The 115343-nt window shown below is 42.4% G+C and carries 111 protein-coding genes (1 of these 111 running past the window's edge); 52 read left to right on the top strand and 59 right to left on the bottom strand.

Annotated features, from left to right (window positions below):
• Window positions 1-176: 176 nt before the first annotated feature.
• The 10 genes from ACFFGT_RS24375 to ACFFGT_RS24420 all read right to left on the bottom strand — a co-directional run bounded on the left by ACFFGT_RS24375 (window position 177) and on the right by ACFFGT_RS24420 (window position 9623).
• Window positions 177-1160 (bottom strand): cytochrome C, encoded by a 984-nt coding sequence (locus ACFFGT_RS24375; protein ID WP_377025125.1) that lies wholly within the window; start codon window positions 1158-1160, stop codon window positions 177-179.
• 94 nt (window positions 1161-1254) lie between these two features.
• On the bottom strand, window positions 1255-1977 hold the full coding sequence (locus tag ACFFGT_RS24380) for a head GIN domain-containing protein (RefSeq protein ID WP_377025126.1): 723 nt from the start codon (window positions 1975-1977) through the stop codon (window positions 1255-1257).
• 116 nt (window positions 1978-2093) lie between these two features.
• The gene (locus ACFFGT_RS24385) at window positions 2094-2702 is read right to left on the bottom strand and encodes a GIN domain-containing protein (RefSeq protein WP_377025127.1); all 609 of its coding nucleotides are present in this window, start codon (window positions 2700-2702) and stop codon (window positions 2094-2096) included.
• 311 nt (window positions 2703-3013) lie between these two features.
• On the bottom strand, window positions 3014-3478 hold the full coding sequence (locus ACFFGT_RS24390) for an SRPBCC family protein (RefSeq protein ID WP_377025128.1): 465 nt from the start codon (window positions 3476-3478) through the stop codon (window positions 3014-3016).
• Complete coding sequence (locus tag ACFFGT_RS24395) at window positions 3459-3800, bottom strand: ArsR/SmtB family transcription factor (protein WP_377025129.1); 342 nt, start codon at window positions 3798-3800, stop codon at window positions 3459-3461. Before ACFFGT_RS24395 ends, ACFFGT_RS24390 begins: the two co-directional genes overlap by 20 nt.
• Window positions 3801-4007: 207 nt before the next feature.
• Entirely contained in the window at window positions 4008-4751 is a 744-nt protein-coding gene (locus ACFFGT_RS24400) for an SDR family oxidoreductase (protein WP_377025130.1), read from the bottom strand.
• Between the two features lie 33 nt (window positions 4752-4784).
• Window positions 4785-5639, bottom strand: coding sequence for an oxidoreductase (locus ACFFGT_RS24405; RefSeq protein WP_377025131.1), 855 nt, complete (start codon window positions 5637-5639; stop codon window positions 4785-4787).
• Window positions 5640-5783: 144 nt separating this feature from the next.
• Window positions 5784-6374, bottom strand: a complete 591-nt coding sequence (locus ACFFGT_RS24410; protein WP_377025132.1) for a TetR/AcrR family transcriptional regulator — start codon at window positions 6372-6374, stop codon at window positions 5784-5786.
• A 375-nt stretch (window positions 6375-6749) separates the two neighbouring features.
• Entirely contained in the window at window positions 6750-7349 is a 600-nt protein-coding gene (locus ACFFGT_RS24415; protein ID WP_377025133.1) for a GIN domain-containing protein, read from the bottom strand.
• Between the two features lie 378 nt (window positions 7350-7727).
• On the bottom strand, window positions 7728-9623 hold the full coding sequence (locus ACFFGT_RS24420) for a RecQ family ATP-dependent DNA helicase (protein WP_377025134.1): 1896 nt from the start codon (window positions 9621-9623) through the stop codon (window positions 7728-7730).
• A 108-nt stretch (window positions 9624-9731) separates the two neighbouring features.
• On the opposite strand from ACFFGT_RS24420, the gene ACFFGT_RS24425 reads away from it, so the two are divergent.
• Window positions 9732-9866, top strand: a complete 135-nt coding sequence (locus tag ACFFGT_RS24425; RefSeq protein ID WP_377025135.1) for a hypothetical protein — start codon at window positions 9732-9734, stop codon at window positions 9864-9866.
• Window positions 9867-9880: 14 nt separating this feature from the next.
• Here ACFFGT_RS24425 and ACFFGT_RS24430 read toward each other — a convergent pair whose 3' ends face one another.
• Window positions 9881-11023: an alpha/beta hydrolase gene (locus ACFFGT_RS24430; protein WP_377025136.1), complete on the bottom strand. Its 1143-nt coding sequence runs from the start codon at window positions 11021-11023 to the stop codon at window positions 9881-9883.
• 347 nt (window positions 11024-11370) lie between these two features.
• On the opposite strand from ACFFGT_RS24430, the gene ACFFGT_RS24435 reads away from it, so the two are divergent.
• The 3 genes from ACFFGT_RS24435 to ACFFGT_RS24445 all read left to right on the top strand — a co-directional run bounded on the left by ACFFGT_RS24435 (window position 11371) and on the right by ACFFGT_RS24445 (window position 17100).
• Window positions 11371-14385, top strand: coding sequence for a SusC/RagA family TonB-linked outer membrane protein (locus tag ACFFGT_RS24435; protein WP_377025137.1), 3015 nt, complete (start codon window positions 11371-11373; stop codon window positions 14383-14385).
• 31 nt (window positions 14386-14416) lie between these two features.
• The gene (locus ACFFGT_RS24440) at window positions 14417-16009 is read left to right on the top strand and encodes a RagB/SusD family nutrient uptake outer membrane protein (protein ID WP_377025138.1); all 1593 of its coding nucleotides are present in this window, start codon (window positions 14417-14419) and stop codon (window positions 16007-16009) included.
• A 62-nt stretch (window positions 16010-16071) separates the two neighbouring features.
• The gene (locus tag ACFFGT_RS24445) at window positions 16072-17100 is read left to right on the top strand and encodes a SusE domain-containing protein (RefSeq protein WP_377025139.1); all 1029 of its coding nucleotides are present in this window, start codon (window positions 16072-16074) and stop codon (window positions 17098-17100) included.
• Between the two features lie 333 nt (window positions 17101-17433).
• Here the strand turns inward: ACFFGT_RS24445 and ACFFGT_RS24450 are convergent, their stop codons facing one another.
• On the bottom strand, window positions 17434-18720 hold the full coding sequence (locus ACFFGT_RS24450) for a citrate synthase (protein WP_377025140.1): 1287 nt from the start codon (window positions 18718-18720) through the stop codon (window positions 17434-17436).
• Between the two features lie 133 nt (window positions 18721-18853).
• On the opposite strand from ACFFGT_RS24450, the gene ACFFGT_RS24455 reads away from it, so the two are divergent.
• Window positions 18854-22141: a PAS domain-containing hybrid sensor histidine kinase/response regulator gene (locus ACFFGT_RS24455; protein WP_377025141.1), complete on the top strand. Its 3288-nt coding sequence runs from the start codon at window positions 18854-18856 to the stop codon at window positions 22139-22141.
• Window positions 22142-22356: 215 nt separating this feature from the next.
• Here ACFFGT_RS24455 and ACFFGT_RS24460 read toward each other — a convergent pair whose 3' ends face one another.
• The 3 genes from ACFFGT_RS24460 to ACFFGT_RS24470 form a co-directional block, all read right to left on the bottom strand.
• Window positions 22357-22818: a hypothetical protein gene (locus ACFFGT_RS24460; protein WP_377025142.1), complete on the bottom strand. Its 462-nt coding sequence runs from the start codon at window positions 22816-22818 to the stop codon at window positions 22357-22359.
• Between the two features lie 183 nt (window positions 22819-23001).
• On the bottom strand, window positions 23002-23529 hold the full coding sequence (locus ACFFGT_RS24465; RefSeq protein ID WP_377025143.1) for a DUF3347 domain-containing protein: 528 nt from the start codon (window positions 23527-23529) through the stop codon (window positions 23002-23004).
• 7 nt (window positions 23530-23536) lie between these two features.
• On the bottom strand, window positions 23537-24784 hold the full coding sequence (locus tag ACFFGT_RS24470; RefSeq protein ID WP_377025144.1) for an ABC transporter permease: 1248 nt from the start codon (window positions 24782-24784) through the stop codon (window positions 23537-23539).
• A 257-nt stretch (window positions 24785-25041) separates the two neighbouring features.
• Between ACFFGT_RS24470 and queA the strand changes: the two genes are divergently transcribed.
• Entirely contained in the window at window positions 25042-26091 is a 1050-nt protein-coding gene (gene queA, locus ACFFGT_RS24475) for a tRNA preQ1(34) S-adenosylmethionine ribosyltransferase-isomerase QueA (RefSeq protein ID WP_377025145.1), read from the top strand.
• Between the two features lie 292 nt (window positions 26092-26383).
• Window positions 26384-27097 (top strand): 2-C-methyl-D-erythritol 4-phosphate cytidylyltransferase, encoded by a 714-nt coding sequence (locus ACFFGT_RS24480; RefSeq protein ID WP_377025146.1) that lies wholly within the window; start codon window positions 26384-26386, stop codon window positions 27095-27097.
• A gap of 41 nt (window positions 27098-27138) precedes the next feature.
• On the opposite strand, the gene ACFFGT_RS24485 is transcribed toward ACFFGT_RS24480, so the two are convergent.
• The 3 genes from ACFFGT_RS24485 to ACFFGT_RS24495 all read right to left on the bottom strand — a co-directional run bounded on the left by ACFFGT_RS24485 (window position 27139) and on the right by ACFFGT_RS24495 (window position 28259).
• A complete protein-coding gene (locus ACFFGT_RS24485) occupies window positions 27139-27288 on the bottom strand; it encodes a lmo0937 family membrane protein (RefSeq protein ID WP_377025147.1) in 150 nt (49 codons plus the stop codon).
• Between the two features lie 107 nt (window positions 27289-27395).
• On the bottom strand, window positions 27396-27617 hold the full coding sequence (locus tag ACFFGT_RS24490; protein WP_002996718.1) for a DUF2795 domain-containing protein: 222 nt from the start codon (window positions 27615-27617) through the stop codon (window positions 27396-27398).
• 93 nt (window positions 27618-27710) lie between these two features.
• Window positions 27711-28259: a cob(I)yrinic acid a,c-diamide adenosyltransferase gene (locus ACFFGT_RS24495; RefSeq protein ID WP_377025148.1), complete on the bottom strand. Its 549-nt coding sequence runs from the start codon at window positions 28257-28259 to the stop codon at window positions 27711-27713.
• A gap of 239 nt (window positions 28260-28498) precedes the next feature.
• Here ACFFGT_RS24495 and ACFFGT_RS24500 point away from each other — a divergent pair, with 239 nt between their 5' ends.
• Window positions 28499-29506, top strand: a complete 1008-nt coding sequence (locus tag ACFFGT_RS24500; protein WP_377025149.1) for a chitinase — start codon at window positions 28499-28501, stop codon at window positions 29504-29506.
• 74 nt (window positions 29507-29580) lie between these two features.
• Window positions 29581-30201 (top strand): hypothetical protein, encoded by a 621-nt coding sequence (locus ACFFGT_RS24505; RefSeq protein WP_377025150.1) that lies wholly within the window; start codon window positions 29581-29583, stop codon window positions 30199-30201.
• Here the strand turns inward: ACFFGT_RS24505 and ACFFGT_RS24510 are convergent.
• Complete coding sequence (locus tag ACFFGT_RS24510; protein WP_377025151.1) at window positions 30198-31403, bottom strand: sensor histidine kinase; 1206 nt, start codon at window positions 31401-31403, stop codon at window positions 30198-30200. The genes ACFFGT_RS24505 and ACFFGT_RS24510 overlap by 4 nt on opposite strands.
• An 84-nt stretch (window positions 31404-31487) precedes the next feature.
• Here ACFFGT_RS24510 and ACFFGT_RS24515 point away from each other — a divergent pair, with 84 nt between their 5' ends.
• Entirely contained in the window at window positions 31488-31895 is a 408-nt protein-coding gene (locus ACFFGT_RS24515; RefSeq protein ID WP_377025152.1) for a hypothetical protein, read from the top strand.
• 4 nt (window positions 31896-31899) lie between these two features.
• Window positions 31900-32934, top strand: a complete 1035-nt coding sequence (locus ACFFGT_RS24520; protein WP_377025153.1) for a cyanophycinase — start codon at window positions 31900-31902, stop codon at window positions 32932-32934.
• Window positions 32935-33222: 288 nt separating this feature from the next.
• Here ACFFGT_RS24520 and ACFFGT_RS24525 read toward each other — a convergent pair whose 3' ends face one another.
• The 5 genes from ACFFGT_RS24525 to ACFFGT_RS24545 all read right to left on the bottom strand — a co-directional run bounded on the left by ACFFGT_RS24525 (window position 33223) and on the right by ACFFGT_RS24545 (window position 37879).
• Window positions 33223-34872, bottom strand: coding sequence for a serine hydrolase domain-containing protein (locus ACFFGT_RS24525; RefSeq protein ID WP_377025154.1), 1650 nt, complete (start codon window positions 34870-34872; stop codon window positions 33223-33225).
• Window positions 34873-34932: 60 nt separating this feature from the next.
• Window positions 34933-35748 carry a helix-turn-helix domain-containing protein gene (locus ACFFGT_RS24530; protein WP_377025155.1) on the bottom strand — a complete coding sequence of 272 codons (816 nt, stop codon included), beginning with the start codon at window positions 35746-35748 and terminating at the stop codon, window positions 34933-34935.
• 70 nt (window positions 35749-35818) lie between these two features.
• Window positions 35819-36559 (bottom strand): ABC transporter ATP-binding protein, encoded by a 741-nt coding sequence (locus tag ACFFGT_RS24535; protein ID WP_377025156.1) that lies wholly within the window; start codon window positions 36557-36559, stop codon window positions 35819-35821.
• Window positions 36560-36696: 137 nt separating this feature from the next.
• Window positions 36697-36987 carry an Asp-tRNA(Asn)/Glu-tRNA(Gln) amidotransferase subunit GatC gene (gene gatC, locus ACFFGT_RS24540; RefSeq protein ID WP_377025157.1) on the bottom strand — a complete coding sequence of 97 codons (291 nt, stop codon included), beginning with the start codon at window positions 36985-36987 and terminating at the stop codon, window positions 36697-36699.
• Between the two features lie 136 nt (window positions 36988-37123).
• Entirely contained in the window at window positions 37124-37879 is a 756-nt protein-coding gene (locus tag ACFFGT_RS24545; RefSeq protein ID WP_377025158.1) for a lysophospholipid acyltransferase family protein, read from the bottom strand.
• 37 nt (window positions 37880-37916) lie between these two features.
• Between ACFFGT_RS24545 and trpS the strand changes: the two genes are divergently transcribed.
• The 10 genes from trpS to ACFFGT_RS24595 all read left to right on the top strand — a co-directional run bounded on the left by trpS (window position 37917) and on the right by ACFFGT_RS24595 (window position 50111).
• Window positions 37917-38912: a tryptophan--tRNA ligase gene (gene trpS, locus ACFFGT_RS24550; RefSeq protein WP_377025159.1), complete on the top strand. Its 996-nt coding sequence runs from the start codon at window positions 37917-37919 to the stop codon at window positions 38910-38912.
• A gap of 109 nt (window positions 38913-39021) precedes the next feature.
• Complete coding sequence (locus ACFFGT_RS24555) at window positions 39022-39636, top strand: deoxynucleoside kinase (protein WP_377025160.1); 615 nt, start codon at window positions 39022-39024, stop codon at window positions 39634-39636.
• A 10-nt stretch (window positions 39637-39646) separates the two neighbouring features.
• Window positions 39647-40381, top strand: a complete 735-nt coding sequence (locus tag ACFFGT_RS24560; RefSeq protein WP_377025161.1) for a hypothetical protein — start codon at window positions 39647-39649, stop codon at window positions 40379-40381.
• Complete coding sequence (gene kdsB, locus ACFFGT_RS24565; RefSeq protein ID WP_377025162.1) at window positions 40378-41112, top strand: 3-deoxy-manno-octulosonate cytidylyltransferase; 735 nt, start codon at window positions 40378-40380, stop codon at window positions 41110-41112. The genes ACFFGT_RS24560 and kdsB overlap by 4 nt, the downstream gene beginning before the upstream one ends.
• Before the next feature lie 262 nt (window positions 41113-41374).
• The gene (locus ACFFGT_RS24570) at window positions 41375-42511 is read left to right on the top strand and encodes an FIST signal transduction protein (RefSeq protein ID WP_377025163.1); all 1137 of its coding nucleotides are present in this window, start codon (window positions 41375-41377) and stop codon (window positions 42509-42511) included.
• 3 nt (window positions 42512-42514) lie between these two features.
• Window positions 42515-44047, top strand: coding sequence for an ATP-binding protein (locus ACFFGT_RS24575; protein WP_377025164.1), 1533 nt, complete (start codon window positions 42515-42517; stop codon window positions 44045-44047).
• Between the two features lie 200 nt (window positions 44048-44247).
• Window positions 44248-45858 (top strand): CTP synthase, encoded by a 1611-nt coding sequence (pyrG, locus tag ACFFGT_RS24580; RefSeq protein ID WP_377025165.1) that lies wholly within the window; start codon window positions 44248-44250, stop codon window positions 45856-45858.
• A gap of 22 nt (window positions 45859-45880) precedes the next feature.
• Entirely contained in the window at window positions 45881-47728 is a 1848-nt protein-coding gene (gene yidC / locus ACFFGT_RS24585; RefSeq protein ID WP_377025166.1) for a membrane protein insertase YidC, read from the top strand.
• 215 nt (window positions 47729-47943) lie between these two features.
• Window positions 47944-49308: an exonuclease domain-containing protein gene (locus tag ACFFGT_RS24590; protein WP_377025167.1), complete on the top strand. Its 1365-nt coding sequence runs from the start codon at window positions 47944-47946 to the stop codon at window positions 49306-49308.
• A 266-nt stretch (window positions 49309-49574) separates the two neighbouring features.
• Complete coding sequence (locus ACFFGT_RS24595; protein ID WP_377025168.1) at window positions 49575-50111, top strand: pyridoxamine 5'-phosphate oxidase family protein; 537 nt, start codon at window positions 49575-49577, stop codon at window positions 50109-50111.
• 99 nt (window positions 50112-50210) lie between these two features.
• Here ACFFGT_RS24595 and ACFFGT_RS24600 read toward each other — a convergent pair whose 3' ends face one another.
• Entirely contained in the window at window positions 50211-52214 is a 2004-nt protein-coding gene (locus ACFFGT_RS24600) for a prolyl oligopeptidase family serine peptidase (protein ID WP_377025169.1), read from the bottom strand.
• 122 nt (window positions 52215-52336) lie between these two features.
• Between ACFFGT_RS24600 and ACFFGT_RS24605 the strand changes: the two genes are divergently transcribed.
• On the top strand, window positions 52337-52690 hold the full coding sequence (locus ACFFGT_RS24605) for a hypothetical protein (protein ID WP_377025170.1): 354 nt from the start codon (window positions 52337-52339) through the stop codon (window positions 52688-52690).
• Window positions 52691-52773: 83 nt separating this feature from the next.
• On the opposite strand, the gene ACFFGT_RS24610 is transcribed toward ACFFGT_RS24605, so the two are convergent.
• A complete protein-coding gene (locus tag ACFFGT_RS24610) occupies window positions 52774-54747 on the bottom strand; it encodes a prolyl oligopeptidase family serine peptidase (RefSeq protein ID WP_377025171.1) in 1974 nt (657 codons plus the stop codon).
• A gap of 214 nt (window positions 54748-54961) precedes the next feature.
• Between ACFFGT_RS24610 and ACFFGT_RS24615 the strand changes: the two genes are divergently transcribed.
• Window positions 54962-56386 carry a B12-binding domain-containing radical SAM protein gene (locus ACFFGT_RS24615; protein ID WP_377025172.1) on the top strand — a complete coding sequence of 475 codons (1425 nt, stop codon included), beginning with the start codon at window positions 54962-54964 and terminating at the stop codon, window positions 56384-56386.
• 60 nt (window positions 56387-56446) lie between these two features.
• Here the strand turns inward: ACFFGT_RS24615 and pyrF are convergent, their stop codons facing one another.
• A complete protein-coding gene (gene pyrF / locus ACFFGT_RS24620) occupies window positions 56447-57277 on the bottom strand; it encodes an orotidine-5'-phosphate decarboxylase (protein WP_377025263.1) in 831 nt (276 codons plus the stop codon).
• A 366-nt stretch (window positions 57278-57643) separates the two neighbouring features.
• Here pyrF and rho point away from each other — a divergent pair, with 366 nt between their 5' ends.
• The 3 genes from rho to purS all read left to right on the top strand — a co-directional run bounded on the left by rho (window position 57644) and on the right by purS (window position 60325).
• A complete protein-coding gene (gene rho, locus ACFFGT_RS24625) occupies window positions 57644-59275 on the top strand; it encodes a transcription termination factor Rho (RefSeq protein WP_377025173.1) in 1632 nt (543 codons plus the stop codon).
• 89 nt (window positions 59276-59364) lie between these two features.
• Complete coding sequence (gene pssA / locus ACFFGT_RS24630; protein WP_377025174.1) at window positions 59365-60087, top strand: CDP-diacylglycerol--serine O-phosphatidyltransferase; 723 nt, start codon at window positions 59365-59367, stop codon at window positions 60085-60087.
• Window positions 60068-60325: a phosphoribosylformylglycinamidine synthase subunit PurS gene (gene purS / locus ACFFGT_RS24635; protein ID WP_377025175.1), complete on the top strand. Its 258-nt coding sequence runs from the start codon at window positions 60068-60070 to the stop codon at window positions 60323-60325. The genes pssA and purS overlap by 20 nt, the downstream gene beginning before the upstream one ends.
• Window positions 60326-60478: 153 nt before the next feature.
• Here purS and ACFFGT_RS24640 read toward each other — a convergent pair whose 3' ends face one another.
• Together ACFFGT_RS24640 and folK are read right to left on the bottom strand one after the other, a co-directional pair.
• Window positions 60479-60856: an Hpt domain-containing protein gene (locus tag ACFFGT_RS24640; RefSeq protein ID WP_377025176.1), complete on the bottom strand. Its 378-nt coding sequence runs from the start codon at window positions 60854-60856 to the stop codon at window positions 60479-60481.
• A gap of 16 nt (window positions 60857-60872) precedes the next feature.
• The gene (folK, locus tag ACFFGT_RS24645) at window positions 60873-61361 is read right to left on the bottom strand and encodes a 2-amino-4-hydroxy-6-hydroxymethyldihydropteridine diphosphokinase (protein WP_377025177.1); all 489 of its coding nucleotides are present in this window, start codon (window positions 61359-61361) and stop codon (window positions 60873-60875) included.
• Between the two features lie 87 nt (window positions 61362-61448).
• On the opposite strand from folK, the gene sppA reads away from it, so the two are divergent.
• Complete coding sequence (gene sppA / locus ACFFGT_RS24650) at window positions 61449-63239, top strand: signal peptide peptidase SppA (RefSeq protein WP_377025178.1); 1791 nt, start codon at window positions 61449-61451, stop codon at window positions 63237-63239.
• 289 nt (window positions 63240-63528) lie between these two features.
• On the opposite strand, the gene ACFFGT_RS24655 is transcribed toward sppA, so the two are convergent.
• A complete protein-coding gene (locus ACFFGT_RS24655; protein ID WP_377025179.1) occupies window positions 63529-64086 on the bottom strand; it encodes a hypothetical protein in 558 nt (185 codons plus the stop codon).
• Window positions 64087-64092: 6 nt separating this feature from the next.
• Window positions 64093-64842: an ankyrin repeat domain-containing protein gene (locus tag ACFFGT_RS24660; RefSeq protein WP_377025180.1), complete on the bottom strand. Its 750-nt coding sequence runs from the start codon at window positions 64840-64842 to the stop codon at window positions 64093-64095.
• A gap of 192 nt (window positions 64843-65034) precedes the next feature.
• Here ACFFGT_RS24660 and ACFFGT_RS24665 point away from each other — a divergent pair, with 192 nt between their 5' ends.
• From ACFFGT_RS24665 to ACFFGT_RS24700, 8 genes are all read left to right on the top strand, one after another.
• A complete protein-coding gene (locus ACFFGT_RS24665) occupies window positions 65035-66708 on the top strand; it encodes a helix-hairpin-helix domain-containing protein (RefSeq protein ID WP_377025181.1) in 1674 nt (557 codons plus the stop codon).
• A gap of 85 nt (window positions 66709-66793) precedes the next feature.
• Window positions 66794-67783, top strand: coding sequence for a D-glycero-beta-D-manno-heptose-7-phosphate kinase (gene rfaE1 / locus ACFFGT_RS24670; protein ID WP_377025182.1), 990 nt, complete (start codon window positions 66794-66796; stop codon window positions 67781-67783).
• Between the two features lie 94 nt (window positions 67784-67877).
• Entirely contained in the window at window positions 67878-68444 is a 567-nt protein-coding gene (locus ACFFGT_RS24675) for a D-sedoheptulose 7-phosphate isomerase (RefSeq protein ID WP_377025183.1), read from the top strand.
• A gap of 85 nt (window positions 68445-68529) precedes the next feature.
• Complete coding sequence (gene rfaE2, locus ACFFGT_RS24680) at window positions 68530-69033, top strand: D-glycero-beta-D-manno-heptose 1-phosphate adenylyltransferase (protein ID WP_377025184.1); 504 nt, start codon at window positions 68530-68532, stop codon at window positions 69031-69033.
• A gap of 14 nt (window positions 69034-69047) precedes the next feature.
• Window positions 69048-70013, top strand: coding sequence for a glycosyltransferase family 9 protein (locus ACFFGT_RS24685; RefSeq protein WP_377025185.1), 966 nt, complete (start codon window positions 69048-69050; stop codon window positions 70011-70013).
• A gap of 133 nt (window positions 70014-70146) precedes the next feature.
• Window positions 70147-70767: a porin family protein gene (locus tag ACFFGT_RS24690; RefSeq protein WP_377025186.1), complete on the top strand. Its 621-nt coding sequence runs from the start codon at window positions 70147-70149 to the stop codon at window positions 70765-70767.
• Between the two features lie 143 nt (window positions 70768-70910).
• On the top strand, window positions 70911-71591 hold the full coding sequence (locus tag ACFFGT_RS24695; RefSeq protein ID WP_377025187.1) for a porin family protein: 681 nt from the start codon (window positions 70911-70913) through the stop codon (window positions 71589-71591).
• Between the two features lie 139 nt (window positions 71592-71730).
• Window positions 71731-72207, top strand: a complete 477-nt coding sequence (locus tag ACFFGT_RS24700; protein WP_377025188.1) for a SixA phosphatase family protein — start codon at window positions 71731-71733, stop codon at window positions 72205-72207.
• Window positions 72208-72316: 109 nt separating this feature from the next.
• Here the strand turns inward: ACFFGT_RS24700 and dprA are convergent, their stop codons facing one another.
• Entirely contained in the window at window positions 72317-73414 is a 1098-nt protein-coding gene (gene dprA, locus ACFFGT_RS24705; RefSeq protein ID WP_377025189.1) for a DNA-processing protein DprA, read from the bottom strand.
• Window positions 73415-73671: 257 nt separating this feature from the next.
• On the opposite strand from dprA, the gene ACFFGT_RS24710 reads away from it, so the two are divergent.
• The 3 genes from ACFFGT_RS24710 to ACFFGT_RS24720 all read left to right on the top strand — a co-directional run bounded on the left by ACFFGT_RS24710 (window position 73672) and on the right by ACFFGT_RS24720 (window position 76319).
• A complete protein-coding gene (locus ACFFGT_RS24710) occupies window positions 73672-74046 on the top strand; it encodes a BlaI/MecI/CopY family transcriptional regulator (protein ID WP_377025190.1) in 375 nt (124 codons plus the stop codon).
• Complete coding sequence (locus ACFFGT_RS24715; RefSeq protein ID WP_377025191.1) at window positions 74046-75800, top strand: M56 family metallopeptidase; 1755 nt, start codon at window positions 74046-74048, stop codon at window positions 75798-75800. Before ACFFGT_RS24710 ends, ACFFGT_RS24715 begins: the two co-directional genes overlap by 1 nt.
• A gap of 276 nt (window positions 75801-76076) precedes the next feature.
• Window positions 76077-76319: a hypothetical protein gene (locus ACFFGT_RS24720; RefSeq protein ID WP_377025192.1), complete on the top strand. Its 243-nt coding sequence runs from the start codon at window positions 76077-76079 to the stop codon at window positions 76317-76319.
• Window positions 76320-76608: 289 nt separating this feature from the next.
• On the opposite strand, the gene rsmG is transcribed toward ACFFGT_RS24720, so the two are convergent.
• The 3 genes from rsmG to ACFFGT_RS24735 are packed head-to-tail and all read right to left on the bottom strand — an operon-like array spanning window position 76609 to window position 78942.
• The gene (rsmG, locus tag ACFFGT_RS24725; RefSeq protein ID WP_377025193.1) at window positions 76609-77235 is read right to left on the bottom strand and encodes a 16S rRNA (guanine(527)-N(7))-methyltransferase RsmG; all 627 of its coding nucleotides are present in this window, start codon (window positions 77233-77235) and stop codon (window positions 76609-76611) included.
• The gene (locus ACFFGT_RS24730) at window positions 77225-77830 is read right to left on the bottom strand and encodes an RNA polymerase sigma factor (RefSeq protein ID WP_091210688.1); all 606 of its coding nucleotides are present in this window, start codon (window positions 77828-77830) and stop codon (window positions 77225-77227) included. Before ACFFGT_RS24730 ends, rsmG begins: the two co-directional genes overlap by 11 nt.
• Window positions 77821-78942 carry a glycosyltransferase gene (locus tag ACFFGT_RS24735; protein ID WP_377025194.1) on the bottom strand — a complete coding sequence of 374 codons (1122 nt, stop codon included), beginning with the start codon at window positions 78940-78942 and terminating at the stop codon, window positions 77821-77823. The genes ACFFGT_RS24730 and ACFFGT_RS24735 overlap by 10 nt, the downstream gene beginning before the upstream one ends.
• A 224-nt stretch (window positions 78943-79166) precedes the next feature.
• On the opposite strand from ACFFGT_RS24735, the gene tgt reads away from it, so the two are divergent.
• From tgt to ACFFGT_RS24760, 5 genes are all read left to right on the top strand, one after another.
• Window positions 79167-80297: a tRNA guanosine(34) transglycosylase Tgt gene (gene tgt, locus ACFFGT_RS24740; RefSeq protein ID WP_377025195.1), complete on the top strand. Its 1131-nt coding sequence runs from the start codon at window positions 79167-79169 to the stop codon at window positions 80295-80297.
• A 64-nt stretch (window positions 80298-80361) separates the two neighbouring features.
• Entirely contained in the window at window positions 80362-81465 is a 1104-nt protein-coding gene (locus ACFFGT_RS24745) for an LptF/LptG family permease (RefSeq protein ID WP_377025196.1), read from the top strand.
• Window positions 81465-82367: a DMT family transporter gene (locus ACFFGT_RS24750; RefSeq protein ID WP_377025197.1), complete on the top strand. Its 903-nt coding sequence runs from the start codon at window positions 81465-81467 to the stop codon at window positions 82365-82367. The genes ACFFGT_RS24745 and ACFFGT_RS24750 overlap by 1 nt, the downstream gene beginning before the upstream one ends.
• Before the next feature lie 1009 nt (window positions 82368-83376).
• A complete protein-coding gene (locus ACFFGT_RS24755) occupies window positions 83377-83655 on the top strand; it encodes a lipopolysaccharide assembly protein LapA domain-containing protein (RefSeq protein ID WP_377025198.1) in 279 nt (92 codons plus the stop codon).
• A gap of 3 nt (window positions 83656-83658) precedes the next feature.
• On the top strand, window positions 83659-84546 hold the full coding sequence (locus ACFFGT_RS24760) for an NAD(P)-dependent oxidoreductase (RefSeq protein ID WP_377025199.1): 888 nt from the start codon (window positions 83659-83661) through the stop codon (window positions 84544-84546).
• A 376-nt stretch (window positions 84547-84922) separates the two neighbouring features.
• On the opposite strand, the gene ispE is transcribed toward ACFFGT_RS24760, so the two are convergent.
• Window positions 84923-85723 carry a 4-(cytidine 5'-diphospho)-2-C-methyl-D-erythritol kinase gene (ispE, locus tag ACFFGT_RS24765; protein WP_377025200.1) on the bottom strand — a complete coding sequence of 267 codons (801 nt, stop codon included), beginning with the start codon at window positions 85721-85723 and terminating at the stop codon, window positions 84923-84925.
• A gap of 181 nt (window positions 85724-85904) precedes the next feature.
• On the opposite strand from ispE, the gene ACFFGT_RS24770 reads away from it, so the two are divergent.
• The 5 genes from ACFFGT_RS24770 to ACFFGT_RS24790 all read left to right on the top strand — a co-directional run bounded on the left by ACFFGT_RS24770 (window position 85905) and on the right by ACFFGT_RS24790 (window position 93162).
• Complete coding sequence (locus ACFFGT_RS24770; protein ID WP_377025201.1) at window positions 85905-86726, top strand: thymidylate synthase; 822 nt, start codon at window positions 85905-85907, stop codon at window positions 86724-86726.
• Between the two features lie 238 nt (window positions 86727-86964).
• Window positions 86965-87447, top strand: a complete 483-nt coding sequence (locus tag ACFFGT_RS24775; RefSeq protein WP_377025202.1) for a dihydrofolate reductase — start codon at window positions 86965-86967, stop codon at window positions 87445-87447.
• Window positions 87448-87562: 115 nt separating this feature from the next.
• Window positions 87563-90553 (top strand): protein translocase subunit SecDF, encoded by a 2991-nt coding sequence (gene secDF / locus ACFFGT_RS24780; RefSeq protein ID WP_377025203.1) that lies wholly within the window; start codon window positions 87563-87565, stop codon window positions 90551-90553.
• A gap of 249 nt (window positions 90554-90802) precedes the next feature.
• On the top strand, window positions 90803-92116 hold the full coding sequence (locus ACFFGT_RS24785; protein ID WP_377025204.1) for an NAD(P)/FAD-dependent oxidoreductase: 1314 nt from the start codon (window positions 90803-90805) through the stop codon (window positions 92114-92116).
• 194 nt (window positions 92117-92310) lie between these two features.
• Window positions 92311-93162: a hydroxymethylglutaryl-CoA lyase gene (locus tag ACFFGT_RS24790; protein ID WP_377025205.1), complete on the top strand. Its 852-nt coding sequence runs from the start codon at window positions 92311-92313 to the stop codon at window positions 93160-93162.
• A 110-nt stretch (window positions 93163-93272) separates the two neighbouring features.
• Here the strand turns inward: ACFFGT_RS24790 and ACFFGT_RS24795 are convergent, their stop codons facing one another.
• The 6 genes from ACFFGT_RS24795 to ACFFGT_RS24820 form a co-directional block, all read right to left on the bottom strand.
• Window positions 93273-94505: an ROK family protein gene (locus tag ACFFGT_RS24795; protein ID WP_377025206.1), complete on the bottom strand. Its 1233-nt coding sequence runs from the start codon at window positions 94503-94505 to the stop codon at window positions 93273-93275.
• Between the two features lie 208 nt (window positions 94506-94713).
• Window positions 94714-95406 (bottom strand): DUF4288 domain-containing protein, encoded by a 693-nt coding sequence (locus ACFFGT_RS24800; protein WP_377025207.1) that lies wholly within the window; start codon window positions 95404-95406, stop codon window positions 94714-94716.
• Between the two features lie 90 nt (window positions 95407-95496).
• Window positions 95497-95841 carry a hypothetical protein gene (locus tag ACFFGT_RS24805; protein ID WP_377025208.1) on the bottom strand — a complete coding sequence of 115 codons (345 nt, stop codon included), beginning with the start codon at window positions 95839-95841 and terminating at the stop codon, window positions 95497-95499.
• A 210-nt stretch (window positions 95842-96051) separates the two neighbouring features.
• Window positions 96052-96585, bottom strand: coding sequence for a hypothetical protein (locus tag ACFFGT_RS24810; RefSeq protein ID WP_377025209.1), 534 nt, complete (start codon window positions 96583-96585; stop codon window positions 96052-96054).
• Window positions 96586-96593: 8 nt separating this feature from the next.
• Window positions 96594-97022 (bottom strand): VOC family protein, encoded by a 429-nt coding sequence (locus ACFFGT_RS24815; RefSeq protein ID WP_377025210.1) that lies wholly within the window; start codon window positions 97020-97022, stop codon window positions 96594-96596.
• Window positions 97019-97396: a hypothetical protein gene (locus ACFFGT_RS24820; protein WP_377025211.1), complete on the bottom strand. Its 378-nt coding sequence runs from the start codon at window positions 97394-97396 to the stop codon at window positions 97019-97021. The genes ACFFGT_RS24815 and ACFFGT_RS24820 overlap by 4 nt, the downstream gene beginning before the upstream one ends.
• Window positions 97397-97551: 155 nt before the next feature.
• Between ACFFGT_RS24820 and ACFFGT_RS24825 the strand changes: the two genes are divergently transcribed.
• Window positions 97552-97896: a hypothetical protein gene (locus tag ACFFGT_RS24825; protein ID WP_377025212.1), complete on the top strand. Its 345-nt coding sequence runs from the start codon at window positions 97552-97554 to the stop codon at window positions 97894-97896.
• Window positions 97897-97932: 36 nt separating this feature from the next.
• Here ACFFGT_RS24825 and ACFFGT_RS24830 read toward each other — a convergent pair whose 3' ends face one another.
• From ACFFGT_RS24830 to ACFFGT_RS24845, 4 genes are all read right to left on the bottom strand, one after another.
• The gene (locus tag ACFFGT_RS24830; RefSeq protein ID WP_377025213.1) at window positions 97933-98550 is read right to left on the bottom strand and encodes a pyridoxamine 5'-phosphate oxidase family protein; all 618 of its coding nucleotides are present in this window, start codon (window positions 98548-98550) and stop codon (window positions 97933-97935) included.
• An 81-nt stretch (window positions 98551-98631) separates the two neighbouring features.
• On the bottom strand, window positions 98632-99171 hold the full coding sequence (locus ACFFGT_RS24835; protein ID WP_377025214.1) for a carboxymuconolactone decarboxylase family protein: 540 nt from the start codon (window positions 99169-99171) through the stop codon (window positions 98632-98634).
• Window positions 99172-99267: 96 nt separating this feature from the next.
• A complete protein-coding gene (locus ACFFGT_RS24840; protein ID WP_377025215.1) occupies window positions 99268-100131 on the bottom strand; it encodes a helix-turn-helix domain-containing protein in 864 nt (287 codons plus the stop codon).
• A 35-nt stretch (window positions 100132-100166) separates the two neighbouring features.
• On the bottom strand, window positions 100167-100892 hold the full coding sequence (locus tag ACFFGT_RS24845) for a DUF2071 domain-containing protein (RefSeq protein WP_377025216.1): 726 nt from the start codon (window positions 100890-100892) through the stop codon (window positions 100167-100169).
• 207 nt (window positions 100893-101099) lie between these two features.
• Here ACFFGT_RS24845 and ACFFGT_RS24850 point away from each other — a divergent pair, with 207 nt between their 5' ends.
• Entirely contained in the window at window positions 101100-101921 is an 822-nt protein-coding gene (locus ACFFGT_RS24850; RefSeq protein ID WP_377025217.1) for a sterol desaturase family protein, read from the top strand.
• Between the two features lie 6 nt (window positions 101922-101927).
• Here the strand turns inward: ACFFGT_RS24850 and ACFFGT_RS24855 are convergent, their stop codons facing one another.
• From ACFFGT_RS24855 to ACFFGT_RS24865, 3 genes are all read right to left on the bottom strand, one after another.
• Window positions 101928-102713, bottom strand: coding sequence for a hypothetical protein (locus tag ACFFGT_RS24855; RefSeq protein ID WP_377025218.1), 786 nt, complete (start codon window positions 102711-102713; stop codon window positions 101928-101930).
• Window positions 102714-102803: 90 nt separating this feature from the next.
• Window positions 102804-103244 (bottom strand): DUF695 domain-containing protein, encoded by a 441-nt coding sequence (locus tag ACFFGT_RS24860; RefSeq protein WP_377025219.1) that lies wholly within the window; start codon window positions 103242-103244, stop codon window positions 102804-102806.
• 253 nt (window positions 103245-103497) lie between these two features.
• Window positions 103498-105915 (bottom strand): glycoside hydrolase family 3 N-terminal domain-containing protein, encoded by a 2418-nt coding sequence (locus ACFFGT_RS24865; protein WP_377025220.1) that lies wholly within the window; start codon window positions 105913-105915, stop codon window positions 103498-103500.
• Window positions 105916-106243: 328 nt separating this feature from the next.
• On the opposite strand from ACFFGT_RS24865, the gene ACFFGT_RS24870 reads away from it, so the two are divergent.
• A complete protein-coding gene (locus ACFFGT_RS24870) occupies window positions 106244-106633 on the top strand; it encodes a hypothetical protein (RefSeq protein WP_377025221.1) in 390 nt (129 codons plus the stop codon).
• A gap of 128 nt (window positions 106634-106761) precedes the next feature.
• Complete coding sequence (locus ACFFGT_RS24875) at window positions 106762-107778, top strand: Kelch repeat-containing protein (RefSeq protein ID WP_377025222.1); 1017 nt, start codon at window positions 106762-106764, stop codon at window positions 107776-107778.
• An 81-nt stretch (window positions 107779-107859) separates the two neighbouring features.
• On the opposite strand, the gene ACFFGT_RS24880 is transcribed toward ACFFGT_RS24875, so the two are convergent.
• The 10 genes from ACFFGT_RS24880 to fdhD all read right to left on the bottom strand — a co-directional run.
• Window positions 107860-108678 carry an alpha/beta hydrolase family protein gene (locus ACFFGT_RS24880; RefSeq protein WP_377025223.1) on the bottom strand — a complete coding sequence of 273 codons (819 nt, stop codon included), beginning with the start codon at window positions 108676-108678 and terminating at the stop codon, window positions 107860-107862.
• A 72-nt stretch (window positions 108679-108750) separates the two neighbouring features.
• Window positions 108751-108882, bottom strand: coding sequence for a hypothetical protein (locus tag ACFFGT_RS24885; protein ID WP_377025224.1), 132 nt, complete (start codon window positions 108880-108882; stop codon window positions 108751-108753).
• A 65-nt stretch (window positions 108883-108947) separates the two neighbouring features.
• Window positions 108948-109517, bottom strand: coding sequence for a Crp/Fnr family transcriptional regulator (locus ACFFGT_RS24890; RefSeq protein WP_377025225.1), 570 nt, complete (start codon window positions 109515-109517; stop codon window positions 108948-108950).
• 41 nt (window positions 109518-109558) lie between these two features.
• The gene (locus ACFFGT_RS24895) at window positions 109559-110080 is read right to left on the bottom strand and encodes an O-acetyl-ADP-ribose deacetylase (RefSeq protein WP_377025226.1); all 522 of its coding nucleotides are present in this window, start codon (window positions 110078-110080) and stop codon (window positions 109559-109561) included.
• A gap of 48 nt (window positions 110081-110128) precedes the next feature.
• Entirely contained in the window at window positions 110129-110857 is a 729-nt protein-coding gene (locus ACFFGT_RS24900; protein ID WP_377025227.1) for an esterase family protein, read from the bottom strand.
• Between the two features lie 43 nt (window positions 110858-110900).
• Entirely contained in the window at window positions 110901-111506 is a 606-nt protein-coding gene (locus tag ACFFGT_RS24905) for a GDSL-type esterase/lipase family protein (protein ID WP_377025228.1), read from the bottom strand.
• A 105-nt stretch (window positions 111507-111611) separates the two neighbouring features.
• Window positions 111612-111929 carry a ferritin family protein gene (locus ACFFGT_RS24910; RefSeq protein WP_091210719.1) on the bottom strand — a complete coding sequence of 106 codons (318 nt, stop codon included), beginning with the start codon at window positions 111927-111929 and terminating at the stop codon, window positions 111612-111614.
• A gap of 75 nt (window positions 111930-112004) precedes the next feature.
• Complete coding sequence (locus ACFFGT_RS24915; RefSeq protein ID WP_377025229.1) at window positions 112005-114320, bottom strand: FdhF/YdeP family oxidoreductase; 2316 nt, start codon at window positions 114318-114320, stop codon at window positions 112005-112007.
• Window positions 114317-114673 (bottom strand): DUF7009 family protein, encoded by a 357-nt coding sequence (locus ACFFGT_RS24920; RefSeq protein WP_377025230.1) that lies wholly within the window; start codon window positions 114671-114673, stop codon window positions 114317-114319. The genes ACFFGT_RS24915 and ACFFGT_RS24920 overlap by 4 nt, the downstream gene beginning before the upstream one ends.
• Before the next feature lie 15 nt (window positions 114674-114688).
• Window positions 114689-115343: the 3' portion of a formate dehydrogenase accessory sulfurtransferase FdhD gene (fdhD, locus tag ACFFGT_RS24925; protein ID WP_377025231.1), read on the bottom strand. Its footprint extends 230 nt past the window's final position; 655 of the gene's 885 nt are visible here — the last part of the coding sequence; the start codon falls outside the window, past its right edge; its stop codon occupies window positions 114689-114691.

A 115343-nucleotide genomic window follows, 5' to 3' on the forward strand; every position in this document is an offset into this window, starting at 1 on the left:
ATAGACCAAAATAGTTAGAGCAGTCACCTCAATAGAAGGACTGCCCTAAACAGGCTAACATAAAGCCGCCTAAGACACAAAAATAAAAAAATAACTTTTGCATATCAACACAGAATCTAACGCGGCCAACGCACTGCCCATAAAACCGGGCGTTAAACCCAACTAACCTCTAATCTCTATTTCCCATTCCTTTCAAAATTTACAACACGGTTACTAATGGGCTTTATCGTTTTCAAATACGCATAAATTGCTTCCAGATCCGATACCTTCATACTGCCATATCTCCACCACGGCATAATGGTTTGAAATTCGCCCGGTTTTACCAGTGTTGGTTGTATTTTACCATAAGCGTATTGGGTAAACCGCCCTACAAACTGCTCTTTTGTCCAGCTGCCAATACCGGTTTCTCTATCAGGTGTAATATTGGCCGAAAATACTTTGCCGCCTCCCGGTACTATATAACCTTGTCCGCCGGCAAAAGCCATAGCCTCATTAAGTTGCCCTTTATTTGATTGTGTATGACATTCTTTACAAGCCGCTGCGTTTAGCAAATAAGCCCCATATTTAACAGTATCTGCCGGGCTGGGGATATTGCCCGGTGCTGCTTTTTGCGGCATGGTATGTACAATAATATTCAGCGGAAAATCAAGTTGGTGACCTGGGTAGTTTTTACCTGCAGGCTTTAACGTGCGCATATAAGCGATGATAGAGTAAAGGTCTTCCCTATCCATTTTCGCATAGTATGGCCAGGGCATTATCGGGAATATGGCCGAGCCGTCTTTTTTTACACCCGTGGTCATCGCCCTGAAGATCTCGCCATCTGTCCAGCCGCTTAAATTTAAAGGGGTAATATTAGGCGAATACACCGTACCGGGGAAACCTGCCGAAGCATCAAACTTTTCACCTCCGGCGCCTAAAACGGTCGAATCGGAAGGGCCTGCAAATTTGCTCCAGTTCCGGGTCGAGTGACAATCCAGGCAAACAGTTACATTATTAGCAAGGTACTTGCCGCGGGCTATACGCTGCGGCGTGGCATCTACTTTAATTGCTTCGGGCTGGCCCACATTGGGCAATGCCAGTGTTATGTACGAGATGCCGGCAACAGCGATAAGGACGAGCACAATTACTACATAGGCCGTCCATTTTAAAAATTTTCTCATTGAAATTTTCAATTAGTGATAGGTGGTTAATAAGTTAAAAAGGCCGTGAATTAGTTAGATCCCCGGCCTCTTTGTTAATTATTATTAAGGTCGATCAGTCAACTTTTTTGATAGATGAAGCACCCGATTTATCGTTATTAACGGTAGATGGTGAGCCTTTATACTGAATTTCAGACGCGCCGCTGGTATGCACGTTCAAAGTTTTAAGCACATTGATCTTGCAATGGGCAATACCTGATGTTTCAATATCATAATCACCTACAACAAAATCAAAGGCATCTATTTTACCGGCGCCGCTCAGGTCAATTTTGTGCGATGCAGCCTGGCCTGTAAGATGTACCTCTGTAGCACCGCTGCCATCGGTTGAAACGTTGGCAGCGTTAAGGTCAAGGTTTATTTTGGTAGCACCCGAAAGATCGAGGTTAAAATCTTTGGCGTTTATTTTACCGTCCGAATTAACTTCAACCGCACCGGACGCCTTTATTTCATCAAGGTTTTTCACACCGATATTGATCACCATATCGCCGGGATCACAGAAATTCTTTTTTGATTTAATGTGCAGCACGCCACCTTCAACCGAAGTTGAAATATATTTGATCAGGTTGTCATCGGCTTTGATATCGATAGTTAACGAGCTATCCTGTTTTATGTGTACTTTAAAAGCGCCTGAAATTTCAACTTTTTTAAAATCTTCGGCCTTACGCTTTTCGGTGGTTTGATTACCAGAGCCGTGCACGCACCTGTAATTACATGATGATAATATGCCTGTAGTTATTAACGCGCTTGCTATAGTGAAGGTAGAAAGGTATTTTTTCATGGTTTTGGTGTTATGACGCCAATTGGCGGTTTAGTGTTACATCAAAATTAAAAAAAGCTACCACATTTTAGGTGATAGCTTTTGAATATATGATAGACTTTTGCAAAAGTAAATTATTAAAGACCTGCCATTTCGTTTTCAACTGTGTATTTAGCAGGGGCATTGGTTACTTTATCGGTAAAGCTTACTGCGGCAAAAGCGTTGTTGTTTACAAATGATTCGCGGGTGTGGTTCAGGGTGTAAACATCGGCAGTACCGGTAAACTCAGCTTTAGCGTGGTCATTAACGTTAACTGTTGCTGCATAAGCGTCAACGTTTAATTTAGCTGATGCATTGTTGTAAAGGTTAACACTAAGATCAAGGGCTGTAAGTTTTCCGAATGATTTAACTTCGGCATTGTCATAGGCATTGATAGTTTTAAGATCATTTGCAGTTACCCAAACTACCAGTTTTTCGTTTTTGTATGAGGTGATACGTAAGGTACCGTTGTTGTTTTGTACAAGAGCGCTTTCTGAGTAATATTTGTTGTAAACTTTAACATTATCATTTTCGCCTGCTGATACATATACTTCAACGTTACCGCGAACTTCGATCTTGCTGATCTTGCTTACATTGTTTAAAACTACGGCTGCGCCGTTATCGATTTTGGTTGCTGCAGTGGCTGCAGTTGATACTCCAAGTGCTAAAACTAAAGAGGTTGCGATTGTTAATATTGTAGTTTTCATGATGATTAATATTTTGAGTGTCAATTATTTGTGTTTCTATTTCATTTAATACACAGATAAGACGCCCTCATTTTTAAAACGTTACAGCGGTTTCGGGCAAATTAGATGTACAGCAGGTTTTAGTCGGCGAACAGCGGAATTACATCGGTAAACAGCGGAAGAATTTTTGATTCTAAATGTGCAGATTTCAGGTGTGCAGATGAAAGTTGGGATGTGCGGGTGTCAATAGCTATAAAAACAAAAAGCGTTATCGAATAATAACGCTTTACAAATTAAAAGAAGAAGATATCTATGTTGTTATTGAATAAAGTTTATCTCTTACTTACATCTTTCAAATACTGGTTCAGCTTTTCTATATTTTGTTTCAATCCTTCATCAGCTTTAAACGTTTTCACCACTTGTACAAACTGCTCATGCGATTCAAAAAGCATATGCCAACTCAGAAAGGTTTGCTCACCATTTGCTTCAAACTCAATAGTCGCAACAAACTTAGGGCTGCTCACATGCTCGTACACTATCTTTTTAAGCGGGATGACCTCTTTAAATACACTTTTGTTCTTATAATCGGTTCCATCGGGGCCGTGCATCACTAAATCCCACTCCCCTCCCGGTTTAATTTCCATTTTACTGATGGTATTGGTGAAGCCGTTAGGCCCCCACCATTGGGCAATATGTTCGGGCTGGGTCCAAACTTCCCATACCAATTCAACAGGGGCATCTAATGTTCTTGTTAAGCGTAATTCGCGATCGGCAGTGTTACTTTGATTGTTTTCCATTTCTCTCATTTTTAAGTTGTGCTACATATTTCTCAAGACTATCCAATTTACTTTCCCAATGCTGACGATATTGGTCAACCCAGGCAGATATTTCGCCGAGCTGATCAAGTCTGGCTTCGCAGATCCGGTCACGGCCTTGTTGTTTAACGTTAATAAGACCGCAGTCGGCCAGGATCTGGATATGCAATGAAATGGCCTGGCGTGTAACATCAAAGTTTGCGGCTATAGTATTTACATTATGGGGCTGAGAGGCAATCATATTAATGATGGCTCTCCGGGTGGGGTCGGCTATGGCCTGGTAAACGTCTCGTCTGGCTTTCATAATTGCGCAAGTAAATGCTTGCAAATATAAATGCAAGCATTTACTTGCGCAAGTTTTTTTTACATTCTTGTCAATAAGCAAAAACATCTGAGGAAAATTGATAATCAAGGTTGTAATAGCCTTATCCGGGAACTAATGGAAAACAAAAAACGCCGCTCCCCTATTACAGGCAACGACGCTCCAGAAAACAATTGAGGTCAGTTCAATTTACCATGGAAGTTCTTCGCCAAGGTGAATGAACCTGCCGTTAGGGCCATCCTCGCCAATAAGAGCCAGTTCAACACTGGTTTTGGCGCCCTCAGGAACAGTCATTGGTGCGTGTTCGACACTGCCCAGTTCTGTTTGTACCCAGCCTGGATGTGCAGAGTTCACTTTAATATTAGTATCCTTAAGCTCATCGGCCAAAAGAACGGTAAACACATTTAAAGCGGTTTTTGATGCAGCGTACGACAAACGTTTAAAATCAGCTATCGGACTGGTTGGATCAGCATGTAAAGTAAGTGAACCTAAAATGCTCGATAAGTTAACGATGCGGCCGGCTTCACTCTTTTTAAGCAATGGCAACAGTTCGTTAGTTAAATATACAACGCTGAACAAATTGGTATTAAAGATGTATTCAAATTCATCGGCAGTTGTAGCAGCTGTCTTTTTAACAAAAAGGTCATCTTCCTTAGGACCAACACCTGCATTATTTACCAGGATATCCAGCTTGCCGAATTTATCTTCGATATAAGCTGCAACCGCTTTTCTTTCATCGGCATTAGTAACATCCAGCTGAACACCGTATGCCTCAATACCTTGTTCAGTTAATTGAGCAGCTGTTTCTTCAGCAGCATTTAGTTTGCGGGCGGCTACTATTACGGCCACGCCTTTTTCGCCTAATTGTTTGGCGGTTTCAAAACCAATCCCGCGGTTTGCGCCTGTTATTAAGGCTATTTTTTTAGTTGACATGATATTTCTATTTTATGAGTGAATTTTGATTAATTAGTTTGCAGCAACATGATCATGATCGGTACTGGTTGATACCTCAATCCATTGATCAATTTCCTTGTTTGTTTTTTCGGCATTGGCTTTATACATACCTACAGCATCCTTGCCAATAGGCAGGTGTAACGGAGGGTTTTCATTGTGGGCAATATCAACAACTACTTTTGCCAGTTTCTTGGGATCGCCGGGTTGGTTACCGTGCAGCTGATCAGCGCCATCCCTCATCGGGCCAACTGTAGCAGCATAATCGGCAATGATATTCTTCGAAGCACTGTATGATTCGGCGCTCAGGAAGTCGGTACTGAACAAACCTGGCTCAACTACAGTTACTTTAATATTAAGCGGTTCAAGTTCAAGTGCAAGGCCTTTTGAAATACCTTCAACTGCAAACTTAGTCGAACCGTATAATGCCCAGCCGGGGATAGCGCCAAAGCCAAATAATGATGATACGTTGATGATATGACCTGATCTTTGGGCACGTAAATGAGGCAATACAGCGCGAAGTACATTCAGTAAGCCAAACACATTGGTATCATACTGTGCTTTTACTTCAGCATCGGTAGCTTCTTCAATAGCGGTCACAATACCATAACCGGCGTTGTTGATCACTACGTCGATTTTGCCAAAGCGTAATAAACCTTCAGCTACTGCAGCTTTAACCTGTGCTTCATTGGTTACATCCATGGTTACTACCAACAGGTTTGGGTTATTATCTAATGAAGCGGCAAGCTGACCGGCTTTGCTGCGTACAGTTGCTATTACTTTATCGCCGGCTGCTAATGCCGTTTTTGCTATCTCTAAACCGAAGCCTTTTGAAGCGCCGGTAACTAATATTACTTTTTGAGTTTTCATGATTATTGCTTGTTTTATTGTGTTTTATTTTTAGACTTTTTAGTCGTTTTTATTCTTTAAAAAAAGACCGTTTCCGGTTTTCTGTATTTTATTTTATATCCCGATTAAAAATCGACTTAAAAGTCTATTTTTAATCAAAAAAAATCATTTCAGTTCATATTGCCTTAATTCATTTTTGAGCATACGCACCAGGCTGTTCATATATTTACTGCTCCCGGTAACCCTTGACACCAGCATCCCCCCTTCCAGTGAGGCAAACATTTTCAGCGCATAATCTGCCGCATCTATTTCAGAAGATATTTCACCATCTGCAATACCCTTGTTTATAATTTCGGTAAAGATCTTTTGCCCTTCCTCAATCTGAATTTTCAACCTTTGTTTAAGCATGGGATTATTATCGTCGGCTTCAACACCAAAATTGAGTATGGGACAGCCGCCGTCTATATATGAATTTATCGGATCTTTATAAAGATCAATAAAAGCAAATACCTTTTTAATGGCCGTTTTTTCCTTGCTTACAACAGCTATTACTTTATCGTTCAGTTTATCAAGCAGGTAATTAACCATTACTTTGGCAATTTCATCCTTGCTTTCAAAGTGTCCGTAAAGCCCACCCTTCGCCATTTTTGTGGCGGCGAGGATATCATCAATGGTAGTACCGGCAATACCTTTTTCATTAAAGATCGGCGCTGCCGTCTCTATAATGAATTGCCTGGTTCTTTCTGCTTTACCCATTGTTGTTTTTGTTTGATGAATCAAAATTAGACTAAAAAGTCGAAAATAAAAATTTATTGAAGCTGTATTTTATTTGATGACATTGGGATGAAAGAAGGGTTTATGATCAGATATTAATAAACCATGTCATTGCGAGGAGCGAAACGAAAATGAGCGTGGGAGCGACGCGGCAATCGCTTGCTATACAGGGCGGCTATGCCTCCCTGCGATTGCTTCGTGCCTCGCAATGAACATGGTTTTATGTTCCCTTTAGCTCGCGCTCATTTGCAACGAGCGCATAACCTGGGTTTGCGTTTACAACGCAAAGGCAAACAAAAAAAGCCGCCCCTTTCAGGGCGGCTACACTATATATAATTGACCTCAAAAAAATGGCGTTTATAAAGTTGCAAATTCATTAACCCTTGGCTTGGTTTCTTTATTTAAAGTTTCGGTGGCGTGGGCGTATGCTAAACCATTGCTGTTTACATTTGAAGTTGCGTTGCGGGTTAAGCTATATTCGTTGGTGTTACCTTTAAGTTCGGCTTTTGCATTACCGCTCAGGGTGATACTGGCGCTGTAAGTATCCAGGTCAAGACTGGCAGATGCATTGTTATTCAATTTAACATCAAGCTCAATGCCTGAAAGGTTTCCGAATGATTTGATCTCTGCATTATCATAGGCGTTAATGGCGCTCAATTGATTTACGGTTACCCAAACCACCAATTTTTCGGTTTTGTATGATGAGATACGCAATACACCTTTTTGTGATTGAACCAATGCATTTTCAGCATAATAGCGGTTGTAAACCTTTACCTGGTCGGCCGGGCCGCTTGATATGTACAGTTCAACGTTGCCGTAAACTTCAATTTTGTTGATTTTGCTGATATCGGTTAAAACGATGCCTACATCATTTTTAACAGTATTTGCAGATGCGATGTTTGCGAAGCCAAGTACCATAAACAGTACGGTAGCGATGGCGGTTAATGTAGTTTTCATGGTATTAATATTTTGATTGTCAAGTGATTATTATTTCTTTTCATTGAATACACACATATGACGATCTCAATAAAAAAACGTTACAGCAGATTGGGCTTAATTAGCTGTAGGGCAGGTTTTTGTCGGTAAGCTGGTGATTTTTCCCGGTGAAATGGGGTAGAAAAATTGGAGGGAATTTATAGATAAATTAAAACGGAGCACGACACAATTAAAAATGGGGTCATGCTGAGGCACTCGAAGCATGGTGGGCAGGCCTCTGCGCGCGACCCTTCGACTGGCTCAGGGTGACAGGCCCGCTTTGTTTAATGTCATTTCTCCTTCAGAATTCTCGTTTTTTCTTCGGCATGACGGAGGGTGAGAACCTCGTTATAAAATCTATCAACTCAAATAATAAGCCTCACCATCAGTCTTGATCTTTCCTGCATCAAGGAGCAGGCGTACAGCTTCCATTTTTTCTTTTTCGGTACCGATATTGATCCCGGTTATCAGTCCGCCGATATCTGGATTGGAGATGCTAAGCAGCTGTACAATTTCGTTGGTGATGTTATCGAAGATCTCGTCCTGGTTTACCCTGCGTTTTTCATCAATACAAACATCACATATGCCGCATTTACGACCATCAGCCTCGTCAAAATAGGCGAGCAGCATCTGGCTGCGGCAGCGTTTGTGAATAGCGTAAGCAAAAACTGCTTCCATTTTTTGACGGTACACTTCCTTACGCTGCTCAATATATTTCCTGTCGATAATGAGGTGACTGCCCTGTACCCGTGGTTTTAAATAAGTAACCTGGGGTTTATCAGTTTGCTGCATATAGCTGATGAGGCCATATTGCTGCAATTGCAACATTCCCTCAATAACCTGCTGAACGCTTAAGCCTGTACGCCTTGCAATATCAAATTCCTTTACACGCACATAATTTTCAAACGCGCCTCCGTATGAGCGGAGCAGGGTTTTAATGAATGGGTCCCAGCCCGCATTCTGGATCTGGAAATTATATAGCTGTTCGTTAACTACCTCAAACTGAAAACGTGAGGGTAAAAACACACTCTCGTTAAAGGCCAGGTATTCGTCACGCTCTAAAAACTTAAGGGCATTGAGGGTTTTAATGGCATCAAGCTTAAAGCGGCTGCAAAATTCGCCAAGGTCCAGATCAAAGCTCAGCCCCTCGCCTGCTTCATAAGCCACCTGGTAATAATTGGCCAGGTTATGATATACCTGCTTAATTTCCTCAACCGATGGAAAATTAAGCTCATACATCTTTTCCTGTTTCAGCTTATCGGCAGGGTTATACAGCAGCACGCCAAAGGCTTTGTTGCCATCGCGCCCGCCTCGGCCTGCTTCCTGGTAATACGCCTCCAAACTTTCGGGGATATCCTTGTGGATCACAAACCTTACATCCGGTTTATCTATCCCCATACCAAAGGCATTGGTGGCCACAATAACCTGTACCCGGTTATTTTTCCAGGCTTCCTGCTTTTCGGAACGCTGATCAACCGACAGACCGGCGTTATAATAATCGGCCCTTATTCCGTTATCACTCAAAAACTTCGCTATCTCAAAGGTTTCCTTCCGGCTGCGTACGTATACAATGCCGCTCCCCTTAACACCCTGAACAATACTTAGCATTTTACGGAACTTGTCTTCCTCATGCTGCACCACATAGCTGATGTTGCGCCGTTCAAAACTTTGCTGATAAACTACCGGATTTTTGAACTTTAGTTTTTCCTGGATATCAACCTTAACATCGGCCGTTGCTGTGGCGGTAAGGGCAAGCACAGGCACATTCGGATGCAGTTCCCTTAAATCGGCAATATGCAGGTAAGGTGGCCTGAAATCATAGCCCCATTGCGAGATACAATGCGCCTCGTCAATAGCAAACAGGTTCACTTTCATATACTTCACCCGCTCGCGCACCAACTCACTCAACAAGCGCTCGGGTGACAGGTACAGAAACTTCACCGAACCATATATGCAATTATCCAGCGCCAAATCTATCTCGCGACGACCCATCCCCGATACTATCGATATGGCATTGATCCCTTTGGCCCGCAGGTTTTCAACCTGGTCTTTCATGAGCGCAATGAGCGGCGATATTACTATGCAGATCCCCTCTTTGGCTAAAGCAGGCACCTGGAAACAAACCGATTTACCACCTCCGGTGGGCAGCAGGGCCAAGGTATCGTTCCCCAATAAAACAGATTGGATGATCTCGGCCTGCATAGGCCTGAAGGTATCATGGTTCCAGTACTGTTTTAATATCTCGTCGATGGTCATGGGTATGCGCTGACCTCAAAACTATTAAATTTAAGCGAAAAATGGGGTGGATGATGAATAGAAGGTTAATGTCAGAACCAGAATTAAACGAATTAAAGAATTTGCAGAATGAAAAGAAAATTCGAGAAATTCTTTAATTCGTTTAATTTCGGTTCAGAATTATGGCGTTGCCTGCGGCCCGCGCTATCCGCTCATACGCCTGCAGGCATTACGCTCATGGCCGGTATCCGCTACTATCGCTAACGCAAAATAAGTGGTTAATTATCCCCCATCAACCATTTATAAAACCCCGGCCAGTCACCGTTCCATTGCTTTTCATTATGTGATGCACCTTTGATTACAATTGCAGGCGCATTGGCTGGTGTTATCCCTCTTACTTTGATGATATCGGCCATTTTTTGCATATCCGCAACCATACTATCATTTTCAGCATCACCGCAAACAAAATAAAAACGACTGCTTTTGCTTATTGCGGTTTGCCGGGCCAGGTCAAAAACCGGCGGCGCCATCCAAAACGCGGGCGAAAACACCCCGGCGTTTCCAAACACTTCAGGATATTTTAATGCGGCATAAATAGAAATAAGTCCCCCCATGGAACTGCCTGCAATTGTTGTGTGCACGGCATCGTTTTGTGTACGATAATATGTATCAATGTATGGCTTAAGGGTTTTAACCAAAAACTGCACATAATCTTCACCCCTGCCTTTGCCATATTTTGAGTCGTACGGATTATATTCGGTCATGCGGTACTCGTCGCCGTGGTCAATGCCAACTATAATGCATTCCTCTTGTGCGGGCATTTTATCCATAAGCTCATCAATGCCCCACTCGCCATAGCTGGAGGTATATTCGTCAAAAAGGTTTTGCCCGTCATGCATGTAAATTACAGGGTATTTTGTTTGGGCTGCATCATATCCGGCAGGCAGATAGATCCAGACACGGCGTTGCCTGCCCAACTGCGGCATCTCAAAGTTTTCACTGATAACATGTACCCGCGCTGAGGCTGTATGCTTTTTTTCGGGCTGTGCAAAACTATCCTGCCAGCCTGCTATATCAAGCAAAACGCTTGTATCGCTTTTTATTACCAGGTTCCGGTTATCGATAGCCTTCCCGTCGGCATCACATTCAACTGTGTTCCAGTTGCCGCGCGTTACTTTAAAATGGATAATGCCGGTGGGAAAATCCTTGCTTAATACGTAATTCCCGCTCGTGGTTTTGAGTAGTTCCCATGCCCTATCAGTAGGGTTCCAGCCGTTAAAATCACCTGCCAGGAACAGGTGTTCGGGCGGGCTTTTCAGGGCCGCTATTTTGCCGGTAAAAAAGGATATTTTCACCTGGCTAAAGAGCAAAAAATTTTGACCAAAAACTAAAAACGCGCAGAAAATTATTTTTTTCATCATGATAAAACAGGTAAAACCGGGAACGTTTCCGGGAACGTTCCCGGAAATTGATTGCATAAAAGTAAAATCAGCTATTGTGTAAACTTGACACTTACTTATTTCGCAAATATGTGTTTAAATCCAAATTTCGCATAAAAACAATAATTTTTCTCTATCATTTTAATAAATTTTAACATTTCGTTCAAGTTAAAAAAGCATTAATTAAACGCTCTAAAATTATCTTTTACATAAAATTTGCAATTGATATTTGGAAATGTAAATTAGTCGCATGCTGTTTCGGCCACAATAATAAACCAATTATAGCCGGCAAAATAAGCCTTTTTTTATTCATAAAAATCAATAAGTAAATGAGAAAAAATTACTCAAAAAAGTATGTTCTTCTTTGTGCTTTCCTGATGATGTCATTCATGGCGTTTTCACAAACCGGGAGTATTAAAGGAAAGGTATCTGACGAAACCAACCTGCCCCTCCCCGGTGCTACGGTTACTATCGATGGTACCACTATTGGTTCAACAACCGACCCTAATGGTAACTATGCCATCAACAATGTTAAAGCCGGTACCTATACACTAAGTGTAAAATTCATCGGTTATATTACCATCAAAAAGGCAGTAACTGTTAACGGCGCCACAGTCGAAAATTTCAGCCTCCTGCCCGAAAGCAAAAGTCTGAACGAAGTGGTGGTTATCGGGTACGGTACCCAGCGCAAAAAAGATCTTTCGGGTGCCATTACCAATGTAACCGCCAAAGATTTTCAAAAAGGTGTTATCACTACTCCCGAGCAGTTAATTGCCGGCAAAGTTGCCGGCGTATCTGTAATATCAAACAGCGGCGCGCCAGGTGCAGGTAGTACCATCCGTATCCGTGGCGGTGCTTCACTAAGCGCCAGCAACGACCCGCTTATTGTTATTGACGGCGTGCCCATCAGCAATGCCAGCATCTCAGGCGCAGCCAACCCGTTAAGCCTCATCAACCCTAACGATATTGAATCGTTTTCGGTGTTAAAAGACGCTTCTGCAGCAGCCATTTATGGTAACAGGGCTTCAAACGGTGTAATTTTGATCACCACCAAAAAAGGTAAAAGCGGCAAACCTGTTATTGATTTCAGCTCGCAGGTTTCGGCAAGCAAGATCCCAAAAGAAGCATCAGTGCTAACTGCCGACCAGGTACGAGATTACGTTAATGCTAATGGTACCGCAGCCCAAAAATCACTTTTAGGCACGGCAAGTACCGACTGGCAAAAACAGATCTACCAAACAGCTATCTCTACCGATAATAATATCAGCGTATCGGGCGCAACAAAACACCTGCCTTACCGTGTATCTGCGGGCTATCTTGACCAGGATGGTGTTTTAAAAACCAGCTCATTACAGCGTATCACAGGCGCTATCAATTTAAGCCCAAGCTTTTTTACAGATCACCTGAAAGTTAACTTAAATGCTAAAGGCGCACAGGTAAAACAAAGGTTTGCCAATGAAGGTGCTATAGGTTCGGCAGTGAGCTTTGACCCTACCAAACCGGTATACTCAGGCAACAGCCGTTTTGGCGGTTACTGGGAATGGTTAAATAACTCTGCTCAACCGGGCGGCCCGCTTAAAGACCTTGCCACTTTAAACCCGCTTGGCCAATTAGAGCAGCAGGATAACCGCAGTACCGTTTACCGCAGCATCGGCAATTTGCAGTTAGATTATAAGTTTCACTTTTTACCCGAGTTGCATGCCAACGTTAATTTAGGCTATGACGTGTCAAAAGGTACAGGCCACAATATTATTCCAGATAGCGCAGCCTCAAACTATAAAGGTTTTCTTGATGCAAAAGGTGTTACTCACCGTGGTTTAAACAACCAATACAAACAAACACAATCAAACACCATATTTGAAGGCTATTTAAGCTACGCTAAAGATCTTAAAAGCATAGCCAGCCACATTGATGCGGTTGCAGGTTACTCCTACCAGGATTTCTCTATCACCAATTACAACTTTGGCAATTTTGCACACGATGGCACCGAACAGCCCGGCACCAACCCGGTTTACCCGTTTGATAAACCAGAAAACAGGTTGATATCAGTTTACGGACGTTTAAATTATGTATTTGAAGATAAATACATTTTAACTGGTACTGTACGCCGCGATGGTTCATCAAAATTTAACCCTAACCAAAGGTTTGGTACTTTCCCATCAGTTGCATTTGCATGGAAACTGAAAGAGGAATCGATGTTTAAAGGCTTAACAGCTTTATCTGATCTGAAAATACGTGCAGGTTACGGTATTACCGGTCAGCAGGATGGTATTGGTAACTATGATGTTATCTCATTTTATAACCTGAGTACCAACACCGCCCAATACCAGTTTGGCGATACTTTTTACAACCTATACCGTCCGGGTGGCTACTATGCACTCCGTACCTGGGAGCAAACAGCTTCAACTAACTTAGCTATTGATTTCGGTTTCCTTGACAACCGCATTACCGGTACTATTGATTATTACCACCGTAAAACATCAAAATTACTAAACAAGATCCCGCAACCTGCAGGCACCAACTTTACAAACTACATTGTAGCCAATATTGGTGATTTAACCAGCAACGGTATCGAGTTAAACCTGAGTGCAGATGTGATCAGGACCAGCGATATCACCTGGAATGTTAACCTTAACGCCACCTACAATACCAACAAAATCACCAAACTTACCCTGGCCCCTGACCCAAGCTATCCCGGCGCACCAACCGGCGCAATATCAGGCGGTACAGGTAACAACATCCAGATCAACTCAGTTGGTTACGCACGTAACTCCTTCTACGTTTACCAGCAGGTATACGGCAGCGACGGCAAGCCGCTTGATGGTGTATTTGTTGACAGGAATAAAGACGGTATAATTAATGAAAACGATCTGTACCGCTACAAAAGCTCCGATCCTAAAGGTTATTTTGGTTTAAGCTCAAACCTTAACTACAAAAAATGGTCGGCTGGTTTTGTTGCAAGGGCAAGCCTTGGCAATTATAATTATAACAACGTTTTCGCAAGCTCGGGCACACAGCTCAGCATATTTAATGGTATAGGGATTTTAAATAATGCCTCAACTAACCTGCTTGCAACCGGCATGACAGGCTCATCGGATAAAAGCAGGCTATCCGACTATTATATCCAAAACGCTTCATTTATCCGCATGGATAATGTTAACGTAGGTTATAACTTTGGTAAGGTGTTTCATAACACCGGCAATCTCAGGTTAAGCGCAAACGTGCAAAACGTATTTGTTATCACCAAATACAAAGGCCTTGACCCAGAGGTTAGTAACGGCATCGATAACAACATTTATCCGCGCCCGCGTACTTATGTGTTAGGTCTTAATCTTTCATTATAACATCGTTAATCAACAATAAAGAAAAATTAACATGAAAAGACATTCATTAAAATATATAACAATTGCGGCCCTGATTGCAGGCGGACTTACATCGTGCACCAAAAAGCTCGATCTGCTGCCTACCAATGACGTTACCGCTGCACAGGTTTACAGTACCCCCGGGGGTTATAAACAGGCTTTTGCCAAAGTATACGGGGCATTTGCGTTAACAGGTAACAAAGGCCCTGCCGGCGATGATGGCACCAAAGATATCCAGGGGATTGATGAGGGTACTTCTGATTTCTTCCGCCTGTACTGGTGTGCTCAGGAACTACCAACCGATGAGGCCGTTGTAGGCTGGGGCGACGTAGGTTTGCCTGATTTTCACAGCATGACCTGGTCGTCAAGCAATACTTTCCTTACCGGTTTGTATTACCGCTGTATGTACCAGATCACACTGGTTAATGATTTCATCCGCCAGTCGTCTGATGCTAACCTGAGCAGCCATGGCATTACCGGTGCCGATGCCGATAAAGTTCGTCAATATGTTGCCGAAGCCCGCTTTTTAAGAGCTTATCAATATTCGGTTTTGATGGATTTGTTTGCGGCCCCTCCTTTTGTAACAGAAGGTGATCCGCTGGGCGGGCCGTTGCCAAAGCAAATAAGCCGCAAAGATCTGTTTACCTATATTGAAAGCGAGCTTAAAGCTATTGATCCAACGCTTGCTGCGCCCAAAGGCAATGAATACGGCCGCGCAGATAAAGCTGCCGCATGGGCATTATTAGCCCGGATTTATTTGAATGCTGAAGTTTACACCGGTACCGCACATTATGCTGATGCCGTAACTTATTCAAAAAAGGTAATTGATGCCGGCTATTCCCTGGTTACAGATTATACCAAGCTGATGCGTGCCGATAACAACCTCAACACAAACGAGTTTATTTTAACCATTAACTACGATGGCTTGCATACCCAAAGCTATGGCGGTTCCACATTTATGACCCACGCCCCGGTTGGCGGCTCAATGCCATCTGCCGATTTTGGCATTGCCGGCGGATGGGCTGGTGTACGTACAACCAAAGCTTTTGTAAACCTGTTTCCCAATGGTGCCTCAAGTGCTGATAAACGTGCCCAGTTTTATACTGATGGTCAAAATATTGATATCAATACCATAAGCACCTTTACCGATGGTTATGCCATCACCAAATTTAAAAACATTAAAATAGATGGTGGTGCCGCACAGAGTAAAGATTATGCCGATTTGGATATCCCTATTTTCCGTTTGGCCGAGCAATACCTTATTTATGCCGAAGCTACTACGCGTGGTGGTGGCGGCGATGCTGCACTTGCTTTAAGCTATGTTAATAAGTTAAGGGCACGTGCTTACCAAAGCGCTACAACCGGCCAGTTAACCGCTTTAACAACCGATTTGCTGCTTGATGAAAGAGGCCGCGAGCTGTACTGGGAAGGTTTCCGCCGTACAGACCTGATCCGCTATAAAAAGTTTGTTGAGGATAGCTACTTGTGGCCGTTTAAAGGCGGTTCAAAAGATGGCAAAGGTGTTGAAAGTTTCCGTACTGTTTACCCCTTACCATCGGCAGATGTTACTGCTAACCCTAATCTGAAACAAAATACAGGATATTAATAATATATGGGGAGATGCCCTCAAAGTATCTCCCGTAAAAAATATAAAACCTAAAAAAGGATATGAAAAAAATATTTACCACGCTCCTGGCATTTGGCGGTATCGCGCTGCTGATGCTGGCATCATGTAAAAAAGATGAAGTAAAGGTTGTAGCAAACGTGGGCAAAGTGGGGGCTTTAACTTCAACAACAACCGCCCCTGCCCTTTCAAAACCCAACGCCAATAATGATGCGGTTACTTTTAACTGGGCTGCAACCCCGGTTACAGGCTATAAAGCCCCCATCACCTATACTGTACAGTTAGATGTAAAGGGCAATAATTTTAAAAACGCGAGAGAAGTAAGCACAGACAAGCTTACCCAAACGCTTAAGGTAGGCGTGCTTAATGATATGCTAACTGCCCTAAAGTTATCTTATAATGATCCATCGCAGGTTGAGGTGCGTATTAAATCATCGGCTGCTCCAAACCTGGCTGCTACTTACTCAAATGTTATTACATTAACTGTATTGCCATACCAGGGTACAGGATATATTTATGTTCCGGGTGCTTACCAGGGATGGGACCCGGCAACAGCCGACAGCCTTACTTCGCCAAATAATGATGGTGTATATGATGGTTATATAGGTTATCCTGCAGGTAAGCTTGCATTCAAATTTACCCCTAAAAAGAACTGGGATACCGCGTACGGTGATGCGGGTAGTGGTAATATTAACACCAAAGGCGGTGATATATCAGTACCGGCTGCCGGTTATTATGCACTGCATGTAGTTATCGACCAAAACGATAAAACCAAAGGCACATTTACAGCTACGCCTGTATTTTGGAGTGTTATTGGTGATGCTACCCCAGGTGGTTGGAGCACTGATACCGATATGCTTTATGATGCTACCACCAAAACCTGGAGCATTACAGTTGCTTTAATTGGCGGCAAGGATATGAAGTTCAGGTTTAATCACAGCTGGGATTTAAACTTAGGCGGCACACCTGCAGCGCTTACACCAGGCGGAGGTAATTATACCATTACAACCGGCGGCACATACAAAATAGTGCTAAACACTAACGCCAATACCTTTACAATTACAAAGCTATAGGCACAAAAACTGCAGTTGATTGATTTTATATATGGCCCTGCATGGTGAAAACCTGCGGGGCTTCTTTTTGATCTGAACCGTGATTTGCCTGATTTTAGGATTACAGGATGATCACAAAAGAACCGTGATTTTCACGATTTAAAGATGCCCTGATAAAGGTGAATATAGCATGAACTCCCCTTTCAACTGGATCAATCCCCAAAAGCATATAATATCAAGGCAATCCTAAAAATCATAGTTCAGACAAAAAAAGCGATGAGGTCATCCCCATCGCTTTCCTGTTTTATATTTTTTCTATGAACTATGATCCATTAACCATGAACCAAAATAAACTTACCTGTTCGCTATATCCGCGTATTCTTTGCTGGTAGCGCCAACGTAAATCTGGCGTGGGCGGCCGATAGGCTCTTTGTTTTCTTTCATTTCTTTCCACTGGGCAATCCATCCAGGTAAACGGCCAAGGGCAAATAATACCGTGAACATATCGGTTGGGAAACCTAATGCACGGTAAATAATACCCGAGTAAAAATCAACGTTAGGGTAAAGCTTGCGCTCAACAAAATATGGATCTTTCAGGGCAACTTCTTCTAATTTTTTGGCTATTTCAAGCACCTCGTCGTTGATTCCCAGTTTTTCTAAAATATCATCGCAGGCTTTTTTAATGATCTTTGCACGCGGGTCAAAGTTTTTATAAACGCGGTGACCAAAACCCATTAAACGGAAAGGATCGTTTTTGTCTTTGGCTTTGGCAATCCATTTATCGGTATCACCGCCATCTTCTTTGATTTTCTCCAGCATTTCAATTACAGCCTGGTTGGCGCCGCCATGTAAGGGGCCCCATAATGCCGAAATACCGGCAGATACCGAAGCATAAATATTTGAATCAGATGAACCTACAATACGAACAGTTGATGCTGAACAGTTTTGTTCATGATCGGCATGTAAAATCAACAGCTTGTTCATGGCATCAATCACAACCGGGTCTATCGCTACTTCCTCCGTACGCTGGCCAAAGGTCATATGCAGGAAGTTGGTAACGTAATCGTATTTATTTTGAGGGTAGATAACCGGGTGGCCTAATGATTTTTTATAGATCCATGAAACCACAGTAGCCATCTTGGCAAGCATTTTAATAATGCTCTGGTTAAGCTCCTCGGTAGTTTGCGATGGTTTTAATGATTCGGGATAAAAAGCCGATAATGCAGATACCAATGATGAAAGCTGCCCCATCGGGTGCGATTTTGACGGGAAGCCGTCAAAAAACTTTTTCATATCCTCGTGCACCAACGTATGGCGGCTTAACTCGTACTGAAATGATTTTAGTTGTTCGGCAGATGGCAGTTCGCCATAGATCAGCAAATAAGCAACTTCAATAAATGATGATTTTTCGGCCAGTTGTTCAATCGGATAACCACGATATTTAAGGATCCCCTGCTCGCCATCTAAAAAAGTAATGGCGCTTTTGGTAGCGCCTGTGTTTTTATACCCGATATCAAGTGTTATATAACCGGTTTGATCGCGAAGCTTAGAAATATCGATTGCCTTTTCACCTTCAGTGCCCTCAATTACCGGGAGCTCAAATGTATTATCACCAAGTTTTAGTTGTGCTGTTTCCGCCATAGAAAATTTGTATCTGCAACAAATGTAAATAAATCTGCGTATTAATAACCGCTAATATAATTTACTGTTTGTAAAAATTTACGGGCAAATTTATTATTTTAACACCTGTATTTTTGTTTATACACGTTAATAATTGATTAAAAAATTACTGCAAAACATGTCGTTAAAAGGTAACTCATTGGTAATGATCCAAAACGAAGCTACCGTTTACCGACTGTTACTGATTGGTTTATTTATTGCAAGCCCATCCTTGCATTATATTTGCTCTCAAAATTCATACGATCCCTTTTGGTTAAGAGGGATAAACTGTTTTTTTTGCTCCATTTCACTGTTTTTTTCCTTCGTTAACAATAAAGTTTTTTATAAAGCCGGGATTTTTGCTACCATATTGTCTTTCCTGGTAATAAACAACTGCATTTTACTTGGCAAAAACGGTTTTGAACATGTATACCTGTTTAGTGCTATAACCATTTTTATTGCCCTAACCCTTTTTTGCCGGGAACGCAGGGAATTTGTAATTATCAGCGAGGCCAACCTTACGGCTATTGTAATTGCTTATTTCATGGCTCCAAACCCGGCAATATCGTCTGCGGTACTGGTAGTGCTCATCATTGTTTTTACGCTGATAGCTTACGTATCATTTTTGGTAGTAATGGCTTATCAATACCAGCTAAAAAAAGCGGTTGACCATGTAATGGAGCTTAATAACACCTTAATGCTCAATGATGCCGAACTGCGCGAACATCGCAAGCACCTGAATGCGCTTATCAATTCACTTAATGATATTATTTTTGAATTTGATGAAACCAAAATATGCCGTAACGTTTGGTTTAATGAGCTTACGGAACGTGCGGTAGATCCGAGGGTTGCTATTGGCAAAACACTTGACATGGTGGTTGGCCCGCAAAAAGCCGAAAAATATGACAAAGCGCTAAACTATGTTATTGAACACCGCAAACCCGTATCTGTTGAGTTTTCGTCAGATTACGATAGCGGCCATTGGTTCGTAGCCAATTTTACGCCTGTTTTTGACAGCGATGGTGGCTACACCGGCCGTATTTCGGCTTCGCTTGTTGATATTACCGAACAAAAAAAATACGAACTGGCACTAAAAGAAAACGAAAATTTACTGCTGGAAGCCCAGGATATTGCCAAAATGGGCAACTGGTGGTACGATCACGAAACCAAAGAAACCCATTGGTCGGCCAATCTTAATTGCCTTCTTGAAATTGAAGAGATCCCGGCAGGGATGACCAAGTTTCACTTCTATATATCCCTTGTACATCCCGACGACAAGGAAAACACTTTTCAATACCTTAATGCTATCCGCACTACAAGCCAAAACAAGTTTGAGCATAAATTTATTACACCGGCAGGTAATTTAAAATACATCAGGATACAAAGAGGCGAGAAAGAATTAAGATCCGGCACAGGTGCGGGTACGCGTACTTTTGGTATTATCCAGGATATTACTGAAGCCCGCCTGGCCGATAAGGCGGCAAAGTTAAGTCAGCTTGAGCTTATGGAAGCCCAGGCCATTGCTAAAATAGGCAACTGGAAATATGATGTAGCCACAGGTAACCTTAGCTGGTCGGACGAGTTGAACAACATTTACGAGCTTGGTAAAAACACCTCATCGTACCGGAAAACGTTTATAAACCTACTGCTTAAATATGTGCACCCTAATGATAAGTCTATTATCAGGAACCTGCTGCAAAGCGATGCCAACACCATGGATTCATCGCATGAATATCGCATCATAACCCCTCAGGGTAATTTAAAACACCTTAGTATTATAGCCGGAAAGCGGCTTTATAATGAAGATGGCAGTGTGCGCAAAATTATAGGCACCCTGCAGGACATCACCGAACGCAAACAAGCCGAACTTGATTACAGAAGTGCCGAAAACAAATACAAATCGGTACTGGAAAAAATAAACATGGTGGCTATTACTGTTGATGGTAACGGGATAATCACTTTTTGCAATAAATTTTTAGCCCAACTTATCGGTTACAAACAGCAGGAACTTATAGGTATGAGTTGGATGGATAATTTCATCCCTGATGACCTGAAAGACTTTTTAAAGGCCTGGTTTGCCAACAATGCTGTTTTACCTCATTATGTAAATCCCATTGTTTGCCGCAATGGTGAGCAGCGTATTATAAGCTGGCAAAACACTGTTTTTTATGATGAGAATGGCAATATCAAAGAAACAACCAGTATTGGCGAGGATATCACCGATCAGCAAAAGGCACAGCAGGAACTTATCTGGGCTAAGGAAATGGCCGAAAAATCGTCAAAGTTCAAGTCGGAATTTTTATCCATTATGAGTCATGAGATCCGGACGCCAATGAATGCGGTTATTGGCTCCACTAACCTGCTGCTTGATCAGGACCCGCGGCCCGAACAAATGGAATATCTCAATACGCTCAAATTTTCGGGCGAAAACCTGCTGGCCATCATTAATGATATTTTAGATTATAATAAGATAGAGGCGGGCAAACTGGAACTGAATAATTCCGGGTTTAACATCCACAAGCTGATCCGTAAAATAAAGCAATCTTTTGACCCACGCGCTGCCGAAAAAGAACTAACCCTTGAACTGATAACAGATGATACCATTCCTGAAGATTTAATGGGCGATGCCATGCGCCTGAGCCAGGTACTTAATAACCTGATCAGCAATGCCATTAAATTTACACATACCGGTAAAGTCATTATCCGGCTGGATAATGATGCAATAACTGAAAACACCGTCAATATTAAATTTGCGGTTACCGATACCGGAATCGGCATTTCACCCGAAAGCTTTAACATAGTTTTTGATCCTTTTATGCAGGACCAGCAGGTGATCAATAACGACTATGGCGGCACTGGTTTAGGCTTGGCTATCACTAAACGGTTGATTGAACTGCATAACAGCACAATTGCTGTTTCAAGCGAGCTCGGCAAGGGTACTACATTTAGTTTTGCAATAAATTTTGCAATCGCTCCTGAAATTGCTGTTCCAAAACCAGTTGCTGCTCCTGTAAATATTACAGACAACAACCTCCGGGGCATGAACATTTTAGTTGTTGACGACAACAAAATGAACCTGATGATAGCCGGCAGATTTTTAAAACGATGGAATGCACAGGTTCAGGAAGCTTTAAACGGACAAATAGCTGTTGATATGGTTAACCATAATTCCTACGATCTAATCATTATGGACCTGCAGATGCCGGTAATGAATGGGTTTGAAGCCACTGCCATCATCAGGCAGTCGCACCCCGGTTTGCCTGTTATTGCCCTCACCGCCGATGCCATGCCCGAAACCTACCAGCAAGCCCTTGAAGCAGGTATGGTTGACTATCTCACCAAACCATTTGTTCCCGAAGTGTTGTACAGCAAACTGGCAAAGCATATCAGGCAGTCAGCGTGAGTTTGATTTCGGATTTCGGATGTTCGATTTCGGATTTATTTACTCATATTTTTGCTGTTCGAAGTCTCTGACATCGAATTAGCTATGCCTGGAGTTTGCAACTCCTGCCTACGCGATAAAATCAGGACATAATAGTTCATGGATATCGTTGCAAACTACATCCATAGCGCACCCGTAGCTAAAGTCTACGGATAGCTGTCACAACCAGCTCCCATCTATTGCCAATACGGACGCACGAAATCAAAGCCAATGATTCCATAACTTTTAAATCTGATGAAAGCAATGGCAATTTTACCGGTTGTGAACTCATATCTTGTCCCGGATGCATGATTGTTATGCGGATCAAGCTGAAGTGTGATACGCTTCAGCTTGTATTGTGCTTTAACCTGTTTGAGTAATTTATTGATATAATAGAGATCCTTGCTTTCATAGGCCAGTCCCCCCTTATTGTACTCAACAATTTCCTCGTTAACCTTCCCTTCGTTTTTTTTAAAGGTCGAAAAAGCTTCTACTTTGATTTTGGTAGGAGTAAGAATCAAGCCCTTTGATACGAGATAAGCACTGTCGCTATTGTAACCATGGTTTATTGAGTCTTTAAGTTCAACGAAACTCAAAGATTGACCATATACGTCAAAGCACATCAAGATACAGCCGATAAGGAAAAGGGTTCGTTTCATAGCTGATTATTGGATATAAATGTAAAATATTAAAACCGCTGTTAACCCTTAAACAAATATTCGCCGTCAATGGCTATGATCTCAGACAGCAGGATAGAATTTCAAATAATAACAAAAAAGCGACAGGCATCCCCAGTCGCTTCAAAATATCATGAAATCCCTGAATCATGAAAATCAGCGGTCTTAATTGATCTGCTCCTTAACCGATCCGCATTCCTTCATATGCTCCGGGAAATACGGATTTTCAATAGGCTTGTTTAATGAAAGCCAATAGCCTCCCTTTCCTCCATCGGCCATCGGGCAAAAATCAACATAAATTGGTGCCGATTTAAATTTGGCCCCTTTAATCAAAGCAATCACATCCTTGCTTAATACTAAAAATGACTCGCGCTGGGCTTTAATATCTGAGGCATTGCTTATCTGGTGTGCCACAGCAGCTGTTTCGCTGCAACCTTTAATACCTGAAAGTTTGGTTTCCAAAGCGGTAGCAGCCGTTTTAATACCGGCAGCATCCGATTTAATAAATTCATCTTTTAAAGCGATATAAGCCTTAAAAACATCGCTGGTATTACTGGTATCAGCAACCTGGGTTTCGGCAGGTTTAACAGAAGCGCTTGTATCTGTTTTGGCAGTATCCTGCTGTTTTGCCGGTTGGTTACAGGCGGTGGCGGCGATTACCGCTAAAAAACAAAATCCTTTAATTATTTTCATATTACAATTAGTTTGTGCGGATAGCTTCAACCGGATCCAGCCTTGAGGCTGAGTACGCGGGGATGATACCTGCTATTACGCCTATTATAATTGAATAGCTTAAGCCCCTTGTAATGTTAGCGGCATCAAGTATTACCTGTACATCCAACGCTGCCTTTACGGCAAACGTAGCGAGATAAACAAAAAACAGCCCGATGAGCCCCCCTACTAAACAAAGCAGTACCGATTCAATTAAGAACTGCAATAATATGAAATAGTTTTTAGCGCCTAATGATTTTTGTATGCCGATGATATTGGTGCGTTCCTTTACCGATACAAACATGATATTGGCTATCCCAAAACCACCAACAAGTATAGAAAACAAACCAATTATAAAACCACCCCTGTTAACGATCTTAAATAAATCATCCAGCTGCTGGGTGATCATGGTTGTACGGTTCAACGAAAAATTATCGTCAGCACCCGGCCTTAACCTCCTGATCGAACGCATGAGGCCTTTGATCTCGCTTTCAACATCATCGGTCGGGATTCCTTTTTTACCGCGCACAATAATTGATGGGCCGTATTTCGAGCTCTGGATATCAATTAAATTGCGGGCAAAGTTAAGGGGCAGCAATACCTCCTTATCAGTTGAGATGCCCAGCATATCCTTTCCTTGTTTTGAAAACACGCCTACAACGGTAACATAACGCCCCATTACTTTAATCTGCTTGCCAATGGCATCGCCGTCGGGAAAAAGGTTTTGGGCTATATCATAACCAATATTGGTTATCGGGGCGCCGGTTTTTGATTCCATTTCGGTAAAGTAACGGCCGCTTTCAAAATCAAAATTCCAGGTTTTGTCATGATCCTGTGATGCAGCATCAACCTGGGCACCTTCAACCGTATTACTTTTATATTTTATAGTACGGTTATCAATGTTTATTTCATAAGATAAAGCTTCGGCTGTGGAGATGCGGCGCGTAAGCTCGTTAAAATCGCGAAGATCAGATTCGGGCCTTTGCAGATATTTCCACCAGGGAAAATCGCTCCCGCCTACCCATGGCCATTTTTGCACGTAGATACTGTTATTACCCAGCTTGTTAACACTGTTTTGCAGGTTATTACGCAGGGTATCAACTGCCGATTGTACAGCTATAATGGTAAAAATACCAATGGTTACCCCAAGTAATGATAGCAACGTACGTGTTTTGTTCTGCCTCAGGGCATCGCCGGCAAACAAAAAACTTTCCCTTAAAAGTTTTAAAAAAAGCATATAACTTATTTTGATCTTACTTGTTAATCAATCCTTATTGCACGGTTAGTGCGTGGAGGCATATAAATAACGGGCATTTTTATAGCTGATACGTTAAACCGCCTGTCAATATTTTTTTAGACAACAGCACATGATTTAAGTTACAGTATTTTTCAATTAATATAACGGTAGTGTAATTAAAACGCTTCTTAAAAAAATCTGTTAAATTAACAAAAAAATTCGTACATTTGCGCCCTTGAAAATTCATAAAAACAAGCATGAAATTATCTCAATTTAAATTCAACTTACCTGAATCCCTTATCGCCCATACACCCTCTGCAACCCGCGATGAATCACGTTTAATGGTTTTACACAAAGATTCGGGCAAAATTGAGCATAAAATATTTAAAGACGTGCTGGATTATTTTAATGATAAGGATGTAATGATCCTTAATAATACAAAAGTTTTCCCTGCCCGTTTATATGGCAACAAAGAAAAAACCGGTGCTACCATCGAAGTATTTTTGCTGCGCGAACTAAATAAAGAACTGCGCTTATGGGATGTACTGGTTGATCCGGCCCGTAAAATACGCGTAGGCAATAAATTATATTTTGGCGACGACGATTTGCTGATTGCCGAGGTTGTTGATAACACCACTTCACGCGGCCGTACTATCCGCTTTTTGTTTGACGGTACCGACGAGGAATTCCGTCGCAATGTTGAAATTTTAGGCGAAACACCACTGCCTAAATACATTAAACGTAAAGCTACTGCCGAAGATAAAGAGCGTTACCAAACCATTTTTGCTAAACATGAAGGTGCTGTTGCAGCCCCTACTGCCGGCTTACACTTTAGCCGCGAGCTTATGAAACGCCTTGAACTAAAAGGTGTTGACTTTGCCGAAGTTACCCTGCACGTTGGCTTAGGCACTTTCCGTCCGGTTGAGGTTGAGGATTTGACCAAACACAAAATGGACTCGGAGCAATTCATCATCGAACAAAAACAGGCTGATATTGTTAACCGTGGTATTGAGCGCAAATCAAGGATCTGTGCTGTGGGTACTACTTCAATGCGCACTATTGAATCGGCGGTTTCTGCCAACAAAACATTGAAAGCAGCTAACGACTGGACCAGCAAGTTCATTTTCCCGCCGTACGATTTTAGCATTGCCAACTCAATGATCACCAATTTCCATACACCGGAATCAACATTATTGATGATGATTGCCGCATTTGGTGGATACGAACACGTTATGAATGCATACGAAGTTGCAGTAAAAGAAAAATACCGCTTTTACAGCTACGGCGATGCTATGCTGATCATCTAATTTTTATTTAGATTTCAGATATTAGATTTGAGATATGAGACCACGGTTTCATATCTCATTTTTTTTGTGGTAGTTTTGACCATTAGCCTGTTTATAAAATGAACGTTAAAAGCCATGCATTGCGAGGAGCCGAAAGGGCTTATGCAGAGAAGCGACGTGGCAATCGCACGCGTGGCTCATCGCCTTACACAATGACATGGTTGTAAATCATGTCCCATCTGGGTCTTCTGCAATACCTTGATGGGGCGTTATGACATGGTTAATTAAGTTTTTAATTTTCAGTAAAAAACAAATGCCCTCTAACCTCCAATCTCTAACCACTAATCTCCCCCACTACGTCATCATAGTAGCAGGCGGTTCGGGCAGCCGGATGCAGTCGAGCTTGCCTAAACAGTTTTTGTTACTTGGTGGTAAGCCGGTATTAATGCATACCATCATGGCTTTTGAGCAAGCGGAGGCCAAACCAGGCATTATATTGGTTTTACCAGCAGACTATCATAGTTACTGGCAACAGTTGATACAGGAATATTCTTTTAACATCCCCCATCAGCTGGTTACAGGCGGAGAAACCCGTTTCCATTCAGTTAAGAACGGACTTGACCTCATTGCCGATCAGGAAGCCCTGATTGCCGTACAGGACGCCGTACGCCCGCTTGTATCCCCTGATATTATTGACGATGCCTACAAGTGTGCTGCCGAACACGGAACAGCCGTAGTGGCCGTTAAAAGCCGCGATTCCATACGCCAGGTAAAAGAAGGCAGGTCTATAAGCCTGATCAGGGATGAGATTTACCTGGTGCAAACCCCGCAGACCTTTAAAGCTTCGCTGCTCAGGAAAGCTTATGAACAGCCCTTCGATACTAAATTTACAGATGATGCCAGCGTTGTTGAGCAATATGGCGCCGAAATAAAACTTACAGCAGGTGATCACAGTAACATCAAGATCACCTTTCCCGAAGACATTGCCATTGCCGAACTGCTTTTAAGCAAAAAGCCACAGCTATAACAGCCATGGCTTTTTCTATTTGCAATACAAGGTTAAATTTGTTATGCCCGCCTGATTACACCTAAAAGTACAGCTATAATAGCTATTACTAACAGTATGTGAATCAAACCACCGCCAAAGGGGTGTATAAATGCTCCAAACAGCCATCCTATAACCAGGATAACAGCGACAATGTACAATAAGCCTCTCATTTTGTATGTTTTTAGTTAAGTAAATGTGTAATCACCTATACTAAAATCATTCCAAAAAATAGAGGCCAACAAAAAAACCCTTATTGCTAAGGGTTTCGCTATTGTGTTTAATACTCGTCTTCGTTAAAGAAGAAGTCGTCTTTAGTCGGATAATCCGGCCAGATCTCTTCTATATTTTCGTACGGTTCGCCATCGTCTTCAAGTGCCTGAAGGTTTTCGATAACCTCAACAGGAGCGCCTGAACGGATAGCATAATCAATTAATTCATCTTTTGTTGCGGGCCATGGTGCATCTTCCAGGTGCGATGCCAGTTCAAGTGTCCAATACATCGTTTTTATTTATATTATAATTATCAGTAAAATTTACTTTTTCGCAAAAGTATAACATTTTCAAATTGAATATCAATATTTTTTTTCAATTTTTCAAATCCGTGGTATCCACTGATTTTCAGTTACTTTATTAACATTTGCAATTTTGCGTGCCAAAGTGAACAGGTAATCGCTCAACCTGTTCAGATAAATATTCACTTTTTCGTCAACTATACTTTCTTCGGCAAGCTGAACAGTTATCCTTTCGGCCCTGCGGCAAACACATCTTGCAATATGGCAAAATGAAATCACATTACTGCCACCCGGCAAAATAAAATGTTTAAGCGGGGCCAGGCTTTCATTCATAGTATCCATTTCAATTTCCAGCATTTCCACATCGCTCATGTGTAAATCCGGAATAATCATTCGTGACCGCTCCGGGTCGGCCGCCAGCGACGAGCCAATAGTAAACAATCTGTCCTGTATCTGCTTCAATACCTCCTTATCATGTGCATCAATATCCTGATCGCGGATAAGCCCTATGTATGAATTAAGTTCATCAACTGTACCGTAGCTTTCAATGCGGATATGGTGCTTGGGCACACGGGTACCGCCAATTAATGAGGTTAACCCTTTATCGCCCGTTTTAGTATAAATTTTCATACTTAATTTAATAATAACTCACAACAATCCCGTTACAAAAAAAGCCATTACTGGTAATCAGGAAATTAAAACAAAGCTGATCAAATCTTTTTTTCACAATTGATGTTATTCCAAATCTATCATCTTAAATTTTGTATTTCATAACGCTTTAGTATATTTTTTGCTAATGAAGTGTAATTTTTAAAATGTTAGCTTAAACTTGTACCCGTAATATCATCAAACATAATAGCGCTAAACTCATGAAATCGATCATATTATCATCTAAACTCCTTTGCCTGTCATTTGTGATACTGCTTTCAACCGGTTTCAGCTGCGGCGGCAACAGCAATACCAAGGCGCCTGCCCAAAAAACAGCAGCCCCTCCCAAGGTAAGCATGACCAGTTTATTAAGCGAAAAACAATTTAATGATCTTTTTCCGCAGCGCGATAAATTTTATACTTATGCTGCCTTTATTAAAGCTGCCGATGAGCTGGGTATGATCAGGGTAAAAGTAACCCGCCGGGCTACTTCGGTTTACCAGTTGGTACGCACCGATAAAAAAACAGGCAAAAGCGCCGTTGTACGCCAGGATGCCGACTGGAACGAAGAATGGGCCAAAGCCAAACCCGATAGTACCTACACCATTGATTACGGCAATTTTTGCACCGAATACAGTACTGATGTGAATAAAAAAGAGCTCGCTGCTTTCTTTGCGCACATTGCCCATGAAACCCGTCACGGTGTAAATGCTACTTACACGGATGGCTTAATGTTCATCCACGAGAGCAATACGAGCTTACCTTATGTTGCCGAAAACGATGAATACCCACCTGTTACCGGTAAAAAATACTATGGCCGCGGCCCAATGCAGCTGAGCTACAACGGCAATTACGGCTATGCTTCGGATTGTATTTTAGGCGATGATAAAATATTGCTCCAAAACCCCGAAATGGTGGAAACTGACCCGGTTATTGCTTTTAAAACTGCCATCTATTTTTGGATGACCCCCCAAACCCATAAACCATCCGCACATGATGTTATGACCGGCAAATGGCAACCCAATGCCGAAGATAAAGCTGAAGGCCGTACACCAGGCTTTGGCATGACCATTAATATTGTAAACGGCGAAGTGGAGTGCAACAAAGGCGAAAACATGTACAACATGAACGACAGGATTGGCTTTTACCAGTTTTTTCTGAAAAAACTGGGCGTTAGCGATGCTAATTGTGCCTGCTCATGTGGTAAAATGAAGCCTTATCATTATTAAAGGCGTTGTTTTTGAATTTTAAAGCAAAAAAAGTTATTATTGTATTAACATTTTACAACACTAAACTTTAAAATTTGGAATCCGCTATTGAAAACGCCGGCTTATACCCTCCGGCAACCGATCAGTTCGGTGATATCCTGGGCAGCCTGAAAAACAAATTCAGAGTTGAACAAACCGGGCATATTGATTTTCATTTAGAGCAGTTTAGTATTTTCAAAGACTATCTTGATATCAGCGTTAAGCAATCATACGCTATAAAAAACAAAAATAACGACAGCTATGTGCTGTTTACCGAGTGCCAGCCTAAACACATAAGTCACCATGGCAAGGCTGCAACCGGCACACAATACCAAACCTGGGCGCTGGCTTATTTAAAGCATGATTTTGGCCGGGTACTCATCAGGCGCGAAACCCTTGTTGATAAAATCATTGAGCTGATCCACCCCGTTGAGCTTGATTTTGCTGAAGACAAAGCCTTCAGCGATACCTTTTATATGCTGGTAAGCGATCGTCAAAAAGCAATTGCCGGGGCCGACCGTAATTTCCGTAACGTAGTAATGGATATCAGGCTGGATGATTTTGTGATAGAGATTGTTGAGCACACCCTCATTATCGGTAATCACCATGCAATTTCAGTAGAAAAGGCTTTACACCTGGCAGAGTTTGTTTCGAGGCTTTGTACTACCTGCGATTAAAGCTCTTTTTTTAGTGTAAAGGTAAATGCAGTAAACTCGTCAATAACAGAATTTACGCTTATAGTACCGCCCAATGCTTCTACCAGGTTTTTAACCGTACTTAAGCCTACGCCTGATCCTTTTTTGTCAAACCTATCGGTATGCCCAACCGTGAACATAGGATTAAAGATCTTTTCGTAGTGTGCCTGCGATATGCCTATCCCGTTATCGGTAATGGTAAAAATATAAAATTGGTCATCCTCCCTGTATTCAATTTTAATTAGTCCCCTGGGCTTGTTGTTATAACGAATGGCATTACTAAGCAGGTTAATAATCACCTGTTCAAAAGCTACTACCGATGTTGTAATTGGAGCTGAAACAGGTAATTTCACAGTGAAATAATCAGGTATTTCAATCAATTTAATCGCTTCTTCCAGCAAATAAAGCATGTCGGCCTCTTCCTTATTTTGCGACAGGATCTTGTTGGATTTGGAATAATCAAGCATTTTGTCAAGCATTGCCAGCAACCTTTGCGACGAGTGGTTGATGATATCCACAAACTTATTACCTTTTTCGTCCGGATTCCCTTTAAAACGGTCTTTAAGGATTTGACCGGCAAGCAAAATGCTGGTTAAAGGGTTACGGATGTCATGCGCAGCCATCACTGCAAAACGTTCAAGGTATTCGTTTGATTTCACCAATTCGGCGCCTACTATATCCAATTCCTTTACTTTTTTACGCAACTCCAGTTGGGCCACCACCTGTTTGGCTAATGCTTTGAGTGCGATGATCTGGTTTGCAGTTAGTTCTTTCGGCTTGTTATCAATAACGCAAAGGGTGCCCAGGGCGTATCCATCGGGGTTTACAAGCGGCACACCGGTATAAAAAACAACATCGGGCTGTCCCTGTACCAATGGGTTATCAGCAAAACGGTCATCACTTAAGGCATCGGTTACTACCAGCACTTCCTCAGGCTCAAGTATAGCATGGGCGCAAAAAGCAAGGTCACGTGACGTTTCAGTAACATTAAGCCCCCGGTTGGATTTAAACCATTGGCGGTTTCTATCGATAAGGCTTATCAATGAAATAGGTGTTTGACAGATCTCCGAGGCAATAAAGGTTATTTCTTCAAAATCGTTTTCGGGCAAAGTATCCAGAATATTATATGAAATCAGGGCCTCAAGGCGTTCATTTTCGTTTTCCGGAATCGGAGGTTTAATCATTAAAAATCAATGAATTGCTAATGTAAGTAATATTAAATTAGCAACGCGGTTCAGTACCTAAATAATACTTTAAAAGACGCTGTAATGACCTTATTATTTTTAACACTAACATCTCTGCTCCAATTACATGCCAACCCCAAAATTGATACTATTGACTATTGGCATGTGAAATACAACGATAAAATAATAGCTGAATATACTGCTTTTGACAAAAAGCCGATTGTGATCAAAAAGCAAAGCATAAAAGACATCGATATATTGACTGTTGAATATGGCAATGACACACCATGCTATGAGGGTAACAGGGGGCTGTATGTTTTAAGTAATGATAAAAAACGGATCGCGATATGTACAGTGAACACTCCTCAACCATTAAAAGTCTATTTGAATTATATTATTGCCACGAAAGCATATTACCATCTAAAAAATCTTGATTTTTATTATTTCGATTGCAGGCGGGACGATTTGATATTTCGGTTAAAAATTGAATAGAATCATGAGATCAACAATAATACTCTTATTCCTGATAGTCGTTGGCTTTATATCTTCTGCCCCAAATAAAACCGATAAGCATATTCCCCATCGCCCGGCATCCATCGGTATTATCGGCGATACAGCTAATGTAAACACCCCGGTTAAAGGCGGCATAGCCATGATAGGCGGCGGCAAGGATGTTGATAATGCTTTTAAATGGATGATCAACCGCAGCGGCGGCGGAGATGTGGTGGTGATCCGTGCATCAGGCACCGATGCTTATGATCCCTACATTTTTGAACTGGGAAAAGTAAACTCAGTCGAAACGCTCAAAATTGATTCGCGCGAGCTGGCGAATAACGATACGGTTGCCAACATCATCCGCAATGCCGAAATGCTGTTTATTGCCGGTGGCGATCAGTCAAACTACATGAAATACTGGCGCGGCACAAAAACGCTTGATGCTATTAATTACCTGCTCAATATTAAGCACGCTCCTGTTGGCGGCACCAGCGCCGGCTGCGCTATTTTAGGAGGATTTTACTATAGCGGCGAGGATGGAAGTATTACAGCCGATGAGGCGCTCAATGACCCATACAATCCTTTGGTGAAAATTTATAATAATGATTTCCTGCAAGCACCCTACCTCAAAACTATAATTACCGATCAGCATTACCTTACCCGCAGCAGGCAGGGACGGCATGTTACCTTTTTAAGCCGCATCATTAAAAACTGGACCATTTACGCCAACGGCATAGCAGCCGACGAACGCACCGCCGTTTGCATGGATGAGAATGGGCAGGCAACTATAATCGGCACCAGCAAAGCCTATTTCCTGCTTACCGATGATAAGAAGCCGCCCGAAACCTGTGAGCCCGGTAAACCATTAACCTGGAGCAGGAACGGTCATGCCGTCAAGGTTTATGAAATCCAGGCAACTCCCGAAGGTAGCGGAAGCTTTGATATCGCCCATTTTAAACAGGGAAAAGCCACCGGCGGCAAATGGTACTGGTGGTGGGTTGATAATGGCAAATTAAATCAGCAGGCGATAGAATAGTTTTTTTAATGTAGAGACGCATCACATGCGTCTGTCGCAGGGTGGCTCTCAATGTACGTGTTTTTTACTTTAAAAACCATGTCATTTCGATGGAGCAAGGAAAGGATAAGCGTGGGGGCGAAAGAGAAATCTTCTACGCCCTGCAGAGCCTCACGCACCGTTAAAGCAGGATGCAGAAGATTTCTCCTTACCCCGCCCACACGTTCTCAGGCTGGTTCGTCGAAATGACAATGGGTTTTATTGATTAATATTCATTCACAAGATGTGTACACTTTAACTCTACAAAAACTATTTCAACACAGCTGGTAAAATATAATCCTGCATCATTTTGTCAACCTGCGGATGTGCGTAAGGCGTGTTGTAGGCCTCGGCGGTAATAATAACAACCAGCGGCTGATCGGTAAATACAAAGATCTTATTGCCGCCATTACCCGAGCAATAATAAGTTTCGTAAGCTTTGTTGTTTACAGTATAGGTTTTGTTCCAAAACAGGTAGCCATAAAAGCCTTCACCAACCACATCTTTAGGCAAAGTGAGGTGCCTGGTAAATGATTCTTTCACCCAACTTTGCGGAATCACCTGTTTACCATTCCATGAGCCGCCATTTTTATACAACTGCCCGAATTTTGCATAATCAAGCGAACGCATTTGCAGGCCGCCCGCGGTATTAGGTACATTTTGCGGGGTGTATTGCCATCGATAATTACTAATACCTAATGGCTTAAAAAGCTTTTCGGCCGAATATTTATCAAGCCTCTTGGGTACCGATTTGTTCAGGATATCACCTAATACCACTACGCCGGCTGTAAAATAGTTCCATTGTTTGCCTGCGGCTTTATTGCTGTCTGTTTTTAGGTCGAGTGTAAATTTAACCCAATCATCTGTGGGGTACATATTTTCCTCGTTCCCCGGCGAATCGCTTTTGTTGTCATCAGCATCAAAAACAGAGCTCATGGTAAGCAGGCTTTTCAGCGTTACATTTTCTTTTTGGGGCGAATAATTACCGTACTTTTTAAGGTGATAAAACTCCTTCAAGGTTTGGTTAACGCTTTTGATATACCCGTCATGAAGAGCTATCCCCATCATAGTCGAGGCAAAAGTTTTACCAACTGAGCGGGGATTGTGTAATGAATCGCGGGCGCTGCCGTTAAAATACTCCTCAATAAGCAGCTTACCGTTTTTGATTACCACAATACTGGTGATCTGCTTAAACCTGTTACCGGCAATAAGGGCATTCATCTCCATGATCTTCCTGGTATCGAACCCCTCTTTTGATACCTGCCAGCCGCTGCCGGCTTTTATAGGCTGGAGTTCGGCATCCTTTGGGTCAATTGCCGGGACGGTAAACCTGATCCCGCCCTGCGCTATCAGCTCACCCACCTTCAAATCGGGAATAGAAACATAAGGCCGCACTTCAATTTTCAACTGGTGAGTACCGGTTGTAAGCGCATCCTCCCCGCCACGGGCCATGAACCTGCCCCACAGAGAACGCCCCCATGAATCCTCGCCCCGGTTACTGATGAGCGGGACAAATATGGTGGTCTTTGTATTTTTTGTGGCTGGCAAATTGGCCCCTTTATGCAGGTTTTCCTGGTATGCCTGTTTGCCATCTACATAAAAAGTAAACTGAAAATTGCCCTGGTTCAGTTGCTCAACGTTTAATGATGGCTGTAAGCTATGCTGATAATTGGTTAAGGAATTGCCCAGTAAAAGCCGCATGTACAAATTATTAGCAGGTTTAGCCTCGTAACCGGTTACCAGATCGGTTTGTTTCAGTCTGTCAAGAGGAATGGTATCAGCCTCAAAAACAACTTTGCCAATATTGTTTTTTTGAAAGGCCGATGTAATGGCTTCAGGTTCGGTGATATTACCTGTTTGCGCGTATGTTTTACTGGCAACGGCAATTATTATGGAGAGTATCAATAAATAACGTTTCATTTTTGTTTGTTTAGATAATTACAAAACTGCCTCAATTAATACATTCAAAATAGAACAGGATTAACATGCCCTCAATAAAAGCTTACGGTATGCCGATGGATTACTGCCGCCAAATTGCCTGAAGCAGCGCAGAAAATGACTTTGATCGGCAAATCCGCAGGTAAAGGCGATATCTGTTAAGGACAATCCATCATCGGCCAGTAAAGCAAACGACTTTTCAACCCTGAGCTTGCGGATATATTCGCCCATTGTACAATTAAAATACTTCGAAAAATCACGGGACAAATGAACCGGGTGGAGCTGTAATAGCCCCGAAAGTTCGGTAAGCGTATGCTTCCGGGCAGGATCATCGGCCAGCAATTCTTTTAAATGCCCGGCCCATGCGGGCGCCTGCCGTGCCATAACAACGTTATTTAACTGCATCTTATTGAGAGTTTGCAGTAATAACGATTCTACAGCTATTGCGGTCAGTTCATCATTAACCTTCGATTCTTTAAAGATCCGGTATAAAAGAAACTTCACATCAGGGTCATCAACGGCAAAGCTGCCCTCCAGTTTATCCTGTTTTAGTTTCAGGTCATCAAACCAATGCTTTTGCAATTCGATATGAAAGCCGCGGGTGAAACCTTTGGGCTTAATGTTATAATGAGGATCGTGCCAGTTGTGAAACAACAAGCTGCCCGCCGGGCAATGATAAACTTCCTTTTTATTGCCCTCAATAACATTACCTGCCAATATAAAAGTGAAGTAGGCATTTTCATGGTAATGCCAGTCTACCTTATCAAGGGTGTATTCGGTATCAGTTATAGTGATTCCCTGTAAATGAGTTGTTTGATTGGTTTGTCCGTAAAAGCTGCCTGTTTGTAAATGTTTCACGGAGATAGATCATTACATTATTATACAATACTAAAACTATACACTCCCCCTTCAGGGGGCCGGGGGCGGCCTACACCTCCTCTACCTTGCGGTCAACAGTTTGAACGTTCGGATTAACGTAATCGTTCTCTATCAGGCCATCGCGCATGCGCACTATGCGGTGGGCATGCAGGGCAATATCCTCTTCGTGTGTTACCAGGATAATGGTATTACCTTTTGCGTGGATATCTTCAATAAGGCCCATGATCTCGATAGAGGTTTTAGTATCGAGGTTACCGGTAGGCTCATCGGCCAGTATAATGGATGGATCATTGATAAGCGCCCTTGCTACGGCAACACGCTGACGCTGTCCGCCCGAAAGTTCATTAGGTTTGTGATCCATACGGTGGCCAAGCCCTACGTTTTTGAGTGCGTTACCGGCACGTTCCATGCGTTTCTCTTTATTAATACCGGCATAGATCAGCGGTAGCGCCACATTATCTAATGCGGTACTACGCGGTAACAGGTTAAACGTTTGGAATACGAAACCAATTTCCGAGTTACGCACTTCGGCAAGCTCGCTATCGGTCATATGGCTTACATCTATCCCGTTAAGGATGTATTGCCCTTTGGTTGGTGTATCCAAACAGCCTAAAATATTCATGAGGGTTGACTTGCCCGAACCTGAAGGGCCCATTAAAGCAACAAACTCGCCTTTGTTAATGGAAAGCGAAACAGATTTAAGTGCGTGGATCACCTCGGTACCTATCACATATTTACGCCCGATATCTTTTATAGTTATTAACGGCTTGGCAGTATTTATTGGCTCCATGAATTATTTTTTGTTTGGACTGCACAAGGGTGCGGAATGTTACAGTGTTAAAGTCGAAAGTCTTAAGTTTTTAGTCTCAAGTCGTTTTTCCGTCGCCGATACTTAAAACTTCTGACTTCGAACTACAGACTTTGAACCTACTTCTCAATCACCTTGGCTACTAAAAAGTAGTTATCATCATGTTTAGGGGCATTTTCCAAAGCTTCCTCGTGCGTAATCTGTTGTTTAACCACATCCTCACGAAGCACATTGGCGCCGGTGGTCATGTATATCAGCGGTTCAACACCTGTGGTATCCACCTCGTTAAGTTTGGCCATAAAATCAAGGATCTTGCTCATATCCTTCATGTTATCCTGTACTTCGGTTTCGGTAAGTTCAAGGCGGGCCAGGTGGGCTACTTTTTCAACGGTTTCTTTATCAATGGTCATGCCTGTTGTTTTTTGTTTTATAATAGCGTGAACCTCATCGCGTAAAGCGTCGGCATCATCTACAGTTAAATGGGCCGTTTCAATGGGTTTATGTACAAATATATTACAAATTCCCGGTCGGCTGTTATATAATTGACTAAGCGAAAGTAGAAACAGCGCCCCCTGGCTTTAAATCCCGGCTCATAATTTCAAATACTTCATCGCGTAAAGCATCCGCGTCATCAATGGTCAGATGGGCAGTTTCAACAGGTTTGTGCACCTTAAATTTACACAGACCCGGTCTGCTGCCGTGTTTGGTACCTGTATCCCAAAGTATTTGCCAGGCGTTAGCCGATGATACCGGGATAACAGGTATTTTCAAATCAATAGCCAGGCGGAAAGGCCCATTTTTAAACGGGCCAAGCTGCGGCGGATAGGTATCCGAAATACCACCCTCCGGAAATATGATCATTGATACGCCATTCTGCAGGCGATCTGATGCTTTTTTAAACGCCCGGAACGACGACATTTTACTGTCGCGGTTAACAGGGATATCAACCGTACGGAAAAAAAGACCGGTCACCAGGCCATCTTCCAGCTCCTGTTTACCCATAAAACTGCAATTGCTGTTTACCAATATACACATAGCCGAAATGTCAAGATTTGAAGTGTGATTAGGGCAAATGATATAAGTTTTACCCCAATCGATAGCCTGCTCATACTCGAACTTATAAAAGATGCCGGCGAAAGCCGAACTCATTATAGCCCAGAACCTTCTAACGCCATTCAGCGCCCTGAAACGTTCGGGTTTGCGGGAAAAATAATAGAAAAAAGGCCATAATAAAAAGTAGCTCAGTGCCACACTCACTACGTAAAAACAGATATGCACTTTTCTCAATATCATTTTCATCATCACCAAAAATAGAAAAATTCCTTACTTTCGCCACACTATGGAAACTGTTGTTAGTGGTATCCGGTCAACCGGAAACTTACACTTAGGAAATTATTACGGAGCCTTGCAAAACTTTATAAAGATGCAGCATGAATACAACTGCTTTTTCTTTATTGCCGACCTCCACTCGTTAACTACACACCCCACACCTGCCAATTTACATGGCAATGTAAAACAGGTACTGATAGAATATTTAGCCGCGGGCATCGACCCTGAAAAGGCTACTATATATGTACAATCGGATGTACCCGAGGTTACCGAATTGTACCTGTACCTGAACATGAATGCCTATTTAGGTGAGTTGGAACGTGCAACCTCATTTAAGGATAAAGTACGTGCCAATCCCGAAAACGTGAATGCAGGCCTGCTTACCTACCCTGTATTAATGGCGGCAGATATTATTATCCACAAAGCCACCAAAGTACCTGTTGGTAAAGACCAGGAGCAGCACCTTGAAATGGCCCGCACTTTTGGCAACCGATTTAACAGGCTATACAACCATGATTATTTCCCCGAGCCTTTTGCCTTTAGCTTTGGTGAAAGTTTGGTAAAAATTCCCGGGTTGGACGGCAAGGGGAAAATGGGCAAATCAGAAGGCGAAGGCAATGCTATATTTTTGGGCGATACCCCGGAGGCTATCCGCAAAAAGGTAATGCGTGCGGTAACCGACGGCGGCCCAACTGTTGAAAATCAGCAAAAACCACAGGAGATCCAAAATCTGTTTGATTTGATGAAAGTTGTATCAACACCTGATACCCTTGCCCACTTTGACGGGCTATATAACAAAATGGCTATCCGTTACGGAGATTTGAAAAAGCAGCTTGCCGAAGATATGGTGCTGGCAACCGCCCCTATCCGCGACAGGATCAACGCCATTGCCAACGATGCCGATTACCTGCGCAAAGTAGCCGAAATGGGCGCCGAAAAAGCCCGCGAAAGCGCATCAAGAACAATAAGAGAAGTTAGAGAGATCATCGGCTTCAGGAAATTTTGATCAGAATTTTCAGGATTTAAGAATTATCAGAATTTAACCGGAGACTTTTTTAATTCTGTTAATTCTGTAAATTAGGAAAATTCTGATTCAGATAATTTAACAACAACGCATGCATTTAGCTATTGTAGGAAATATAGGCGCCGGAAAAACTACCCTCACCGAGATGCTGGCCAAAAATTACGGGTGGGACCCATTGTATGAAGCTGTAGATAACAACCCTTATTTAGAGGATTTTTACAGTGATATGAAACGCTGGAGCTTTAACCTGCAGATCTACTTTCTGAACAGCCGTTACCGCCAGATCATCGACATTCAGAAAGGCGGGCACAACATTATACAGGACCGTACCATTTATGAAGACGCCTATATCTTTGCTGAAAACCTGCATGATATGGGCCTCATGACCACCCGCGATTACGAAAACTACGAATCAATTTTTCAGAATATAACCGAGTTCATCAAACCACCCGATCTGCTGGTTTACCTCAAAGCATCCGTGCCTACCCTGGTAAGCAATATCCAGCGCCGCGGCCGTGAGTATGAAATAGGCATCCGTTTAGATTACCTTTCCAAACTGAACGAAAAGTATGATAAATGGATCAACAACTATAAGCTTGGCAAACTGCTGATCCTTGATAAGGATAACCTTGATTTTGCCAACAATACCGAGGATATGGCCACTATTGTTAACCTTATTGAACGGGAAATTAACGGGTTGTTTTAAAATTTTTAACTTGAAAAAGGTTTCCGCACTTTTATTAATTCCTATTTTATTGGGATGCACCTCAATAATTGATGGCTGGAAAGTGCTTGACCTTGGTGCATTTAAAATATCTGTTCCTTCCAATTGGAAGTATATAAAGCAACAAGGTATTGACTCTTTTGTTGGGATGTTAAAAAGCACTAAGGATACACTTAGTTTTGATTTTAGCTCCAATGGCTATGCCAACAGTTTGATCCCAACCGAACAAGATTATTTGAAAAAAAATGAATGGAAACGCGGACCTTATTTTTATAAAGTTGGCGTTACCTATACCGCCGATTTTAATGTAAAACCCGAAAGGGAAAGGCAAATGAAAGAACTCGGCACTACCGATTCTACAAAAGTTCACGTTGAGGCCGATCCTGATTATAAAACAAAAACAGTAATCCATCTTCCTACACAAAACCAAAAAACAAAATTCCCCAGGGCTGATTACGTTGCCGATCTCACCTATAAAGACAGCACCATTTACGTCCCTATTGAAATCCCCCTGGAAATCAAAATGCATCATATTAAGATTGATAGCACAGATAACTACGTTATTAAAACCATTTGGCCTAAAGCAGCAGGGCACGGCATGACAGGAATTTATTTCCGCGGGCGCTCATCAAATCTTACCTTTAACCTGGCAGGTTACAATTTGTCAAAGCGGGATCAGGATTTAGCCCTGCAAGCCTTTAAAACTATCGTAATAAAAACCAAATGAAAATCTTAGGCATCATACCCGCCCGTTACGCATCGTCACGTTTTCCCGGTAAACCATTGGTTGATATCGGCGGCAAAACCATGATCGAGCGTGTATACGGGCAGGCTAAAAAATGCCGGAGCCTGAGCGAAGTTATCGTAGCTACTGATGACGAACGTATTTTTAACCATGTAACCGCTTTTGGCGGTGTTGCGGTGATGACCGGCTCAAACCACCAAAGCGGTACCGACCGCTGTGCCGAAGTAGCCCGCCTGCATCCCGGCTATGATGTGATCATCAATATCCAGGGCGATGAGCCTTTTATTGACCCTGAGCAAATTACCAAATTAGCCAACTGTTTTAATGATCCCGGTACCCAGCTGGCCACACTTGTAAAAAGGATCCTGACCGAACAGGAACTGCATAATACCAATTCGCCCAAGGTGGTGATCAATAAACTATCGGAGGCTATTTATTTCTCCCGCGCTACCCTGCCCCACATCCGCGGCCAGGAGCCCGAAAACTGGCTCGAATTTCATACCTTTTTTAAACACATTGGCATCTACGGTTATAGGGCAGACATTTTGCAGGAAGTTACCAAACTCCCTGTATCCCCGCTTGAAAAAGCCGAAAGCCTGGAGCAGCTACGCTGGATTGATAACGGCTACCGCATCAAAGTAGCCGAAACCGAACTGGAAACCCATGCTGTTGATGTGCCTGAGGATCTGGAGAAATTGAAGTTTGATATATAGTTTTTACGGATTTAGCAGCAATACCCTTCAATTATAAAGCACCGCTTCCCCTGCTGATAACCTTGTTTTCTTTTATCCGTATAAAAAAGGATACGCCATATTAAAGGCTATTTAAACTATTGAAACATAGCTCTACTATTAAAAATTAACTTTATTTACATTAACAACAAACCGTTTAATACTTTCGTATTTTAACCAATTATTGCTTTGTGATTTATTAACTTCACGTATAGTAGGGCATGTTACTAACCTAAAAATCATCATGAGGATAAGGCAGCATCATTTTGTAAACAATGGCTGGGTAAATTATTTTGCCGATCCGGAATTTAGTGCCGAAAAATGTCAGCTCGTACTTGCTTTTGGCGCACCTCAATTAATTACCGCTCCCGAAATTTACGATTATCTTAAAGCTGGCTATCCTAATGCCAATGTTGTGTTTGCCTCTACATCGGGAGAGATCATAGGCAGCGACGTGTATGACGATAGCATAGTAGTAACCGCTGTAGAACTGGAGAAATCAAGCATCGCCTGCACAGCTACTCATGTAAACAAACAGGCAAATAGTGCCGAAACAGGTGCTTTCCTGATGGCTCAACTGGATAAAAAAGGCCTAAACTGTGTATTCATCATATCCGACGGCACATTTATAAACGGCAGCGAACTGGTTGACGGCTTTAACCGCGATAATCCCGGTAAGGTTCCCATAACCGGCGGTTTAGCCGGCGATGCAGCGCGGTTTAGCAGCACATTTACCAGTCTTAATGCTGTCCCCGCACAAGGGCATGTAATAGCTATTGGTTTTTATGGCGATAACCTGCATATCAACCATGGCTCAAGCGGGGGCTGGGAAGAATTTGGGCCGCAGCGAACCATTACCAGATCGGATAAAAACGTACTTTTTGAGATAGACGAAAAAAGTGCGCTTGATCTTTACAAAGAATATTTAGGGGAGTACGCCAAGGAGTTGCCCGGCTCGGCCCTGCTGTTCCCGCTGTCATTAAGTATTGAAGGTTCGGACAAAAAACTGGTACGAACTATATTAAGCGTTAACGAGGATGAAAAATCAATGACCTTTGCCGGCAATTTGCCCGAAGGCAGCAAAGTACGCTTAATGAAGGCCAATTTTGAAAAACTGATCAATGCCTCTTCATCCGCCGCAACCGATTCAATAACCAGCCCCCAACAAGCAGACCTCGCTATATTAGTGAGTTGTGTTGGCCGCAAACTGGTGCTTAATGAGCGCACTGATGAAGAGTTAATGGCAGCCAAAAATATTTTCGGCGATAAAACATCTATGGCGGGCTTTTACTCTTATGGAGAGTTGTCGCCCCTGAATAAAGGGTCGAATTGCGAGCTGCATAACCAAACCATGACCATTACCACCTTTACCGAACGCTAATTTATGGAGTACCATCATTTATTAGATAAGCAAGTAAAAAAGATGCTCCCGGCGCAATACCTGGAGGATGAAACTATTTTGCAGTTTTTAGGTGCTATAAACAACAGTTTTAAAAACTTTGATAAATCTATAAAGCTGGCAGATCATGCTTTTAATGTGAGCGAGCGTGAATACGTAGCCGTTACCGATAACCTGAGATTACAAAACGAGATCAAACAGCGCTCCATCTCTCAGCTAAAGGAAGCCATAAAGGCGCTGAATCCCGATGCAGAATTAAACATCTCCGACTCGGACAATGACCTGATCCATATCATCAGCTTTTTGCATGAGCGGATAGCCAAAGCCAAAGAGCTGGAAGTTGCCCTGATCCAATCAAAAGAGCTTGCCGAAAAAGCGGCTATGGCCAAGGCACAGTTCCTGAGTATCATGAGCCATGAAATTCGTACACCGATGAACGCAGTTATCGGTTTCACGCACCTGCTCATCCACCAGGACCCAAAGCCCGAGCAAAAGGAATTTTTAAACTTCCTCAAATTTTCAGCCGAAAACCTGCTGGTACTTATCAATGATATATTGGATTTCAGCAAGATAGAAGCCGGCAGGGTTGAGTTTGAAAGCGTCGACTTTAGTCTTACCGATCTGATCAAAAACATCCGTCTTGCCCTGCTGCAAAAGGCAAACGAAAAAAACATCCTGATAAAACTAATGATGGACCAGGACCTGCCCAACGCCATTATTGGCGACCCGGTGCGCTTAGGTCAGATCCTTACAAACCTGATGAGCAATGCCGTTAAATTTACGCATAAGGGTAAGGTAACGGTGAGTGCATCGTTAACAAGCAGCACAGCTGATTCATCAACCATTGAATTTGAAATTGCCGATACCGGTATTGGTATAACACCCGATAAAATTGAACACATTTTTGAAAGCTTTAGCCAGGCAAGTTCAGATACCACCCGTAAATACGGCGGCACAGGTTTGGGCTTAACCATTACCAAACGCCTGCTGCAACTGCTTGGCAGCGATATCGCTGTTGAAAGCGAATACGGCAAAGGCTCGGTATTTAACTTCAGCCTTACCTTTAAAAACAGCAGAAAAAAATTGACCAGCACAGCAGATAGCGACGAATTTTATCGTTTAAAAAGCCTCAAAGGCACAAGGCTGTTAATTGCAGAGGATAACCAGATCAACGTGATACTGGCAAAACAATTCATGAAACAATGGGAAGTTGAATGTGATGTTGCTGAAAATGGTGAAATAGCCTTAATGCTGGTAAAAACCCACGACTACGATATGATTTTGATGGACTTGCAAATGCCCGAAATGGATGGCTATCAAACCACCCGCGCCATCCGTGAACTACCGGGTGATAAGTACAAAAACCTGCCCATCATAGCCCTTACAGCATCGGCCATGCTTGATATCCAGGATATGGCATTCACCGTTGGTATGAATGATTATGTGAGCAAGCCTTTTAACCCCAATGAGCTGCACCGTAAAATTGATCTGTACAGCAGGCAAAAGGAAAGTGTTTAAAACCTTCCTATACTCTATCGGCATTATCTAACTAATGATTTACAAATCACTCTATACAAACAACTTACAAACAAAACATATTAACAGTTCCCTTTTTTGAAAAACAGATACGCCAAAGCCTGAAAAATTTTCTTACTTTTGTATCCCGTACAGAAACAATTGGTCGCGGTATAAAAGCCCGGTCATTTTCAAAAAAAATCATGACTAAATATATTTTTGTTACGGGCGGTGTTACCTCATCGTTAGGAAAAGGTATAATATCTGCTTCTTTAGCTAAACTCCTTCAATCGCGCGGTTATCGCGTAACTATCCAAAAGTTCGACCCCTATATCAATATCGATCCGGGAACGCTTAACCCTTACGAGCACGGCGAGTGCTACGTTACCGAAGATGGTGCCGAAACCGATCTTGACCTTGGTCATTATGAGCGTTTTTTGAATACACCAACCTCAAAAGCCAACAACATCACCACCGGCCGGATCTACCAAAATGTAATCAATAAAGAACGCGAAGGAGCTTTTTTAGGAAAAACTGTACAGGTAGTGCCCCACATTACCGATGAAATAAAAAGAAACTTCCGCATACTTGGCGAAAGCGGCGATTATGATATTGTTATTACCGAATTAGGCGGTACTGTAGGCGATATTGAGTCGCTACCATATATTGAAGCTGTAAGGCAGTTTCGCTGGGAAACCGGCTCGGGCAACTCACTGGTTATCCACCTTACGCTGGTACCTTTCCTTGCAGCAGCAGGCGAACTGAAAACCAAACCAACACAACACTCGGTAAAAATGCTATTGGAATACGGGATTCAGCCCGATATTCTGGTTTGCCGTACCGAACATCACCTTAATAACGATATCCGTAAAAAAATAGCGCTGTTTTGTAATGTGAACATCAACGCGGTTATTGAATCAATTGATGCACCAAGTATTTATGATGTGCCTTTGTTAATGCTTAAAGAACAGCTTGACAAAACGGTACTTACCAAATTAAAGCTTCCGCATAAAAACGAGCCAAGCCTCGAAAACTGGAAAGAATTTCTTGGCCGCCTCAAAAACCCAACTGCCGATGTACGCATTGCACTGGTTGGTAAATATGTGGAGCTGCCGGATGCTTACAAATCAATCACCGAAGCTTTTATACATGCCGGTGCCAAACAAGAGTGTAAAGTACGGATTGAATATATCCCTTCAGAGCAGTTAACACCTGAAAACGCTGTTGAAAAACTAAAAGGCATGCATGGTGTACTGGTTGCCCCTGGTTTTGGCGAGCGTGGTTTTGAAGGTAAGATCCAGGCTATCCGCCATGTACGCGAAAACAATATCCCTTTCTTTGGTATCTGTTTAGGTATGCAGTGTGCTGTAGTTGAGTTTGGCCGCAACGTTTTAGGGCTTGAAAATGCCAACAGCACCGAAATGAACCCTGAAACCGCCTACCCGGTTATCGGCATGATGGAAGATCAGAAAAACATCACCAACAAAGGCGGTACCATGCGTTTAGGTGCTTATCCTTGCGATATTAAAAAAGGATCAAAAGCAGCCATGATTTACGGAAAAACGCATATTTCTGAAAGGCACCGCCACCGTTATGAGTTTAATAACGACTATCTTAAACAATACGAGGCCGCAGGCCTTACCCCATCCGGCATCAATCCTGACAATGGCCTGGTGGAGATTGTTGAGCTAAAAAACCACCCATTTTTTGTTGGTTCACAATTTCACCCCGAATTAAAATCAACAGTTGCTAATCCGCACCCACTTTTTATTAACTTTGTCGCCGCTTCGCTGGCATATGCCCGCAAAAAATAAGTAATTGTACGATAATTAGATAATGGATAAAAATACGTTTACAGGATTATTCCTGATCATGGCGATCATTGCCGGTTCGATTTACTTTTTAAGGCCATCGGAAGCCGACCTTAAAAAAGAGCGCGAAGTACAGCACCAGGACTCGCTGAAAAAAGCAGGCATGTCTGCAACTGCCGCTGCCGCCAAAACAACGGCAAAGCTTGATACTGCCAAAACAGTAGCAAAAGTTGATTCGGCCTTGTTAAAAATGCCTTTTGGCGCCGCATCTGTTGGTAAAGAAGAGTTTATTACTATCGAAAACAAGGAGTTGCTTGTTAAATTAAGCACTCAGGGCGGTAAAGTAGCTTCGGTTGAATTAAAGAACTACAAAACTTTTGATAAACAGCCTTTAGTGCTTTTCAGCGGCGATAACAACCAATTTGGTTTGAAGTTTGCTGCCGGAGTTGCCAATATCAACACCAACAATTACTATTTTACACCAAGCGCAAAAAACCTCACTGTAGCCGAAAAAGATTCTGGTTCGGTTACCATGCGTTTGAGCTATAGCCCTACCCAGTATATTGATTACGTTTACACCTTAAAAGGCGACGGCTTCAAACTTGGGTTAACTATTAAGCCTACCGGCCTTGATGGCGTTATTGCTAATAGCAGCGCCTTTAACCTTAACTGGGCTACTACGCTGCACAAACAGGAAAAAGACATTAAACAGGAGCGCCAGTATTCAACGGTATATTATTACAACACCGATGGCGATGTTGATTACCTGAGCGAAACTAAAGATGATCAAAAAGCCATAAGTGATAAAAAAATGGCATGGGTTGCTTTCAAGCAGCACTTCTTTTCAAATGTGCTGATAGCTAAAGGCGGCATCGCTAAAACAGATGTTGCTGTTGCTACCGATGTTAACGATACTACCGATGTAAAACAAATGAAAGCCGATCTGTCGCTTACCCGCGGTGCAGATGGTTCTTTACCGTTAGAGTTTTACTTTGGGCCTAACCGTTTTAACACGCTTAAAGATCAGGGGCATGACCTTGATAAACTGGTTAACCTTGGTTGGGGACCGTTAAAATACATCAACCGTTTCGCGGTATTACCTGTATTTAACTTCCTTAACAAATTTAACTGGAATTACGGCCTGATCATCCTGGTGTTAACTGTATTGCTTAAGCTGGTATTATCGCCGCTTACCTACAAATCATACCTTTCAATGGCTAAAATGCGCGTACTGAAGCCCGAAATGGATGAGATAAAAACCAAAGTTGGCGAAGATAACCCTACCCTGTTACAACAGGAATACCTGAAACTATACAAAAAAGCCGGCGTTAACCCGTTAGGCGGTTGTTTGCCATTGGTAATCCAGATGCCGATAGTAATTGCATTCTTCCGCTTTTTCCCGAGCTTATTTGAGTTAAGGGGCGAAAGCTTCCTTTGGATGCATGACCTTTCAACTTATGATTCGGTTATCAAATTTGCTCCTATAGCTTTCCTTGGCGGTGTTAACCACATTAGTTTAATGTGTTTGCTGATGACTATTTCAACGCTGATCTACACTTATTTCAACAACCAGATTTCGGGTGCTACAGGTCAAATGAAATACATAGGCTACATCACACCTGTTGTGTTCCTTTTCACACTGAACAGCTACCCTGCGGGTCTTAACTATTATTACTTTTTGGCCAACATGTTTACCTTTTTACAGCAATACCTGATCAAGTTCATGGTTGATGATAAAAAGATCCATGCGCAAATTCAGGAGAATAAAAAGAAACCTGAAGATACCAGCAAGAAGAAAAAAGCAGGCTTTGGTGCCCGCATGGAAGAAATGATGCGCCAGCAACAACAGCTTCAGGCTAAGAAGAAGCCGTAATTTTTAGTCGGAAAGTCAGAAAAATATAAAAGCCCTTGAGAATTAAATTTTCAAGGGCTTTTGATTTTCTGCAAGCGTAATTGCGAGGCATGAAGCAATCCGCGGTTAGCAAAGTCGCTCTGTATAGTTCGCGATTGCTTCGTTCCCCGCAATGACGTTTTTTTTACACTACCTCACTAAAATAATTAGCAAAATTGTATTACATTTGAAATATCATGTATGCAATTGTCGATATCGAAACCACAGGGGGGCATGCCAGCGCTAATGGTATTACCGAAATAGCCATATGCATACATGATGGCAAAAAAGTGGTAAAGCGCTTTGAAACACTTGTCAATCCACAGCGTGAGATCCCTATTTACATCAGTGCCTTAACCGGCATTACCAACGAGATGGTACAGAACGCCCCTCCTTTTGAGGATGTGGCTGCTGATATTTACCATCTCATTCATGGTAAGATCTTTGTTGCCCACAACGTAAATTTTGATTTTTCTTTTGTCAGATATCACCTTGCTGCTGCCGGGTATGATTTGCAAACTAATAAACTTTGTACGGTGAGGCTTGGCCGCAAGATATTGCCGGGTTTGCCATCATACAGCCTTGGCCGGTTATGTAAACATTTAGGTATCGATAACCAAAGCCGTCACCGCGCTATGGGCGATGCCGAAGCTACTGCCGAACTGTTTACCTTGCTGCTGAACAGAGATACGGATAACCACATTAAACAATCTCTTAAACAAGGTTCAAAAGACCAGGTACTGCCGCCTAATCTCCCTAAAAAGGATGTGGATCAGCTGCCTTATACTCCGGGGGTATATTACTTTCATGATCAAAAAGGAAAAGTGATATATGTGGGTAAGGCTAAAAACCTCAAAAAACGGGTAAGCAGCCATTTCATCGGCAATAACCCCGGCTTACAGCGCCAGGAGTTTTTACGTAACATTCACCAGGTAAGCTACCAGGTTTGCGGCACCGAACTAATCGCTTTTGTGCTGGAAGCCATAGAGATCAAACGCCTTTGGCCTAAATATAACCGTTCATTAAAACGCTTTGAAAACGCCTACTGTCTTTATGCTTTTGAAGATCAGCGCGGCTACACCCGGCTGGCTGTTGACAAATACCGAAAATACAGCGACCCGATATATACCTGCAATTCCCTGCTTGATGGATATAACCTGCTCAACAAACTGATTGAAGCATTTGACCTATGCCCTAAGCTTTGTTTTATACAAAAAAACAATGAGCTATGCACCAGTGCAGCCGGAAGCACCTGCGCCTGCGAAGGTGTTGAACCTCCGGAAAACTATAATGAAAAGGTAAACAATGCCATCGATCAGCTCAAACAGGCACTACCTACATATGCTATCCGTGATGAAGGCCGTACCGGCGATGAGCACAGCTGTATTTTGGTAGAAAAAGGCCAGTTTTACGGTATGGGCTATATCTCTCATTATTTTGATGCAGATAACGTACAGCAACTCAAAAGCTACCTGACACCCTACCCGGGGAATGATTACATCAAAAATATTGTAGCTACTTATGCTTCCAAGTATCCGGACAGGATGGTGGTGTTTGGGTGAAGTTAAGTTTTAAAGCTTTATCGTTCTTATACTAAGCGTCATTGCGAGGTACGAAGCAATCCCCAAGAGGCAGAGCTGTAATACTGATTTCTCTGTAAAGTTCGCGATTGCTTCGTTCCTCGCAATGACGTAGTGGATAATTCATTCATGATGAATCTTCAATAAACACTTCTAAATAAATAATTATCTATTAAGTTAAATAAATTCCACACAATTGAGTTTTTGATTGGTTAATCTTATAACATTTACCAACAAAAACTTAAATAATGGATAGTATCAATCAACAACAGCCAGAAGATAACATGAAGGACCTGAATGGCCCTGAAGCCCTGGCTAAGATCAAAGAACTTGCCGAAAGCGCGAAAAGCTGCTTCTTCCTTAGCAATCTTAAAACCGGTGTACCAGCTTCTGTAAGGCCAATGTCGGCACAAAAAATTGATGATGAGGGGAACTTCTGGTTCCTGAGCGCTAACGACAGCCATAAAAATGACGAACTGGCCAAAGATCCGTTTGTTCACCTCCTTTTCCAAGGATCAGGATATTCTGATTTTTTAAATCTTTATGGAATTGCAACAGTAACTGAAGACAAGGAAAAGATCAAAGAACTTTGGGAACCCATGTTAAAAGTATGGTTCACCGGAGGTATTGATGATCCGCGCATCAGCGTTATCAAAGTAGAACCAACTGAAGGGTATTACTGGGATAATAAACACGGCAATGCCATCGCTTTTGTAAAGCAACTTGCAGGTGCCGTAATAGGCAAAACTATTGACGATTCGATAGAAGGAAAGTTGGTTGTCTAAAATCAGAATGTCTGAATCTGAATTTATTGAATTAGGGAATTAAAAGAATTATGAAGGGCTTGGGTTTAATTAACTCAAGCCCTTTATCGTTCAAGCAAATCAAAAAGCTCCCCCTTTAGGGGGCTGGGGGGCCAGATATTTATCAAACCATTCAATATATCGCTGCAACCTGTCAACCTGGTAGCTTGGTACGGTAATGCCATGATACTGACCAGGATAAAGTACCATCTGGGTTGGTATGCCTTGCGACCGGAGCGCTTCATACATCTGCTCTCCCCCGCCCGTCGGCACGTTAAAATCCTTTAAACCAGACATGAACTGGGTTGGAGTTTTTATTTTATCGGCATGAAAAAACGGGTACGATAGTTTGATGTATTTATCGGCGTTTTTCCAGGGTGCACCAAGTTCATTGTCGTATTGCACTACCCATTGGTCTGATCCATAAATGGCCAGCTGCAATGCGCTGCCCGCACCACTCGATGCTGCTTTAAAGCGGGCATCGGTAGCTATGGTATAATCGGTTAGGATGCCGCCGTAGCTCCAGCCGCCAATGCCCAGGCGGTCTTTATCAGCTATGCCAAGTTTAACCAGTTCATCCACAGCACCAAGCAGGTCTTTCACTTCTTTATTTCCCCAATCGGCATAAATAGCTTTGGTATATTCGATACCACGACCTGTACTGCCGCGATAATTTACAGCGGCAACGGCATAGCCTGCACAGGCCAGTGTTTGCCTGATCTCATCAAACTCAAACTCGTCCTGATCGGTAGGTCCTCCATGAATGTAAAGGATAAAAGGCATTTTTTTAGTCACCACGCTATCGGGCGTATATAAAATGCCCGAAACCAGCGTACCGTCACTGCTGAACGACTGGAAACCTTTCACATAGGCCAGTTTAACTTCGCTCAGCCATTTTTCCTGGTGAAAGGTTAAGCGGCGGATCTTGCCGTTTTCAATAGCGACCAGTTCATGCGGCATATAAGGTGTTGTCATTTTTCCTACCCATATCCCTAACGAATGGCCTATCATATCATCAAAACTGCATTCGTTCCCTTTATACACCAGTACCGATTTACGGGTAAGCAGGTTATACCTGTTGATGTAGCGGATCCTGTCGCTGCTTACCAGGTATTCAAGGTCTTTGCTATCCTTGCTCCAGGCAATATTGCTAACGGGCCTGTCCAATTGATCGGTAAGCAGGCGGTTATTTTTACCATCGGCATCCATCAGGCACAAAACATCATGCTGGTATATAAAATAATCGGCATCACTTGTAGACCGCAAGTAGGCTATCTTTTTACCATCCGGACTCCAGATTGGGTTAATATCGTGACCTGTAAAAGTGGTAAGCTGTTTAGGCTCAGCACCAGGTTTGGCCTCTATCGTAAAAATATCCGTGTTTTCATTCCGGTCTGGGTCGGCAGTGTGATTACTTACATAGGCAATCGTTTTTCCGTCCGGGCTCCACTCTGGCGAGCTATCATCCATGGCTCCGCTTGTTAAGGTATCCAGCTTTTTAGTACCAACATCATAAAGGTATAAATGCGAATGCAGGTGTTGCAGGTATCCCTCAATATCCTGTTTAAAATGATAGCGGTCTATTTTGATAGGAGGCGTGGTTTTGGGCGCTTCCTTTCCTTTGTTTTCGGGATCTTTAATGATCAATGCCAGTTTCTTACTATCCGGCGACCAAACGTACTCTTCAAGTTCTCCTTTAATATCAGTGAGCTTATGCCCCTCTCCACCGCGCCTGTCCATCAACCAAACCTGGCCGCCATTTTTTGAATCTTTTTCAGACAGATAAGAAATAAACTTACCGTCGGGCGTCCATTTAGGGGTAGATGCAGGTTCATCGCCATAAGTAAGCTGAATGGATTGTTTACCGTCAAAGCTCTGCATCCACAGGTGCGATACCCGTTTATCCTTAGCAGTATCCACTTCAGATAGTTCATAAACTACCCACTTACCATCGGGCGATAGCTGTGGTGCCATCAGCGTTGGCTGCTTATACAGATCGGTAGGTTTGAGCGGTTTTTTACCTGTTTGGGCAGAAGCAACGTTAAATACTAAAACCGCTATAATTAAAAGTACGTTTTTATGCATAGGAAGCACATTTGACTGGAAAATTACTAATTAAACTACCTAATATCATCACAAGGTTTTTATTATTGCATTGTTTTGAAAAAACGAATAAGATCATTTGTTTTACCCATAAAACTATCATTATGTACAACTCATACCAGGAGCTTAGCAAAAAAGATAAAAAAATAGTTAGGGAGCTAATTGATAAAGGCATCGCCGAAGACTTTAAACGAGGAATGCAACATTTCGATCAGCTTATTCAGGAGTTAAAAAAGAGTTCCGATACACCGCAAGACCAGTACTATAAATTATTCAATGAAGTTCGCGATTTTGACAAGCAAATAGGCCGGATGTATGATGGCAGGACCGGATCAAGATATCTCGGCATCTTAGCCAATCAGATTGCACAGGACCTTGTGAATGTATCTGAATTGGAGGATCTATCCCCGGAAGTTAAAGAACGGCTTCTCGTACATGTAAAACTAATTACAGAATAAATAAGTTCCCACAACAACTACTTCTACCTAACAGCAAATCGATTAAAGGCGCAATTATGCGTCTCTACAACATCAACGCTCTTCTACTTTTTCAAATACTTATCATACCATTCCACGTAACGCTGCAGCCTGTCAACCTGGTAACTTGGCTTGGTAATGCCGTGAAACTGGTTTGGGTACAGGATCAATTCGGTTTGAATCCCCTGCGAACGCAATGCCTCATACATTTGCTCGCTGCCGATGGTCGGCACGTTAAAATCCTTCAGGCCAGACATAAACAGTACCGGTGTTTTTATTTTATCGGCATGAAAAAACGGATACGAGATCTGGATCCATTTATCAGCATTTTTCCATGGCACGCCAATTTCGTTTTCGTATTGTAACACATATTGGTCGCTGCCGTAAACAGAGAGTTGCAATGCACTGCCCGCACCGCTGGCGGCCGCTTTGAAACGGGTATCAGATGCGATAGTATAATCGGTGAGGATGCCACCATAACTCCAGCCACCAATGCCCAGCTTATCGGGATTGGCAATGCCTAATTTTTCCAGTTGGTCAACTGCGCCAAGTAAATCCTTAACTTCTTTATTACCCCAATCGGCATAAATGGCTTTACAATAATCAAGGCCGCGGCCATTACTGCCCCTGTAGTTTACCGCTGCTACGGCATAACCGGCAGCCGCCAGTGTTTGCCTTGTAGCATCGAAACCAAACTCGTCCTGCCCTACCGGGCCGCCGTGAATAAACAGGATCAATGGGTATTTTTTGTTCGGAATACTATCAGGTGTTAAAACAATGCCCGATACCTTTGTACCGTCGGCACTTGTTGACTCAAAGCCTTTTGCATAAGCCAGTTGTACTGTGTTTAACCAGGCATCATGATGAAATGTTAACCGGCGCAGTTTTTTATCTTCCAGGGCAAATAATTCGGCAGGTGTATATGGATCAGTTTCCTGAACCACCCAATTACCCGAAAGATTGGTGGCTATATCATTGAAAACATAATCGCCTTTATTTATTGTAATGATTTTGCCGCTGTTGATATTGACATTGGCCAAATAGCGGGTACGATCATCCGTTACTATAAAAACAATGTTCTTACTGTCTTTAGCCCAGGTTTGTGAGCCTACGGGGCGGTCAAGCTGTAGCGTAAGCGGTTTATTATTTTGCCCTACAACATCCATAATGCATATCACACTTTGATCATACATCATATAATCGGCATCACTGGTTGAACGCAGGTAGGAAATATATCTGCCGTCCGGGCTCCATTGCGGGTTGCCATCCCTTCCGTTCCAGGTGGTGAGCTGCAGCATGCTTGCGCCGGGGCGGGCATCAATAGTAAAAATGTCGGTATTCTGATTTTTGTCGGGATCGGCGCTGCGGTTACTTACAAACGCAATGGTCTTGCTATCAGGCGACCATACCGGCGAACTTTCATCTTTATCGCCCCTGGTTAAAGTATCCAGTTTTTTTGTTGCTACATCAATTAAATACAGGTGGCTATGCAAATGCTGAAGGTAACCTACTATATCCTGTTTAAAACGATAACGGTCAATAACTATGGGTTTGGGCGTTTTAGGTTCCTCCTTGCCTTTATTTTCAGGATCGCCAATCACCATTACCAAACGCTTTCCGTCAGGGCTCCAGGCATAATCGCTCAGGTCGCCTTTAATATTGGTCAGTTTTACACCCTCCCCGCCCCTGCGGTCGATCAACCAAACCTGCGAGCCTGTTTTTGAATCGCGCGAGGAAAGAAAGGACAGGTACTTACCGTCCGGGCTCCAGCGAGGTGACGAGGCAGCTTCATCACCATGGGTTAGTTCGATGGATTCTTTACCATCAAAACTTTGCATCCATAAATGAGATACCCGGCGGTCCTTTGCAGTATCAACTTCAGATACACTATAAGCAACCCATTTGCCATCCGGCGATAATTGCGGATCGCTTACAGCGGGAATACGATAAACATCAGCAGGTTTTAATGGCTTTTTTTGTTGGGCAGATATGTTAAAAGCAACTGAAAGCGTGAGGATTGAAAATAAGGCTCGCTTCATAAATAATGTATTTGAAAGAGCCTGTAATTTAGTAAAAGAACCTTGATTTTGGGATAAAAGGATTGTGATGGTTTTGAACCATGATTAATAGGATTTAAGGATGACCATGACGCTTGAACCTGCGGGAGTTATGTAGATTTATCTTAATTTTTGATTTGAAAATTAAATTTTATAATTAACTTTGAAATACAAAGTACTTTTTAATAACAAAAATATGAAAGTAAAAATGATCCTCCCTGCATTAACCGAAGCCGAAAGTCCGTTTTGGCGACCAATAAAATATTCGCTTTTCCCTCCTCTTGGGCTGGCAACCCTTGCCGCATATCTCTCGCCCGATGATGAAATTGATTTACAAGACCAGCATGTAGAAAAACTAAACCTTGACGACCATCCGCACCTGGTGATCATACAGGTTTATATAACCAATGCATACCGTGCTTACCAGATAGCCGATCGATACCGGGCAAAAGGATCGTACGTGATATTGGGCGGGCTGCATGTAACGTCACTTCCGTTAGAAGCGGCCCCACATGCCGACAGTATATTTATTGGTCCCGGGGAAGATACCTTTCCAAAGTTCCTGACCGATTTCAAAAATGGTTGTCCTCAAAAAATATATCATTCAACTATCCGCACCCTTGAGCGGGTTCCCCCTATTCGCCGTGACCTTATTAAAAGACATTTATACCTCGTGCCCAACTCAATAGTTGTAACCCGCGGATGTCCTCACCATTGCAGCTTTTGTTATAAAGATGCTTTTTTTGAAGGTGGTCGCACATTTTATACGCAAGAGGTTGATGACGCCCTTGCCGAAATTGACCGTTTGCCCGGTAAACATTTATATTTTCTTGATGATCACCTGCTTGGCAACACAAAGTTTGCATCAGCACTTTTTAGCGGCATGAAGGGAATGAACCGCGTTTTTCAGGGAGCGGCTACTGTTGATTCGATTTTGCGTGGCAATTTAATTGAACAAGCCGCCGAAGCAGGGCTGCGAAGCCTATTTGTTGGTTTTGAAACGTTTTCGCCTCAAAACCTGAAACAAAGCAATAAAAAGCAAAACCTTGAAAAAGATTACATTAAAGCAGTTAACCGCCTTCATAGCCTTGGTATTATGATTAACGGCAGCTTTGTTTTTGGCCTGGATGATGACGATAAGGATGTATTTAAACGAACTGTTGACTGGGGCGTAAAGCATGCCATTACCACCTCAACATACCATGTGCTTACTCCTTATCCGGGCACCGAGTTGTTTAAAAGTATGGAGCGCCAGGGACGGATCCTTACCAAAAACTGGGACCTGTATGATACCCGAAAAGTTGTTTATCAAACAGTAGGTTTAACTGCCCCGGAGCTGGAGGATGGTTATTGGTGGGCATACCGTGAATTTTATAAGTGGAATAACATTTTTAAGGCCAGCATGCATCATGAGTTAACATCACACAAACTAAAACATTTTTTTTACGCAGGCGGATGGAAGAAGTTTGAACCGGTTTGGAACTTTCTGATCAAAACAAAAAGCTTAAACAATACACTCCCTGCTCTCGAAACAGTATTGTCCAAAATAAATTTCAAGAAAAATAAGCAAGCACCTGATAATGTGACTACGTTGCCGGTTCAGCCATCGGCCTTGTTATAAATCCAAAGCACGTTCAGGCGTCCACGCTTGAACATGCTTTAGTAGACACTTGAACTTACGTTATATCACCCCTGCCTTTTCCAGCTCCACCTGCATCTGCTGCTGTAAACTCAGCGCTTCGGCACGGGCGGCATCTGCAAAATCTTCACCATTGCCTGCATATAATATTGAACGGGATGAGTTTACGATAAGACCGCAATCTTTGGTCATACCATATTTGCAAACCTCTTCCAGGCTCCCGCCTTGTGCGCCTACTCCGGGTACCAGTAAAAAGTTATCCGGGGCGTATTCGCGGATGTTAGTAAATTCGGTGCTTTTGGTAGCGCCTACTACATACATGATCCTATCGGCACCGGCCCAGGTATTGGCCTTTTTTATTACATTTTCATATAAATAACCGTCGCCGGTTTGCAGGTATTGAAAATCTTTACTGCCAACAGATGAGGTAAGGGCTAAAATAATCACCCATTTACCTTCATACGCCAGGTATGGTGTAACACTGTCATTACCCATATAAGGCGTAATGGTGATAGCATCAAAGCTCATTCCGCCCGATTGTTCATCGAAAAATGCTTTGGCATATTTATCAGATGTATTGCCTATATCCCCGCGTTTGGCATCAATGATGCTCAAACAATCTTTGGGCAGGTATTTATAGGTGTCAATTAAGCTTTGCAGGCCTTTTATGCCGTAAGCTTCGTAAAAAGCGGCATTGGGTTTGTAAGCTATGCAAAGATCCCGTGTGGCATCAATAATGCGTTTATTAAATTCAAATATGGGATCGGGATATGATCTTAAAAATTGGGGAATCTTGTTGATATCGGGATCAAGCCCAACACATAAAAACGATTTCTTCTTTTTGATCTGTTCAATTAACTCCTGGCGCGACATCATCAGCTGCTGAATAATATTTTAATTGTCAAAAAAACTAAAAATTTGGCTTATGTGTTCTGATATACGTGATATTTATTTAATTAATTTGAAATTAACGAATAATTGTTTACACTTGCATCGTTTTCCATTGAATTTTTCTTGCACTAAAGAAACAATTTAAATCACCACGCTTTTTATTATCACTTTCATATAATACTTGCATGGGTTTGGATGTTTACTAAAAACAAGGTTTCAAGATCAATTTCTTTCAATTATAGCCTCATATGTTTTTACATGTGGTCAAGCTCTAACACTTGCATAGAAATTTTTGCCGTTTGAAAACAAATTACATTTAAAAAATCCCATTGAACTATAATTCATATCATGTCTGATAAAATTGAATTGAACGACAAACTCGTTTCTGAGTTGCGCGAAATTGCCAGAAATTTAGGTATTGCTGAGGCCGACGAACTACGTAAAGCTCAGCTTGTTGCCCGTATTATTGAACAACAACAGCTTATCGAAGCCGCCAGGATCCAACAAAACCTGGTTGAATCAAATTATACCCCAACCCCCGCTCCAGGCGAAGAACCTGCTGAAACCGCCGAAAAACCCCGCAAAAGGGCCCGCGTTATAAAAACTAAAGATTCATCAAAACCACGTGTAGAGGTTCCATTAGATGATACCAACCTTTTTGATGCGCAGGATGACGAGCCATCACAGGACGATTCAGAAACTGAAGTTCCGGCCGTAGCTGCAGAAACAGAGGCTCCGCAGGCAGGTGAAACAGTTACCCGGACAGAAGAAGTTGTTCCGGAAGCCCGCCCTCAAAAATTTGAGCGCAGGGTTAACAGCAATCAAAATCAGCAAAAAGCACAGGAGATCCCAATTAATCTTGATTTTGATAATGTAATTGTAAATGAGGGTGTTTTGGAAATTATGCCCGATGGTTACGGTTTCCTTCGTTCATCTGATTATAACTATCTTACTTCTCCCGATGATATTTATGTATCACAATCGCAGATAAAATTATTTGGCCTTAAAACAGGCGATACCGTTAGGGGCAGCATCCGCCCTCCCAAAGAAGGCGAAAAATATTTCCCTTTGGTACGCGTGGAAGCCATTAACGGCCGCATCCCTGCCGAAGTTCGTGACCGTGTTCCCTTTGATCACTTAACGCCGCTGTTCCCTTCAGAAAAGCTGAGCCTGTTTACCGATCCTAACAATTACTCAACCCGCATCATGGACCTGTTTTCGCCAATTGGTAAAGGTCAGCGTGGTTTGATCGTGGCGCAGCCAAAAACAGGTAAAACCATGTTATTGAAGGATGTGGCCAATGCAATAGCCAAAAACCATCCTGAAGTATATCTTATTATATTACTGATTGACGAGCGCCCTGAAGAGGTTACCGATATGGCCCGCAGCGTACGTGCCGAAGTTGTTTCATCAACCTTTGATGAGCCTGCCGAGCGCCACGTAAAAATTGCCAACATTGTACTTGAAAAAGCAAAACGTATGGTTGAGTGCGGTCATGACGTAGTGATCCTGCTTGACTCTATCACCCGTTTAGCCCGTGCTTATAACACTGTTGCCCCTGCATCAGGTAAAATATTATCAGGTGGTGTTGATGCCAACGCGCTGCACAAACCTAAACGCTTTTTTGGTGCTGCCCGTAACATTGAGGATGGCGGTTCATTAACCATCATTGCAACTGCGCTTACCGAAACCGGCTCAAAAATGGATGAGGTTATTTTTGAAGAATTTAAAGGTACAGGTAACATGGAACTGCAACTGGATCGTAAATTATCCAACAAACGTATCTTCCCGGCTATCGATATCACCGCTTCAAGTACCCGCCGCGACGACTTACTCCTTGACCGTGATACACTTCAGCGTATCTGGATCCTTCGTAACCACCTTGCTGATATGAATTCGCAGGAATCAATGGAGTTTTTACAAGGACAGATCAGGGGTACAAAAACTAACGAAGAATTTCTGATTTCGATGAATTCGTAATATTTTAGCGATAATGAAGTTATAAGTAAGTAGAATATTATTTGTAACTTCATTATTACTTAATAAATTCCTGATAACTTCATGGCGAAATGAAGAGACGCGTTAAAAAACACCTTCCCAATGCTATTACCTGTGCCAACCTGTTTAGTGGTTGCATAGGGATCGTTTTCGCCTTCCAGGGTAACCTGGTTGTGGCTGCCTATGCCATTTTTCTGAGCTCTATATTTGACTTTTTCGACGGTCTTGCATCAAGGGTTTTAAATTCTTACTCATTTATAGGCAAAGATCTCGACTCATTGGCCGATATGGTAAGCTTTGGCGTATTGCCTTCGGTTATCATGTACGAGTTGTTTTTACAGGCACCGCAAATAAATAGTGTTAGCTGGCTGTTAAACTTTGTGGCATTCCTGCTGCCTGTATTTTCGGCATTGAGGCTGGCTAAATTTAATAACGACACCAGGCAATCGGATAGTTTTATAGGCTTGCCAACACCTGCAAATGCCATATTGATAGCGTCACTACCTTTAATAATACAGCAGTACGATGCTTTGGCCCATTACATCCTAAACCCGTACTTCCTTACTGTTTTGGTATTGATCATGTGTTCGCTGCTGGTATCCGAAATACCGCTCATGTCGCTTAAATTTAAGAACCGCGATTTTAACAAAAACATTTTCCGTTATTTACTGCTCTTGTTTTCGGCAATACTCATACTATTTTTTAAATTTGTGGCCGTTCCGGTGGTTATATTTATTTATATCACCTTATCTCTAATTCAAACAAAAATCACAAATGACAAAGTTCCAGGCTGAAATCGACGTAATGCCAAAAAAAGAAATACTTGATCCACAAGGAAAAGCAGTAACCGGTAGCATGAAAAACCTTGGCTTGGCCGAAATCCATAACGTGCGCATTGGCAAACACATTACGCTTGAAATAGAAGCCGAAAATGCTGAAGCCGCCAGCGCCAAAGTTGATCTGGCCTGCAAAAACCTGCTGGCTAACCTGATTATGGAAAGTTATACTTTTAAAATATCAGAAGTAGCTTAAGGCTTAAAGCCGAAAGCAGAAAGCTTAAGGCAGTTTTAAGAATGAAACTATTTTGAAAATAAAACAAGAAAGACAATCTGCTCAGATTGTCTTTCTTGTTTTATTTTGTATTCAGACTATAAAGCTTTAGGCTTTCTGCCTTCAGCTTTTAGCTTAAAGATTCGCTTCCTTCTCAGCCTTAATTTCCTTTAAGGTGATCAGGTTTGCTGATACCATGCTGTTTACCTGGTTAAATTTTTCAAATATTTCTGCTGGATTTTGACCGCCTGCTTTGCAGGCCAGCTCAACTTCCTGTATGGTAGCCTGGCTTACAGGCATGCCGAAAAAGCCAAGGTTAGGCTTTAATTTATGAGCCGCCTGAGCGGCCAGTGCCCAGTCCTGGTTATTTAGTGCGTTACTGATGGTATTAAGTAATTCGGGCGATTGCTCAAGGAACATCCCTATTGAGTCAACAATAAAATCATCGCTACCGTCAGCAATCTCGTATAAAAAAGAAAGATCAAGATCCTGATCTGGTGAAATATCTGCCATTATAAAAGCTTTGTGTTTATTCAAAAATATGCTTTTTTACGATTAAGTTATCCTTTAGTTCGTCCTTTAGCTGCAAAATATTTTTTTTAAACACAGGATGAATAAAATCAGGCGCTATCTCGGCCAGGGGGATCAGCGTAAAGCTGCGTTTGTACAATTCGGGATGAGGAATCACAAGGTTAAACTCATGGATCACCGTATTGCCATAAAACAAAATATCAATATCAATTATGCGCGATCCCCATTTAACCTCCCGCTTACGGCCCATTTGCAGCTCGATATTCAATATTTTTTCCAGAACATCCTGTGCCGGAAGATCAGTTTGCAGCATCAGCACCTGGTTTAAATAGTCGGGTTCATCGGTTTTTCCCCACGACTGGGTTTCATAAACCGATGACATGAGCTTAACAGGGGCAATTTGGGCCGAAATGGATTCAATTGCCTGTTGCAGAAACAATTCGCGGGTACCGAGGTTACTCCCAAGTAATAAAAAAACATCAATCATGTTGTAACAAATATAATGGAAACCGCTCTTAGCATTATACGGCACCTTATTACTAAGTTTGCATAGTTAAAAAGATTTATAACATTAATGAAACAATTCTTCAAATTCGTTCTGGCCACTATTGTAGGGGTAGTTATTTCGGGTATAATTATAGGTGTTATAGGAGCGGGTTTGATTATCGGCCTTATCGCATCAGCTGGCAGCGACAAAACAGTAGATGTTAACCCAAACTCTATTTTATACATGTCGCTTAAAAATCAGATAACTGAGCGCAGTCCCAACAATCCCCTTGCCGGTCTCGACTTTTTAGGGTTAAATGAAGATAAATCAATCGGGCTAAACGATATCCTGGCCGATATCAAAAAAGCCAAAACCGACGATAATATTAAAGGTATTTACCTGGATGAAAGTTATATGACCGCCGGCCAGGCCACTACCGAAGAAATTCGCAACGCGCTTATCGACTTCAAAAAATCAGGCAAATTTATTATAGCTTACGCTGAAGTATATACCCAGGGCTTTTATTACCTGGCTTCGGTTGCCGATAAAGTTTATATTAACCCAAAAGGCATTTTTGAGTTTCATGGCTTCAGCTCGCAAACCACTTTCCTGAAAGGTGCGCTGGATAAATTGGGCATTGAAGCGCAGATCATTAAGGTTGGAACCTTTAAAAGTGCGGTTGAGCCTCTTTTCCTCACTAAAATGAGCGATGCCAATAAACTCCAGGTAACCTCATACCTTGGTTCATTATATGATCATTTTTTAACCGGCATCAGCAAAAGCCGTGGTGTTAATAAGGATTCATTATTTAGTTATGCCGATAACATGCGCATCCAGTTTCCTGAAGATGCCTATAAATTGAAGCTGGTTGACGGTTTAAAATATAAAGACGAGATCCTGGACGATTTGAAAAAACGTACCGGTACCGATTTAAAAGACGACCTGAAAAGCGTTGACCTCAGGGATTACGCCAAAAATAAAAGTGATGATTCGGATGATAAGGCTGATGATTCATCATCAAAAAACCGCATTGCCATTGTTTATGCATCGGGCGATATTAACGGCGGTGATGGCGATGACAATAGCATCGGCTCAGAAACCATTTCAAAAGCCTTACGTAAAGCCCGTTTAGATGATAAAGTTAAGGCTGTTGTACTGCGTGTAAATTCGCCGGGGGGCAGTTCACTGGCATCGGATGTGATCTGGCGCGAGGTAAAACTCATTCACGAAAAGAAACCGATAATTGTTTCCATGGGCGATTATGCAGCATCAGGCGGTTATTATATCTCTTGCGCAGCCGATTCTATCATCGCGCAGCCTAATACCATTACAGGCTCTATAGGTATTTTTGCTGTACTACCTAACATGCAAAAGTTGTTTAATGATAAACTGGGCGTAACCTTTGATGGCGTAAAAACCGGTAAATATGCTGATCTGGGTGATATTAGTCGCCCCTTAAGCCCGGAAGAACGCCTGATATTACAAAACAGTGTAAACCATGGCTATGATGAATTTACCAAAGCCGTAGCCGAAGGCCGCGGTAAAACGCAGGCTTATATTAACAGCATTGGCCAGGGCCGCGTATGGACAGGCGAGCAAGCCCTGAAAATTGGCCTGGTTGACCGTTTGGGAAATATAAACGACGCCATAGCTTCTGCCGCTAAAAAAGCTAAGATCAAAACTTATAGCATTGTAAACTATCCCGAGCAAAAAAGCTTTTTCAATAAAGTGGGCAGCGGTTTAAGCGCCGAAGTACAAACCCGTATGGTAAAAAATGAGCTTGGCGAAAACTACCGCGTGTACCAGCAGATTAAGGGTATTACCCAAATGATGCGCACCCCGCAAGCCCGCCTGCCTTACGACCTCGTGATCAAATAAAATTTCATTAATACATATATTTTGATTGTGAAAAGCTGCCTGGTTGGGTGGCTTTTTTTATTTGAATAAGAGATCGTCATTGCGAGGAACGAAGCAATCCCCGATTGGCAGATCCGCCCTGTATAGTTCGCGATTGCTTCGTTCCTCGCAATGACGGTTACTGTAAACATCCTTAAAATATATTGTCCCTACCCCCTCTTCAAATAAGCCTACACTGGCACAAGTATTGTGCGGCTGTCTGCGTAGGGATTACTTGTGCCTCACACTTCATACGAGTAATGATAAATTATCAAAATTCATATTCTTCATACCAGTATATACAATCGATACAATTTACAGCTACCGCTTCGTTGGCTAAGTATACGAACGGTTCAGGTATCCATGAAAATAAGTACCTATTTTGCTCATCTTCTGACATATAAAACCAGGTATCTATCGGTGTACAATCATTTAAATCTATCAAACCTTTCGACATCGCCTCTGATGCTCCATCTACTACAGTCATATCAATTTCTGAAATCAAAATCCTTCCATTAAAATCTATATCCTGTATTATTGTGCTATTGAGAAAGTCCTTCTTATAATTCAATTGCGAGTTAAATAGTTTATAATACAATGAATGATCATGAGAAAAAATCGGATTGATATTCCATTTTACAGAAACAAACGTTTCAAAATATTCATTGCCCGGCTGTAGCTCATAAGAAAAAAGCGCCTCCTCGTTGTATTGGTTAATTGTCCTCAATGCATGAGCTACACTTTCAACTGTATTCTTAAGTCGTAAATCACAATATTGCTGAGTCGCCAGAAGATTTTTCCTAAAAAGTTCAGTATCTATTATCTCCATTAACAATCACCCCCTCTTCAAATAAGCATTCGGAACATTTTTCGGTACATAATCAATTCCGTAAGCATGTTTTATAAGCAGGCTTACCACTTCCATAATGGTTTGCTCTTTACGATGAAATTGCGGTAATGAACCCATCATGGCATAACTTATCGGGTTTATCGCAGGAATAAACGTTTCCCATTCATATCCTTTTCCCCAGATCAATCCATTAACGGTAATATACAGATCAGCGCCGTTTTGCAACAGGAAGTGAAGCATATCAACCGAACTATTCCCGTTTTGGTTCACCGTATGAAAAATAGGCGTATGCCCACCGAAACCATCTTCATCAAAAGCAGCTTTGGCATTTACATCAGCACCATGCTGCAAAAGCAATTCGGCACAGGCAAGGCTGTTATATTCGGCACAAAAATGCATCAGGGTACCGCCAGTTAAGGGAGTATAGGTGTTATTATATAAGGAATAAGTTTTGTTAACAACGGAGGGATCGGCATTTATGGCTTCTTTTAACTTCCCTGCATCATGGGCTAAAACTGCCAGCAGTGCTTTATCTTCGTACTCAAGTCCGGCATCAATAAATGCCTTCACACAATCTTTAAACCGGGGACCACGGGCGTACATTTCAACCATCATGGTAAAAACCGGCATCCCGTCATGAACTTCGTTCGGGCTGCCGCCTTTATTAAAGTACGCTTTTATCTCATCAACAGAATGAGTTTCGGCAGCATAAAGGATGTCGTTGTAATCAGGCATGATCTTTTTATTAAAGTTAAAGAATTCAATGATTACTTATCCCATAATTTAAATATCTCGCAAAGGCGCAATAAGGAATAAGAATGCTTAGCGGCTTATCGCCTGCTTGAAAATTCCTTCCTATAAAAACAAACCCACCGTATAAGCTGTCATTACAATGGCTTTTTGTATTTTTACCGCCTCATTGTAATTATGGAAAATAAACCCATAGCCCGTACGCTTCGTTTACTCTCGCAACTCATGGAACTCCATGAGGCTAATCCGTTCAAGATCAAATCGGTAGCCAATGCAGCTTTTAAGCTTGATAAGCTCCCTTTCCCTATCGCCGGTAAAAAACTGGATGAACTGGAAAAGATTGATGGCATAGGCAAAAGTATAGCCGGCAAAGTAGCCGAACTGCTTAAAACAGGCACCATGGCCGAACTGCAGGAAATGCTGGATAAAACCCCTGCCGGCGTGGTTGAAATGATGGGCATTAAAGGCATAGGCCCTAAAAAGGTGGCTATCATCTGGAAAGAGCTGGGGATTGAAAATACCGGTGAACTTTTTTATGCCTGCAATGAAAACCGCCTGATAGAAGCCAAAGGTTTTGGCCTTAAAACGCAGGAAGAGATTCGCAAGGCTATCGAGTTCAGGATGGCGAGCAATGGTAAATTCCTTTTTGCACAGGTTGAAAAGGAGGCCAACGAACTGATGGACGAGGTAAAAGCCATTTTCCCTGATGCACTGAAGCATTTTGCCGGCGAGTTCAGGCGTTTAAATGAGATCATTACCGAAATTGTGATCGTTATTGGCAGTCTTAACCAGGATGTTGCTTATAACGCACTGGCAAATTCCAAAATACTTTGCAACGTAAGCAAAAACAAAAACCATATCCAGGGCGAGCTACAAAATGGCTTACTGGTTGATATTGTTTGTGTTGACAAAGCTGATTATTACAGAGAACTATTTATTAATACCGGTACCGACGACCATGTACAGGCCGTTTTCGACAGGATCAATACCCCTGTCGAGCAGCCTGAAAGTGAAGAGATGATCTACACCAAAGCCGGTTTAGCCTGGATGCAACCCGAATTGCGCGAGGGTACCCTCTTTATTGAAAAAGCCGAAAAGAACGAGCTGCCAACCCTGATCAACTGGCACGACCTGAAAGGTACGTTGCATAACCACAGTACCTGGAGCGATGGTGTCAACAGCATTGAAGAAATGGCCCTGTACTGCCGTGATACCCTTAAACTGGAATACCTGGGCATGTGCGACCATAGCAAGAGCGCATTTTACGCCAAAGGCCTGAGCATTGAGCGGGTATTGCAGCAACATGAAGAAATAGATGCGCTGAATAAAAAGCTCGACGGTTTCCACATCTTTAAAGGTATCGAATCGGATATTTTGTATGATGGTTCGCTTGACTACCCGGAAGAAATTCTTAAAAAGTTTGATTTCATTGTGGCTTCCGTGCATTCGATACTTAAAATGGATGAAGAAAAAGCTACTTCAAGGCTCATTACCGCTATCGAAAATCCATATACTACTATATTAGGGCACCCTACCGGCAGGCTATTGTTAAGCCGCGGCGGATATCCTATTAATTATAAAAAGGTAATAGATGCCTGCGCGGCCAACAAGGTGGTTATCGAGATCAATGCTAACCCATTACGGCTCGACCTTGACTGGCGCTGGCACCAATACGCTTTGGATAAAGGCGTTATGCTTTCCATAAACCCCGATGCCCACCGCATTGAAGGCTTTACAGATATGCATTACGGCATCCTTGTTGCCCGCAAAGGTGGCTTATATAAAGAAATGTGCATGAATGCCATGTCGCTGCCCGAAATTACAAAGGCGTTTGCGAAGAAAAGAGGTTAGTGAATAGAGATTAGGGGTTGGAGATTAGAGATTAGACAATATGACTTTGCGCCCGACACTAATGAACCAATGAACTATTGAACCAATGAACTTAAAAGATAAAGTACAATCCATACAGGCAGCGGCCCACAAACCGGCAATACTGGTTATTGGCGACCTGATGGTTGACCATTATATATGGGGAAGTGCCACCCGCCTTTCGCCCGAGGCACCTGTGCCTATTGTGAATGTAAAAAACGAAACCACTACTTTGGGTGGTGCCGGTAATGTGGTTCAAAACCTGGTATCCTTAGGGGCAAAAGTTATTGTTGCAGGGGTAATTGGCAACGACCAGGCGGCAGGTGAACTAATTAAGATCCTGGCCGATGAAGGCGTTGAAACAGATACCATTATTAGAGACAGCAACCGCCCCACTACTGTTAAAACCCGTGTTGTTGTGGGCAGTCATCAACTTGTACGGGTTGACCGTGAAGTTACCGACGAAGTATCAGAAGCCATTGCCAATGAGCTCATCAGCAAGTTAAGCAACTATATCGACAGTGCGGATATGGTGCTTTTGTCTGACTATAACAAAGGCTTGTTTTCGCCGTTTCTAACACAAGGCATTATCAGGGCGGCAAATGCTAAAGGCAAAAAAGTAATTATCGACCCCAAGGGACTTAATTACGCAAAATACAAGGGTGCTTTTATCATCAAACCTAACCGTAAAGAATTATCCGAAGCTGCTAAAACCGAGAAGATCAACTCGATAGAAAGCCTGCAGCAGGCTGGTAAGGTTATTTTTGAGCAAACCGGTACACAATATATAGTAGTCACCTTATCTGAAGAAGGTATGGTAATACTGAGCGAACAGGAGCATAAAAGTTTACCTGTAAAAGCAACAGAAGTGTTTGATGTAACCGGTGCCGGCGATACCGTACTGGCTACGATGGCTTATTTTATGGCCGGCGGCTTAAGCATTGAGGATTCATGCGAGCTGGCCAACCATGCCGCCGCCATAGTGATCCGCAGGGTGGGCAGTGCAACAACTACTTTAGATGAGATAGTTGAAGATATATTGAGAGACGAAAAATAGACTGTACAGGTTAAAGGCAAAAGGTTAAAGGCGAAAGGCTTGAAGAATGCATATTTCATCGCCCAAACTAATGAACCAGTGAACAAATGAACTAATGAACCAAAAAATATTAAACGAACTTAAAGATCACCAGGATACCCTGCAAAAGGTAATTGATACGCTTGGCGGCGATATCGAGGTAGCCTGTGAAATGATCACATCCACAATAAAAAATGGTAACAAAGTATTGCTGGCAGGTAATGGCGGCAGTGCTGCTGATGCCCAGCATATTGCAGCCGAGCTTACCGGCCGTTATGTGAAAGACCGTAAGCCATTGCCGGGCATTGCCCTAACGGTTGATACTTCGGCGCTTACATCTATCGCTAATGATTATGGTTACGAGCATGTATTTTCTCGCCAGCTGGAGGCATTTGCCAGGCCGGGCGATCTGTTTATTGGTATTTCAACAAGCGGCAACAGTCCGGGGATATTAGCGGCTTTTGAGTCGGCTAAAAAGCTGAAGGTTAAAACCTTAGGGCTTTCGGGTAGGGATGGCGGCAAAATGAATGGCCTTTGCGAGTTGAACATCATTGTACCATCAAACATCACCGCACGCATCCAGGAAATGCATATCCTTATCGGGCATATCCTGTGTACTGCCGTTGATGATCTTTTTGATTAATAATTAATTACTGTAGAGACGCATCACATGCGTCTTTTCTAATGATATAGAGACACATTACATGTGTCTCTACAGATAAAAATAAATGAGGACAGGCTTCGAAAAAACCCTTCTTGATAAAATAAGAGATCTGCCATCACTGCAAACAGAAATTAAAAACTGGCAGGCTGAGGGTAAAAAGGTAGTGTTTACAAACGGCGTTTTCGACCTGCTGCACATAGGGCACCTCACCTACCTGGCCAAAGCGGCCGAAATAGGCGACAAGCTGGTGATTGGTCTTAATGCAGATAACTCAGTAAGACGTATCAAAGGCCCAACCCGGCCGGTGAACGATCAAAACAGCCGTGCAGCATTATTAGCTGCATTGTTTTTTGTAGATGCCATTGTTGTTTTTGAGGAAGATACCCCGCTCAACCTGATCAGTTCCCTCCTTCCGGATATCCTGGTAAAGGGTGCCGATTACTCAGTTGAAAACATTGTAGGCGCTAAAGAAGTGATAGCAAACGGGGGCGAGGTTAAAACCATTAATTTTGTTGAAGGGTACTCATCCACCTCAATAATTGAAAAAATCAGGAACCAGATTTCCTGAGCAGTTGTAACAGCATGAAGATATTGGTGATCCGCTTTAGCTCGATGGGTGATATAATTTATACCACACCTGTTGTACGCTGCCTCAAAAAGCAGGTCCCCAATGCCGAAGTTCACTTTTTAACCAAACCGGCCTTCAAATACATTTACGATAATAACCCTTACGTTGATAAGCTGCTGTTACTAAAACCTTCATTAACAGATACTATCAATGACATTAAGGCCGAAAAGTACGACCAGATCATTGATCTGCATAATAACCTGCGCACAAGTATTATCAAACTGCGTACAGGTATCAAGGCATCAACCTATAAAAAACAGCCAATCCTGAAATGGCTGAGCTTAAAGCTGAAGCGCAACCTGGTAGGTAAAGAACACCTGGTTGACAGGTATTTAAAAGCAGTTAAGTTTTTAGGCGTTGTTAATGACGATAAACCTATTGACTACTATATCAAGGCCCAACATGATATAACCAAACTGCTTCCAACAAGTCATCAAAATGGTTATGTTGCTTTTGTAATAGGTGCTACTCATTTTACCAAACGGATGCCTAATTACAAGATCATCAGCATTTGCAAACAGCTTAATTTACCCGTTTTGTTATTAGGGGGCAATGATGTAAAGGCTAATGGTGATGAAATTGTGATGGCAATTGGGGCTTCAGTTTACAATGCCTGTGGTATAACTTCGCTTGATGAATCCGTTTTCCTGGTATCAAAAGCAAAAAATGTAATAGGTTTTGATACCGGCCTCACCCATATTGCCGAAGCCTTTAATGTGCCGATAGCCTCGGTTTGGGGAGGTACCACACCCGATTTGCTGGGGGTTTCACCTTACAAGGTAAAAGAAGTACTTGTTGCAGGTATTGAGCTTTCTTGCCGCCCATGTTCCAAATTTGGCCTCGAAAAATGCCCGCTCGGGCACTTTAAGTGTATGAACGATATGCCGGAGGCCGATATCGTAAATTTCTCCAATCGCTAATCGCGATCATAAAACATTGCATAAGTTATACTTACGAACCAACAACTGTTAATATTTTACAAAAAATTATCAGATATCTTTTAATGTTAGTGTATTTGTATACTTTTGTGTATTAACTTAAATTCCTTACACGATGAAAAAAACCTTACTCAGCCTGTGCCTTTTAATGGCATCCTTTGCAGCATTTGCACAATTACCAACCATTGGTTTTAAAGGAGGCGTAAACTTCGCAACATTACATGCTACAGTTGATGGCGTTAGCGGTTCCGGCAATTCCGGCAGCCTAACTACATTCAATGTAGGTGCTTTTGTTGATTTTAAATTTGGCAACGTATCATTGCAACCGGCCTTAAACTTTACCGGTAAAGGTGGTTCATCAAGCGTTTCTATTGATGATGAAACCAGTTCATCCGGCAAAGTAAAACTTTACTATTTGCAGGTACCTGTAAATGTTGTTTACCACGTACCCGCGGTAGTCGGCGATTTTTACTTTGGCGCAGGCCCGTACCTTGGTATGGCTGTTTCCGGCAAGTCGAAAGATGACAACGGAAATTCTGAAGATATTAAATTTGGCAGCGGCCAGGACGAAATCAAAAGAACCGATGCGGGCTTAAACGCTATTGTTGGTTTCAAATTCAAAACCGGCTTCCTTATCAATGCCAATTACGATTGGGGCCTAACCAATATCACCAATGTTGATGGTATTAAACTTACAAACCGCGTTTTCGGTATTTCAGTTGGTTACGCATTTTAATCCAACCTACTAAAAAACTAAAAATAGAGGAGCCTTTAACTCCTCTATTTTTGTTCTACAACGTTCTGTTCCTAAGACATTTGCCTTATACAAGTTGTCGAGATTGATATATTTGTTATGACATAACCAAGACCATAACAATTATGAAAAAATTTTTACTCTCCCTGCTTTTAGCAGGTACTTCATTATCGGCTATTGCACAATTACCAACCTTTGGTATAAAAGGGGGTGTCAATTTTTCAACCCTCAGTGCATCCGGCACACCCAATAATGTGGTAGCCGGTACAAATTTAACTTCATCATCGGGCTCGGTAACTTCATTTAACCTGGGAGTATTTGCCGATGTTAAATTTGGCGATATTTCATTGCAGCCCGCTGTAAATTTTACAGGCAAGGGAGGTACATTTGACGGGGCTACAGGCGTTTTACCCGATGGATCAACAAGCCAGGTGCATAGCAAGTATAATTTATATTATGTACAGGTACCTGTAAACCTGGTTTACCATATTCCTGTTATCATAGGTGAAATTTATTTAGGTGCCGGCCCCTACGGCGGCATTGGTATCCATGGAAAAACAAAACTTACGGCAGTAAACACCAAAACCGGTTCTTTTGGTACTTCACAGGATACAAAATTTGGCAACGATGCCGGCGACATTAAACGAACAGATTTTGGCGCCAACGCTATTGCCGGTATTAAGCTTAAAGACGGCTTATTGTTAAACATTAATTATGATTACGGTATATCAAACATTTTGCCCGATGCCGATGGCAACAAATTTAAAACCCGCGTGCTGGGAGCATCCGTAGGCTTTGCGTTTTAATTTGATGTTAAAATATTATGGTGAAGGAGCTATTGCAGCTCCTTTTTTATTTAGTATTATTGGAAACTTATTTAAAATGTTTCACGTTATATTAACAAAGCCGTAATATTATAAACCGATCGCTAACCCGCTTAAAATCATGAAAAAGTTACTATTAATACGCCACGCAAAAGCTACCCATGAAAGCGGTTATGTTGATTTTGACAGGCCTTTAAAACAATCCGGCATGCAGGATTCGGTTTTGATGGCTACCCTTTTGAAAGGACAATTACAAATCCCTCAAATTATAATAACCAGTCCGGCGCTCCGTACAAAAACCACTGCCGAGATCTTTGCCAACCACTTTAAATTACCCGCCCCGGCTGAAGATAAAAGAATTTATGAAGCCAGCGAAAACACATGGGTTAAAGTAATTAATGATTTGCCCGATGAGTATGATTATATAGCCCTGGTTGGCCATAACCCGGGGATAAGCCAGATACTATATTACCTCACCAGCCAGTTAAAGGAGATGCCTACCTGTGCCGTGGCCATCATTACTTTTGAAAACGATACATGGCAATCTATCAGCGAAGAGGATGGGAAACTGGTGCATTTTGATTCACCGAAGGGATAGCTTTGAGTCTGGAAAGTCGGTAAGTCCGAAAGTCAGTATTACGTAGTATCTAAAAGCCTTTAATCTTTCGGACTTCCCGGACTTGGGACTTCCTGACTTCATACAACCTTCAATTCACCTTATAAGTTTTCCCCGGCAGCGAGCTGATATATCCCTGCATCTCCATATTGAGCAGGTTCATAGCCAGTTGGCTCATGGGCATATTGGCCCTCAATGTTAAATCATCTATGGCAAGCGGTGTTTTATTTTGCTGCAGGATCTCCATAATCAACCGTTCATCTGCCGACAGATCAAACGGCAGCATAAATTGTTCAACAGGCTTATTGACATCATTCTTTTCCCAGCCCAGGCTAAAAGCCAGATCGGCAGTACAGGTTAACAAACTTGCTTTATTATTGCGGATGAGGAAGTTACATCCTTCAGAAAATTCATCGCCCAGTCTGCCCGGAAAAGCAAACACATCCCGGTTATAAGAATTGGCTATTTCGGCAGTAATAAGCGCGCCTCCTTTGATACTGGCTTCAATTACCACCGTTGCATCAGCAATACCGGCAACTATGCGGTTTCGCTGAGGAAAGTTTTCCCTGTCGGGATTGGTGCCCGAGGGATATTCAGATAATAATCCTCCATTTTCAAGCATTTTATCGGCAGTGGCCCGGTTTTGAGCAGGATAAAGCCTGTCGAGCCCGTGACCAAGCACACCTACGGTAGGCATGTGCAACTTTACACAATCTTTATGTGCCGCTACATCAATACCATGTGCCAGTCCGCTTACTATTAATACATTGTATTGCTGTAACTCCTCCACCAGCTGGCGGCATAACTGTTTACCATAGTCGGTAGCATTACGGGTGCCTACTATACTGATTATATGAGGCGGATTAAGATCCATTTTCCCCTTTGCATAAAGCAGCACCGGCGAATCATGACAGTTTTTTAAGCGTTTGGGATAGCGGGCATCAGTATAAAAAATAACATCGATACCATTTTCTTCTACAAACTTCAGTTCCTTTTCGGCCTGCTTCAAGGCATCATCAAAATCCCATTTTACAGCGCGCTTCTCTCCTATGCCCGGGATCCTGGTCATTTTTTCGGGCGGGGCTTTAAACACTTCCTCCTCACTACCGAGGTACGCGATCAGGGATTTAGCCGCCACGGGGCCGAGGTTTTTAACAAAAGATAAAGCTACTTTATGAAGTAATGACATTGGGTTTAGATGTGCAGATGATAGATTACAGCCCCGCAAATTATAAATATTCGGGCGATTTTCAAGCAGGATCGAACGTTATTTGTAATACAATATATACGGGCTGCATATCACACTTAGCCTTAAAATACATGCTTTCCCTACGTAATTTGCATATCTGCACATCTGTAATCTGCACATCTACTAAAAAACTACAAAAATAGTTTGCAAACTATAAAAATAGTTTTACCTTTATCTAACTATAAAAATAGTTTGCTATGCATATTAAAGAACTAACCAAAGCCGAGGAGCAGGTAATGCAGATCCTTTGGCAGTTGAAGGAAGCCATTGTTAAAGACATTATTGAAGAAATGCCCGAGCCCAAACCAGCTTACAATACCGTATCAACCGTGGTAAGGGTACTGGAAGGCAAGGGTTTTATTGATCATAAAGCCTATGGCAATTCGCATGTTTACTTCCCGATTATCAGCGATGCTGAGTATAAAAAATTCACTTTTGATAAGATGATGAAAAACTATTTCAGCGATTCATATCAAAGCCTGGTATCTTTTATTGTTGACGAAAAGAAGATCAGCGTAAAAGAACTGGACGAATTAACATCATTAATTGACAAACTTAAAAGCAAACAATAATGAACTGGCTGCATTATCTCCTCGAGGCAAACCTGTACCTCTGCATATTTTATTCCGGATACTGCCTGTTTTTAAATAAGGAAACACACTACACTTTAAACCGTGTATACCTGTTACTGAGCTGTATAATTTCATTTGTATTACCTGTAGTACAAGTTGGCTGGCTCAAACCAGCCGAAACGGCAACAACAGTTTTCATTATGCCGAATAACGGTTATCAAACAACTGCTCATAAGCTTGCTGCACAACCGGCTTTAACGCTGCAGGATCTTTTATTTTACGCCTATGTGCTTGGCGCCGTAGTACTTACAGCAGTACTTTTCATCAGGCTTTATCAACTGGTAAAACTGACAAAAGCTACCAAAACATTGGTGGATGACAAGTATAAACTGGTAAGCATTGAGGGTTCAAACACTGCCTTTTCCTTTTTTAATTACCTTTTCATCGGCACAAAAACGGAGGCAAATAATATCATCATCAGGCACGAACTGGTGCATATCCGCCAAAAACACTCTGCTGATATTGTTTTCCTGGAGCTGATCAAGATCATCAACTGGTTTAATCCGCTCATTTATTTACTGCAGATAAGCCTGAAAACCATACATGAATATATAGCCGATGAGCAAACGGCTGCGCAGGAAAGTGATGCCCTCAGCTATTCATCATTTTTGGTAAGCAATGCTTACGGGCTTAACGGCTCATCCCTCGCGCATTCATTTTTCAATTATAACTTATTAAAAAAGAGGATAATTATGTTAAACCAAAAACGTTCGGGGAAATTAGCCAGGCTAAAATACCTCGTGGCCGTACCCATAAGCGCCGGCCTGCTTTGCGCGTCAACCTTAGTATTCAGTAAAAGCTATGGATTTATTGACCTGATGCCCCAACAGCAAATTGCTGATAAAAAGCTGGCCAATGCGCGTACAGCCCCTGCGGACACTGTAAAAGTAGACCCAATCCGAATAAAAAAAGAAGCGCTTACAACCAAAGGGTATAAATATGAAGAAACCGGCTATCTTATTAATAATAAAACCGATTTCCGGGTGATCATTACCGAAAAGAATGGCGAGGAAGAAGAATATTATAAAAGCAAAGCAACACCGGAACAGCTTGCCACGCTGAAAAACAAATATGGCTATACATTCCCTAAAATGTTAATTTATCCAAAGCTTCCGCCGCCACCACCTGCCCCGCCTGTAAAAAGTAAAACCCCTAAAGTTGCTGATGTAAAGCTGCCTCCTCCTCCGCCACCTGCCAGCCCGGTAAAAACAAAAAAGGCGCCTAAAGTAGTGGAAGTGACACCAGCCGCGCCTGTAGAAGCCTCTTCACCTGCTGAACCCGGCTCACCACAACCGCCGCCACCGCCACCTGCCGATCCATTTCAGAACCTATATTCATATGTTGCTAAACACGTCCGCTATCCATCAAAGGCGCGCTTAAACCATATTTCGGGAAGAGTGACCCTAAACTTCAATATCAATAACGGTAAAATAAGCGATGTGGCTCTTACTGAAGGTGTTGATCAGGATATTGATAATGAAATATTAAGGGTATTGAATAATTTTGACGGCAACCTCAGTATAAAATCGGGCCATTACAATTTACCTGTATCTATGGCTTTAGTGAGTGATAACGAGAACTATTACACCCCGGTTCCTTCAAAGCAGTATGACCAGACAATGGCTTCTACAAAGGGTTCAACTACTCTTCGTGAAATTACCGTTGTAGGTTACGCAGCAAAAGAAACCAAGTAAATACAAAGCTCTTAGCAGGCTTCATTATTGCCGACCGGCCCAAAACCGTCCCGGCAATTTTCTGCGTAAAACCCTCTCTTCTTCTTTAAATCTCCTCTTTCACAAACAGTTAAATAATTTCTTTTAATAGCCAAAAGTTTGTACCTTGGTATATATCCTATAAAATTTCAATCAAACAAGGCAAACCCTATCAAAATACGCTTTGTTTAATAAGTACCAATTATACTTCCTGAACCTTACCGTTACGCTGATTTGTTCATTTTTAAACTTTATATTATGAAAAAGTTCGGTATCATTTTAGCAATTGTGGGCATTGTGATGCTTATTGCAGGTAATTTCTTTTATAAAACCACCATCAATGCTGTAGACAGTTCGGGCAGTTCAATTATTACAACCGGCTTAAATGGGGGATGGACATTTAAACTGCCTGTTTTTGCCGGAGGTGCCTTATTTTTTCTTGGCTTTGTTTTCTGGGCAGCATCACGTACTGATAACCAGCATCATGATCATTTGATATAGAAGTTAAATTGCATTTATAAATTTTCCTTATAATGATGTGATTGTAAGCTACTGATTATTAAGTGTATTTTTCGATCGGTTTATAAACATGGGCGTTGCCTGCGGCCCGGGCTTTTCGTTGCAAGTCCTCGCCTTTCTTGCCCACAAAACCCAGCCCGCGCTGTGGGCTTTACACTGCAATCCCTAACGCGGCCCCCGCACAACAAACAAAAAAGCGCCAGGTGTTTTCCTTAGCGCCTTGCGTCTTTGCGTGCATATCTATAAACAGAAAAGCGAAGTTAAAACGGGGTTAGCCCTTCACATATATCACCTGCTTAGTCTCAAAAAACTCCTCTTTAAAGTAATCTTTCAGGTGATATTGAACAACCTTTAAGCCCGATTCTTTGATCTCCTGCTCAAGATCGCCACCCTTTAAATACAGGATGCCGTTGGGTAATATATTGTTTGATTGTTTGTTGAATTTGCCCTTTACCCATGGATAAAAATCCTTTAGCTGGGTAACGGCGCGCGATATTACAAAGTCAAATTTATCTGCAATTTGCTCGGCACGGGCATGCGATGCCTTTACATTTTTAAGGCCTAAAGCCGCAGCAACTTCGGTAACAACTTTGATTTTTTTACCTATCGAATCAACCAAATGAAACTGTGTTTCGGGGAATAAAATGGCCAGCGGAATGCCCGGAAAACCGCCGCCGGTGCCTACGTCGAGCACATTTTCGCCGGGTAAAAAAGTCATAACTTTAGCAATTCCAAGCGAGTGGAGCACGTGGCGCTCATACAAAAGATCAATATCTTTGCGGGAAATTACGTTGATCTGGCTGTTCCAGTGTTCATATAAAGCCGGCAATTTTTCAAATTGCTCACGCTGTTCAGCACTTAAATCAGGAAAATATTGTAGAATTATTTCAGATGTCATCCCTGTTAAAACGGTTAATAATGTTGCCAAGGAGGTACCTTGCCCTAAATAATTGAGCCTTTACGGTACCTAACGGAAGGTCGAGCTGCTGGGCTATTTCCTCGTACGAAAGCTCATCAAAATAGCGCAAAGTAATGAGGTTTCTGTAGCGTGTAGGCAAGCTTTCTATCAACAATTTCAACTCCTGGGTTTGTTGTTTTTTGATAGAAGTTTCTTCAGGATTAAGGATATCGGCCTTAATTTGCAACGGTTTTTCATCACCTTCATCATCCATCATACCATGAATTGACATGGTACTTAGCTTTTTTTTGCGGATAAAATCAATACAATTATTGGTTGCTACCCTGAACAGCCAAGTGCTAAAAGCAAAATCGGGCTGATATTTCTCAAGCTTTTCAAATGCTTTGGCAAAGGTTTCAACCGTTAGGTCCATCGCATCTTCTTTGTTATTTACCATCTTCAGCACCATAAAGTAAATTGAATCTTTATAGCGGTGCATCAGATCGGCATAGGCTTTTTGATCTCCCTGCCTGGCTTTTACTACCAGGTGAAAATCATTCTTTGCGTTCTCGGTAAAGTTGGCGTTTATTTCCATTGAGTAGTTTTTAAAAAGGTACCGATCAATCCAAAAACATTTAAATACATATAATACAATATGTCAAAAAGGGGGAGATACCACAAAAGGTCTTTACCATTCAGTTTTTTAAATATACGATTATAAATGGCCACTTGTAATATCAATCGAAAAACGCACAAACCTAATGCCAGTAACGGCTCATATCTTAAAATAAGGAATAATATTAATAAAATATAGAATATAAAGCCACTTACAGCATCAAAACTAAGCATACGCCTATGCTGGTTCTTATACAGTTTGCCCACTCCCATATGGCGTTTTTTCTGTTTAAACCACGATTTAAAAGTGGTTTTAGCCTCGGTAAACATAAATGATTCAGGGTTCAATTCAATAACCGTGTTATCCGGAGTAGCGTGCTGATTAACAAACAGGTCATCATCGCCCGATATTACATGCATATGCGACGCAAAGCCTTTTGCACTAAAAAACAACGTTTTTGTATAGGCCAGGTTACGGCCAATACCCATATAAGGATCGCCGGTCAGCGCACTTGACAGGTAATTTGTGGCCGTTTTTATGGTTTCAAACCGGGTAAATGCATTAATAAAGCCCCCTGTTTTATAATAAGGCGAATAACCTAATACAATTTGTGCCCCGTTTGTGAAATTAGCCGCCATACGGCTGATCCAGTTTTCTGAAGCCGGTTTACAATCAGCATCGGTAAATAAAAGGTATTCGTTTTTTGAGGCTTTGATTCCCAGTGTAAGTGCAAATTTTTTCCCTGTTTTAAAGCGGTCATGCTCTGTAATGGTAACCACTTTAAGCTGCGGATATTGCTTTTGCATCTCCTCCAGCACCTCGTCGGATGTATCGTACGAGCAATCGTTAATAACCACAACCTCAAAATCGGGATAGTTTTGCTCCAGTATGGCGGGCAGGTTTTCCTGCAGGTTACGCGCCTCATTGCGGGCGCTGATAATAACAGAAACGGGGATCATGACCTGGGGCGGTGGCCCTTCGGTGGGTTTATAGCCCGCAAGGCGGGTATGCCTGCTTACCAGGTAGTACAGCTGAACTATAAAACAAAGCTGAAAAAGAATAAAAAGCGCGTCGTGTAAGTACGTTTCCAAACAAAAAAAATAATGAGGCAAATTTGTTAAAAATCAATGAAATTAAGGCTCAATATCAGCGTTAATTTGAAGTTTAATACACTCTTATTTAATTCCCCCTAAAATAAAAGTACTTTAATCAACATGGTTTTAATATTCAGCGCGTTTATAAATAGCTTTTATCCTGCTGCAGTTTCGGAAAGGACGGGCATGAGGCTTTTTTTTGCTAATTTTGCAACCCTAAAATGAAATTTAACTTAACAGCACAAGACCCGCTTTCAAAGGCCCGCGCCGGCGAGATCACTACCGACCACGGTACTATACAAACACCTATTTTTATGCCTGTAGGCACCGCCGGCACTGTAAAAGCAGTACATCAGCATGAGCTTAAACAGGATATCTCGGCCCAAATCATACTGGGCAACACCTATCACTTATATCTGCGCCCCGGGTTAAACACCCTTGAAAGCGCCGGAGGCCTGCATAAATTTAATGGCTGGGACGGTCCCATTCTAACCGATAGCGGCGGCTACCAGGTATATTCATTAACCGAAGTGCGCAAAATAAAGGAGGAGGGCGTTACTTTCCGCTCGCACATTGACGGATCAAAACACCTCTTTACTCCCGAAAATGTAATGGATATCCAGCGTATAATCGGCGCCGATATTATCATGGCCTTTGATGAGTGTACCCCCTACCCATGCGATTATAATTATGCAAAACGATCGATAGAAATGACCCACCGCTGGTTGAAACGCTGCTGCGATAGGTTTGACAGTACGGACCCAAAATACGGTTACAGCCAAACACTTTTCCCGATTGTGCAGGGTTCGGTATACAAAGATCTGCGTGTACGTTCGGCCGAGGTAATAGCTTCATATGAGCGCGAAGGCAATGCCATAGGAGGCCTTTCGGTAGGTGAACCAGCGGAGGAAATGTACGCCATGACAGAGATTGTATGCAACATACTACCGGAGCAAAAACCGCGCTATTTAATGGGCGTAGGCACCCCGGTAAATATCCTGGAAAATATAGCCCTGGGCATTGATATGTTTGATTGCGTTATGCCAACCCGCAATGCACGTAACGGCATGCTTTTCACTAAAAACGGCATCATCAATATCAAAAACGAAAAGTGGAAAAACGACTTTTCGGCTATTGAAGATGACAGCGATTTGTTTGCCGACAGGGATTACAGCAAGGCATATTTACGCCATTTGATCCACTCGGGCGAGATGCTTGGCGCCCAGATTGCCACCCTCCATAATCTCCATTTTTACCTTTGGCTGGTTAAGGAAGCACGAAAAAAAATCATTGCCGGCGAGTTTTACGACTGGAAAAACACGATGGTGAAACGCCTTGGTCAGCGCTTGTAATCCATCAATAAATTAAAGAATTCACCAAGAAAAACATGAAAACTAACAATCAAAAAACCGACAGATGAAAGCTTTTTTTCATAGATATTTAAAGATCATCGACAGGTTTATTATTGGAAAATACCTGGGCACATTCATCTTCACTATGGGTATTTTCATGGTGATATCTGTAGTGTTCGACGTATCAGAAAAACTGGATAACTTTCTGAATAAGCACGCCAGTTTGCATGATATTGTATTCAGATATTACGCGGGATTTATTCCATTTTATCTTAATATGCTATCGCCACTGATCAACTTTTTGGCGGTAATTTTCTTCACGGCCAAGATGGCAAACCAAACAGAAATTGTTCCGATCTTAAGCGGCCGGGCAAGTTTCAACAGGTTTTTGAGGCCTTATGTAATTTCATCAACCATCATATTTATAGTATCTTTTTTTGCAAATGTATACCTCATCCCTTATACAAACAGGCTTAAAATCGACTTTGAAAATGCCAACGGAATGATGGATAATGACCCGACTAAAGTAGAAGTACATATGCAAATTGATAAGCATACATTTGTTTATCTCGCCAATTACGACCCTACAACGCACCTCGGCTATAACTTTATAATGGAAAAATTTAATGGGGATACATTGCGTGAAAAATTAATTGCCGAACAGATTCAGTATGATTCCCTGAAAAGAATCTGGTCGTTAAAGACCTACAGTGTTAAATATATAAACGGGATGAAAGAACAATTCATCAAAAGTTACACCCCAAAAGACACTGTTTTAGACATGCACCCGAGCGATTTTATTGTATATGATAACGTATATCAAGCCATGTCATTAAGCGATTTGAACAAGAATATTGACAAAGAAAAGCTGCGCCGACCTGAGTATTTAAAGGCGATTTACTTTGAAAAATATCATCGTTTTGTATACCCATTATCTGCATTTGTACTTACGCTTATCGGCGTTTCCATATCATCAAGAAAGGTGCGCGGAGGGGTTGGTTTGCCATTGGGAATAGGCATTTTATTATGCTTCGCTTATATTATATTAGAACGGTTTGCCCTTGTATTTTCGGTAAAAGGAGGGATGACACCATTGGTAGCCGTGTTCATTCCTAATATCGTTTTCGGCATTTTAGGCTATTATCTACTATTGAAAGCCCCTAAATAATGGCACAAAACACCCCTTCAGGCCTAAATAAGAACCTTATTATCCTTCATTTTACGGTTTTTGTGTGGGGATTTACCGGAATTTTGGGCGCCCTGATCACTATTTCGGCCGTACAATTGGTGTGGTACAGGGTACTTATTGCCTTTGTTTCGCTGTTTTTGTATTTCAAATTCAACAAAACCGATTTCAAAGTCGACAGAAAAACACTGATCAAACTGGTGTTTACCGGGGCAATTGTAGGCGGTCACTGGATCCTTTTCTTCGCCGCCATCAAGCTTTCAACCGTTGCAGTTACGCTGGTTTGCCTCTCATCCATCACACTTTTCACGGCAATTTTTGAGCCGCTGATCAATAAAAAAAAGATTTCAAAACTTGAAATATTGGCCGGTCTTTTAATTATCTCAGGCATCGTTTTAATTTTCAAATTTGAAAGCAGATACACTAAGGGTATAATAACAGGACTTGCAAGCGCCGTTTGCGCAAGTCTTTTTTCCATTATCAACTCACGCCAGGTACAAAAAACAGAGGCGCCTGTCATTGCATTTTATGAACTGTCAGGCGCCTTTGTATGGATCTCGATATACCTTTTTGTAACCTCCGGATATACCCGCGCCATGTTGCTAAAGCCTGCGGATATTGGCTACCTGGTGCTGCTTGGCACGGTGTGTACATCGCTGGCTTACGTTGCCGGCGTATCCGTAATGCGTGAGCTTTCGGCCTTCAGGGTTGCCCTCATCACTAACCTTGAGCCGGTATACGGCATCATTATGTCGTTCATTTTTTTCGGCGATATGAACAAAATGACCCTGGGTTTCTGGGGTGGCGCACTCCTTATTTTGTCTACAATTTTCTTGTACCCTGTTGCCCAAAAGCAAATCACCAGGCGTAAAAACAGGGCCTGAATTTCGGCCCTTCCATATCCCTACTTAATATTTTCCGGTTGCAGAAACCACAATCTGCCGGCTCCAAATGGCCCTGCAGAAGTTTAAACATATTACCATTTTTCTCTTATTTACGCCCCCAATAGGGGTAAAAACCCCGTGCCCGTTTTACTCATTTTTAGCCCCTCTAAGCGAATCCATTTTTTTGAGGCATTCCGGGCTCAATTAATACTTCAGCGTTTAACAGCGGCAAAATCCATTTTTTACTTAGTGTATTAAATTTCAATCCAAAAATCCGGCAGGCTGATTCAAATCATGGGACATAAACCTAATATTCACGTCATATAAAATTCAAATTAAGATTTATATAACATATATATAAATATAAAAATCAGACATTTATAAGATTTATTAAAACAATAAATTCAACAAAAGCAATCTAATTAAAATCAACAAAAACTAAAAAAATTAGCAACATTAAATCTTGAACTTAAAAAAGTGTATATAATTTTAATAATCAGATAATTAAAATTATTTATATAACTAAAAACTGCGAATACAAGCAATTGAAATAAGCGCTTTACAAAGTGTAGTGAAGTAATTATTCAGGAATCGAAAAAAATCGCAGCATCTCTCCTGCTTGTATACAGAAATTGTTTTCACACTAATTTTTTAACGCTCTCACCCAATTTTCAGGAACACAATTTTGGTCGCAAAAATTTACGGTCGTGCAGAATTGAAGAGTATCAATCGCTGCAGTTTTAGTGAATAAAAAATTCAGACAAAATTTTGCAGGGGCTACGATCGCCCAATTTTTAAAGAAGGAAATTCCTGTTAGATAAAATCAAAGCACATTGAGGAAAACTAAGACCGGCAGCATTTGATCCGGTAACGAAAACATGAACGCACAAATGCCTGCTTCCACCTCGCCTCAACCGTTACGATTTTATAACGACGATTTAATAGAGATCAATTTTTATTAAACATTTAAAAAGCGGATATTGTATTAACTCTAAAATCAACATCCATCATGAGCATTAAAACAATAGTCATTGTAGTAGTCGCTATTTTGCTTACCATCGTCCTGATGCAAAATACCGACGAGGTTTACTTCAAATTTTTGTTCGCCACTTTCAGGGTATCCAAACTAATGATGATGCTGGTAGTTGCGGTTACCGGTTTTATACTGGGCCTTATCGTAGCCTGGCCCAAAAAGCAAAAATTCGATATTGAGGGCTACCATGACGCCATGCACAAAAAAGACGACACCGATACACTAAGCGACGAAGACAGGGAATACATCAGCTAAAACATGAAAACAAAAATTGGATTTATAGGTCTTGGCAATATGGGTACCAGCATGGCCAAAAACCTTATCGAATCAGGGTACCACCTGCAGGTTTACAACCGCACACTTTCAAAGATAGATGAGCTTGGCACTGATGGCGTAACCAAATGCCTGAGCCCTGCCGAAGCAGCGGCCAATGTGCCGTTTGTGATCACCATGGTGTCGGATGATGAGGTGTTGCGAGAATCGACTGTAGGCGACGGCGGAATTTTAAAAACGCTACAGCCAAATGCTGTGCACATATCTATGAGCACCATTTCGCCCGATACTTCTGAAGAACTCGCAAAATTACATCAACAGGCCGGCAGCCGTTACCTGGCCTCTCCGGTGTTTGGCCGCCCCGAAGCAGCTGCCGCGCGCAAGCTCTGGATCTGCATTTCTGGTGATGAACAAACCAAAACTGATGCCCGCCCAATCCTCGATTTACTTGGCCAGGGAGTGATAGATTTTGGCCCAACTAAAGGAGGTGCAAACGTGGTGAAAATAGCAGGCAATTTTATGATCATGGCATCAATGGAAATGATGGCCGAAGCATTTACCCTTGCCGAAAAAAATGGATTAAGCAGGACACAGGTTTCCGAGTTTTTTGGATCCACAATTTTCAATGCCCCTATCTTCCAAAACTACGGCAGGCTTATCGCCGGCAAGCAGTATGAGCCAGTAGGCTTCAAATCAAAATTAGGCTATAAGGATGCGCGTCTGGCATTCAAACTATCACAGACAAGTGAAATGCCCATGCCTATTGCAAACGCCGTACACGGGCGCTTATTAACCGCTGTTGCCAAAGGCTGGGGAGAGACGGATTGGGTTGAAGGCGTAAGCCGCGGGGTAAGTGACGATGCGGGAATCTGATTTGGGAATTCGGATGTTCGATTTCGGATTTGTTCAAAAGTAAAAAAGCGTCATTGCGAGGTACGAAGCAATCCCCTATTAGCAGAGCAGCTATGCAAGTTTCTCTGTACAGTTTGGGATTGCTTCGTACCTCGCAATGACGCTCTCTTTTTTTAAACGGTTCCAAAAAATGCACTTGAAGACTTACGAAGTTTTAAAACTTAGTAAATTTGTTGAGTTCCTATTTTCTAATAGAATCATCATTTTAATCAAATTCCAGACAGGCAGGTTCACCCTGTATAGTTCGCGATTGCTTCGTACCTCGCAATGACATTTTTTCTTTTAGGCAATTCCTAAAATCAAACCAAATCTGAAATCGAAAATCCCAATTTCGAAATCATAAATAGAACACTTCGTTCTCCCCTTCCAGAAATTTCAGATCAGGAGTATCGGCAAAAATTCCGAACACGGATGCGCCGCTCCCGCTCATGCTGGAGTAGATGGCGCCGGCTTCATAAAGGGCGGCTTTGATACCCCTAATCTCCACATGATTTTTAAACACGGTTTGCTCAAAATCATTTTTAATAAACTTCTTCCAGTCGGCTATTGGCTCGTTGATGAGATCAAATAACGACTCCTTTGGAGTTGCGGGTTTTATACCCCGGAAAGCTTCGCCTGTTGAGATATGAACGGGCGGCATCACCAATACGATTTTATAAGCCGACAGATCGAGCTTAATGCTCTCAAACTCGTCGCCACGCTCAAATGCAAACACTGGTTTATTCTCAATAAAGAAGGCACAGTCGGCTCCGAGGCGACGCGCATAATTGGTCATTTCTTCAACGGATAAACCGAGCTTAAATTCGTCATTCATCAGCCTGATAAAAAACGCTGCATCAGATGAGCCACCACCAAGTCCCGCACCTATCGGGATATGCTTATGCAGGTGGATGCTCACCGGCGGCAGGTCATGATCCAGCTTCAGCAAATGGTAACCTTTAATGCACAGATTATCCTCTATCAGGCCGGGGATCTCCAGGCCTGTTGAGGTAAAGCTGAGCTTATCGCTCTTCACCACTTCAAGGGCGTCTTTAATGTCGATAGGATAAAAAATGGTTTCGAGATTATGATAACCATCCGGCCTGCGTTCGGTAATATTGAGGCCAATGTTTATTTTTGCATTCGGAAATAAAATCATACAAAGTAATTAACACGTGATGTATTTGCTAACATCAGTAGGAAACCAAAGGTAGATTATTTTTCTTTGCCCTCTGAAAATGTTCATTAGTTCATTGGTTCATTAGTTCATTGGTATCTTATCCAATTAACTTGTACAACCATTCTCCTAATCAACTACTCACCTAATCAACTAATACAAAATGAAACAGTATCTCGACCTGATGAGGCATGTGATGGAAACCGGCGCGCAAAAGCATGACAGAACCGGCACCGGTACGGTAAGTGTGTTTGGCTACCAGATGCGTTTCAACCTTAAGGATGGTTTCCCGATGGTGACCACCAAAAAGCTCCACCTTAAATCTATTATCCACGAGCTCATCTGGTTTTTGAGCGGTGATAGCAATATCCGTTACCTGAAAGAAAACGGCGTACGCATCTGGGATGAATGGGCCGACGAAAACGGCGACCTTGGCCCCGTGTATGGCAAACAGTGGCGCTCATGGCCAACGCCAGATGGCGGCCATATTGACCAGATCAAACAGGTGGTGAACCAGCTTAAAAACAACCCCGACTCGCGCCGCATGATTGTATCGGCCTGGAACGTTGCCGAGGTTAACCAGATGGCCCTGCCTCCATGCCATAGTTTATTCCAGTTTTACGTAGAGCCCCCTAACCCCCTGAAGGGGGAACTAAAGGGAAAATTATCGTGCCAGTTATATCAAAGAAGTGCTGACATATTTTTAGGCGTTCCGTTCAATATAGCATCCTATGCCCTGCTCACTATGATGATGGCACAAGTATGCGACCTTGATCTTGGCGACTTTGTACACACCTTTGGCGATGCCCACCTGTACAACAACCACATGGACCAGGCCCGCCTTCAACTAAGCCGCGATCCTCGTCCCCTGCCAACCATGAAGATCAACCCCGAGGTTAAAGATATCTTCTCATTTAAATTTGAAGATTTCACTTTGGAGAACTATGATCCCTGGCCGCATATCAAGGCTGAGGTAGCCGTATAGTCATTTGTTCACTGGTTCATTAGTTCATTGGTGTAAGGCGCAAACTCCAGTTTAAGATTTAATAGATTTTTGTTATCCTTACAGAATTAAAAACTACCCGTTATTGCGAAGTACGAAGCAATCCCAAACTATACAGAGCCTCTCTGCTAATCGGGGATTGCTTCGTACCTCGCAATGACGATTGAAAAATAAAAGGTTCATCTGCTCAGCACCAATGAACCAGTGAATAAATGAACTAATGACATTATCCATCATCGTAGCCATAGCCAAAAACCATGCTATTGGTAAAGACAATAAATTACTCTGGTACCTGCCTAACGATCTGAAGCATTTTAAGGATGTTACTACAGGGCATACCGTGATCATGGGGCGCAAAACTTTTGATTCGGTGGGTAAGCCTTTGCCTAAACGCCGTAACATTGTTATTACCCGGCAGGCTATTAGTATTGAGGGTTGCGAGATGATGCCTTCTATCGAAGCTGCTGTTGAGCTTTGCAAAGCCGAGGATGAGGTTTTTATTGTTGGCGGGGCCGAGATTTACCGACAGGCAATTCCGTTAACTGATCGCATATACCTCACCATAATTGACCAGGATTTTGAGGGAGATACATTTTTCCCGGAGTTAAATTCTGATGAGTGGCAGGAAAAAGATCATGAAGATTTTGAGCCCGACGAAAAAAACAAGTATAAATATTCGTTTATCACACTTGTACGTCGCTAACATTTTTTGTCATGATTTTGTTTTAATTTAAAATTTTGTGCTTACGAAATTTTATTAGATTTGCTGCCTTATTAAAAAAAGCTTATAAACTAATTAATTACATATTACAAATTCGATGCAAGGCAAAGGGGTTATTAAATTTTTCGCCATACTACTGGCAGTTGTGTGCTTATACCAGCTATCATTTACGTGGGTGGCACATAAAGTTGAGAGTGATGCCAAAGTATATTCAAAGGGTGATCCTGCGAAAGAAAAAGCTTATTTGGATTCTATTTCCAATCAACCGGTTTATCCGCTATTAAAACATGATTATGCTTATGTATTGCAAAGGGAAATTGCATTAGGTTTGGACCTTAAGGGTGGTATGAACGTTACCATGCAGATCCAGCTTGATGAGTTGGTTAGAAAAATTGCCAACAACAATCCTGATGCTACTTTTAACCAGGCTTTGGCTAATGCCGACAAATTACAGGCTAATGCTCAAACCAGTCAAAAAGATTACATTGCATTATTTGTAAGCGAATATGAAAAGCTAAACCCTAACGGTAAGCTTGCCGCTATCTTTTCAACAAAAGATAACCAGGACCACCTGAAGTTTAACGCTTCAAACAGCGAGGTTAAAACTTACCTTGAAGATTTGGCTTCAACAGCGGTAAAACAATCGTTCACCGTTTTGAACACCCGTATCAACCAGTTTGGTGTAACCCAGCCTAACATCCAGTTGCAACAAGGTTCAAACAGGATTTTGGTTGAGCTGCCAGGTGTTAAAGAACCAGAGCGTGTTCGTAAATTACTTTCAGGTTCGGCAAAGCTTGAGTTTTACGAAACTTTTGATAACGCAGAGGCTTACCAGTACCTGATCAACATTGACAACCTGCTTGCTGCAAAAAGCAAAACAGCTAAAGCCGATACCGGTAAAACAGCAAACGCTGATACTACTGCTAAAATTGCTGCTGCAAAAGCCGATACAGCTAAAGGTGGTTCACTGTTAAGCAAGGTTCAGAAAAACGCTGCTAAAAACGATACTTCAGCTGCTTCATTAAGCAAAACAAAATTAGCTGCACAGCACCCGCTGTTTGCAGTAATGTCATTAAACGTAGGCCAGGGCGCAAACGGTCAGCAGCAATTAGGCCAGGGCCCGGTTGTTGGTTACGCTCCGTTACAGGACACTGCCAAAGTTAACTCATACCTGCACAGCGCCGATGCTTTAGCAGTTATTCCACGTAACATCAAATTTTTGTGGGAAGTAAAACCTGTTAAAAACACCAAAACTTTCGCGTTATATGCCATCAAACTTACAGGCGCCGAAAACGGACCGGTATTATCAGGCGATGTAATTAACGACGCCCGTGCCGATAACGACCAGAAAGGCAGCCCTGAGGTTGTGATGATCATGAACTCGGAAGGTGCTCAAAAATGGCGCACAGTTACTGCCGAAGCATCATCAGGCACTAACAAAAAATCTATCGCTATCGTTTTGGACGATAACGTATACTCTGCCCCTACCGTACAAAACGAAATTTCGGGTGGTGTATCATCAATTTCGGGTAACTTTACTATTGATGACACCCATGACTTAGCCAACGTGTTAAAAGCAGGCCGTCTACCGGCTCCTGCACACATCGTGTCTGAATCAATTGTAGGTCCGTCATTAGGTCAGGAAGCTATCTCTGCAGGTATCACTTCAAGTATCTTAGGTTTAGTGGTTGTATTGATCTTCATGATCGCTTATTACAACCGTGCTGGTACTGTAGCGGTAGTTGCGGTAATCATCAACATCTTCTTCCTGATGGGTGTATTAACCAGCTTAGGCGCGGTATTAACCGTACCGGGTGTTGCAGGTATCGTATTAACCTTAGGTATTGCGGTAGATGCCAACGTACTGGTTTACGAACGTGTACGTGAAGAGCTTGGCTTAGGCAAATCATTAAGGATTGCTATCGCCGACGGTTTCAAACATGCATTGCCTTCCATCCTCGATTCACAGATCAGTACATTCCTTACCGGTTTAATCCTGTTTGTATTCGGCTCAGGTCCTATCCAGGGTTTTGCAACTACCTTGATGATCGGTATCGCTACTTCATTGTTCTGTTCATTACTAATCTCAAGGGTTATATTTGAGTGGATGCTTGACAAGAACATGGATATCAAATTCTCAAATCCATGGAGCTCACATACCTTTAAAAATGCAAACTTCGCGTTCGTAAAAAACCGTGTAAAGTTTTACATCTGCTCAGGTGCATTCATCACTTTAGGTTTGATTTCAATTTTTACCCGTGGCTTTACCTACGGTGTTGACTTTGAAGGCGGTCGTAACTACGTTGTTAGCTTCCCTAACAAAACCGTTACCACCGAACAGATCCACGATGCTATTGACGCTACTTTAGGCCGCAGCACCGAGGTTAAAACTATGGGTGCCGATAAATTCAGTATCACAACCAACTATCTGTTCAACGATAACTCAACGGCTGCAGATGCTAAAGTAAGGGCTACCCTGGTTAGTAAACTGGCCAGCAAGCCTGAAACAAAAATTACTGACAGCAACATCTTAGGTGGTTCAAAAGTAAGTGCCACTATCGCCGATGAGTTAAAAACATCAGCTATCTATACTGTAATATTTGCCATATTTGTGATCTCGGCTTATATCCTGATCCGTTTCCGAAAATGGCAGTTCAGCCTTGGTGCGATGATTGCAACCGCTCACGATGCTTTATTGGTATTATCGTTCTTCTCATTGTTCAATGGTTTCCTTCCGTTCTCACTGGATATTGACCAGGCGTTCATTGCGGCAATATTAACGGTTATCGGTTATTCAATTAACGATACCGTGGTAGTATTTGACAGGATCCGTGAGTTCCTTGAGCACTCTACCAAGAACGAAAAACCTGAAGATGTTATTAACAAAGCTATCAACAGCACATTAAGCCGTACCATCATCACAGCATTAACCGTGATCTTCGTATTGGTGGTATTGTTCATCTTTGGTGGCGACGTTATCAAAGGCTTCTCATTCGCGTTATTGATAGGTGTAATTTTCGGTACATATTCGTCGATCTGCGTGGCAACACCGGTAATCGTTGACTTTGGAAAGAAAGACCTCAAATAAAATAAAAGAATAAAATTATTAAAAGGCTCCAAAGTAATTTGGGGCCTTTTTTGTTGATATGCTATGCGCTATAATACTTATTAAAAAAGCTATAATATCACCGACAGATGGTGTTGCATATCGCGTACAATGAGGTATACTTGCACCGTATAATCATACAAAAAATAATCGACGGCACGGAGATTGCGCTACACTCCCAAAAACGCACACCTGGCCTTTAAAAAGTTTTTAAACAGATAACCTGCACAAATGAACACATCAAATAATTCAAAATTCCCCCTTGTAGTGATCGTAGGCGGCGGCTTTGGCGGCCTGCAGGTAGCAAAACAACTAAAGGACAAACCTGTAGACGTTTTGATGCTTGATAAACATAACTACCATACCTTTCAACCCCTTTTATACCAGGTTGCCATGGGCAGCCTCGAATCAGAGTCGATAGCGTTTTCCCTGCGGAAGAATTTTTCCAGTCAAAAAAATTTCCGGTTCAGGATAGCCGAAGTGACAAGGGTAGATGCCGAAAGCAATATGCTTGAAACCACAATTGGCAATATAGCTTATGATTACCTGGTGATAGCTACCGGCTCAACCACCAACTTTTTTGGCAATAAGGATATCGAGCATTATTCCATGCCGATGAAGTCGATCCCTGAGGCGCTGAACCTCCGGTATTCTATTTTACAGAATATTGAAGAAGCCCTGCTTAAAGTAGGCAAGGCCGAGCGCGATCCCTATCTTACTTTTGTATTGGTAGGCGCCGGGCCAACCGGTGTTGAGCTTGCAGGCTCACTGGCCGAACTCCGCAACCACGTTTTAACTAAAGATTATCCCGAGCTTAAAAAGGAGGATATGAAAGTGTACCTGGTAGATTTTTTACCGAAAGTACTCGGCCCCTTCTCCGAGCAGGCATCTAACGCGGCACGCACCTTCCTTACCAATATGGGTGTTGAGGTATTAACCGGTGTAAAGGTAGAAAGCTACGATGGCGAAGAAATAAAGTTTGAAGGCGGCAAAACCATCCGCACCAAAAACGTGATCTGGAGTGCCGGGGTTATGGGTGTTGTACCCGAAGGTTTTGATAAAGACGTTATTGAACGCGGAAATAAAATAAGAGTGGACAGCATTGGCCGTGTGGCAGGCAGCAATAACATTTTTGCTATTGGCGATGTTGCAGCCATGATCACCGACGAAACACCTAAAGGTCATCCTGGTGTAGCGCAGGTAGCCATTCAGATGGGTGAACATGTAGCCAAAAACATTATCCACATCATCAACGGGGAACAAACTTCGCCGTTTAAATACAACGATAAAGGTTCACTGGCAACCATTGGCCGCAATAAAGCAGTGGCCGATTTAGGTAAAGTTAAGTTCCAGGGATTTTTTGCATGGCTGGTGTGGATGTTTGTACACCTGATATCACTTTTAGGAGGCCGTAACAAGGTGATCGTGTTTATTAACTGGGTATCGAGCTATGTAACTTACAATGGCGGCACAAGGCTTATAATCCGCAAATTTGAGCGCGAAGGTTTAACTGAAGATGAGCATTTACCTAATACGGTTGATTGAGATGGAAAAGTCAAGTGAATAATTTTTACTTTAGATTTAAAACCTAAAGTAAAAAAGCGTCATTGCGAGGTACGAAGCAATCGCGAACTATACAGAGGCACATGTATGGCTGCTCTGCTAATTAGGGATTGCTTCGTTCCTCGCAATGACGGCGTTTATTTAGCCTTTGGATCAACTATTTACTATTCAAAATAATGAACATCAAAATAACCGAATGCCCCCGCGACGCCATGCAGGGTATTCATGATTTTATTCCTACCGAAGTAAAAGCCGAATACATCAACCTGCTTTTACAGGTGGGATTTGATACGATAGATTTTGGCAGCTTTGTATCGCCGAAGGCCATCCCCCAGCTGCAGGATACGGCAGAGGTGTTAAAAAAGCTTGATCTGAGCAATACCGGATCAAAGCTATTGGCTATTATTGCCAATTACCGCGGTGCCGAGGATGCAGTGAAACATGAGGAGATCACCTACCTGGGTTATCCTTTTTCCATATCCGAAACTTTCCAGCTCCGAAATACAAATTCGACCATTGAGCAGGCCTTTGAAACCGTGCAGCGGATAAATGAACTGTGCAATAAAAACGGCAAAAGCCTGCTGGTTTATCTTTCCATGGGCTTTGGTAATCCTTATGGCGATGTATGGAATACCGGCATCATTGAACACTGGGCAGAAAAAATGATGGGCGAAGGGATAAAGAATATTGCCCTCGCCGATACCATCGGTATTGCCAATGCAGATCAGATCAGCAGTATTTACCCAAACCTTTGCCGTTTATTTCCGGATGCGGAGTTTGGCATCCACCTTCATTCCACACCCGATACCTGGCAACCTAAGATAGCAGCTGCCTATAAAAGCGGATGTAAACGTTTCGACACTGCATTAAAAGGCTACGGCGGCTGTCCAATGGCCACAGATGACCTCACAGGCAACATCGCCACCGAAAACCTAATAGGTTACCTTAAAACACAAAACGAGCCCACAGGGCTTAATATGGACAAATTCCGGGAAGCGATGGATTACTCGGGGAGGGTGTTTGCGTAAAATCCAATAAAAAATATGTCATTGCGAGGCACGAAGCAATCGCATACTCTACAAAGCGGCTCTGCTTCCGTCCGATTGCTTCGTACCTCGCAATGACATTTTAGTTTTCTTTACGCCGCAGCGCTCTTAGCTGCTTTAACAGATTTTGTTTTCACCACCCTGTCAAAGTTTTCCATTACCAGTACGGCAGCGCCTATCAGTTCGGCATCAAAACCGAGTTCAGATACCAGCAGTTCGGTACCGGCGGCCAGGCGTGGGATGCAATACTTGTGCAGGGCCTGTTGTATCGGCGCCATCAGGATCTTGGCAACTTTAGCTCCGCGACCGCTTAATACAATAATTGCAGGGTTCATGATGTGGATAAGGATAGCCAGGGCCTTCCCTATTTTGTAGCCGGCATCCGATAATAGTTCAATAGCAAACTGGTCGCCGTTGTTTGCAGCCTCTATCAGGGCATCTCCCATTAGTTTGGAGTGATCATCCTCATTGTATTTCAAACTGGTTACACGGCCTTTTTTAATGCCGGCTATAGCTTTTTGGGCTACTACCAGTAACGATGCCTCGGCTTCAAGGCAACCGCGTTTACCGCATTCGCAAAGGGAGCCATCTTCAGATAATGGAATATGGCTTAGCTCACCTGCAAAACCATTGTGACCGCGGAACAATTTACCATTTACGATCATCCCCAGGCCAATACCCCAGCCCAGGTTTATCACCATAACTTCCTGCTGTGATTTGGCAATACCAAATTTTTGCTCGGCAAGTGCTATAAGGCTCGAATCGTTATCGATATAAGTAGCGATGCCGGTTTTTGAAGTAAGGTAGGCCGTTAAGCTTTGCCCGCCTGCATCAAGATAGGTGTAATTGATACCTTCGGTAATATTTATAAATCCGGGCATACCGATACCTATTCCGGCAATTTTATCTTTAGCGATCCCGCTGTGTGCAATGTAACCATTGATCTCGTCAACCAGTTTAGGTAAAGCCTCCGGGTTATTGAGCAGTTTTAGCTCAAAGGTAAGCATATCGGCAACGGGATTGTTCAGCAGATCAAACATCTGGATGCGGGCGGTAAGCTGATCGAGCGCAATAGCTAAAATATGCATGGCACTTGATTTTACCGAATACATTAGCGGACGACGGCCACCGCTTGAAGGGGCATAGCCCTGTTCAACAACAAAACCCTCATGCATTAATTCATTTATAGCCTTGGCTATGGAAGGGATACTTTTATCAAATAACTCACTTAATCCTGCGCAGGACATGGCCTTATTAAAATAAAGCCTTTTAATGATCATGTTTTTTAACTGGCTGCCCTTTACCCCTTTATTCGTAAGTTCCATTAACAATTTTTATAGTTTGGTTTATAACAGGCAACACCTTAGTGTTCTGAATTTATAAAATTAAAAATAAAGTAATTAAGTACAACTGTAATTATTACAGTATTAAACCTGTTGTAAGTACATGGACACTATTAATGTACCATTTGCCTACAAAGCACAAAAATATCTATAATATCCGTGTACGATATAAAATATGCGAAAGTTTTGATTAAAATTTACCGTCCCAGGTTGTTTTGTCTTTATTTTTCCGCGTTGAAAGCTTTGAATACACCTCAACACCGACAGGATTATCCAAATCAACAGGCGATTCAATGTCAGTTTCGTAACAATCATCATAACTATCAATGCGCCATCTCACAAATCTGCCATGTGGGTTTAAATAAGGCCTCGTGTATTCGTGCCCCCGTTTTTCCAGTTGTTCATAAGCATCATCCCCTGATTTTGCTTTGATCAGTACAAAGCGCTTTTCAATTTGCTGCTTTTTAGGCAAAATCCCCTCCTCTTCAATAACAACAGTCATTTTCACGCAAAAGTACTTATCGGGCAATACTTTTTCTCTTATCAAAGGTTCAGCATGCTCTATCGACTGGATCCATATACTGGCAACATAATCAAGCATGGCAACATTTTTAAGCCGGTTATATTTTAGCTTCGCGATAACGCTTTGCGGTCTTTTTTTAGGCCCTGAAATTTCAAAACTTTCAAATAACTCAAGGGCAATAAGCTTTTCATAGTTATCCCTGAAGTTTTTATTTATTGCCTTGACCCGTTCTTTAGGCTTTAAATTATTGAACAGGTCCTGCTCAGGATACAGAAGAACGATCTTAACAACAGCAAAGCGTTTAGTATTGGAAATCTTTTTGTCTAAAACCCAATCTTTTAATCCGTAAATTTCTTTCATTGTAATAATTAAATTGGGGGCCACTGCAGCAGCCAAAACCACCACCCGCTCCAATCCTCGTTATACTGTGGCCCGAGGTGAAAGCTTTAATTATTTCGTTTCAATAAAGTAACGTTTATATTCATCTTCGATAGTGGTCATATCAGCATGATAAGGAGCTGTTGACGGCTTAAATAAATATATGTTAAATACACCCGGCAATGTATCAAGTTTTAACATGCTTGAGGTGCCGTTATTTTTTATAAATTTCACATACCTGGTTTTATGATCGGTGTAAAGCACTTTCACATGTTTCCCGTGTAAAAATTCTTCCGAAACCCCTGAATAATAAACATCGTCATCCGCACCTACATAAAAATCATCGCCCGATTGTTTCTTTTGCCTGTTAATTGCCGAAATATCTGCCTGGGTAATAACAGCACAGGTTGTATCCACAAACAAAGTGTCAGATTTATGAGCATTGTCATTTAGCTTTTTGGCCTCCTTATGCTGTTTTTTGGCGGTAAGTGATATTGGGGTTTGTTTGTGATGATTGCTCTGGCATGTACAAAACAAGATGCTAAAAGGTAAAATAATAATATTACGGTATCTCATTTTTGAAAACTACAATGTTTTGCCGGCTATAATTAAGGGTAAAATACAAGATCACGGCAGCAACCAAAACCGCCACCCGCTCCAATACTCGTCATACTGCGGTCTGAAACTTTTTAAATGGCGCGATAAGGGTAAGCCGTATGAAACAGCAAAAGCATTGTACATTGGTTCATCACTGAAATTAATAACGCCTTTAGTTTTTAAATTGTAAACTTTGTATCCTGAATCAACCGACATGCAAAGGTTATCCCCTTTTAAAAGATAAGTATCTACATGAATCTGTTCGCTTTTGCCTTTCGGAACAAAATAAGCGAACTGATCACTTTCCTCCATTGCCTCACCGTGGCCTAAAGGAATGCGGGAGTCATCGCCAAGCCCGTGATTGCCATAATAAGTAAATGAAAACGCTAACAATAAAATGCTGACAATTTTATAAACAGCAAATATTTTGTACCATTTAAAGCCGGTGTACTTTTTCCGCGCTTTTAAAATCAACACCCATAAAAACCAGATTAGGGGTGTATAAACCAGGCCAAGGATAGATGATTTAATAACAACAAATAAGAAATGTAACAGTGCAGTCATAAGGCAGTTTAATCTTTTTCAATTTGTATGAACATCCAGCGCTGGCCTTCCGGGTCGGCAGCACGGTAACGGGTGCCGGGGAAACCATATTCCAGTTCGCTTAATATTATCGCCCCTTTGCTTTTGACTATGTTATAATGCGCCTCAACATCATCTACGTAAACTAAAACCCCGTTGATAATATATGGTACAGTACTCCATTTGGCAGCGATATCACAATTTTGAGCATGATGCGCCGGGCTTTGATAATGAGGGGTAGGCTCGGCCAGCATCACCAAACTATCACCCATTTTGAGCTCGCCGTGGGCAAGGCGACCGGCATCATCAGTCATCCGCATATTTTCGGTGAAACCAAAAACATCGCACAACCAGTTCATCGCCGCAACACCATCTTCATAGGCAAGCATAGGGATTATTTGTTGGTTGTTATTGCTCATGGGTTTATTTTTAATACAAGGCGCATTATGCAAACAACTATTATCCTAATCACAACAATGCCCGAAAAGGCATAGCCAAATTCGCGTAAAAATTGTCTGAAACGTACATTAAAACGGATAATCAAAAATGCAATAAGTGAAATGAGACAGAATATCAACTGAAAGTACTCCTGAAGAAAAAGAGTTATATAAACCAATTTACCAGCATCTATTGGGTGTGGCCGGTTTGCCATCAGTTCATTATAATATTCCCGCAAATAAGGTTGTATTGCTAAAGATACTATCCTGTCAACAATATAAGTAGCTGTTAACAGCATCAAAATAAATGCGCCAATTACATCAAAACGGGTACGTCTTTTTAATACTACTAACATTGTGCGATAAGTTTATCAGCACTAAGGTAAACCATTGCATGTCATTTACAAAACGCCTTTACCTAATTGTCCGGGTTTGAAAGAAAGAACATTATGACCGGCAACTTATTTATACATTTAAGCCGCCTGACAGGTATTTTTTATTTAAGCCAACAATGACATTTAACAAAGCTAAAACCCTGCTTACAGCTATTGAATATAATTTAGATGGGCGGATGAAATATACCTACGATTTAATCGACTCAAACAGCTTTAAATTAAGGATGGAGGATTGTGTTAGCGGAAAAGTACGTTATTTAAGTTTTGAACTTAGGAGCCCAAAACGTGGATTTATCGAGGTGGGGTTTACCTGCCACGACTTCCGGCTTAATTTTCCTCTCATAAAAAACGTTGAAAGCATGACTTTCAACTTATATGACTTTATCAAATTAATAGAATATGGGATAAAGATTGACGAAAATGAACTTCATCCCGAACAGGACTTAAATGTAGAATTTTAAACGCTACAAAAAAGATCAACTGTCCGGTCATCGATATTATTTCTCTTCCAGCTGCTTTTTGAGCTTAGCTATTTCGTATTCAAGTTTTAATACATATTCATTTTGCGGAGCGAAGGCTTCTTTAATTTCATCAACGGTATACCGGGGAGTGATGTGCTGCGGGCAATTCCAGTCGAACGCTTTTACATCAAAAATGAGCATACGTTCGGCCGTATGCTTGTACTCAGCCGGATCTATCAGGTCAAACAGTTCCGGATTATCAGCAAGTTCAACAATGCGGGCATCAGCGTAAATCTTGAGCCTTGTTTTGCGGGGGTAATCCATCAAAAACAAAGAAACCTGCGGATGCGCCATCACATTACCAACGGAAATATACTGCTTATTGCCCCTGAAATCAACCACACCTATGGTATGGCTATCAATCACTTTGATGAAACCGGCAGGCCCTCCCCTGTGCTGAATATACGGATAGCCGTTTTCGCCTATACTGGCCATATAAAAGCTATCGCGGCTTTCAATAAATATTTGTTCAAATTCGGTAATGCCATCTTTATCGGCCATGGGGTTTTCCATGCGGGCGTAAGCATCCCGGCTGCCATATTGTTCTTGTAGCTTTTTAACACCGTCGGTAAAAGCAAAGCGTGCAAAGTTCATGATGCAAAGGATAAAATACTTATGCCCGCCTTGCGGTGCAGGGCGGGCATAAGCGTGTAAACTAATTATAAATCAGGGATATTATTTAACCAATTCGGGAATAGCAGGCCAATCAACCGGTACCTGGGTTAAGGCATATACATAGTTAGTGATGGTTTTATCGCCAACAGCCACAACCACGTCAATCAGGTTTGCTTGTGTATAACCGGCAGCATAAAAATTTTCTACCACCTTGTGATCGGCATGGCCTTTGTTTTCGGTAATTGATTTAGCTACTTTAACCAGGGCATCAATTTTTGGATCGAATGAAGCTGAACCACCACGGATCTCAAGGATTTGATCATCAGTAAAACCGCTCATTTTAGCAATAGCTGTGTGAGCGGCCGAACAATAAGCACAATCATTTACCTGGCTTACTATAAGGTTTACGGCTTCTTTTTCTTTAGCACGTAATGATGTTTTACCGTTTGAAAGTGTTATATAATTAGCCAATGCATGATCTGAAGTTGCAAAAACCGCAAACAGGTTTGGCACACGGCCTACTACTTTGGTTAATGTATCAAATATAGCCTGGTTTTCTGGAGTTACTTGTTCTCTTGTTGGAATTGCGAAAGTTTTCATTTTTGTAATGTTAATTTTTGTTGTTTTGAATTAACAATACAAAGATGGCGAGTTTAGCAGCCCTGAGGAATGGGCAAACTTCCCGAGTACTTGTAATTATTTCCCTTCGGCAACCAAAGCCTTTTTATTTCTGAAATCGGTAGGTGAAAAAGAGGTGTGTTTTTTGAAAAAATTGCTGAAATACGCCGCATCATCAAAACCAAGTTCATAAGTTATTTCCTTGGCCGATTTATCGGTATAGTACAATAACCGCTTAGCCTCAATAATAAGCCGTTCCTGTATTACCTGCAAAGGCGGCTTATGGTTATACAATGCAAAAAGGTTGGACAACGTTTTTGGCGATTTATTTAACTGCTCAGCATAGTAAGCTACGGTATGGTGCTCACGGTAATTATTCTCCACCATTAAATTAAACTTGCGGATAGTGCCAAATTTTTCGTCGGCCAGTGCCGGGATGGGCGATTGTTTAGCCTTGGCCAGGCGGGTTACAATGATAATGAGCCGCTTCAGCAGCATCCGGAGCATGTCTATCTGGATGTTATCTGCCGTTTCAAACTCTTCAATAAAAATATCAAGCAGGCGCTGCAATTTAAACTGCATGGTTTCATCAAGATGAACAAATACCTGCCCTGCAGTACCGTAAAAAAGGAACCCCACACAGCTTACTTCTTCATCATGATCAACAATACAATAAAAATCACGGTTAAACTGCCAGGCCACAATATCCTCCGGTCGTTCAAAACGGAAGGACTGGTTAACCATTAACGGAAGAATAGTGTTGGGCAGAAAATCATAATCCACCTCATCAATGGTTACTGTTTGCTTTTCGCCTTTGTTCCAGGCTATGGTGAGGTATTTATGCTGACGATCGCGCGTAAAAAACATCCTGTCGAAATGTTTTTCATTGATAAGCAGCAGCAGATCACCGCCTGTAGATTGTTCTGTAACCGATAGTTTCATTTTTGCCTGAGCGCAAAGGTATTTAAAAGCAGTAATTAAACACCAACAACCATCGGTTTATCACATCCCGATGACCAGTCGTGCTGAACGTTGGTCATAAGTAAAGCATTATCGAACTTTACAGAACCTTTGGGAAATATGGCTTCATCTTCAAAAAAGCTTGATTTAACAGCACTCACTTCAAGCGCCTGCACTTTCCATTCATTAGTATGCAATATCAAACCCTCATATTTATTACCATTGGGCGAATAACCTGTTGAACCGGCTTTAAAGAAATCAGAAGCCGCATCAAGCGTTCCGAATATCGAATCCGGATTGAGTTGATCAGCAACTTTGGCATCCACACTGATCACCGTTCCGTCCGAACTCGTGAAAGCCACATGATATTGCCCGTTGTTTTCTTCAACATCAAATTTGGCCTGGTAATGCCTGCCGGGAAATACCCTGCCGCCTGCAACCGTATTAAATAAAGATGAGGTATCCCTGCGCGGGATATAAACCCCTTCTTTTAATTCACCGTCTTCCTGCCATTCAACAGCAATGCGATGGGCGCCATTCTCAGATCTAACTCCTAAAAAAGCAGGCATACCCTTTGGCCGAACCTGTTTCAGCCTGATCAAACAGATGCCAGCTATGGCTTTGCCATTAACAAGCTTCGGATTGAAGGGCTGTGGTACCATTTTTTTCGCGATGTCCGCATCTATCGTAAAGTTCACCAATATGCGCCTGTCAATTATGCCGGTAATTTTAGGGATCTTCATGAGATAAATTTATTGCGAATCTTTTGATATTTAAATAAAGAACAGTAGAAATATTTAGTTAACCTATGTGCTTATGTACAAACAAATATTAACAGCTGCTTAACATACTTCATCAAATATTCATACTAAAAAAAGGCCAAACTACTATCTTGCCCTTCAATTACTTTTAAATGCATTTTTAAAAGTAATAATCCCTATTAATTTAAGATGACTATTACCCAATTTCTTGACCGGCATCGGGATGCTGTGCAGGTTGTATTATATGCTTTTATTATAAGTTCATTGTGGCTGATGGAAGTTTGCTTTTCGTCAGGTATTTCGGTAAAAAAGCGCTGGCAGCATAATAAAACCAACTTTCTGTTCATCTTTACAGCGCTCCCTATCCAACTGCTGCTTACTACTATTGTTTTGATAATACTTAGCTGGACTAATGCTCATCATTGGGGACTGATCAACTATATACCCGGCCATCATAATAAGTGGGTTTACTATATAAGCCTTTTCATGCTGCTTGACCTTTGCGAATACATTTACCATGTGGTAATGCATAAGATAGACCCGCTCTGGAAATTCCACCTTGTGCATCACAGCGACCTTCATGTTGATGTTTCAACTACAGTACGTGAACATCCCGGCGAAACCTGCGTACGTACCTGCTGCTTAATGCTTTGGGTATTTATTTGCGGACCAGCAATTGGTGTTTTAGTGTTGAGGCAAACTTTTCAATCACTGTTTAATATCCTGGCCCATACCGAGTTCAGGCTACCGCAACGTGTTAACAAAATTATTGGTTTGGTTTTTATAACGCCTAACCTGCACCACGTACACCACCACTATCAATTACCACACACTGACCGCAACTACGGCGATGTGCTAAGCATCTGGGACAGGCTTTTTGGTACTTTTGGCGAACTTGAACAGGAAGATACCCGTTTTGGTATTGACACCCACATGGATAAAAACGTTAACGGCAGGTTTGTAAATATTCTTAAAATACCTTTTCAAAAGCTTGAACGGCCTCAAAAGTAAAAGCGCTTAACATCCGGTTATAACATGCAGGCCCATAATTTTTAACAAATTTCCGTTTGTGGCAGGTTTGGATAAATATAACGTTGGCTGTTCTACATTATAATCGTTTGTTGTATCCAGGATCAGATCAGGCACTTCATCTCCGTCGATATCACCAACAAAAAGTATTTGAGTTAGGGCGTCATCAAAACGGGGAGCAGAGGCAAGTAGTTGATCAATTTTCTTCCCGTTAATAACAGCTTTTATAAACAACCTGTAATTGGTTATTACATAATCTTTGGTTGCGATATCGTATTTGCGGTTACCCGTGGCGTACAACGTGTAAGCGATATTATTATTTGTGAACCGGGCATATTGCCCTGGTAATAACTCGGTCACTTTAACATTAATCTGTTCAACCGGCCGGTTAGTTATACCCGTAATCCCGGAAAATAGTATTAAAACACTGTCCTTAACCGATTTCCTTACTTCTACTCCCGTAGCCTGTCCTTTATCGTCAAGCATATCGTCATGGGCCCTATTAATTATCAGGCTGGTACTTGCCACATAATATCCGCCGGCCGACTTAAACAAGCCTTTCCAGTGGTATTTACCCCAATCAAGAGCAACTTCTCCGCCATGAAATAAACCATAACCCGATAAGATCCTTGCCGGATACGAAACAGAGTCTGAGGGATAATACGCTACCGAACCTTCACTTGAAGCAACCTGGTTCACAGAATGCGTCTTCCGGGGAACAGGGGGCTTATTTGCAGGTGGTGTTTTTTGCCCGCAGCTAAAACAAATGAACATGGCAGGCAAAAAAAGAAGTAACAAGGTTTGGTCATGAAATGCTTTAATACAAGTAAAAGTTATTTTTTAAGATAGGTCACCTGCCCTGGCCTATACCCCATCCTCTCCAAAATCCTCCATTACACCAAAATATTCTTCCCATTCCGGGTCGTCAATAACGGTGATATTGATGGGGAGTTCATCAAATTCCGATAAGGCATCATTTAACCTGTCGCCTGCTTCACCAATATCTGTGGTATACCAGGCCCACCAGCGTTCATTTTCGCCGGTAAATACGAAAGCCAGTATGCTTTGATGATCATCTTCAAGCAGATCCACCAGTGCATCTTCTACCTGCTCCATCAGGAGCATTTCATCTGCCGGGGGCAGCAGCGAGGGATCAAATGACTCGTAACTCCAGGTTACGTCCATTCGCTGTAAGTAAACGCCGCTTTCAAAAAAGTTCAATAAATTAGGCCTGTAGCGGACCAACAGCGGAATATCGTCGTCGGATACGGCTTCTACCGATACCCAGGTATCATCTAATATCATAAGGATGTTTTTATAAGGTTTAGCAGAGATGTTTATATATAAAATTACAGCAAAACGATCCGATTTATAATTGTTTCGTTCTTGCAACGACAGGTCTTTATTTTCAGTCAGCTTTCTTAGCATAAAGATAGTCAAGCCCGGCCAAATCTGGTATACTTATTCAAAAAAATCATTTGTAAAAGCATCCTTTCTGCCCAATAAATACCAGACTTACGAAGTTTTGAAAACTTCGTAAGTCATAAACACTCTTTCTTTATTCTACCTCAAACTCCTTTTTCAGTTTGATATCAACCGATGAACTGCCTATCATTACCGTAAATTTACCCGGTTCAACAGTCCAGTTCATGTTTTTATCAAGCAGTGCCAAATCATCTGGGTGTAAGGTAAACTGAACTGTTTTCTTTTCACCAGGGTTTAGAGTAACACGATCAAAGCCACGCAGGTCGTACTCGTAAGTAGTAACGCTGCTTACTTCATCTTTAAGGTAAAGCTGTACCACATCATCACCTTTTCGCTGACCGGTATTGGTAACATCAACACTTACCTGAACCAGGCCCTGAGAGTTTCCTTTTTCGGGCGATACCTGCAGGTTGCTGTACTCAAACGTAGTATAGCTTAAACCGTAGCCATAAGGATATAAGGCCCCTTTCACACTGGTTTTGCCCCAGCTATTTTGCCCGCCCTGTTCAGCCTGTGATGAGGGTTTAAAGGGGAAATTATATTCCAGCTGCCCTGTTGTTTTAGGGAACGTGATTGGCAGCCTTCCACCAGGATTGTTATCACCAAACAAAGTTTCGGCAATCACCTGCCCACTTTGAACGCTCGGGAACCAGGCCTCCAATATGGCCGGTACGTATTTATTTTCCCAGTTGATGGTTAGGGGCTGCCCGTTGATCATCACCATTACCACAGGTTTACCGGTAGCCTGTAAAGCCTGAATCAGCTTTAACTGCCTGCCCGGCAGATTGAGGCCTGTGCGTGATAAGCTTTCGCCCACGCGGTCAACATCCTCACCTACTACAGCAATTACAATATCCGATTGTTTAGCCTGCGCCACCGCCGAATCAATACCTGCCTGCTCCTGTGCAGTCAAAGGTGTTTCAATGATCTCGCTCTCTGGCCAGGTTGCATCAATCATATCGCAGCCTTTAACGTAGCTAACTTTGGCGTCGCTGCCAACGTAAGTTTTAACACCATCAAACACCGTAGTAACCGGGTTGTGCGATGGGCCGTACCTGCTCACAGCATAATTGGTTTCTTTAGCCAGCGGACCGGTAACCAGGATATTAGGATATTTCTTTTTATCAAGCGGCAGCAGGTTGTTTGCATTTTTAAGCAGCACCATCGATTCGCGGTTCATTTTCAGGCTCATGGCCTTATCGGCATCAGTGTGCACTATTTTATCTGCAGCTTTGGGGTCTTTAACATACGGGCTGTCAAACAATCCCAGCCTGAATTTCACTTTCAGCACCTCGCTAACCCGGGTGTCGATGATCTTCATGGAGATGCGGTTTTCTTTAATCAGCTCTCGCAGGGGCATAATGAAAGTTTGCGGCATGGTAAAGTTAGTACGCACATTAAGGCCTGCTTCAACGGCCTGCCTTACAGCTTCCTTGTAATCGGCCGCTACGTGGTGTTTGGAGTACAGAAACTCAACGGCCTCGCTGTCGCTCACCACATAACCATTGAAGCCAAACTGCTGGCGTAAAAGCTGCGTGAGGAAGTAGTAGCTGCCAGTTATAGGCACACCGTCCCAATCATTATAACTGCTCATTACGCCCATAGGGTGCGCCTCCTGGATCACCCTGCGGAACGGATACAGGTACACCTGGTACATTTCCCGTGGCGCCACATGCGGATCGGTACGGGCGCTGCCATCACGGCCTCCTTTAGGCACACTATACACGGCAAAGTGCTTAAGCGTTGAAGCTACACCCTCTTCCTGGATGCCCAGCACCATTTGCTTGCCCATTTCGGCAATATGAAAAGGGTCTTCGCCATAACATTCAACTACGCGGCCCCAGCGCTGATCACGGGCGGGGTCAAGTATCGGCGCGTAAACATTGGTATAACCCAAAGCTTTGGCTTCGCGGCCAACAGTTTTTCCAGCCTGGTAAACCAGTTCCTTATCAAAAGTACTGCCTATAGATATTGGTGCAGGCAATGGCGTGGCGCGGTCATGATTAAGGCCGTGAATGCCCTCGTTGGTAAAATCTACCGGGATGCCCATCCGGGTCTCCTCAACAAACCATTTTTGGATGGTATTAATAGCCGAAGCATGCTTGCTGAACGGATATGAATATTGCGTAGGCGCATCATCCGTATGCGAGGTAAGGTTATTCAGCTCCTCATCTATATTGGCTATGCCATCTTTCCATACTTCGTTTTTCCAGTTAGGTACCGGCATTTCGTCTTTTAATACCCTTTTGTAGCCATAAAGGGTGGCCATCTGGCAGGTTTTCTCTTCAACGGTCATCTGGCTCACCAGGTCGGCCACACGTTTATCAATAGGCTGCGATGGATCTTCAAACACATCCATTTTGCCATTCTTGTTAAAATCTATCCAGCCTTTGTGGTAGATGTTTTTTTCCTGTGCCGATGTACCGAGGCTAAAGCTAAGCGATAAAGCAGATGCCACGAATACCCGAGGCAGGTAGTACTTATTTCTCATGAGGTGTATTAGGGTTGGTATTTCAAATATATAGCTTTAGGCTTAACCTGTATGGCCTTAACCATGTCCGGGGAGGTATATTTTAACTATATCGTTTGAGTAAGCGGGGCGAAGAGTTGACTCACCCCCGACATCGCTGCGCTCGTCACCCCTCTCTGCTTCGCAAAGAGGGGATTTTATTTTTCTATTTCTTCTACCCTCTTTGCGGCGAAGCCGGAGAGAGGGTGGTCCAGCGAAGCGCAGACCGGGTGAGTCAACTCTGCGCCTTACTATTCTCAGCCAGTCCTGTTGCAATATTCACAAACTTTATACTACATTTAGATTTCAAATGAGTTTAAAGCAACCTGTCACCCTAATTTCACACGCACTTATCCAGGCTGGGATCTGTGTACCTTTTCTGATAATCACACTTATTATTTATGGTATCTGCCGCGAAGGAAATGAGATTGAGGCGGCAATGATGTATGGTTTATTCGCTATTCCGGGTTATGTAATTGCCGTTTGCAGTTATCTGATATTTAACATCATTGAAACAAAAATTAAAACCACCTGGAGTATACTCAAATATGCCGCCCCCCTGTTTTTGCTGGCCGTTGGTTTATTAGCTATAGCCGGTTATAAAGAAAGTGACCGGCAGGTATTTTTTATTATAATAGCCACCATTTTATTCATTGAGCCTGCTAAGATCATTTATCAGCGGGTATTAAACACCCTGTAGTATAAACCCGGCATCTCAGCAACTATATAACGAATCTAATTTCAATGTAAATAGTAGGTTACAAGTAAACTAAATACTTATTAATTACTCTAACAATAAGTAAATTCACTTAAACATACTAAACCTCCATGAAATCAATAAAAACCTTGTGCCTGTTAGCTGCAATTGCCGGCTTAAGTTATAATCCGGTATCAGCTCAAACCCAACCGGCAGTTACGCCTGCCATAACTTTTAAAAATGTGGCCAATTTGCCCTACCCGCTCACCTGGACCAGCAGTGTTACCGACGGCAATAATATTTATACCGTTGCAGGTTATAAAGGCGGACGAGGCGGTGTTTCGTCTGATGTTTTGAAATATAGCCCCGAAACCAACAGCTGGACTAAAATTGCCGATATGGGCGGTAACAAAGTGCAATCGGCAACGGCTTACGTACCTGCCACCGGTAAAATTTACGTTTTTGGCGGTATTGGCGGCGTTAGTGCCGATATCCGTACCAGCCAGATCTTCCAGGGCGTTCAAAGCGTTGATATTAAAACAGGCGAAGTAAAAAATCTTAATATATTAAACCCAATGGCCAGTACCTACGGCAGTGCTGTTGAATGGGATAACAAGATCTATTTATTTGGCGGCAGCCGTGACGGCAAACGCAGTATCAACTCGGTTTACCAGTTTGATCCTATAAGCCTGCAATTCACTAAGCTTGCAGATATGCCCGAATACCTGCAAGCTGCCGGAACCGTGGTAAATGGCGTAATTTATACTTTTGGTGGTTATGATACTTTTCTTAAACATCAAAGCACCAATATTTACGCATATGATATCAAGGCCAATAGCTGGAAAACTGTTGGCAAACTGCCCGAGTTTATGTCGGCCAATAGTGTGGCAGCAAGCGGTAATGTAATATTTGTTGCCGGGAGCTATGATGATGAAAATTTGTTAGGCTATTTTGACACCGATAGCGGTAAATTCACCAAACTTAAATCAAATATGGAGCCGCGCCGTGCTGCATCATCAGCCATAGTAAATAATACATTATTTGTTTTTGGCGGAAGCACACGCTTTAAGGCATTTAGCGTATCAACGTTAGAAACTGTCCAGGCCACCAATATTACTCCTTTCCTTAAAAATTCTACAAGCAGGTAAAAGCCTGTGATGGATAAGATATAATATAAAGAAGCCGGCTAAAAGTGAAATTTAGCCGGCTTCTTATTTTAAACCAAGGGGCTACTTCAGTTCCTTTCTAAAAAACGCTACAGCCAAACTATCCACCTGTAAATGAATGGTATGCCTGTTAACAGAAGGATCATCCGTAAAATATATCGGAGCTTCTTTTTTAACAGCATCAATAGCTTCACCCAGCATTACGTAATGGCCTACCTTGCCGGGCAGTTCAGTGTATTTTGATTTACTGATCAGCTGATGATAATGCCTTGCATTGGTTTTAACCGGGGCTATGCTATCGCTCTGCGAGCCTACAATGTATAAAGCGCCTTTAATATCAGCCACCTGCTCCTTGCGGATAAAACCAAAGCCTAATGCCGGTGATATGGAAAAAAATGCTTTGATCCGTTTGTCCTTTAACGGGGGCACGTGTTTAGAACCGGCAATGAGGCTACTGTCATCCAGCAATTTTACCAAACCCGGAAACTCGGGAATCTCCAGCTCCTTGCGGCCTATAGTTTTATAATAATTGCGCGCCTGCTCAAAATCGAGCTTTGCACCGGCAAGGGCAATCATGGTGTAGCCGCCAAATGAAAAGCCGGTTGCCCCTATCTTTTGCTGATCGATAAGCGGGCCAACTTCGGGGTTGTTCAGCAATGAGGTAAGGGCGAAACTGATATCCAGCGGGCGCTCCCAGGGCTTAACAAATTCAAGAGGGATCTTGTATTCATAAGTATTGCCGTAATGATCAACCGCGGCAACTATGCAACCGCTGTTTGCAAGGGCCTGGGCAAGCCACTCCAAAGTTAACCTGCCGCCGCCTGTACCATGCGAGAGCAGGATAAGCGGCAGCTTACTTGCAGGAAGCTTGCCGTTACGCACCGTTGGCTGCCTTAAAAAAGGCGAAAAGTGTTTGTCAGCGGGTTTTAACGTATCGGTGGTAGGATACCAGATCTATGTAACTACCGGGCGGTTATTGCGGCTTTCATCCTTAAAATTAAAAGTACGCTCGCCTAAGTTTTGGGCCGAAGCTATACCGCCTGACAGCAGTAATATAATAGCGATAAGTATTTGTTTGCACATCATGTTTAGCGTTTATACCACAAAACAAGGCATTTAGCGCTTTAAAAAGATTGACAATAGTCAATAAATCACTTTTTTGATTTGAGGCGGCTCAGGGTTTCCTGCGAGATGCCCAGGTAATCGGCAACTATTTTATTAGGCAGTCTTTTAATAATTTCGGGCTGGGTTTGCATCAGGATATTGTACCGGGCTTTTGAATCCATAGTGATAAGGCTTTCTATCCGCTGTATGGATGCAATGTAGTCAAGCTCAAGCCCCGTGCGGTACATGGTTTCAAACCCGGGAATCTCTTTAAGCAACAGGTCGCGGTCAGCATAGCTCAATACCAATAGCTCTGACGGTTCGGGGCTTTGGATAGATGCAACGGAGGGCTCTTTTAATATAAAACTTGGGAATGCGGTACCCATTCGCCCTTCAAATATCAGGAACCGGGTTGATTCGTTGCCGTCATCATCAGTTAAGAACACGCGAAGACAGCCTTTTACCACAAAATATAAATGCTTTGCAATGCTCCCTTTTTCAACCAGGACCTCGTTGCGTTTGGTGAAGCGGGTTTTAAAACAATTTTCTACCAGTTGCTCATGCGCTGGCGTGAGTATTAGTTTACCTTCAAGATGTTGTTTTAAAGCAGGATGCATAGCTGCAATTTATGCAATTGCACCGGGTTGACAAATCCGGATTATTTTTGAGCAAGCAGTTCCTGGTACAAACTAAAGTTTTCATCGTCAAAGCAAACAAATATCACTTTCTCAACCACATCATTATGCGCCAAAAAATCCTGAACTGTTTTAACGGCGATAGCAGCAGCCTTATCTTTAGGAAAATGATAAATGCCGGTGCTGATGTTAGGGAAAGCAATAGTATGTACATCATTTTCGGCGGCAAGCTTCAAACTATTTAAATAAGCAGAATGTAATAGCTCGTCCTCTCCCCTTTTACCGCTGTTGTAAACAGGGCCAACCGTATGGATTACATATTTTGCAGGCAATTTACCGCCGGTGGTTATCACGGCCTGGCCTGTTTTGCAGCCACCCTGCCGGGCCACTATTTTACGGCAATCTTCCAATATTTCCGGTCCGCCTGCACGGTGTATGGCACCGTCAACACCGCCGCCACCCATGAGCGAAGTATTTGCCGCGTTTACAATTGCATCGGCCTTAATTTTTGTGATATCGCCCTGTACCAGTTCAATAGTGCCCATAACATTTTAAATTATAGCTGATATAATAAGCAGGAAAGTGTTTTGATTTTAAAAATATAACTGCACCATTTTGCGCCAGTAACGAGCGCGGTGCGCTTCTTCATGCCAGATATACAGGCTGTTTTGAATGCCTTTGCCGGCCAGCACAGTGCTCAGGTATTTATTATCTTCTAAAAATGCATCTTCTTCGCCCACGGCCAGGATAATTTGAAGGCGCTTGATCTGGTTAATAATTTCGGGACTGTGCAGGTTATTCAAAAACTGGTTAGGCATGTTGAAATACACGTTCTCATCGCGGTACCCATCCAGCAGGTCACGAAAATTACCCATAGCCTGGGTAATATCATAGCGCCCGCTCATACCTACTACTTTAACAAATACCGAAGGATGTTTAAATGCGATGTTAACCGCATGATAGGCCCCCATGCTGCAGCCTGCCGAAATAATTGAGCCTTTGGCATTAAGCATTTTCATCAAAGGCACTACCTCCTGCAAAATGTACTGCTCATAATGCAGGTGCCTTTCCATACGATGATAGGGATGACTATACTCATTATAAAAGCTTTCACGGTCAATACTGTCAACGCAATAGATCTGCAGGTGCCCGGCTTCAATTTTGCTGCGTAAGGCTTCAATTACTTTCCAGTCTTCATAATCATAAAACCGGGCTGTGCGGGTAGGAAAAAATAAAACAGAGGCGCCCGCATGGCCAAAAACCAGCAATTCCATATTGCGCTGAAGCGACGGACTGAACCACTTATGGTACTCTCTTTTCATCTTTTAAACCGCTGAAAGATGACAAATGCGTGTAAACCCTATATTAAGCTAATTTGATACTTTGTGGCATTCGCTGTAAAACAGCATTTTTCCACAAAATATAACCGGCGCTGCTCAAATGCAAACCATCTTTATCATAATATTCGCGTATTGGTTTACCGGAAGCATCTATCATCTGATTAAATATATTGATGAACTGCCAGTTTTTATGGCGGTGAATTATTTCGTTTTCAATTAAGCTGTTGGTGTACCTGTACTTTTCAACAATAGGCCAGCGGGCAAGACTTGGCTTAAGCGATATATAATAGCAGGGAATATTACCAAAAAGCCGCTCTACCTCCACGGTTAGCTGCTTAAAAAATATAAAAACCTCTTCGGGATTGCGGCCATCGCCAAGGTCATTATCGCCTGCATATACCACAATAGCCTCGGGATTATAGGAATGCATTATGCGCTCAAAAAACCACACGCAGGCAGCCAGTGTTGAGCCACCAAAACCCAGGTTAACAGGTTGGCAGTCATCAAAATCAGCATCCATAGTACTCCACAAACGAATGGATGAGCTTCCGTAAAAAATTACCCGCGGCACGTAATCAAGTTTTGTTCGCTTGATTTCCAGCTGCTTCACATCCTCTTCGTACCAGATCATATTCTTTTTTAGTAGGGCCGTATTAATTTAAGCGCTAAAGATAATACAATAGCCCCAACTTAATGTAACGATGATAAAACAATGGTGTTAAAATTGTAAAAGTGATTATTCTTCCGCCGCTTCTTCGCCTTTGGTTCCCAATTCAACAATATCACCCTTTTTAAAAAGGATAGCCTGCAGGGTGGTGCGCCATACCGGTTTCTTGCGCAATAGAAATTCCAGATCCATTCCAAAATGCTTAAACTCTTCCTGCTGGGCGTTTTGCATAATGGCTTTTGCCTGTTTATCTTTTTCAACCGAAATACGCTGCTCATACCAGTTTATAGCTTCAGCCTCTTCAGTTAACGAAACTATCATCCGGGCAAAGGTGCGGGTTTCGTCCGACAGCTCATTTGCGGGTTCGTGGTATTGATCAAATGACATAATACTCTTTTTTAAAGGAGATAAGTGTTATGCCGGTGTTTTTGTTTTAAACGCATTGTATTTAAGATAAGATTGCTAAGCCAGGTGTTTCCTTATCTTGATATTAACCAGTTTTGATGTTGGTGTATTGCTTTGTTCGGCAACGCTGTTGATGGGGACCAGCACATTGGCCTCGGGGTAATAGGTAGCCGTATTCCCTTCGGGGATATTATAAGGCACTACTACAAATAGCCTTGCTGCCCGTTCCACACCATCATCATAATTAAACAGGTCAACCTTTTCTTCGGCCTTAAAACCGGCTTTTTTCATATCGTTTTCGTTCATCAATATTACCCGGCGCTCATTGTGAATACCCCGGTAACGATCATTAAGGCCGTAGATGGTGGTGTTGAACTGATCGTGACTGCGGATGGTTGTCATATGATATTCGCCGGCCGCCAGCTCATGTTTGGGTAATGGGGCTATATTGAAAGGCACAACGCTGCCATTTTTTTCAGTGATAAATTTACCCTCACGGGCAGCGTTGGGCAGGTAAAAACCGCCGGGCAAACGCACTTTCTGATTATAATCTTCAAAACCGGGGATTACTTTAGCTATCACATCGCGCACCGCATCATAGCTTTTGGCGTATTTATCCCAATCGATCACCGAACGGCTGCCTAAGGTTGCTTTGGCAAGGTTACAAACAATCTGATTTTCATTCATGAGATGCTCAGATACAGGTTTCAGCATCCCTTTTGACATTTGGATAACACCCATGGAGTTTTCGCAGCTTATGAATTGATCTTCACCGTTTAGGACGTCTTTATCGCTCCGCGATAGTGTTGGCAGGATCAATGCCTCCTCTCCATGTACCAAATGACTGCGGTTTAATTTGGTTGATACATGTACCGACAGCTTAAGTTTACGCATGGCCTGCGCCGTAAACAGGGTATCGGGCGTAGCCGAAAGGAAGTTACCGCCCATTGCAAAAAACACTTTCAGCTTGCCTTCGTCCATTGCTTTAATGGATTCAACAACATCATACCCATGACCGCGAGGAGGCTCAAAGCCAAAAACCTCCTTCAGTTTGTCCAGCTGCTGGGGTTTCGGTTTATCCCAGATGATCATGGTACGGTTTCCCTGCACATTGCTATGGCCGCGTACCGGGCACAAGCCAGCACCGGGCTTACCAATGGCACCTTTAAGCATGGCCAGGTTCACAATTTCCTTCACGGTAGCTACACCATTTTTATGCTGGGTAACACCCATGGCCCAGCAAATGATAATACGGCTTTCATTTTTGATTAAATCTACAGCCTGCTCAATCTCATTGACTGTCAAGCCCGCGGCTTTTGCCAGGTCATCAACCTCGTATTGTTCCAGGCTCGCTAAAAAGGCAACATAACCGGTGGTGTTCTTTTTAATAAAATCATGATCAAAAACGCTGCCGGGGTTTTCCAGTTCGGCTTTATACAACAGCTTTTCCATGGCTTTAAGGAGCGCCATATCGCCGTTGATCCTCACCTGTAAATACAGATCGGCCAGTTGCGTTTTGATACCCAAAATTCCTTTTACCGTTTGCGGATTTTTAAAACCCATCAACCCGGCTTCGTGCAGTGGGTTTACCGCGATGATCTTTGAGCCTTTTTGCTTGGCTTTTTCAAGCGCGCTGAGCATGCGGGGGTGATTAGTACCGGGGTTTTGCCCCATAATGATGATCACATCGGTATCGTAAAAATCATTGAGTGTAACTGTGCCCTTGCCTATACCAATAGCATCGGCAAGGCCAACGCTGGTACTTTCGTGGCACATATTGGAGCAATCGGGCATGTTATTGGTGCCAAACTCGCGCACAAACAACTGATACATAAATGAAGCCTCGTTACTGGTACGACCTGATGTATAAAATGCAGCCTCATCCGGCGATGCCAAAGCATTAAGCTCATCCGCTATTTTTTTGAAGGCAAAATCCCAGCTTACCGGAGTATAATGGGTGGCCCCTTTGGCAAGGTAAAGCGGCTGGGCTATGCGGCCTTTTTTGCCTATCTCGTAGTCATTAAGTTTAGCCAGTTCAGCCACCGGGTTTTCGGCGAAGAATTCCCCGGTAAGTTTTTTGGTAGTAGCTTCTTCAGCGAGGGCCTTGGCACCGTTCTCACAATATTCGGCAATGGGTGAGCGGTCGTCATCAGGATCGGGCCAGGCACAACCCGAACAGTCGAAGCCGCCTTTTTGGTTCATTTTAAATAAACCCTCCACACCCCTTACCATACCAGTTTCCTTAATTATATCAACCATAGCAACCGCTACAGCAGGGATGCCCGCCGCCCATTCTTTTGGATTGGTTAATTTCAGGTTAAGCAGCTCTTCGGGATTTTCAGCTGCCGGTTCCTGTTCTGTTTGCTTGCTCATATCTTTTTAGCTGCTAAGGGATTGGGGTAATTATCGCTCTGGTCTTCGGCAACTTCATCCAAACAGGTAAAATCCTTTTCAACCAGTAAATGCAAGCTGCCATGATTGCCTTCAAAACCAATCTTATCTTCATCAGCAAGACCGGCAACCATAGTTTTAGGCGCATACAACGTTATAGCGTTTTCCTTGTATGTTGCCGAAAGCTGTTCATTATCAATTAGTTTTAAAGCATAAATAAGCTGCTGGCTGCCAAAATCAACCGTTTCCTGTATATAACCTTCTTCGGCCAGTTTAGCTACATCAGTTTTAGTAAGCCTGTACCTTAGCGAATTACCTTTTATCCTTATTTTCATTGGTATAAGATCAATTTATGCCGATGGCGCTGTTAATGCAGCTTCATCAGCGGGCACAATTACCCGATGCGCACCGGTATAAATATTAAAGCGCTCATCGCGTAAAAAGCCAATCAGTGTAATATTAAACTCGTTTGCCAGCTCTACAGCCAGGCTTGAGGGTGCGCCTACTGCCGCTATAATGCTGATGCCCGCCATGGCAGCTTTTTGCACAAGCTCAAAACTGGCCCTGCCACTCAACAGCAATACCGTTTGCTGTAATGGCAACCAGTTATACATCATGGCAGCGCCTATCAGTTTATCTAAAGCGTTGTGGCGGCCTACATCTTCCCTCAATAATAACAGCTCACCCAAGGGGGTAAATAAGGCCGATGCGTGCAGCCCTCCGGTATCATCAAACACCCGCTGATGCCTGCGTAATATCTTTGGCAGCTGATTAAGTACAACGCTATGAACAATATTGCCATCACCTGCTTCAGCGGCAAAACTGCTTACCGTACGGATGGCACTGATTGATCCCTTACCGCATACACCGCAGCTACTGGTGGTATAAAAATTACGTTCGGTGTTTTGGAGATGCGGCAGTACACTATGCTCAAGTGTTACCAATATAGTATTTTCCTTATTTTCGGCGCAGGCTATAAAGCTGTGTTTGGCCGATTTTATTTCG

The sequence above is a fragment of the Mucilaginibacter angelicae genome (assembly GCF_042434235.1).
Lineage (GTDB): Bacteria > Bacteroidota > Bacteroidia > Sphingobacteriales > Sphingobacteriaceae > Mucilaginibacter > Mucilaginibacter angelicae.

Bases quoted from the DNA above. Each gene is read 5' to 3' on its own strand.
- secDF (WP_377025203.1), top strand. From the start codon at position 87,563: ATGCAAGGCAAAGGGGTTATTAAATTTTTCGCCATACTACTGGCAGTT.
- ACFFGT_RS24745 (WP_377025196.1), top strand. From the start codon at position 80,362: ATGAAAGCTTTTTTTCATAGATATTTAAAGATCATCGACAGGTTTATT.
- pssA (WP_377025174.1), top strand. From the start codon at position 59,365: ATGAAGAGACGCGTTAAAAAACACCTTCCCAATGCTATTACCTGTGCC.
- ACFFGT_RS24510 (WP_377025151.1), bottom strand. From the start codon at position 31,403: ATGATTAAACCTCCGATTCCGGAAAACGAAAATGAACGCCTTGAGGCC.
- ACFFGT_RS24870 (WP_377025221.1), top strand. From the start codon at position 106,244: ATGAGTTTAAAGCAACCTGTCACCCTAATTTCACACGCACTTATCCAG.
- ACFFGT_RS24855 (WP_377025218.1), bottom strand. From the start codon at position 102,713: ATGTTCATTTGTTTTAGCTGCGGGCAAAAAACACCACCTGCAAATAAG.
- ACFFGT_RS24495 (WP_377025148.1), bottom strand. From the start codon at position 28,259: ATGAAAATTTATACTAAAACGGGCGATAAAGGGTTAACCTCATTAATT.
- ACFFGT_RS24660 (WP_377025180.1), bottom strand. From the start codon at position 64,842: ATGCCTGATTACAACGACATCCTTTATGCTGCCGAAACTCATTCTGTT.
- ACFFGT_RS24820 (WP_377025211.1), bottom strand. From the start codon at position 97,396: ATGTTAGTAGTATTAAAAAGACGTACCCGTTTTGATGTAATTGGCGCA.
- ACFFGT_RS24770 (WP_377025201.1), top strand. From the start codon at position 85,905: ATGAAACAGTATCTCGACCTGATGAGGCATGTGATGGAAACCGGCGCG.
- ACFFGT_RS24730 (WP_091210688.1), bottom strand. From the start codon at position 77,830: ATGGAAATAAACGCCAACTTTACCGAGAACGCAAAGAATGATTTTCAC.
- ACFFGT_RS24375 (WP_377025125.1), bottom strand. From the start codon at position 1,160: ATGAGAAAATTTTTAAAATGGACGGCCTATGTAGTAATTGTGCTCGTC.
- ACFFGT_RS24920 (WP_377025230.1), bottom strand. From the start codon at position 114,673: ATGAAAATAAGGATAAAAGGTAATTCGCTAAGGTACAGGCTTACTAAA.
- ACFFGT_RS24595 (WP_377025168.1), top strand. From the start codon at position 49,575: ATGGATAGTATCAATCAACAACAGCCAGAAGATAACATGAAGGACCTG.
- ACFFGT_RS24590 (WP_377025167.1), top strand. From the start codon at position 47,944: ATGTATGCAATTGTCGATATCGAAACCACAGGGGGGCATGCCAGCGCT.
- ACFFGT_RS24395 (WP_377025129.1), bottom strand. From the start codon at position 3,800: ATGAAAGCCAGACGAGACGTTTACCAGGCCATAGCCGACCCCACCCGG.
- ACFFGT_RS24760 (WP_377025199.1), top strand. From the start codon at position 83,659: ATGAAAACAAAAATTGGATTTATAGGTCTTGGCAATATGGGTACCAGC.
- tgt (WP_377025195.1), top strand. From the start codon at position 79,167: ATGAAATTTAACTTAACAGCACAAGACCCGCTTTCAAAGGCCCGCGCC.
- ACFFGT_RS24500 (WP_377025149.1), top strand. From the start codon at position 28,499: ATGAAATCGATCATATTATCATCTAAACTCCTTTGCCTGTCATTTGTG.
- ACFFGT_RS24685 (WP_377025185.1), top strand. From the start codon at position 69,048: ATGAAGATATTGGTGATCCGCTTTAGCTCGATGGGTGATATAATTTAT.
- ACFFGT_RS24520 (WP_377025153.1), top strand. From the start codon at position 31,900: ATGAGATCAACAATAATACTCTTATTCCTGATAGTCGTTGGCTTTATA.
- purS (WP_377025175.1), top strand. From the start codon at position 60,068: ATGACAAAGTTCCAGGCTGAAATCGACGTAATGCCAAAAAAAGAAATA.
- rho (WP_377025173.1), top strand. From the start codon at position 57,644: ATGTCTGATAAAATTGAATTGAACGACAAACTCGTTTCTGAGTTGCGC.
- ACFFGT_RS24840 (WP_377025215.1), bottom strand. From the start codon at position 100,131: ATGAAACTATCGGTTACAGAACAATCTACAGGCGGTGATCTGCTGCTG.
- ACFFGT_RS24885 (WP_377025224.1), bottom strand. From the start codon at position 108,882: ATGATGTGCAAACAAATACTTATCGCTATTATATTACTGCTGTCAGGC.
- ACFFGT_RS24715 (WP_377025191.1), top strand. From the start codon at position 74,046: ATGAACTGGCTGCATTATCTCCTCGAGGCAAACCTGTACCTCTGCATA.
- ACFFGT_RS24890 (WP_377025225.1), bottom strand. From the start codon at position 109,517: ATGCATCCTGCTTTAAAACAACATCTTGAAGGTAAACTAATACTCACG.
- ACFFGT_RS24790 (WP_377025205.1), top strand. From the start codon at position 92,311: ATGAACATCAAAATAACCGAATGCCCCCGCGACGCCATGCAGGGTATT.
- ACFFGT_RS24460 (WP_377025142.1), bottom strand. From the start codon at position 22,818: ATGAAACGAACCCTTTTCCTTATCGGCTGTATCTTGATGTGCTTTGAC.
- ACFFGT_RS24865 (WP_377025220.1), bottom strand. From the start codon at position 105,915: ATGAGAAATAAGTACTACCTGCCTCGGGTATTCGTGGCATCTGCTTTA.
- ACFFGT_RS24570 (WP_377025163.1), top strand. From the start codon at position 41,375: ATGAGGATAAGGCAGCATCATTTTGTAAACAATGGCTGGGTAAATTAT.
- ACFFGT_RS24905 (WP_377025228.1), bottom strand. From the start codon at position 111,506: ATGATCTGGTACGAAGAGGATGTGAAGCAGCTGGAAATCAAGCGAACA.
- ACFFGT_RS24655 (WP_377025179.1), bottom strand. From the start codon at position 64,086: ATGGAGATAATAGATACTGAACTTTTTAGGAAAAATCTTCTGGCGACT.
- ACFFGT_RS24695 (WP_377025187.1), top strand. From the start codon at position 70,911: ATGAAAAAATTTTTACTCTCCCTGCTTTTAGCAGGTACTTCATTATCG.
- ACFFGT_RS24450 (WP_377025140.1), bottom strand. From the start codon at position 18,720: ATGGCGGAAACAGCACAACTAAAACTTGGTGATAATACATTTGAGCTC.
- ACFFGT_RS24425 (WP_377025135.1), top strand. From the start codon at position 9,732: ATGAAAAGAAAATTCGAGAAATTCTTTAATTCGTTTAATTTCGGTTCA.
- ACFFGT_RS24665 (WP_377025181.1), top strand. From the start codon at position 65,035: ATGGAAAATAAACCCATAGCCCGTACGCTTCGTTTACTCTCGCAACTC.
- ACFFGT_RS24490 (WP_002996718.1), bottom strand. From the start codon at position 27,617: ATGTATTGGACACTTGAACTGGCATCGCACCTGGAAGATGCACCATGG.
- ACFFGT_RS24795 (WP_377025206.1), bottom strand. From the start codon at position 94,505: ATGGAACTTACGAATAAAGGGGTAAAGGGCAGCCAGTTAAAAAACATG.
- ACFFGT_RS24405 (WP_377025131.1), bottom strand. From the start codon at position 5,639: ATGAAAACTCAAAAAGTAATATTAGTTACCGGCGCTTCAAAAGGCTTC.
- ACFFGT_RS24575 (WP_377025164.1), top strand. From the start codon at position 42,515: ATGGAGTACCATCATTTATTAGATAAGCAAGTAAAAAAGATGCTCCCG.
- ACFFGT_RS24525 (WP_377025154.1), bottom strand. From the start codon at position 34,872: ATGAAACGTTATTTATTGATACTCTCCATAATAATTGCCGTTGCCAGT.
- ACFFGT_RS24910 (WP_091210719.1), bottom strand. From the start codon at position 111,929: ATGTCATTTGATCAATACCACGAACCCGCAAATGAGCTGTCGGACGAA.
- ACFFGT_RS24555 (WP_377025160.1), top strand. From the start codon at position 39,022: ATGCATTTAGCTATTGTAGGAAATATAGGCGCCGGAAAAACTACCCTC.
- ACFFGT_RS24830 (WP_377025213.1), bottom strand. From the start codon at position 98,550: ATGAACTTTGCACGCTTTGCTTTTACCGACGGTGTTAAAAAGCTACAA.
- ACFFGT_RS24755 (WP_377025198.1), top strand. From the start codon at position 83,377: ATGAGCATTAAAACAATAGTCATTGTAGTAGTCGCTATTTTGCTTACC.
- ACFFGT_RS24860 (WP_377025219.1), bottom strand. From the start codon at position 103,244: ATGATATTAGATGATACCTGGGTATCGGTAGAAGCCGTATCCGACGAC.
- pyrF (WP_377025263.1), bottom strand. From the start codon at position 57,277: ATGTCGCGCCAGGAGTTAATTGAACAGATCAAAAAGAAGAAATCGTTT.
- ACFFGT_RS24700 (WP_377025188.1), top strand. From the start codon at position 71,731: ATGAAAAAGTTACTATTAATACGCCACGCAAAAGCTACCCATGAAAGC.
- ACFFGT_RS24380 (WP_377025126.1), bottom strand. From the start codon at position 1,977: ATGAAAAAATACCTTTCTACCTTCACTATAGCAAGCGCGTTAATAACT.
- ACFFGT_RS24390 (WP_377025128.1), bottom strand. From the start codon at position 3,478: ATGGAAAACAATCAAAGTAACACTGCCGATCGCGAATTACGCTTAACA.
- rfaE2 (WP_377025184.1), top strand. From the start codon at position 68,530: ATGAGGACAGGCTTCGAAAAAACCCTTCTTGATAAAATAAGAGATCTG.
- trpS (WP_377025159.1), top strand. From the start codon at position 37,917: ATGGAAACTGTTGTTAGTGGTATCCGGTCAACCGGAAACTTACACTTA.
- ACFFGT_RS24515 (WP_377025152.1), top strand. From the start codon at position 31,488: ATGACCTTATTATTTTTAACACTAACATCTCTGCTCCAATTACATGCC.
- ACFFGT_RS24465 (WP_377025143.1), bottom strand. From the start codon at position 23,529: ATGAAAATAATTAAAGGATTTTGTTTTTTAGCGGTAATCGCCGCCACC.
- gatC (WP_377025157.1), bottom strand. From the start codon at position 36,987: ATGACCATTGATAAAGAAACCGTTGAAAAAGTAGCCCACCTGGCCCGC.
- ACFFGT_RS24850 (WP_377025217.1), top strand. From the start codon at position 101,100: ATGACTATTACCCAATTTCTTGACCGGCATCGGGATGCTGTGCAGGTT.
- ACFFGT_RS24900 (WP_377025227.1), bottom strand. From the start codon at position 110,857: ATGAAAAGAGAGTACCATAAGTGGTTCAGTCCGTCGCTTCAGCGCAAT.
- ACFFGT_RS24535 (WP_377025156.1), bottom strand. From the start codon at position 36,559: ATGGAGCCAATAAATACTGCCAAGCCGTTAATAACTATAAAAGATATC.
- ACFFGT_RS24545 (WP_377025158.1), bottom strand. From the start codon at position 37,879: ATGATGAAAATGATATTGAGAAAAGTGCATATCTGTTTTTACGTAGTG.
- ACFFGT_RS24480 (WP_377025146.1), top strand. From the start codon at position 26,384: ATGCCCTCTAACCTCCAATCTCTAACCACTAATCTCCCCCACTACGTC.
- ACFFGT_RS24835 (WP_377025214.1), bottom strand. From the start codon at position 99,171: ATGAAAACTTTCGCAATTCCAACAAGAGAACAAGTAACTCCAGAAAAC.
- ACFFGT_RS24710 (WP_377025190.1), top strand. From the start codon at position 73,672: ATGCATATTAAAGAACTAACCAAAGCCGAGGAGCAGGTAATGCAGATC.
- queA (WP_377025145.1), top strand. From the start codon at position 25,042: ATGAAATTATCTCAATTTAAATTCAACTTACCTGAATCCCTTATCGCC.
- ACFFGT_RS24675 (WP_377025183.1), top strand. From the start codon at position 67,878: ATGAACCAAAAAATATTAAACGAACTTAAAGATCACCAGGATACCCTG.
- ACFFGT_RS24810 (WP_377025209.1), bottom strand. From the start codon at position 96,585: ATGACTGCACTGTTACATTTCTTATTTGTTGTTATTAAATCATCTATC.
- ACFFGT_RS24440 (WP_377025138.1), top strand. From the start codon at position 14,417: ATGAAAAGACATTCATTAAAATATATAACAATTGCGGCCCTGATTGCA.
- rfaE1 (WP_377025182.1), top strand. From the start codon at position 66,794: ATGAACTTAAAAGATAAAGTACAATCCATACAGGCAGCGGCCCACAAA.
- ACFFGT_RS24800 (WP_377025207.1), bottom strand. From the start codon at position 95,406: ATGAAAGAAATTTACGGATTAAAAGATTGGGTTTTAGACAAAAAGATT.
- ACFFGT_RS24415 (WP_377025133.1), bottom strand. From the start codon at position 7,349: ATGAAAACTACATTAACCGCCATCGCTACCGTACTGTTTATGGTACTT.
- ACFFGT_RS24420 (WP_377025134.1), bottom strand. From the start codon at position 9,623: ATGACCATCGACGAGATATTAAAACAGTACTGGAACCATGATACCTTC.
- ACFFGT_RS24720 (WP_377025192.1), top strand. From the start codon at position 76,077: ATGAAAAAGTTCGGTATCATTTTAGCAATTGTGGGCATTGTGATGCTT.
- ACFFGT_RS24775 (WP_377025202.1), top strand. From the start codon at position 86,965: ATGACATTATCCATCATCGTAGCCATAGCCAAAAACCATGCTATTGGT.
- ACFFGT_RS24470 (WP_377025144.1), bottom strand. From the start codon at position 24,784: ATGCTTTTTTTAAAACTTTTAAGGGAAAGTTTTTTGTTTGCCGGCGAT.
- ACFFGT_RS24845 (WP_377025216.1), bottom strand. From the start codon at position 100,892: ATGAAGATCCCTAAAATTACCGGCATAATTGACAGGCGCATATTGGTG.
- folK (WP_377025177.1), bottom strand. From the start codon at position 61,361: ATGATTGATGTTTTTTTATTACTTGGGAGTAACCTCGGTACCCGCGAA.
- ACFFGT_RS24410 (WP_377025132.1), bottom strand. From the start codon at position 6,374: ATGGGTAAAGCAGAAAGAACCAGGCAATTCATTATAGAGACGGCAGCG.
- ACFFGT_RS24605 (WP_377025170.1), top strand. From the start codon at position 52,337: ATGTACAACTCATACCAGGAGCTTAGCAAAAAAGATAAAAAAATAGTT.
- pyrG (WP_377025165.1), top strand. From the start codon at position 44,248: ATGACTAAATATATTTTTGTTACGGGCGGTGTTACCTCATCGTTAGGA.
- yidC (WP_377025166.1), top strand. From the start codon at position 45,881: ATGGATAAAAATACGTTTACAGGATTATTCCTGATCATGGCGATCATT.
- sppA (WP_377025178.1), top strand. From the start codon at position 61,449: ATGAAACAATTCTTCAAATTCGTTCTGGCCACTATTGTAGGGGTAGTT.
- ACFFGT_RS24400 (WP_377025130.1), bottom strand. From the start codon at position 4,751: ATGTCAACTAAAAAAATAGCCTTAATAACAGGCGCAAACCGCGGGATT.
- dprA (WP_377025189.1), bottom strand. From the start codon at position 73,414: ATGTCATTACTTCATAAAGTAGCTTTATCTTTTGTTAAAAACCTCGGC.
- ACFFGT_RS24785 (WP_377025204.1), top strand. From the start codon at position 90,803: ATGAACACATCAAATAATTCAAAATTCCCCCTTGTAGTGATCGTAGGC.
- ACFFGT_RS24640 (WP_377025176.1), bottom strand. From the start codon at position 60,856: ATGGCAGATATTTCACCAGATCAGGATCTTGATCTTTCTTTTTTATAC.
- ACFFGT_RS24915 (WP_377025229.1), bottom strand. From the start codon at position 114,320: ATGAGCAAGCAAACAGAACAGGAACCGGCAGCTGAAAATCCCGAAGAG.
- ACFFGT_RS24690 (WP_377025186.1), top strand. From the start codon at position 70,147: ATGAAAAAAACCTTACTCAGCCTGTGCCTTTTAATGGCATCCTTTGCA.
- ACFFGT_RS24445 (WP_377025139.1), top strand. From the start codon at position 16,072: ATGAAAAAAATATTTACCACGCTCCTGGCATTTGGCGGTATCGCGCTG.
- ACFFGT_RS24430 (WP_377025136.1), bottom strand. From the start codon at position 11,023: ATGATGAAAAAAATAATTTTCTGCGCGTTTTTAGTTTTTGGTCAAAAT.
- ispE (WP_377025200.1), bottom strand. From the start codon at position 85,723: ATGATTTTATTTCCGAATGCAAAAATAAACATTGGCCTCAATATTACC.
- ACFFGT_RS24435 (WP_377025137.1), top strand. From the start codon at position 11,371: ATGAGAAAAAATTACTCAAAAAAGTATGTTCTTCTTTGTGCTTTCCTG.
- ACFFGT_RS24485 (WP_377025147.1), bottom strand. From the start codon at position 27,288: ATGAGAGGCTTATTGTACATTGTCGCTGTTATCCTGGTTATAGGATGG.
- kdsB (WP_377025162.1), top strand. From the start codon at position 40,378: ATGAAAATCTTAGGCATCATACCCGCCCGTTACGCATCGTCACGTTTT.
- ACFFGT_RS24600 (WP_377025169.1), bottom strand. From the start codon at position 52,214: ATGCATAAAAACGTACTTTTAATTATAGCGGTTTTAGTATTTAACGTT.
- ACFFGT_RS24615 (WP_377025172.1), top strand. From the start codon at position 54,962: ATGAAAGTAAAAATGATCCTCCCTGCATTAACCGAAGCCGAAAGTCCG.
- rsmG (WP_377025193.1), bottom strand. From the start codon at position 77,235: ATGACATCTGAAATAATTCTACAATATTTTCCTGATTTAAGTGCTGAA.
- ACFFGT_RS24385 (WP_377025127.1), bottom strand. From the start codon at position 2,702: ATGAAAACTACAATATTAACAATCGCAACCTCTTTAGTTTTAGCACTT.
- ACFFGT_RS24750 (WP_377025197.1), top strand. From the start codon at position 81,465: ATGGCACAAAACACCCCTTCAGGCCTAAATAAGAACCTTATTATCCTT.
- ACFFGT_RS24895 (WP_377025226.1), bottom strand. From the start codon at position 110,080: ATGGGCACTATTGAACTGGTACAGGGCGATATCACAAAAATTAAGGCC.
- ACFFGT_RS24875 (WP_377025222.1), top strand. From the start codon at position 106,762: ATGAAATCAATAAAAACCTTGTGCCTGTTAGCTGCAATTGCCGGCTTA.
- ACFFGT_RS24610 (WP_377025171.1), bottom strand. From the start codon at position 54,747: ATGAAGCGAGCCTTATTTTCAATCCTCACGCTTTCAGTTGCTTTTAAC.
- ACFFGT_RS24825 (WP_377025212.1), top strand. From the start codon at position 97,552: ATGACATTTAACAAAGCTAAAACCCTGCTTACAGCTATTGAATATAAT.
- ACFFGT_RS24815 (WP_377025210.1), bottom strand. From the start codon at position 97,022: ATGAGCAATAACAACCAACAAATAATCCCTATGCTTGCCTATGAAGAT.